Genomic DNA, 109,927 nt, shown 5'->3' with positions numbered 1-109,927 from the left:
AGAGGGATAAATGAGAAATAAGGTAATAAGGGCATACGGTGGATGCCTTGGTACCAACAGCCGAAGAAGGACGTGGCAAGCTGCGAGAAGCTGCGGCGAGGCGCAAGCGGCCTTTGACCCGCAGATGTCCGAATGGGGCAACCCACCTGGAGTAGTCCAGGTATCCCGTAAGGGAAGGAACCCGGAGAAGTGAAACATCTCAGTATCCGGAGGAAGAGAAATCGAAGAGATTCCCTAAGTAGTGGTGAGCGAACGGGGAAGAGCCTAAACCATATACATGTAAGGCTGCGGTCGTTGTGTATGTGGTGTAGAGGGGCTTTTCATGCTTAGTCCGCAGGCTAGGCGCGGAGTTATCAAGATACTTTTTAGCAGAACTGTGTTGGGAAAGCAGGCCATAGACGGTGAGAGCCCGGTATGCGACAGAGAGTATCCTCCGAGAAGAGATCCCGAGTAGGCCGGAGCACGTGGAATTCCGGTTGAATCAGGGTGGACCATCATCCAAGGCTAAATACTGTTGGTGACCGATAGTGGATGAGTACCGAGAGGGAAGGGTGAAAAGCACCCCTGGCGGGGAGTGAAATAGACCTGAACCCGTATGCCTACAAGCAATCGGAGCAAGAGATGCCGCGAGGCATTGAATGTGACGGTGTGCCTTTTGTAAAATGAGCCGGCGAGTTATTAGACGTAGCGAGGTTAAGGTGCGTATGTGCACTGGAGCCGTAGGGAAACCGAGTCTGAATAGGGCGCAAGTTTCGTTTAATAGACCCGAAGCCGCACGATCTATCCATGGCCAGGTTGAAGTCCGGGTGAAGCCGGATGGAGGACCGAACCAGTTTCTGTTGAAAAAGATTTGGATGAGCTGTGGATCGGAGTGAAAAGCTAATCGAGTGCGGTGATAGCTGGTTCTCCCCGATATGCATTGAGGTGCAGCCTTACGGAATTGAGATATGGGGGTAGAGCACTGGATGGACGCGGGGGACTGGGGTCCTACCAAATTCAACCAAACTTCGAATACCATATTTTGTACCGTAGGAGTGAGACTACGGGTGAGAAGGTCCGTGGTCGTGAGGGAAACAGCCCAGACCGTCAGCTAAGGTCCCAAAGCGTATGCTAAGTGTGGCAAGGATGTGAGAGTGCCTGGACAGCCAGGAGGTTGGCTTAGAAGCAGCCACCCTTTAAAGAGTGCGTAACAGCTCACTGGTCGAGGACTTTTGCGCCGAGAATGTAGGGGGCTAAGCATACTGCCGAAGCTGCGGGATATGTGCAAGAGTGTATATATCGGTAGGGGAGCGTTCCATACGGGGTGAAGCAGAGCCGTGAGGTCATGTGGACTGTATGGAAGTGAGAATGCTGGCATGAGTAACGCGAAGTGCGTGAGAAACGTACTCACCGGAAGCCCAAGGGTTCCTGGGGAAGGTTCATCCGCCCAGGGTTAGGCGGGACCTAAGGCGAGGCCGAGAGGCGTAGTCGATGGATAGCAGGTAGATATTCCTGTCCCAGCCAATGAGCGTTAATACCGAAGGGGTGACACAGAAAGCTAGGTGATCCGGGTGATGGAAGTCCCGGTCCAAGGGTGTAGGGAGTTTCCGCAGGCAAATCCGCGGGAATAATTCTGAGACCTGATGGGGAGGCCCTACGGGGTCGAAGTCATTGAAGCTCGGCTGTCGAGAAAAGCCTCTAGGGAGTTTGTTGGTTGCTCGTACCCGAAACCGACACAGGTGGGCTAGCTGAGGAAGCTAAGGTGAGCGGGAAAACCCTCGTTAAGGAACTCTGCAAGTTGACCCCGTAACTTCGGGAGAAGGGGTGCCACTCTGGTGAAATATAATCATATGGAGCTAAGGGTGGTCGCAGAAACCAGGCTCAGGCGACTGTTTACTAAAAACACAGGTCTCTGCATAAGGCGTAAGCCGAAGTATAGGGACTGACACCTGCCCGGTGCTGGAAGGTTAAATGGAGAGGTTAGCGTAAGCGAAGCCTTGATATGAAGCCCCAGTAAACGGCGGCCGTAACTATAACGGTCCTAAGGTAGCGAAATTCCTTGTCGGGTAAGTTCCGACCTGCACGAATGGTGTAACGATCTGAGCACTGTCTCAACGAGGGACCCGGTGAAATTGTGGTACTGGTAAAGACGCCAGTTACCTGTGGTGGGACGGGAAGACCCCGTGGAGCTTTACTGTAGCCTGATATTGGATTTTGGTCTGTCATGTACAGGATAGGTGGGAGGCGTAGAATGGAGGGCGTCAGCCTTTCAGGAGCCGTTGTTGGGATACCACCCTTGACATACCGAAGTTCTAACTGTTGAGTCTGAATCGGCTGGCAGGACATTGTCAGGTGGGCAGTTTGACTGGGGCGGTCGCCTCCTAAAGAGTAACGGAGGCGCGCAAAGGTCACCTCAGGGCGTATGGAAACCGCCCATAGAGAGCGCAAAGGTATAAGGTGGCTTGACTGTGAGAGAGACATCTCGAGCAGGAACGAAAGTTGGTCTTAGTGATCCGGCGGTACCGAGTGGAAGGGCCGTCGCTCAACGGATAAAAGCTACCCCGGGGATAACAGGCTGATCTTGCCCGAGAGTTCCTATCGACGGCAAGGTTTGGCACCTCGATGTCGGCTCGTCGCATCCTGGGGCTGAAGCAGGTCCCAAGGGTTGGTCTGTTCGCCCATTAAAGCGGTACGTGAGCTGGGTTTAGAACGTCGTGAGACAGTTCGGTCCCTATCCACCATAGGCGTAGGGTATTTGAGGAGATCTGCTTCTAGTACGAGAGGACCGAAGTGGACGAACCTCTGGTGTACCGGTTGTAGCGCCAGCTGCATAAGCCGGGTAGCTATGTTCGGGTCGGATAACCGCTGAAGGCATCTAAGCGGGAAGCCGCCTCCAAGATGAGATACCCCATTCCGAGAGGAAGTAAGGTGTCCTGAAGATGACAGGATAGATAGGCCGGGAGTGTACGAGCTGTGAGGCTTTGAGCTGACCGGTACTAATACGCCGAGGCCTTATTCTCATTTATCCATTGGTTTCCCTTTTATTTTCATGTTGAAGAGCAGGGAGCATATAGATTTTGGATCTCTGGTGGTCAGAGCGGAGGTGTTACACCCGGTTCCATGCCGAACCCGGAAGTTAAGCCCTCCAGCGCCCATGGTACTGCAGAGGCTATCTGTGGGAGAGTAGGTCGCCGCCAGAGATCTTTTTTTATGCCTGCATCACGCCTTCACGTTCTGGCATTTCATACACCACACCGGCAAAAACATAAATCTCATCCAGAGTGTAACAATGTAACGCCTCTCCCTAATACTCTTCCTTGACCTGCGATACAAGAGAGCTTTCGAGTGAAGACAGAATGTCGGTGTATTCTACCTTTTCGTTGCCACTTACGAACACGCTTCCAATGCGCAGTTTCGCTTTGCAACATTGAGGCAAAGGCGTTCCCTCTGCCTGACATCTGACTTACCTTCTGGAATGGTAGAGAACTGACAAAAAGCGTGTAAAGAAACGAAAAGAACAAAAAAAGTATTCCCCTTCACTGAAACGATCATTATATAAGTACTACTTCCCTTAAGTCCTCCTATCCCATGTTTTCTATAAAGAAAATAATCTCTTAATATGTTATTCTTTATTATATTATTTATAGCTTTTCTATATCTTTCTTTACATGTGGTGATATTGTGTTTTTAGATGGGAGAACATGGAAAAACTTTTCTGCTTTTCTTTTGAAAGACGAAGTGATAGGACCTCTTATTAAGAATAATTATGAAAAATATCGTCGTACATCCTTTTCTATTGCCGAGTTTTTACATCTTTCGCCAGGGTTAGAAGATCGCCTTCTTGCTCTCATGCGAATGTTTACGCAGCTTCCTATTGTTTTTTTGCCTCTTTCCCCTCCTAATAAAGAGGCGTTGGCTTTTTTTACTATGGAACAGATAGAACGGTTAGACATTCTTCCTCTCTCATGTATTCCTGAAAAAAATGAACTTCAAATAGCTCTTTTTGACCCTTTTAACTCAGATAAACTCCGTTATATACATAAAGCGACCCATATGAACCTTAAACTTTTTTTAGCTCCTCTCTCCCAGATCCGCAAAATCGTTTATGGCCTCCAAGGTAATAAAGAAGGGGAAGTAAGCTTATCATCTCCTAACTCAGTTGTATGTTTTGTAGATTCTATTATCGAAAAAGCTTTAACAAGTAGAGCCTCTGATATACATGTAGAACCTTTCGCAGATTTTAGCCGCATCCGTTATAGAGTTGATGGATGTTGCTACCCCATGTATGTCTTTTCTCCTGATTTTCACCCATCTGTGATTTCTCGAATAAAGTTGCTTGCATCTATGGATATAGCAGAAAAGAGACTTCCTCAAGATGGCCGTTTTTGTCTCCATCCATCTCTGTCCATGCCTATAGATGTCAGAGTTTCCTCTTTACCGACGCTCTACGGAGAAAAATTAGTTCTTCGTCTCCTGGACCCATCGGTATCTCCTGAGAATATTGAAAAATTAGGACTTGGCAGTAGTGAACTCGATCAACTAAGAAATATTCTCAATAAAGGAGAAGGAATGTTTCTTGTTACAGGACCTACTGGGAGTGGGAAATCAACAACTTTGCACGCTTTAATTGACGAAATGAATGCCGATGTTCTGAATATAACAACTGTGGAAGATCCTGTAGAACGTACACATGAAGGTGTAACACAAGTACAGGTAGACGAAAAAACAGGTCGTTCTTTTCATTCTATTTTGCGCTCGATTCTGCGACAAGATCCTGACGTTATTATGGTCGGTGAGATTCGGGATCCTGAAACAGCGCAGCTTGCCATGAGAGCAGCACTTACGGGGCATTTCGTTTTATCTTCTCTTCACACGGAGGATGCAGCAAGTGCTCCTTTGCGCCTGATGGAAATGGGAGTTCCTCCATTTCTAGTTGTATCGGCTCTAAAAGCAGTTCTTTCTCAGCGACTGATACGTCTTCTTTGCCCTTATTGCAAAGAAGTTCTTTCTGATATAGACGCGGGTAAAAAATACACAGCGAGAGGATGTCATTATTGTCAAGGGACTGGATATAAAGGAAGGACTGGAGTTTTTGAACTCATGTTTATAACTCAAAATGTACGTCGTCTTCTTTTGCAAGAAGAGCCGACGCAGTTACTTCATGTTCAGGCTAAGAAAGAAGGAATGAAAACTTTGAGCGAGAATGCAATGGAAAAAGTGTATTTAGGAGAAACGTCCGTGGAAGAAATTTCTCTGCTTTAAAGGGAGGTTAAGAGAAAGGTGATTTTCCGGTATCGTGCTCGTTCGACTTCAAATGGAGAACGAATTTCGAGTGGCTCTATACAAGCTTCATCAAAGAAAGACGCAGCACAAAAACTTCAAGCACAAGGCCTTATGCCTGTCTACTTGAGGCGACATGTATCAGCGGAATTTTTTTCTTTCCCTTCAAGGGGTAGACGCCGTCTTTCTTCTCGTTTCTTAGCAAACTTTTTTTCTCAACTTTCCTCTATCCTGCAAGCAGGGGGGAATATCTCATTAGCTCTTGTTGTAATAGAGCAAGAGTGCTCCAAAGCTTCTTTTATTCCGTTTATTAAAGATTTGAGAGTAAATTTAGAGAAGGGGTTGGCGTTCAGCGATAGCTTATATGAAAGTGCTTTTTTGCCTCCTGGAGTTGTTCCTATTGTAAAGGCCGGAGAAGAAAGTGGAGAACTTCCTAAAATGCTATCGCAATTGTCGCTTTTCTTTGAACAAAAGATTGATTTTCATCGGAAGCTTTTTACAGCATGGCTTTATCCCGCTTTTATAGGAATTTTAGCTTGTTTTGTCTTTGGAATTCTTTTTAATAAGGTCTTACCTGAAATAGAGGATTTTTTAAAAAGACTGAATATCCCTCTTCCTAAAATAACGAGGCTTATTATTTTTTTATCAGAGAGACGGAAATTTATAGGGCTATTAACGTTGATGTTTTTGGTATTTTCTGTGGTTATCTGGCACTATTTCAGAAAAGGGTTTCCCTTTGATCGTTTTCATTATCAGAGATTTTCTATCAGTTTTTTTAGGAAAAAATTTTTATTGGTCCGAAGCCTGTATATATTGGCAGCTCTTTTAGAGGCGGGAATGCCCTTGTTAAAAGCTATTCACTTGACAGGAAATGCTACCGGTCATGAGGGAGTCCAAAGAATCTGGGAGGAAGTGGCTCAGAAACTTGGTCAGGGAGTCCCCCTGGGGAGAGCTCTTCGAGAGCACTCTTTTTTCCCTTCCGCCTTTGCTCCGCTGGTTTCTTTAGGGGAACAGACAGGCACTCTGCAATGGGTGATTCAAAAAGAAGCAGAACAAAATAAGAAGAGCCTCGCTACAGATTTCAAGAGGGTTGAAGTCCTTATGGAGCCTGTCCTTACACTTGTAATCGGCATTTTTGTTCTCATTATGGTTGTAGCTCTGTTTATGCCTCTTATGAGAGCTGTGCATAGTCTTGTGTTGTAACAAATTTATAGGGAAAGGAGCGAATATAGCAAAGTGAAAGGATTTAAAGGAAAAACAGAGGGGTTTTCGTTAATAGAACTGCTTGTGGTTCTCATGATCATGGGGCTCTTATCAGGGGGGGTAATGATTGCAGCTTCTCGGGCTATGGCTTCTGCGGAGGCGATTCGAATTATATCTGATTTAAGATCTATTAAAGTTGCTTATCTTATGTTTTCTATGGAAGAAGATGCAGAAATTAATGATCCATCTACTTTTGATATAACGTGCCTTGAAACGTATCTTGATAGAAAAATGCAGGCCGAATCTTTTTCTTTGTATGGAAATGAGGAAAACCTTTTTATAGGTTGCGGTCCCATAAAAAAGAAAGTTTCTCGGTACATAGAACAACGGGCGGAAGAAAATGGACTATACGGCTCATCCAGCTCTTCGGAAGAGCCCCAAACACCCTATGTAAGTGGTGAAGAACCTTGGGTATGGATAAGGGTTATGTAACTGAAGACGAGAAAAAGTCTGAAGGTTTTATCTTTGTCGAAGCCTTAATAGGTCTTTTAATAGGTTCTCTTCTTTTAACGAGTGTGTTTTATACTCTTGCCAATACTATGGCTTTCATTTCTCGAAACCATAAATCTTTCGTTGGTTGCTGGGCTGCTCATTACGTAGCGGAATATGGCTGAGATGAGGACAACTTTTCCTCTCCAGATTTAGGCTTTTGGATTGAGAAGAAGCTTGTAAATTCTTGCAATATCATAGTTTCAGTTTTTTCTTGCTCATTTGTAGAAGGGGACCTGAAAAATCATGAAAAAATTTATGAACTTTCAATCTGGAGATAGAAGGAAATATTATGGTTTATGTCTTCCGGAAGTTCTTGTGGCCCTCTTCGTAGGAGCGATGGTAAGCACAGCTTTATTATGGGGCTGGCGAGGAATGTCTGATTGTGTGTCTCTTATGGTTTTAGAAAGAAAAACGCAAGTAAAGACGGCTCATGCTATAGCTCTTTTAATGCCTAAAGTTCTTAATGGAGCCTTGGGGATTCCTGGAGCGCCAGAAGAGTACCAAAAGACCTTTAGTGATATACCCGCTCTTGGAGCATGGAGAAAACCAGTAACTATTGTTCCGAACAATAGAGCTCAGAACCTTGGCATTGACTGGGGAGATGAGCTTCGAATAGTTTATGCCGTTCCTACTGCCAATAAAGTACAGTCAGTTTTTCCAGAAAAACAAGAGGTGGTTCTCTCTGTTCCTCCTTCACCTAATAAGCTTAGAGGTACGACAGGAAAAGCAGGAAAAACTTTTAATTGGGTGATTTTCCCAGGAGCTTCCCGCCCTTTGCGATTGAAGGGAATACGGGGAAGAATATTACAATTATCCGAATTGAGTGAAGATGTTGCAAGTATCCCAGTTGGTGCTTCCTTACATTTGCTTAGAGCTGCCAAAATATATGTAAAGATGGGACCAAGTGGAGGTCCAGAGCTATATTGTCACGATGTTACATATCAAAACTCGCAACCAGTGGTAAGCGGCATAGAAAAAGCATCTTTTGCTTATAACGAGGAGAAAGGAGTTCTAGAAGTTTGCTTTTTAGTAAAGCACAAAAAAAAGAGCCAAGAAGTAAACACTGTCTTTCGACTGCGCAATATGCCTCTAAAAGCGGAGGATTTGTAGTAATAGTGATATTAATCTCTTTGACTTATTTTTCCATGTTAATCCCTTGGTTCTATTCTTTCTTGGAAGACAATCTATGGATGACTGATGTTGTGGATATCTGGGTAAAACTTTATCACAGCTCTCTTTTTGGAGTATATCAAGGAATTCACTGGATCAAAACATATTACCAACAAGGGAAAGAATGGATTTTTTATGCTAGGAAAGAAGGGGTACCTCCTTATAATTTGTTACCCCCTGAATATGAAATTTTGCATCTTAATGGAGTAGAGGTACAAGTTGTAGCTTTGGATTGTGGTGTTTATTACGAAGATCGTGAAAAATGGATGCCTCCATATTTCGGATCATCTCAGGATGATCAATATATATGGTTTTGTTCTAAAGGGAGGAAGGGATCAACAGCTATAAAGGTGGAGTGTCTAGTGCATTACCCTACCTGTAGAAGTATCTATTGGTCTTTTGGAAACCTTTAAAGAGAGGTGATTTTTTTGTGGAACTTCCCTTGGGGGAAAAAATGGAAGAAAATTCCCCTAACTGGGGTTTCTATAGAGAAACGGGTGGTTCGATATATTCATCTAGACTGGGAAAAAGGGCAACTGCATGTTAAGCAAGCATTAAAGTTGCCATCCCCAAAGGAAAAGAATATTTTTGATCGGACACAGGATTGGCTCTCTCTTTTCTTGTCCTTGAAAAAGGAATCGTTTCTACCGCTGAATCCGTTAATGAACATAAGTTTTATGCTAAAGGAAACGGCTTTGCATACTTTGTGTTTCCCTTTAATGTCTCATAAAGAATTGCGAGAGGCTTTCAAATGGGAGTTTCAACGAATTTTTGGGATGGGCTTAGATGATACGTGTAGAGACAGTGTTGCTCTAGAGCTGTCCGGTGGGCGGAAGGGACAACATTGTTTTCTTACTGCGGCTATAAAGAAATGTCATGTTTTGAAACTTATGAAAATTTTAAAAAAATCTCGAATAGGTGCAGCTTGCCTTGAACCTCCTCAAATAAGTCTTTTACGAGCCTTTAAAGGAATCGATTCTTTAGAGAGAGAGCCAATGGTGCTTGCTTTTCGAGCTGAAGATGAAGAAAAAATAATGTCTCTTATCATTTCTGAAAATGAAGATATACGAAGTGCTATTCTCCCTTTAAAAGAAACAGTGGAACAGATTCACATGGAAGTAGCTCTGTGCGAAAAAGATATTCAAAATCTTTCGGGACAGTACTGGCTTAGGGGGTGCAAAGACATGGAGAATGAAATTACGCAAATTCTTCCTTCGTTTATACCAGCACTATCTCCATGGAAGAAATGGGAAATAGAAAAAAATGGGTTTGATTTAGATGGTTTTGAAGTCGCAGTGGGTGTAGCGTTGAGGGATTTCTCATGAGTTTATCTATGGATTTGCTTCCATCTTATGTAAAAGTCAGAAAAAGAGACCTCCTTAACAAATGGGGAGAAGGGATTATGTGGGGCGTGGTTGCATTTTTTACTTTTTCCTTGGGATTTGCCTTGCATAACGGAAAGAAATGCGGAATGAAAATGGAGAAAAATATAGGATACATGCAGGATAAAATAGCCCAGATGGCGATTTTGCAAAAAGAGTTAGATCACCAATATACGGTATTATGTTCTGAATGTAAAAACTGGATCTCGTTTTTTCAACAATCAAGATTTTTATACGGGCATTTTTTAGAGACTCTCACAAGCAATCTTCCCGATTCGGTTTTTCTTAAAGAAATTTCTTTTGACCAAAAGTCTGTTCTTTTGGTAGGAGAGGGTAGAGGTGATGAGATATTGTTGTGGAGAGATTCTCTTTCTGAGTTTTTCCCTTCAGAAGAGATATGCTGCCCTCTCCTCTCGTGGGAAGGTGATTTTGCTCTGTTTAAAATGGAAATAGCCCAGAGTAAGAGATGCGAGCGATCTCATTGAAGAGAAGTTCACTGTATCTGCGTTTTTTCAAGGGGACATGGGGGGTATTTATTTTCGTCTGTTTTTTTATTTTATGTTGCATGGTTGTGAGACAAAAAACAGCGAGGACGCGATTGCTACAAGTAAGCCTTCAAAAGCAACGAATAGAGGAAAAGGTTGCGTGTTTAATGCAGCAAGTCTCTCTTTACGAAAAAATCTTAAAGCAAGTTGAAGAAAAGTATAAAAGAGAGACAATTTCTTCCCCGAGCCCGAGAAAGAGACTTTATGATCTGGCAAAAAAATGTGGGTTGACTATTGCAAGGTTTTACGAAGATCAGAAGGAACCGAATCTTGTACGTATGGAATGTAGAGGGCTCTACTCTCAGTGTGTCGATTTTATTAAAGAAAGCGAAAAACTTTATGGCTTAGTACATTTACAGCAAGGGGAGCTATATCCCTGTCGAGAAGAAGTTTTTTTACACATTTCATTTGTTATAAGAAAGATAGGTGAAAAACAAAGTGGCAGTAAAATATAGTCTATGGAAATTTTTATTTCTACTCAGTTTCCTTAGTGGTTCTTTTGTTTTTTTATATTTAGGTTATATCTGGTTCCCTCAAAATATCGCAGTTTATGGTGATGTGATGGAATCAAAAAAGGCTCAGATTCCTCAATGTAACGAAATTTCACATGAAGACGAGCAATATATAAAAACTCTTGCTACTTTTCTTCGTTGTGAAGTAGAAAAAAAAGGGAATAGAGAGCAACTTTTTGCACTCCCACGAAAACTCTCCCCATTTATAAGCTTCCGAAGAGAATCTTTAGAAAAACGAAAGGAAGAGGAAGCTTCTCATCCTCTTATACGCATCTCTGGCGTTCTACTGGGGGAGGGGGGGAATTTATCCCTCGTGGATATGTTGTCTAGCGGAGAAGAGGGTACCATTGTAAGAGAAAAAGAAGTGCTAGGAGACCAAGAGGTAGTGTTCCGTCGCATCTCCATAGATAATGTGGAATTAGAGGTAGGGGGACAGCATTCATTTGTGGCGATAGGGGAAAAATGGGAAGATTCTTCTTTTCAAGGTGTTGAGGGTCATTGATATTATTAAAAAAAGAATATGTTTCTTTCATGAAAAAATCTATCTTTTTTATTTTTGTTTGTATCTGTACAAGTAGTGTGGCTTGGTGTGAAGTTTTCCCTACTATGCTTGGGGTTAAAGTTAAACAGATAGGGGATCAGAAGGTTTGTATGGAAGTATCGGGTATTTCCTTACCATTTCCAGAGATACGTAACAGTGGAGAAGGAGAAAGTCTATTGAAATGGTCAGGAGTCCTTCTCCCTGCAAAAAAGTGGGAGAAAGATTATCCTTTCTCTCTATTGTTTTCAGTTCGGGCCTGGGAGGAGAATGGCCATACTTTTATGAATTTATTACACGAAGATGGCATGCACATTTTCCTCAAGGATGGGGGGAATGGAAAGAAGCATATCTCTCTTGTAAAAATATTACAAAAGGAGAGGGGGCCTCTTATACAGAAAAGAAAAGAAACTACAAATTTTTCTGAGTACTCGAAACCGATCTCACTCTCTTTAAGAGAAGTGAGCCTTACGGATGTTTTCCGTCTTTTTGCGGAGTTTTGGGGTGTGAATTTACTCCTCGATGATTCTGTTCCTCAGAAGAATATAACCCTTACTCTTAAAAATCTTCCTGCCGATGTAGCTTTCGGATATATATTAAAGACTCAAGGTCTTCGCTTTGCTACTCTCGGTGATACAACTCTATGGATTGGGTCATCTGAGGATCTTGGTAAAAAACTGGGGATGGTTAGAACAAAAGCGTATCATTTAGCCTATAGCGATGTAATTCAGGTCAGGAACATAATTATGCGTCTTACAGGTTTACGTAAAGTAGTTGAAGATAAAAGAAGGAACTTTCTTTACATTACGGCGGTAGAAGATGATCTTTTAAAGGTTGAAGAGTTGCTTTCAGTTATTGATCATCCCGGGAAACAAGTCATGATTGAAGCTCGAATAGTAGAGGTGTCTGACCGAGCGGGGGAAGAAGTCGCTTCATGTATCGACTCAATTTATCGTCATTGGCTTTTAGAGTATCAAGGAGGAGGCAGCCCCGGAAAGATAAGGTATCAGTACAGCTCTGGAGAAAAGGATTCTTCTGTAGTAGAACCTTTAACAGGTACTATGAGGAAACTTGATGCCCTTCTATCTATGTTAGAAAAAGAAGAGAAAGGACATGTTCTGGCCGAGCCATCGGTTATTGCTGTAGAGGGAACTAAGGCGAAAATTCGTCTTGTTCAGAAGTATCCCTACGTTTCTGTCCGCGACGAAGCTGGCAATCCTTCTTATGTTTCCGAAGAAGTGGGGCCTCAGTTGGAAATGACTCCTTTCATAGGAAAAGATCAGATAGTTACAATAGATTTAGCTATTCGAACGGGGGAAGTATTGTCATGGCGAGAGGGAGCAAGGGGAGAAACCTATCCAGAGACGAGTACCAGAGAAGTTGAAACTACTGTTAGGATTCGTGACGGAGAGCCTTTCGTCATAGGGGGTCTTTTCAAGGAACAGAAACGGGAAAATCATTATAAAGTTCCAGTTTTGGGAGATGTACCTTTTCTAGGGACAATGTTTGCTTCTCATAACACTGAGAAGGAAAAAAATGAAGTAATTGTGATTGTCATTCCACATATTCTTCATGTTTCTAATTCCGCCCCTTGACTAAACAGGGAGTCCTCCTTATAATGTCTGAGTGCTGGCCGGGCTGGCGGAATAGGTAGACGCACGGGACTTAAAATCCTGGGGACCGAAAAGTCCGTGCGGGTTCGAGTCCCGCGTCCGGCACCATAAAAGAATTCGTCGAGTTTTTGTTTTAGGTAAAACTACATCGCGGGGTGGAGCAGTCAGGAAGCTCGTCGGGCTCATAACCCGAAGGTCGCAGGTTCAAATCCTGCCCCCGCAACCATTTTTTTAGGCGGTGTAGCTCAGATGGCTAGAGCATGCGGTTCATACCCGCAGTGTCACTGGTTCGATTCCAGTCACCGCCACCAATATTTAAAAATAATAGGCGGGAGCCATGTCTCCCGCCGTTTTTGTTTCACCTCGTATTAGTGGAGGTGGAGTGATGAATGGTGTGAAAAGCGTAGACAAAGATCTTCCCTTCGAAATGTCCTTATCATATTTACGTCGCCGCTTTTGGGCTATAGCCCAAAAGCAAGGCTGGGCAGATAAAAAAGGCCCGGCAGTGGTCGCTGTCTCAGGCGGTAGCGACTCCGTGGCCCTCCTGTGGTTTTTTGTTCAATTTTGGCCTTATGAAGTTATCGTAGCCCATTTGGAACATGGAATTCGAGATCAGAGCTCTCTAGATGATGCGGTTTTTGTCCGCCATCTAGGAGAGGGGTGGGGTTGTCGAGTATGTATAGAACATTCTTCTGTGCCAGATCTTCTTCGTAAGGGAGAATCTGTAGAGGAGGGAGCTCGAAGGATCCGCTACGATTTTTTAAGACGTGTGGCTCAAAAACATAATGCCGTAATAATAGCACTAGGCCACACGGCTAATGATGTAGCAGAGACAGTTCTTTTTAATATATGCCGAGGGACAGGCCCGTCTGGACTTGTGGGAATTCCAGAAGTGCGTGGTCTTTTTGTTCGGCCCCTCATAAATTGGTGGCGTGACGAATTAAGAGAGCTTATATCTTCTCGAGGAATTTCCTGGAGAGAAGATATAACGAACGTTGACGTTACTTATACAAGGAATCGAATTCGCCTCGAAATCCTACCTCTTTTGGAACGAACAGTAAATTCAGCTACTCGAAAGCATCTAGTAGCGTTGGCAAAAGATATGCAGGAGTATAGAACGGAAGAGGAGGAAACCGGACAGGCTCTTTTGTTAGAAGGAAGACGGGATTTCCCACTAGCTCAATATGCGGCGGATGTTTCTTTTGCTCGTTCTTTATCGAAACGAGATCTGGCCTGGTTTATCCGTGCAGTAGGTCGAGATCTTCGCCTTAAAGCTCTTCCAAGGCATCGTCTCACAAATCTCATTGATACTATCAAAAAATCTGGACGATGGCTTTTCCAGTGGGAAAAAGAAAGTTTTGTATATTGTGGATCTGATTTTATAGTATGGATAAATCCTAAAGTCCTGTATAATACTCTCGCTGAAGATCAAGAAATTCTCCTAGAAGGAGAGGGTTGTAGTTTCAGATGGGGAAGATGGAGTGTGGAATGGGAGAAGGTTCGCTCTTTACCCCCGATCAAAAAATATCCTCTTTCTTCTAGATGTGTTATATATTCTTTACAAGAGGGCAAAAATTTTCGTATTACTACTGTCTCCGCTATCAGTGCCACTCTCTCTAAAGAAGAACGGAAAGCTATTCCGTGGTGGCTCTTTGATCTCTGGCCTGTTTTAGAAGGTCCTGGCGGATGGCGTTGGATACCACAATGGGGGGCTTCACATAATGTAGTGAAAGAAGAAGGCCCCTGGATCATTTTTAAGCTGACGCTTCTGGCTTCAGCCCTGGAAGGGGAACGGTAGAATGAACTATGTAGTGTCGGAAGTGCTCCTGTCGAAGGATACCATATCGAAAAAGGTACAGGAGCTTGGGGAACAGATCGCTCAAGATTATGCTGGAGAAGATTTGGTAACAGTGGGGATATTGAAAGGAGCCGTTGTTTTCCTTTCTGATCTCGTTCGTCATATTGAAAATAATGTGAATGTTATCATGGATTTTATGGCGGTATCTTCCTACGGGGACTCCACGAAAACCTGTGGTGTTGTTAAAATAAACAAGGATATTGATACGAGTATTAAAGGGAAACATGTTCTTATCGTAGAAGACATTGTAGATACAGGCCTAACTCTTTCTTACCTCATTCGATTGATGAAGGAGCGTCATCCTAAAAGTGTTCGTGTGTGTGTTCTTCTTGATAAGATGGAGCGGCGTAAAGTTCCAGTGTCAGTAGATTATAAGGGATTTGATATTCCAGATGAATTCGTGGTAGGGTATGGGTTAGATTATGCTGGCAAATGGAGAAATCTTCCTTCAATCCACGTTGTGGATGTACAAGAATAGCCCTATAGAGGGCAATTTACTGAGAGGCGGCGATATTTAGTGGGCCGATTGATCAAGAATCTCGGGTTGTATTTGATTCTCGTTGTGCTTGTGGTCAGCTTGGTGAATGTTTTCCTTTCACCAGTTCACAACCCCCAGCAAGCAGAAGCAATTACGTACTCCGAGTTCCTGACCGCTGTGAATACGGGCCAGGTTAAAAGTGTTTCTATTAAAGACAATACTATAAGTGGACGTTTTATAGACGGCAGAAATTTCCAGGCGGAAGTAGTTGGAACTGGTGATCTTGCAAAGGAGATTGCAGCGAAGGGGGTTAATGTAGAAGTTACTCCTCCCCAGAAAACTCCGTGGTGGGCGACAATGATTTCGTCGTTCTTCCCTACCTTGTTACTTATAGGAGTATGGATATTTTTCTTATATAACATGCAGGGTGGCGGAGGTAAGGTCATGAACTTCGCTAAAAGCAAGGCAAAGCTCTTCCTTGATAATCGCCCGAAGGTAACGTTTAAGGATGTGGCGGGATGTGACGAATCGAAAGAGGAGCTCAGTGAGGTCGTTCAGTTCCTCCGTGATCCAGGGAAGTTTAAGGCGTTAGGGGCGAGGGTTCCTAAAGGAGTGTTGCTTCTGGGACCTCCGGGAACAGGGAAAACCCTTCTCGCTCGAGCTGTAGCTGGAGAGGCTGACGTACCCTTCTTTAGTGTCAGTGGCTCCGATTTTGTAGAAATGTTTGTTGGGGTTGGGGCTGCGCGTGTGCGAGATCTTTTTGAGCAAGCAAGAAAGTATCAGCCTTGCATTATATTTATCGATGAGATGGATGCCGTCGGTCGTCAGCGTGGAGCAGGACTTGGTGGCGGCCATGACGAGCGCGAGCAGACCTTGAACCAGTTGTTAGTGGAACTAGATGGTTTTGATGAGTCTACAGGGATTATCCTTATCGCTGCGACCAATAGGCCGGATATTCTTGATCCAGCTCTTCTCCGTCCAGGGCGGTTTGATAGGCATGTAGTTGTAGATCGCCCAGATGTAAAAGGGAGAGAGGAAATTCTAGAGGTCCACGTTCGCAATAAGAAATTAGATAAAGATGTAGACCTTGGTGTCGTAGCTCGCCGAACCCCCGGTTTTGTAGGGGCGGACCTTGCTAATTTAGTGAATGAAGCTGCTCTGCTTGCCGCAAGGGCTGGGAAGAATCTCATAACCATGGCTGAGTTTGAAGAAGGCATTGACCGAGTCATAGCTGGACCGGAACGCAAAAGTCGACTGATTAGCGACAAAGAACGACGTATCATAGCGTATCATGAGACGGGACATGCTTTGGTAGCGAAGTATCTTCCTGATTGTGATCCGGTACATAAGATATCTATTATCCCTAGAGGGCATATGGCTCTTGGATACACTCTTCAGCTTCCTGTGGAAGATCGCTTCCTTATGTCAAAGGTGGAGCTGATAAACCAGATTACAGTGCTTCTTGGCGGACGAATAGCTGAGGAACTCAATTTCGGGGATGTGACGACCGGAGCCGGTAACGATCTGGAACGAGCAACATTCATTGCTCGTAAAATGGTTACTGAATACGGTATGAGCGAGAAATTAGGTCTTGTTAAGCTTGGCCATAAACATCAGGAAGTCTTTTTGGGACGGGATATCACGGAAGATCGAAATTACAGTGATCATGTAGCCTATATGATCGATCAGGAAATAAAATTCCTTATCGATAGTTGCTATCAGAAGGCTAAAAATATATTAAGTGAAAACCAGGATCAAGTGGACCTTGTAGCAGAAGCCCTTCTTGAGAAAGAGGTTATTGAAGGGAAAGAGCTTGACCAGCTTCTTGGCATTTCTGGTGGAGAAAGTGCGGAGAGAGAAGAACCTACCCAAAATGTGGATCTAGAAGAGAAAAGTCAGGTTCGTACAGGGGCAGGAAGGCCTGGGGTTGTCGGGAATCCTGCATAAAAAGTAGAGAAGAAACAAGGGCGTGTCTGCAAAAGCGGGCACGCTCTTTTGTTGTAAAAAAGGGATAAAATAAAAAGATATTAGTAAAGCATGTAAAACTAAAGGAGTTCTAGAGTGATGGCTCATTTATTTAATCTCGAAGCAGACTGGCCTCCATCAGGGGATCAGCCGGAGGCCATCGAAGCTCTTACCCAATCTTTGCGGCAAGGGCATCGTTTCCAAACCCTTTTAGGGGTAACTGGTAGTGGAAAAACCTTTACTGTAGCAAATGTCATAGCTTCTTTTGATAGGCCAGTGTTGGTTTTAGCACATAATAAAACGTTGGCGGCGCAGCTTTATACAGAGTTCAAAGGTTTTTTCCCAGAGAACGAGGTTCATTATTTTGTAAGTTACTATGATTACTACCAGCCGGAGGCTTATATCCCTTCAAGTGATACTTACATAGAAAAAGATGCCTCTGTGAATGACCGGATAGAGAAATTGCGACTTGCTGCGACAAAAGCCCTTATTGAACGCCGCGATGTTATTGTGGTGGCAAGTGTATCGTGTATCTACGGCTTAGGGAAAAAAGAGATGTACGAAAAAGTTATATTTCCTTTTGCTGTGGGAGAAGAGTGGGAGCGCAGGAAGTTCATGGAATGTCTTCTAGATAGTTATTATGAGCGAAACGATATGCTTTTGGAGCCAGGGAAATTCCGTGTTCGAGGCGATATTATTGAAGTTTTTCCCTCATATAGCAACGACACTGCCCTCCGTATAGCTTTTTTTGACGAAGAGATAGAACGTATTGATGAGATAGATCCAGTAAGTGGCCGTTCAGTGAAGCAGCTTGAAAAAGCTTCGATTTTCCCAGCTCAGCACTATATAACCAGTCGCGATGCTATAGATCAAGCTATGGAAGATATTCAAAAGGAACTTGAGGAGCAAGTTTGTCTCCTTAAGGAACGGGGAAAATTGCTGGAGGCCCAAAGGCTTGAAATGCGTACTCGTTACGATATGGAGATGCTTCAAGAAGTAGGATACTGTTCGGGGATAGAAAACTATTCTCGTTATCTGGATGGACGGGAAGCCGGAGAACCTCCAGGTACGCTTCTTGATTTCTTCCCCGATGATTTTATTATGGTAATAGATGAGTCTCATATTACCTTGCCGCAGGTTCGTGGTATGTATAATGGCGACAGAGCTCGTAAATTGACGCTGGTAGAAAATGGTTTTCGTTTACCTTCCTGCTTAGACAATAGACCATTGAATTGGCAAGAGTTTAAAAAACATATGGGACAGGTTATTTTTATCTCGGCTACTCCTGGTGATTGGGAGAGGAAGGTTTCTTCAAGTATAGTAGAACAGATTATACGCCCTACGGGGGTGGTAGATCCGGAAGTTATTGTGAGCCCAGCTACGGGGCAAGTTGATGATCTTGTCGACCGTCTTAGGGATGTTATAGCTCGTAATGAGCGGGCACTTGTAACAACCCTTACTAAAAAATCGGCAGAAGACCTGGCTGAATATCTATCAGAATTACAATTTAAAGTAAAATACATTCATTCCGAGCTTAACGCTTTTGAACGAGCTGAGCTTATTCGTGATCTTCGGAGCGGTGATATTTCAGTTCTCGTAGGAATTAATTTGCTACGAGAGGGAATGGACCTCCCAGAAGTTTCTCTCGTGGCTATTCTTGATGCAGATAGAGAAGGTTTTTTACGATCCCACCGGTCTTTGATTCAGATTATGGGGAGAGCGGCTAGAAATATTCAGGGACAAGTTATTCTCTATGCTGATGAAGAGACAGAAAGTATTCGTACCTCTGTGGAAGAAACGCGTCGTCGCCGGGAAATCCAAATGGATTTCAATGTAGAACATGGCATTACACCTCAATCTGTGTATAAATCTATCCAAAACTTACTCCCCGAAGAACTTGTTTTTGAAGAAAAGCAAGAAATAGGCGGTGGAGAGAAGAGAAGTTTGCCGGTTCAGACGTACTCTCAGCCTGATCTGGAACAGCTTATGTGGGAAGCGGTAGAGCATTTAGATTTTGAAAAAGCGGCACAAATTCGCGATATTTTAACTGCATCGAAAGGGAAGGAGTGGCAACGTGTTGCATCTCATCAGCATAAGAGGAGCAAGAGAACACAATCTCAAAAATATAAGCGTTACTCTTCCAAAAAATAAATTAGTTGTCATTACTGGCCCCTCGGGTTCTGGAAAGTCTTCCTTGGCTTTCGACACCCTCTATGCAGAGGGGCAGAGGCGCTACGTGGAATCTCTTTCTGCATATGCCAGACAATTTCTCGGAATGCAAAAAAAACCTGACGTTGACGATATTTCAGGTTTATCTCCTGCCATTTCGATTGAACAAAAGGGGACATCTCATAATCCCAGATCTACAGTTGGAACTGTAACTGAGGTTTATGATTATCTTCGACTTCTCTTTGGAAGGCTAGGAGTACCGTATTGTCCTTCGTGCGGGAAGCCTGTTATTCGCCATTCTCTAGATGAAATAGTAGATATTATTTATAAGGATTATCCGGAGCAGCGTCTGGAAGTTCTTGCTCCGCAAGTTCGAGCTAAAAAGGGAGAGTTCAAAAACCTCTTTCTTCAAAACAGAGAAAAGGGTTTTATGCGAGTTCGAGTTGATGGAACAGTGTATTGGCTTGAAGAAGAGATTCCTCTCGATAAAAACAAAAGGCACACCGTAGAAGTGGTGATAGATCGACTTAAAGTTTTAGAAGACAGAAAGGCTCGAATTAGTGAGGCAGTAGAGACGGCTCTTTCTTTAAGTAACGGCTATGTTTTGCTTGTCACTGACGGAGGCGTAGAGCGGCTCTTAACAGAAAATTATGCCTGTCCTGATTGTGGAATTGCGCTTCCTGAGATAGAGCCGAGGCTTTTTTCTTTTAACAATCCTTATGGAGCTTGTCCTGATTGTTCAGGTCTCGGGAGTCACGAGCATTTTTCCGAAGAATTGGCAGTGGATCCTAGCCGTATCGTGAGTGATGGAGCCCTTCTACCGTGGAAGAAAAAACACTATATGTTGAGTAAACTTTATACTTTTGTCTCCCGGAAAAACTGGGATTTATCTATCCCTTATAAGAACCTCTCTAAAAAAGTTCAAGACTTTATCCTTTGGGGATCTGATGAGCGACTTCCCATGTTTTTTACAGATAAGGGGCAAAGTCGGCAATATATGGGGCGTTACGAAGGACTTCTTCCATGGTTAGAAAGTCGATGGCGGGATACAGAGTCTGAGAACGTTATGGAAGAGCTTGGCGGATATCGTGTGGAGGATCTCTGTCAGACTTGCCAAGGATTACGGCTCCGTAAGGAAGCCCTTATGGTTCGACTTAAAGGCTACTCTATAGGAAACCTTATGGAAATGCCTATAGATCGGCTTATACCAGTTTTAAAGGCCATGGAGTTTTCGGAAAATGAGCATAAAATTGTAGGACAAGTTATGTTAGAACTTGAAAAGCGTCTCTCTTTCTTAGTGGATGTGGGGGCAGGCTACCTCTCTCTTCTTCGTAGAGCTGATACCCTCAGTGGAGGGGAAAGTCAGCGTATTAGGCTTGCAACCCAGATCGGTTCAAAACTTAGTGGTGTTTTGTACGTACTCGATGAACCTACGATAGGACTTCATCCTAGAGACACAGATCGCCTTCTTCGCACCCTTCAGTCTATCCGGGACTTAGGAAACACTGTTGTAGTTGTAGAGCATGACCGGGAGACCATGCTTGCTGCTGATTCTATTATAGAAATGGGGCCAGGAGCTGGAGAGCGAGGGGGAGAAATTGTTAGTGCCGGTTCGGCGGAAGAGATTCGCAAAACGAAAGGTTTGACAGGTCCTTATTTGCGGGGAGAAGTTTCAGGATGTATACGAAGAGACTTTGTGCGTTCCCCTGTAGGATGGCTCACTCTTAGGAAAGTGGCTCATCACAATTTGAAGGATATTGATGTATCGATTCCCGCAGGTGTTTTTACATGCATCAGTGGTGTTTCTGGCTCTGGTAAAAGTAGTCTCCTGTATGACGTATTATATAAAGGAATGAAAAGACTTTTAGATAGAGATTTTCGGGAGAGAGCTGGGAAACATGATGGCATAGAAGGGATAGAGCTGTTTAAAAATGTGGTAATGGTTGATCAAAGCCCTATTGGGCGAACCCCACGTTCAAACCCCGCTACATATACGGGAGTGTTTACCTTGATCCGAGAGCTTTTTTCTCAGCTGCCGGAGGCTAAATTAAGAGGATATGCTCAGGGCCGTTTTAGTTTCAATGTTAGGGGGGGACGATGTGAGGCTTGTGGTGGGGCTGGATCAGTGAAGGTCTCAATGCTTTTTATGCCTGATGTATACGTTGATTGTGATGTATGCGGCGGTACAAGATATAACAGAGAAACCCTTGAAGTTCGTTATAAAGGGCGTAATATTTCAGATGTTTTGAACATGACAGTAGACGAGGCTTCCGAATTCTTTAAAGATATTCCTCGTATATCCTCAAAACTTGCTTTAATACAAGACGCAGGGTTAGGGTATATACGATTGGGGCAGTCTGCTTTAACCTTGAGTGGCGGAGAAGCTCAAAGAGTTAAATTGGCTAAGGAGCTCAGCAAACGTTTTACAGGTCCCACTCTCTATCTTCTTGACGAACCCACTACAGGACTTTTCTATACGGATGTTAAAAAACTTCTAAGGATCATCCATCGGATAGTCGATCAGGGAAATACTGTGGTGATGATAGAACATAACCTCGATGTATTGCTATCGGCGGATTATATTATCGACCTAGGTCCTGAAGGTGGATTAGAAGGAGGAACAATTGTCACGCAGGGGACTCCTGACGAAGTCATGACTTCGAAACGAGGATATACTGCGGCGTATATGCATGAATATGCTAAGCAACTGGAGAAGGAGGAACGTTATGGCGAAAAAACAGGATCGTGATGCCATTGATCAGGAATTTATATGGGGTCGCCAGCCAGTATTGGATTTACTACGGCATTCCCCGGAAAAATGTTTAAAATTATGGATCTCAGAGAGAGCTCAATCGGCTTTTGTTAACGAATTTGTAACACTTGCTAAGTCAGCAAGTGTTATTTTTCAGAAGGTACCGCCATCGGTTCTTGATGAAATGTGCCCCAAAGAGCTTCATCAAGGTGTCATAGCCCGAATTACGGCAGTGGAACAGATAGACCTTGATATATTTCTTAAGAGTCCTTGTGCTCAAGCTAAACATATATTGATCGTTGTATTAGACCATATCCTTGATCCTCACAATATTGGTGCTATTGTGAGAACAGCAGAGGCGGCAGGGGCTGCGGCAGTTATCTATCCCCGACGGCGCTCTGCACTACCTGGTGGTACAGTAGTAAAGGTGAGTGCAGGAGCTGCTCTGCGCGTTCCTATGATTGCTGTAACAAATATTGCACAGACGTTGTTACGGTTGCAAGAAGAGGGATTTTGGATTGTTGGCCTAGATCACAATGCAGAGCAATCTTTTTGGGAGGCTTCTTACCCGAAACGTACAATTCTCGTGATAGGGGCAGAAGGAGAGGGATTGTCTCGTCTGGTAAAGGAACGCTGTGATCTTCTCTTCCGTATCCCTATGACTGGAGAAACTGGGTCTCTCAATGCTAGTGTTGCTGCGGCTCTTGGCATGTTTGAATGGGCGAGGGCCTGGGGAAAACAAGAACAATAGAAGGGGCTGAATGAAATGACTTTTCGCGTTGCTGTAATTGGAGCAGGCATGTTAGGCGGATCTGTTGCGAAAGGATTAGCGCAAAAGGGTTGCCATGTGGTGGCTGCGGATAAAAATCTAGAGAAGGCTAAACATTTAGAAGAGGCGGGAATAGTTCTTCTTCATGACAATGTAGAAGCAATTCGTCAAGCAGATGTGGTTTTTTTTGCATTGAAACCCCATATCCAGTTGCCGGTAATCTCCTTGCTCGTTGAAGAATTAAAAGGAAAACTATGTTTCTCCATGGCGGCAGGTGTGCAGATAGGACAGCTTTTTTCTGTGGCGCCTGAAGTTCATTGGGTTCGTGGAATGACAAATATATGTGCATCTGTAAATGCAGCCTTTACAGCTTTTACTCTGTCTCAAGATACGACGGATCAGGATCGGGATACAGCTATAAAACTCTTTTCTCTTTTGGGAGAGGTAGAGGAGACTGAAGAGACCTACCTTGACGCTATAACAGCCATATCTGGCTCTGGTCCAGCATATATCTTTACAGTTTTGGAGGCTCTTACCTATGGGGGCCTTCGAGTTGGCATTCCTAAAGATTTAGCCCTAAAAGCTTCTGCTGCTACAATGATTGGGGCAGCTCGACTTGTACTGGAAACAGGGAAGCATCCGGCAGAGTTAAAAGATGGGGTTGTAACTCCTGGTGGGACCACAATAGAAGGCCTTTATGAACTAGAAGAAGGCGATGTTCGAAGTGCTTTCATCCGAGCCATTACTTCTGCTACGCAGAGAGGGAAGGAACTGGCTAAGGAAAGTAAAAACAGTTAAAAAAAGTCTCATCTCTCCTAGGCGTTGACAATTCAGGTACAGACCTGTAGAATACCAAGTCGTTGGGTGGTTAGTTCAGGGGGAGAACGCTTCCTTGACGCGGAAGAGGTCAGAGGTTCGAATCCTCTACCACCCACCATATGATGATTAAAGGCTTTCAGGGTTTCCCCCTGAAAGCCTTTTTGTTATGAGGAAGGAGTCATAAAAGGCTCTTTTTTAAATTAGCTTTAGCTGACGTTTACCATTTTTAAGAAATCAAGCCGTCTTCGTCAGAGGGAGGCTTTTTTGTTGCCTGAATAATTTTTATTATAGTTTGAAATGCGATATTCGGCTTAGCTTGTTGATTTGTTGTTCCTGTAATGTATAGTTTTTCATTTTCTCTAATTCTGAAAGTCGTTCTTTAGGGAAAAAATACCCGTTAAAGAATGCTTTTAAAAATGTCATTTGATCCCGTGCTGTGGAAATAATATCATTTTGCGTAGAGTTGAGAAACATAGGTATGTGCATTATTTTAGTTTTATATCGAATGGGAACGAATTTTTCACTTTTGCTTTCTTCATATACGTACGTCTGAGAGAGCCCCAATTCTTGAAACAAATTGCTTAAAACGACATGTATAGGTTCTCCTTATAATGAGCCCCAAAATTTGGTGGTTTGTATCTGTATATTTTGCGCACCCTCTTTGTCCAGGCGAAAAGTGTGTTTTCATTTCTCTTACCCTTTGTATGACTTTATCAACAGGCCAAGGTTGGTCAATACTTGCTTCAAGTTCTTTCATCACTTTCCCCCCGTTATTTTGTTTGTCTGTTAAATAACAGGGGAGCCCTGATGTCTGAGAAATAAGGTGGAGAATGGAAAGGTCATAAGAATATCCTTTCCCTTTGTAAATATGTAAACCTCGGAGAATTTCGTCAGAAAGATATTTAGAAATTTTATCGTATAAATCTAAAATTTTTGTTGCAGAGAGCCTTAGAATAATGGAGGATACAAATAGCTTATTGATGCTAGCGATGAAATAGTGGCTGTTGCGAAACGCGGCGAATCAGAACCACCTGCGCGGAGGCTTAGAGCAATCAGCGCGCGACTGTAGAGCCACCCGCCGCGGATAGCGAGAGCCATTCTCACTATACTTCTGTAGAATTGAATTACTGCCGTCAGGTAGAATTCATCTCAGGAGGAAAGAGAATGACCGACTATGTAACAATCATCAGGGCTGTGTACAGTGGACTCAGCCAGCGACAAGTGGCAGCGACCCATAAGGTATCAAGAAATACCGTAGCGCTTCTTGTCCGACAAGCAAAAGCCAGTGGATGGCTGACCCTGGACGACCTGGAATCTGTGGATAATGCCGCCATATCAGAAAAGCTGAATAAAACAGCGAGTTCGACGCGTGATGTGACATTCACAATGCCGGATTATGAGTACGTGCATCAGGAACTGGCCAAACCCCATGTCACGCTGAAACTGCTCTGGGAGGAATATGTCGAAGCCTGCCAGCAAAACGGCGAACGGTTTTACATGGAGACACAGTTCCGACAGTACTATCACAAATTCGCCCGAGTCCACAAAGCCACTATCCGACTGGAACATAAACCTGCGCTGTCGATGGAGGTCGACTGGGCCGGCACGAAGCTTGGATTTTTTGACACTGAAATGGGAAAACTGGCAGAAGCCTCGTTGTTTGTTGCCGTTTTGCCCTGCAGTCAGCTCATCTACGCTCAGCCGTTTCGGGATGAAAAGATGCCGTCATGGATCGCCGGCCATGTTCATGCTTTTCATTATTTCGCCGGTGTTCCCAAAACACTGGTCCCAGATAACTTGAAGACCGGAGTCAGGCAATCCGGATTTTACGAACCGGAACTCAATCACACCTATCAGGAAATGGCCGCTCACTACGGAACCGTGATTTTACCGGCACGGGTAAGAAAACCAAAGGATAAGGCCTCGGTTGAAAACAGTGTCCTGATTGCGTCCCGAAAAATCATGGCCAAGCTGCGCAATGTGCAAATCCTGTCGTTTCAGGATCTGCAGCAACGTGTCCAGATCGCCTTGAATCAGGTTAATGAAGCACCCCTGACAGGGAAAAACGAGAGCCGATGGTCATCCTATCTTGCCGAAGAAAAGGACTATATGCTCCCGCTTCCCGCGTCCCCCTATGAACTGGCTCAATGGAGTAAAGCCAAGGTGCAGCCGAATTGCCATATTGCTTATCAGCGTAAATACTATTCTGTCCCATTTGAGTATCTGGGCGAAGAAATCGATGTCCGGGCAACTCAGCAGACGATAGAAATATTCTATCACCATCAGCGGATCGCGTCACATCGAAGGCTGTGGGGTCAGTCCGATTATGCAACGATTGTCGAGCACATGCCGCCGGATAAGCTCTTCTTCGCAGACTGGAACCGGGACCGGTTTCTTGCTTGGGCTGACACAATCGGACCAGCGACAAAAAAAGTTATTGCCGCGATCCTTGACCGTGCGGTTATTGAACAACAGGCCTACCGATCGTGCTTCGGTGTTCTGAATCTGCATGACACATACAGCGCGAATCGACTGGAGAAAGCCAGTCAGGTCATTCTCTCGCATACGTCCGCTCCGACCTATCGTCAGCTCAAGAGCATCCTTGATAAAAATATGGATGTTCCCAAACCACAAAAAGAGACAAAAGCATCTGAAAAACCTGCCAGACGTGGATTCCAGCGTGGTGCAGACTATTTTGGAGGTGCCAGCCATGTTGAATCATGAAACCGTCAACAAACTTAAACAGATGAAATTGAACGGTATGGTCGATGCATTGCAGCAGCAGGAAGATGAATCTGTTTTTCAGGAGCTGGGCTTTAGCGAACGGCTGGGTCTTCTGGTCGACCGGGAATTCAGCCGGCGTCAGCATAATCGTCTGCAACGGCTTATTCATGCGGCCAAATTCCAGAACTCGTCAGCCTGTGTTGAAGATATCAACTATCTGCAGGACCGGCATCTGGATCGCAACCTCATTCTTGAGCTGGCATCCTGCAACTATATTCCGCATGCTGAAAATGTCATCATTGTCGGTCCGACCGGAGCTGGAAAATCGTATCTGGCCCAGGCTTTCGGACAGGCTGCCTGCCGGCGCTTGCTTTCCACACGGTATATTCATTTGTCCGATTTATTTGACGAACTCAGTCTGGCCAGATCAAAAGGGCCTGAAGCGTTGCTGCGGCTGCGCAAACAGTTCATCAAGTATGACCTTCTCATTATCGACGAGTGGCTTTTGTTTCCGATCAGCGAAGCCGATACGGAGCAGTTGCTCTGGATTATTGACCGGAGACATAATCACAAGGCCACGATTATTGCGTCTCAGTATGAACCGGCTGAGTGGCTCGACCAGATCCCCATTCCGGTTGCCGCCGAAGCCGTGACCGATCGTTTAGCATCCAAGGCCTACAAAATCATCATCAAAGGGAAGGATTCCATGCGTAAACTGATCTAGATAACCGATTGTCAGGCGGAGTCATTTCTCACTAGAGAGAGGTGGCTCCCGACCTGCGCGCCGATGGCTCTAAATGCCCCGCGCAGGTTGCACTCATTACTGCGCGCTCGTGGCTCTCCGGGAACGCGTTATGCAGCTGTCTTCCTGCATATCCCCGGAAGCACTAATTGCATCAATCCTTTTATCATCAGACGATATATAAAAAACAGCCCCATAAATATATCTTTTGGTAGCGGCACTATATACTAACTGATCTAAGATTGATTGATTACATGCCTTTGTCATCGCTCATTTCCTCCCAACTGGTTATTATTCACGTTTGTCCCCCCTTTTCCTTTATCAACTTTAACTCTTGCGTTTTTCTTTTAACCAACCCTGTGTCGTCATATATTTGATAGGGCCGTTATATCGTCCTTTATGCGTTGCTTATATTTGTGGGATTAATGTAGAGGATTTTATAAGGTTGTTTTTGAGCGATTTCATAAAATGCATGGTATAAAATAAACATAGTGAAAAAGTGTAAAAGTGTAAAAGTGTAAAGATCTAAAAGGGGGATTTATATCGATGATTCAAGGCATAGGGGTTGATTTATGCTGTATCTCCAGAATAGGGGAACTTGTTAAGAATCGCCGTTTTCTTCAAAGGGTTTTTCATGAAGAAGAGCAGGATTATGCCTTTAAGAAACCCGTTCCTGCAAGACATCTTGCTGCTTCTTTTGCAGCACGCGAGGCGTTTGTCAAGGCTTCTGGTCTTGATTTTTTTCAGATTGTTTTTCGAGGAGTATGGATTCGGCGATTTTCGACGGGTCCTTCAATTGTTTTTTCTCCACAAATAGAACAGTGGATGAATAAACACTGTTTGTTAGCCCATCTGAGCCTTTCTCATGATGGAGATTTTGCCCTCGCTTTTGTTCTGCTTGAGAAGAGGTGACTGAAATTGAAATTTTACGATGTTTCAAGTGTACGGCAAGCCGATGAAAATGCCATAAAGAAACTGGGCATACCTGGTGTTGTTCTTATGGAAAATGCAGGGAGAGAAGCGTCGCGTATCGTTGTTGAAAAATATCCTTACGCTCAAAAGATTTGTATTGTCGCTGGTTCGGGAAATAAAGGTGGGGATGGCTATGTTATGGCGAGGCATTTTAAAGAACGAGGTCTCGATCCTCTGATAGTTTTGACCTCTCCTAAAGAGAAAATTCATGGAGATGCTCGTATAAATTTAGACATTGCAGAAAGACTTTGTATTCCTATCTATTTTTCTTCAGAGTGTTCAGATGAAGATCTGAGAATACTTTTCCGATCAAACGATATTGTAGTAGATTGTCTTTTAGGTACTGGAAGCATAGGGGCTCCGCGAGGCGAAGTAGAGAGGGCTATTCGTTTACTCCAGGGAAGGCGTGGCATTGTCTCTATTGATATTCCTAGTGGAGTTAACGGCGTTACGGGAGAAATTTACGAGCCATGTATAGATGCGGAAATAACTATTACAATGCTTGCTCCTAAGACAGGTCTTGTAGTTATGCCTGGATCTGAAAAAGTGGGAGAGCTTTATGTAGCTCATCTTGGTGTCTCTCCAGAAGCTATTCTTGATGACAAACCAAGAGCTTTTTTGTGGGATGAGAAAAATACAGCTGCTTACTTGTCTCCTCGCCCCCTGGGTTTGCATAAAGGAGGGAGAGGTACTCTTCTCATTGTTGGGGGGAGCTATTTGTATCGAGGAGCCCCCTTGCTTTCCGCTTTGGGTGCATTAAGGAGCGGTTGTGGAGTAGTAATAGTGGCAGCTCCAACGGAAGTTTGTGAATCCGGATCTTCTTTTTTGCCGGAAGCAGTTTTTCATCCTCTTGATAATCCAGAGGAGGTAGAATCGCTGCTTTCATGGGAGAATCGTGCTACCATGACTGTTGTGGGACCAGGTTTGGGACGAGGGGAGAGAGGACGTTGCCTCATGGATTTTTTATGGAACCAGTGGGCTCATCCTTTGCTAATTGATGGAGATGGGTTATATTGGCTTTCCGAAATGAAAGGGTGTCTGAGAAAGCGTCGTGATGTTATTCTTACTCCTCATGAAGGTGAAGCTGCTACATTGCTTGGAACCTCCGCTCAAACGATAGCTAGTTCTAGGCTTGCAGCGGCTCGGGACATAGCTCTGGAATGGGGCACTGTCGTTTTGAAGGGGTATAGATCTATTATTGATAACGGAGCAGAAACTGCAATTATAAGCAGAGGTGGTCCTGAATTATCTATCCCTGGATCTGGAGATGTCCTTACAGGAATTATAGGATGTCTTGTTGCTGGGAATCACTTTTCGTTGTTAGAAGGAGCCGCATCAGGGGCATGGATTCACGGACAAGCAGGTTCTTGCCTCTCATGTCAGCGGGGTGTAGATGGCCTTCTAGCGCGAGATGTGGCAAATTATATCCCTACAGTTCTCGCAGAGCTGAGAGGTAATCATGAGAAGGCGAAAAGTTAATTGGGACGAAGAGATCAAGAAGTCGGAAGAGATTCGAAGAAAGGGTTTACGACTCACCCTTGTAACCTTTCTAATGGCATTGTTTTGGCTGTTTGGAATGGGACATATGCATAAAGAGTGGCCTTGGGGCTCTGCGTTGTGGGTCATTCTCTTCTTAATGGGGGGAGCTCTTCTCATTTTTTGTGTTACGGGTAAACGGAAATAAAAGGGAAAAGAGGTTGCCTTATGAAATTCATATCCTCATCTCCAGAAGAAACAGTTCTCTTGGGGCAAATTATGTCACATCATGTTTATCCTGGTCTTGTCATTTTACTTTACGGAGATCTAGGGGCTGGAAAAACGGAACTTGTCAGAGGTCTTGGTGATGGCCTGGGTATTCGTGGGGTTCGAAGTCCTTCTTTTACTCTTATTAATGAGTATAAAGGGCAATTATTACTCGCTCATGTTGATCTTTATCGGTTACATAAAGGGGCGGAAGATGAATTAGGCCTTTTTGAATATATTGACGAGGGATTTGTAGTAGTTATAGAGTGGCCTAATCGACTCGCTACTGTGCCTGATACAGATGTTTGGCTGTTTTCCTTTGAAATAAAAAATCAAAACACTCGAGAAATAACTTTATCTGCGAGAGGTCCAAAAGCTGAAAAAGCTCTTTACGCTCTTTTGTCAGATGTCAAGGAGGGGCTGGAATGAATCAAAATATTATTTTAGGTTTAGATTGTGCGACCCGATGGACTAATCTCGGAGTGTCGGTAGATGGAACTATCATAGGAGAAATAAATGTGAACATAGGGAGAGAACAGGCCTCTAAACTCCCGGAGTTAGTGAATAAACTTCTTGATTTAACAGATATTGCACTGAATCAACTCTCTGCTGTAGCGTTAACTGTTGGGCCAGGATATTTTACAGGAGTGAGGGTAGGGCTTGCTTACGGATGCGCTCTTGCAAAAGGATTAGGTATTTCTGTAATTCCTCTCACCACTCTAGAGGTCATGGCATTCCCTGTAGTACGCATGGGAGTTGTTGCTATTCCCATTATCTGGGCAGGACGGGGGGGAGTGTACTGTGCCGTTTATGATAATAAGGATGGTGAGATGAATGTTCTTTGTCCGCCTCTTTTTTGTTGCGCGACTGATCTTCACGAAATGGCGACTCGAATACCTTCTGATGTCCCTTCCCAATGGCTTTGTGATGATAAAAGCAGAATAATGACTCTATTGTCTGAAGAAAAAGTTTCAAATTGTATCCATTTAATCCCTTCTGGTGGCAATATCGCTCAATTGGGGCATATAAGAAGAAATATGAATACGCCTGCTGATAGAGTTCAAGCTTATTATTTAAGAGAGCCAGATTTCGGGAAAAATTAAATTAAAACTATTAGATATTCTCCAGACGAGGTTTGTACTTTATTTTTATCTTTTTTATCACAATAAAAAAACAAAAATAAAAAGAAAAAAACAAAAATCACCTTGAATAAAAAAACAGAAACCTATATTCTTTGGAAGAGTTATTTTTTTGCTAACCTTAATAAAATTATTTAAATGTCCCTTTTATTGGGAGGTGGCAATGTTGCCAAAAAAATTTGATGTAAGTATTAATCGGACATGGTGTAAAGGATGTGGCTTGTGTATTAATGTATGCCCCAAAAAGGTTCTTAGTTTCAATGAACAAAGAAAGGCTCAGCCCGAAAAACCAGAAGATTGTATAGGTTGTAGACAGTGTGAAAATATTTGCCCAGATTTTGCTGTAACTGTAAAGGAGGAAAAAGAGGATGCCTGAGGTCCGGTTTTGGCAAGGAAACGAGGCATTGGCTCACGGGGCTTTGGCTGCAGGATGTAGATTCTTTGCAGGGTACCCCATCACTCCGTCTTCAGAAATAGCTGAAATTATGGCTCTTGAGCTCCCTCGTTTGAATGGGCGGTTTCTCCAGATGGAGGATGAAATTGCCGGTATTGCTGCTATTATTGGTGCTTCTATTGCGGGAATGAAATCTTTAACAGCTACTTCGGGACCTGGCTTTTCCTTAAAGCAGGAGAATCTCGGACTCGCATATATGGCTGAGATTCCTATTGTTGTAGTAGATGTTATGCGTGGGGGGCCTTCTACAGGGCTTCCTACGAAAGTGAGTCAGCAAGATGTGATGCAGGCGCGGTGGGGAACGCATGGAGATCATGCGACTATTTGTTACTCTCCATCTTCAGTTCAAGAATGTTTTGATATAGCTATCAGAGCGTTTAATATGGCTGAGCGTTTTAGACAGCCAGTGCTTATCTTGAGCGATGAAGTGTTGGGACACATGAGAGAAAAAATAGTTCTTCCTGAAGCAGGGTCTTATCCAATAATGAATCGTAAGCGGCCTGTTGATGTTCCGGAAAAATTTGTCCCATATCGTCCAGATCCTCAGGATGATTTGCCGTGCATGGCTTCTTTTGGAGACGGTTATACGTGGCATGTTACGGGATTGACTCATAACGATTGGGGATTTCCTACCAACAACCCGGAAGAAATCGAAAAGAAGATGCTTCGGCTGGTCCGTAAAGTAAGTCGTTTCCGAGATGATGTGGTGGAGTATGCAGTGGAAGACGTAGAAGATGCTGATGTTATTGTCGTTTCTTATGGCAGTGTTGCTCGCTCTAGTTTGAGAGCTGTAAGAGAGGCAAGAAGCAGAGGGCTCAAAGTTGGATATTTCAGACCGATTACTTTGTGGCCTTTCCCTGATAAAGAGATCGAAAGATTGGCACGGAAAGCAAAAGCCATTCTTGTTCCAGAGTTGAATTGCGGACAAATGGTTCTCGAGGTGGAGCGAGCTGTCCATGGTAAAGCTAAGGTTATTCCTCAAAACTTGGTAAATGGAGAGCTTTTCCAACCTGATGATATCCTTTCTGCAATAGAGGAGGTGGCATAATGCCTACTCAGGAAGTTATGAGCTGGCTTAGGACGCGCTTTTTCCCTCATATCTGGTGTCCAGGATGTGGTCATGGGATTATTATGCACGCCTTACTTAGAGCACTTGTGAGTCTAGATAAGAAGAAGAGCCAAACCGTCATTGCATCTGGAATTGGATGCTCTAGCCGTATGCCCGGTTATATAGACGCTTGCACAGTACATACTACGCATGGTCGCTCTTTAGGTTTCGCCACAGGCATAAAATTGGCTAATCCTTCTCTGACTGTAGTGGATGTTATGGGAGATGGAGATTGTTCTGCTATTGGAGGGAACCATTTCATTCATGCATGCCGTAGAAATATTGATATTACGGCCATAGTGATGAACAATAATATTTATGGGATGACTGGAGGCCAAGCTTCTCCTACGACACCTCAGGGTGCTTTAGCCACTACCACTCCCTACGGAGCCATTGATCCTCCTTTCGATATTTGTCGCCTTGCTGAAGGGGCGGGCGCTTCTTATGTTGCCCGTGCTACTATAGCGAATCCTAAAATGGCAGAGCAATATATTATGAACGGTATAAATAAGAAAGGTTTTGCTGTTGTAGAGATAGTGAGTAGCTGCCATACGCAGTTTGGACGCCGCAACAAGAGAAGATCTCCTATGGATAATATTAATTTCTTCCGAGAAAACTCTGTCTCTATAGCGAAAGCGAAAGACATGTCTCCAGAGGAATTACAAGGCAAGATAGTTGTTGGTGAATTTGTCAATAGAGATGTTCCTGAATATACAGAGCAGTATCTCTCTCTCATTGAAATGGTAAGGGGGAAGGATCATGAGTAGATATGAAATTCGCTTTGCTGGGTCTGGCGGTCAGGGCATTATCTTGGCTGCAGTTATTGCGGGTGAAGCGGCTGCTCTTTTCGAAGAAGAGCTGTACGTTGTTCAGACTCAATCTTATGGTCCTGAAGCTCGAGGTGGAAAATCCAAAGCTGAAGTAGTCATTTCTACAGAACCTATAGATTACCCGAAAGTTACTCGCCCTAACCTGCAGGTTATCTTAACGCAGCAGGCTTGCGAGGAATTTTCTGGAGATACATTGCCAGGTGGACGAATCATATTGGATGACACTTTTGTAACAGATTTTCCACAGGTAGATGCCTACATTTACCATTTACCTATTTCTCGTACTGCTAGGGAAAAAATAGGGAAAGAGCTTGTTACCAATATGGTAGCCTTGGGTGCTGTCGCTCGTGTTCTTGAATTGGAGCATGTGGCAAACCCTGAATCTGTTAAGAGAGCTATCCTTGAAAAAGTTCCAGCTGGCACTAAAGAACTTAATGCACAAGCTTTTGAGGAAGGTTACCAGTTGTTTAAAGGAAGCGTTCATTTGTAAGAAACACACCCCTCTATAGAAGTAAAACTGTTTGGGTCGTATTACCCACAGTAATGAAGGGTCGGTCTGCTAACATTGGCCGACCCTTCCTTGTTTTTTGTTATATTATGGAGGGAATAAAACAATAAAGGAGTGTGTATGATGCAGTTGCTAGTTGTTGTTACTAACAGGATAGAAAAAGTAGAGACTCTCTTTAAAGAACTTCTCGATATTGGAATACGAGGAGCAACGGTCATAGATACGCAGGGAATGGCCCGAGTTTTGCACGATGATCTCGATAAAATCCCCCTTTTTGGTTCTCTTAAAATGCTTATTAATGATCAATATCCTTTCAACAAAACAATTTTTGTGGTCCTAGAAGATAGTCAGGTTCAACCTGCAATAAGAGCTGTGAAAAAGGTTTTAGAAGATTTATCTAAGCCTAATGCAGGGATTCTTTTTACAGTGCCGGTTAATTATGTTGAGGGGCTCTTTCTTCGTTCTCCAGATGTTGATTCAAAATCTAAAACATTTTAATTTAAAGGGGTAGATAAACGGTGCACTCTTTGTATTATCTCGCCATAGTCCTCTTTGCCGGGCTCTTTATGGCGAAAATTGTAAGGAAATTTAAATTACCTAATGTAACAGGTTATATTTTAGCGGGAGTCTTTATTGGCCCCTCTTTTTTAGGCTTTATCCCTCGCGAAGCTGTCTCTTCTTTCAATATTCTTTCAGAGGCTGCTTTAGGGTTTATTGCTTATAGCATCGGTAGTGAATTTAATCTTAAGCATTTACAGAAATTAGGCCCGTCTATTCTCTGGATTACAATTGCGGAATCTTTAGGGGCGATGCTCGCTGTTACGAGTGCTATGGTCTTGATTTTCAAGCAACCGATAGCTTTTAGTCTTATTCTGGGATCCATTGCAGCGGCTACTGCCCCTGCTGCGACAATTATGGTGATTAGACAATATAATGCGAGAGGGGTTGTTGTCGATACCCTCCTTCCTGTTGTGGCCATGGATGATGCTGTAGCCATTATGGCCTTTGGAATAGCCATTGGAATTGCCCAGTCATTGTCATCGGTAGGTGGAGGAAATGTTTCTCTACTCAAAATAACGGTAGAGCTTTTGTTAGAGATCTTTATCGCTATTGGCTTAGGGGGATGTATTGGTCTTTTCCTTTCCATTATTTCCGGACGACTAAAGGGGCAAGAGACTCTCCTTTCTTTTACTATAGCTTGTATTTTTTTAGCGGTGGGGATTGCTTCTGAATTAAAAGTATCATCTCTTCTCGCATCTATGACGGTTGGAGCTACTGTATCAAATTTAGTGTATCACCGAGATCGAGTTTTATCTGTAGTGGATCGTTTAACACCGCCGATTTTTGTCAGTTTTTTTACGATATCAGGGGCGGATTTGAAACTTTCAGTTCTTCGTCAAGTGGGTTTGCTTGGAGTGGGGTATGTGATTTTTAGGATAGTAGGGAAAATTATAGGGTCTTATATAGGGGCAAAATGGACTAAGGCACCGGCTACTGTGCAAAAGTATTTGGGGTTAACTCTTGTTCCTCAGGCTGGTGTGGCTATAGGCCTTTCTCTTTTGGCAGAAAAATCGCTTCCCGGGATGGGAGTTGCATTGAGAAATATTATTCTTGGATCTACAGTTATATATGAACTAATCGGACCTGTTATAGCAAAACAAGCTCTCTTAATGGCAGGGGAAATTTCTTCAGATAATTCTTAGTTTAAGCGTAAAAATAAGTATACGTTATAAACGTCTATAAACCTTAGAATGGTGAGCTAGTTATAAATAATAAAAAAACGTGGAAGGATGATCTTTTTTTGGGAACGCCTATTCTTCATAAAGAAAATCAACATATAGAGTTAGAGATAGATGCATTAAGTAATGACGGTAATGGCATAGCTCGAGAGAAAAATGGCAGCTATGTCTACTTTGTTCCTGGTGCATTACCTGGTGAGAGGGTAAGAGTTACGGTTTTACAAAAAAAGAAAACCTATGGTATTGCAGATGTAGAGGAAATCCTTTCCCCACATCCACAGCGAGTAGAACCGAAGTGTCGCTGGTATTCTCTTTGCGGCGGATGCCAGTTGCAGCATTTTTCTTATAATGCTCAACTTGAGGCAAAAAAAGATTTCGTTCGGGATGCCTTCCGTCGTATTGCTCATATGAATATAGAAGATATCCTGTCTCCTTGTGTGCCCAGTCCGCGCCAATGGGGATACAGAAACAAGGCTTCCTTCCCTGTGCAAGGAGCAAAAGATGGCATAGAAACTGGCTTCTATCGCCGCCGAAGCCACGACTTAGTCCCAATCGATTTTTGTCCTCTTCTGGAGCCCGCTTTAAACGAGATGTATGTTTATATGAGAGAGGCTTTACCTGCCTTAGGGATTCTTCCTTATAATGAAAAAAATCATTCCGGAATGTTACGTCATCTGGTTTTTAGATATGGCAGCTTTTCTAAAGAAGCAGCAATTTGTTTTGTATGTAGAAGAAGATTGTCGAAAAAAGATAACAAAAATATCCGAGAGCTTTGGGAAAAGTTTCAAGGGGAAAATATAAATGTGGCAGGTGTACTTGTTAATCATAATCCTCATCGTGGGAATGCTATATTAGGTCGTCATTCGACTATCCTTTCAGGACGTTCATGGCTTCGAGAATATCTTGACTCCCTGGAAATTCGTTATGAAGCGACAGCTTTCCTACAGGTGAACAGTTATCAAGCCAAGCAATTATATCAACATGGGGTCCATTCCCTTCGCTCTTCTTCTGCGGATCATTTACTCGAACTTTATGCGGGAGTTGGATCTATGACCCTCTTTTTTGCTCCTGCCGCTGCACAAATTACTGCGGTGGAGGAGTGGCCAAGCGCTGTAGAAGCAATGAAAGAAAATGCGAAAATTAATAGATTTTCTAATATAAAAGTTTGTGGAGGAAGGGCGGAAGAAATAATATCAAGCCTCAAGGGGCCTTTTGAGGCCGTTATCCTTGATCCACCTCGAAGCGGATGTGCTCCAGAAGTAATAAGTAAAATATTGGAATTGAATCCGGCTAAAATTTTATATGTAGCATGTAATCCGGCAACTTTAGCGAGGGATATATCTCGACTTTGTGGGGAAGGTCGCTATACGTTAAAATCTTTACAGCCATTTGATATGTTTCCACAAACTGCCCATGTTGAGTGCGTCGCGTTAATAGAGAGAGAAAAGGCTTGATTCCAAAGAAATCGCGGGTTTTAGGGTAATTAAAGAAGTGTGTTTTATGTTTGCCTAGACTTATGTTTAGGCGATTTTTCGTTAAGGGGACGTATGGTTGGTTACACGGGAATCTACAAATACGCGTAATGTGGTAAGATTTTATGTAAGAGTATGGAAGATATATGCAAAGTGACTACTTCTTCGGAGTGCCAGAGGGAAGTATAGTTTTTCTCAATTCTGGGGATTCCTACGTTGCGGAAGTGGAGAATTTTGCTTCGCAACTTTACCCCATTATATTTTGCAATAAACACCTCTAACTTTAAACTATAATACAATGAAATTGTACAATATATAATAAAGTATTTTTATAATGCACAAGCGAATTAGGGGGTGAAAATAAAAACTGGCGTATTATTGTTGATCGGAGTTTTTATTATCAACTTCTTAATAATTATACTAATGGGATAACAATATTTTTATTGTTCCCCAAATAGAAAGAACAGCAAGTGAGAGTTAAAAATTATTTAAAGAGCTTAAAACATGAGGGAGGTACAGAGGTACATATGGAAAATCAAAAGAAATATAATTACAATCAACAAATGAATATTAAATTTAATTATCTGGAAAAAATTACTATTAAAGATATTATTAGTAATAATACGGACAGATGGTTTAATCAATCATTATGTGAAGTAAACTCATCTGTTTTAAGACTTGGAATATTTGAAGGCGAGTACCACATGCACAAGCATGAGAATGACGATGAAGTTTTTTTTGTATTAGAGGGTGCTATGATATTGGAAACAGAAAAAGGTAATTTTAATCTGGAACAATACGAAGGAACTTGTGTGCCAAAAGGCACAATGCATAGACCAGTGGTACCAGAAGGCAAGGCTGTAGTTTTAATGATTGAAAATAAAGGGATTGACCCTATTGGTACGGTGTGATACTTCCCAAGGTCAAATCATAAATGCTTGAAAAAACGATCCACAACATGTCAATGACGGTCCGGCTTTCTTTGCCGATATTGCTGCCATGACTTGACCGGGTTGACTCAATCGTGATTTTTTGCATGAAGAAACGTATAGCTGAACTTGAGTTGGAGAACGAGATATTGAGAAAGCTACCGCTGTATATAAAAAGGCGCTTTACTGTAAATTTCGGTAAAGCGCCTTTTTCATTATCTCTTTCACTGTACCTAAGTAAAAGGAACGAAACTCTGCCCCATCTACATAGAAAAGCTAAAGTATATATTGACAAAAGTTGATATGAAGCATATATATTACATATCAAATAAATTCGATATGAGGTGATGAATTGGATACAACATATGAGGATTACGCAAAAGTGTTTAAGGCATTTTGCGATGAAAAACGTCTGCGGATACTTGAACTGTTACGCAGTGGAGAAAAGTGTGCCTGCAAGTTATTAGAAGATATGGACATAGGTCAATCATCGCTATCTTATCATATGAAAATTCTGGTTGAATCGGGTGTTGTAGAGAGTCGACAGGATGGCAAATGGACACACTATACAATCAGCGAGAAAGGTAGCGACTATGCGGCCGAGCTACTTAAAGAATTGACAAAACTAGATACAGCGAATACAAACGGTATTTATTGTAGGGCTTAAAAACACATTTTAAGAGTATTTTTTGAATATTAAATAGGAGTATTTGGTTTGGTTGCTCCGAGTTAGAAAGCGAGGTTTTTGTAGTATGCAAATATTAAAAGCGACCTGGGATTTCTTCCAGAATCAAATACTGGCGATGAAATGGCTAAACGAATTAATCGGCAGTGAATTTAATGCATTAGGTCTTGACACAACTAATCGTTGGATGGGAAGTATTCAATTTTTTGCTTATGATGTTATTAAAATTACCCTACTTTTGTGTTTCCTGATTTTTATAATTAGCTATATTCAAAGCTATTTCCCGCCGGAGCGGAGTAAAAAAATCTTGGGACGCTTCCATGGAATTGGCGCGAATACTGTTGCTGCTTTACTTGGTACGGTAACGCCTTTTTGCTCGTGTTCGTCCATTCCACTATTTATCGGCTTTACCAGGGCAGGACTATCGCTGGGAGTGTCGTTTTCGTTTCTTATATCCTCTCCTATGGTTGATTTGGGTTCTCTTGTTCTTTTAATGAGCATTTTCGGAGCGAAGATAGCTGTTCTTTATGTTGTTCTCGGCTTAATTATCGCCATTATTGGCGGTACCATAATTAAAAGACTGGATATGGGGGAATACGTAGAGAGCTTTATTACCACAGGTGGTAGTGTAGACATCGAATCTCCTGACCTTACAAGGCATGACCGTTTGGTTTTTGCCAAAGAACAGGTAATCGACACATTCAAAAAAGTTTTTCCATATATATTGATAGGAGTTGGAATAGGCGCAGGTATTCACAATTGGATTCCACAATCTTGGGTTGAAAATATTTTAGGTAGTGGTAATTCCTTTGCTGTTATCCTTGCCACTCTTATGGGAGTTCCGATGTATGCTGATATTTTTGGGACTATCCCGGTTGCAGAAGCTTTATTAAGTAAAGGAGCACAACTTGGTGCTATTCTGTCCTTCATGATGGGGGTTACTACGTTATCTTTACCATCTATGATTATGCTTCGTAAAGTAATTAAGCCCAAGCTTCTGGCGCTTTTCATTGCAATCTGTACAATCGGAATCATAATTGTCGGTTATTTATTCAACGTTTTTCAGGCGTTGATAATTTAGGAGGAAATAAAGTATGGCAAAGAAATGGCATCCTTTTATTAATCATCTCACATGTGTTGAGTGTGGTAGTTGCATCGCAAAGGGTTATATACGAGACAGAAAAGGCACCTTCGCCTGTTGTGAAAAATGGGATCCTGCATTGTCCATTGCCACGGCTGCTGCAACTATTGCCCCGTTGGCGCAACTACTTATGTAGGTGATGACATGAGTTTGATGCCGCCGAACGGAAAGCAAACATCGGAAGAATCCCGTTGCTCTTCCGGATGTGGAACGGCTTCCGAAAAGAAGATCGTTGTTGAGTATCTCTATCTAGATCTTGAAAGTTGTGACCGTTGCGTTGGGACGGACAATGTACTTGACGAGGTTATGATGACACTTACCCCCACGCTGAGCCTTGCGGGCTTTGAGATAGAATATAACAAAATTGAGATGAAGACAGCGAAAATTGCAAAACAATACAGGTTTATTTCTTCGCCTACGATCCGCGTGAACGGCCAGGATATCTGCCAACCGGTTGTAGAGAATAGCTGCGGTTGCTGTAGTGAAATAAGCGGAACCGATGTGAACTGTCGGGTGTTTGAATATAACGGGAGACCCTATGAGGTGCCTCCAAAAGAAATGCTTGCTGAAGCTATTCTAAATATAGTATTTGGGCAAGTTGAAACTGGCTGTTCCTGCGTAGAGTATGAATTACCTGAAAATCTAAAAGAATTTTTTGAAGGAAAGAAAAACAAAACTGGCGGCTCCTGAGGAGGTAGTTGCTTCTGATGGATAAGAAAAAACTGTTAAAGATCATAATTCCCATTAGTTTGGTTCTCATTGTTGCAGGAATATGGATATTCAAGAATGTGGGTAAGGGGTCAGTTTCCATTGTGTCTCTTTCCGAGGATAAAGGTTTAGAAAATTTTGTAAAATCTAATAATAATGAAGAAGATTTTGTGCTTGAAGCAACATCAATTGATTTAGATGTGCTGAAGGGATACAACTTGCCTATCATCATTGATTTCGGAGCGAATTCATGTATTCCATGCAAAAAAATGGCTCCTGTACTAAAAACATTAAACGCGGAAATGCGAGGCAAAGCCATAATCAAGTTTATTGACGTATGGAAAAATGGAGCTGTTGCAAATGATTTTCCTATCCAGGTTATTCCCTCTCAGGTTTTTATCAACGCTGACGGTACACCTTATGTGCCAAGCGATGATATGCAAATTAAGTTTGACATGTATAGCCACAAGGATACCTATGAACATGCTTTCACTGTGCATCAGGGCGGGCTGACCGAAGATCAGATACGGGCTATCCTTGTCGACATGGGGGTAGATGAATGACACAAATCCTTGAAGGTTTATCTGAAATAATTTCTGAGAGCGGTTGGCTCGCGCCAATTCTTGCGCTTTTTGCTGGAGTGCTTACTTCTTTTACGCCATGTTCTTTGTCCAGTATTCCTCTTGTCATAGGTTATGTGGGTGGTACTGGTCAGAGGAGTACGAAAAAAGCGTTCTGGCTTTCTGTCACTTTCATGTTGGGAGTTGCTGTCTCATTTACAACGCTAGGGGCGAGTGCTTCTATTGCTGGTCGTTTAATTGGGATTTCCACATCATGGTGGTACATCATTCTTGGAATTTTAATGTTGTTAATGGCTTTGCAGACGTGGGGTATATATGAAATTATTCCTTCAAGTTATCTTCTTTCTAAGAATACTAGAAGAGGCTACTTAGGTGCTTTCATTGCTGGAGTTCTTGGAGGAGTGTTTGCCTCACCCTGCTCTACGCCTGTACTTATCGCTCTCCTTGCTATTGTAGCTGGGAAAGGAAGTGTTGTATGGGGAGTACTACTATTGCTAATGTATTCAATCGGTCATGGCATTCTTGTTGTTGTAGCTGGAACGTCTATGGGCTTTGTGCAAAAGCTTTCTTCAAGCGAAAAGTACGGGAAAACAAGCACTATACTGAAAATAGTGACGGGTGTTCTGATATTGCTCATTGGGTTTTATATGTTTTATCTTGGGTTCTAAAATAATATAAAAAAGGTGAGGTTTGTTATGGCATTGTTTGGTAAGAAAAATAAGAAAGAGAGAACTACATCTTGTTGCTGCAGCGGAAATTGTGATGCGGAAGGCATGGCAAAAGCAGAAAACGCTAAATCTAGAGGTGCTGGAGTAAAGGTATTGGGAAGTGGATGTGCCAAGTGTGATCAACTTGAAACGGTAACAAAAGCAGCCTTGGAACAACTTGGAATGGATACCACTATTGATCATGTAACTGATTTTTTGCAGATTGCAGCTTATGGAGTGATGACTACCCCTGCTCTTGTGGTTGATGGGAAGGTGGTTTCTTACGGGAAGGTTCTTAAAGTTGATGAGGTAGTAAAAATACTTCAAAAAGTTAGGGGGTAGTTATAATTGGAAAAAAGAAGTCATCTGGTATCAGTTTCTTTGAGAAATATCTTAGTGTTTGGGTTTTTATTTGTATGGCGGTAGGTGTTTTAATAGGTATTTATTTACCGCGAGTTCACAAACTCCTTAGTAAATTTGAGTATGCAAGAGTGTCTATCCCTATTGCAATACTTATATGGCTTATGATTTATTCCACGATGTTAAAGGTTGACTTTAATAGTATAAAACAGGTGGGGCAGAATCCAAAAGGATTGATTGTAACCGGGGTTACAAATTGGCTGATCAAACCATTTACAATGTATAGAATTGCAGCCACTTGTGGCTGAATGGATTTTTAGAGTAATAATAACAAAGAACTGAAGCCGAGGTTATTTTGAGGATATATTCATACCCAATTTTAATGGTATAACAATTGTTGGGCTTTTATTAGCACTAATAATTATTTTCTTTTTCCAAGGGCAAATAATAATTGATAATCTAATAAACATTGTTTTAATAGCTATACCTTTGATCATTTAGACTTTCCTTATTTCCTTTAGGGCTTATATATAGTCAAAACTATGGAAACTTCCTCATGATATAGCCGAGCCTGTTGGAATGATTGGTGCATCAAACTTCTTTGAACTTGCAGTTGCTATTTCGTTATTCGGCTTGCAATCAGGAGCTACGGTAGTTACTTTTGTTGGTGTGCTTGTAGAAGTACCGGTTAGAAGAGGGGAAATAAGACTAGGAGATGTCCGATGAGCAAAAGTAAATTAAAAGTAGCTCTTATCTGTGTTCATAATTTATGCAGAAGTCAAATTGCAGAAGCGCTTGGTAAGCATTTAGCCGCAGATGTTTTTGAAAGCTATTTCGCCGGCACGGAAATAAAGCCACAAATCAACCAGGATGCTGTTCGAATCATGAAGGAGCTATATGGAATTGATATGAAAAAGGCTCAGTATTCGCAGCTGTTAGATGAGATCCCACCAGTTGATATTGTAGTAAAGATGGGATGTGCCCGTATCTTCCGGCTGAATACGTTGTAGATTGGGGACTTGACGCAGAATGTTGATGTAAAAAACATAACAGTAAAGCATGTGGTACTTGACGAGCTGTGCTGGCTTATCGAAAAGCGGAAGTTTGTGAGATGAAGGTGTTGATCTGGCAGGAACGAGAAGACGATTATGACAAGGTATATGAATTAGTGCGGGCGGCCTTTGTCAGTGCGGAACATACGAATCACGACGAGCAGAATCTTGTGGTGCGATTGCGAAACAGTTCCGTCTTCTTCCCGGAGTTGTCCTTGAGGGCAGAGGTAGCAGGGGAGATCGTTGGGTAGATCTTGTGTACTCGGGCGGTAATTTGACAAGGAGCAGGAGCACGAGAGCATGAAGCTCTTGTCCGGGCTTCTGTGGCTGTGGCGTCAGATTATCAGAGAAAAGGTATTGGCGGACGGCTCATTGAAGTCGGCCATCAGGTAGCTCAAAATTTGGGTTTTAAGTCGGCGCTTTTGGTGAGGCATCCGACTTATTGTCCGTGTTTTGACTACCCGACCGGCAGAGACGTTTGGAATTGTGACAGACTTGGAACTGCCAGCAAATGTGTTCATGGCATGTGAACTAGTGGAAGGCGGAGTGGATGGGGTGTGGGACCGACTGGAGTTTGCGCCGGAGTTTAACTTGTAACGGGCTCTGTTAGTTTGTTAGATGAGTTAATTACTCAGGAGAAAGGGTACGAACCTTTACATGGAATTTTAAGTTCGTGGCAATAGAGTCATCTAATTTGGAGACTAACCTTAAATATATAAGATAAAAATTGCAACTTTGAACAGACAGGTACTATTAAAAAAACAACAATAACCTTGTGACTTTTTGAAATGTGGTAGATCTTGTTGCAAAAAGAAGGTTCCACGTTTATAATGTCCTATCGGTGGCGCGGACATAGCTCAGCTGGTAGAGCATTAGCTTCCCAAGCTAAGGGTCGCGGGTTCGAATCCCGTTGTCCGCTCCATTTTTTTATTTCAAACAACTTCCCTCAAATAATAATCCAGAAAAACCTTAGTTTATTAACTTTAGTTACTTTAATTCGACACTATTTACAAACTTGGTTAACTTGTTAAGTTTGACACAAATTTTTATGGGTATTACAATAACTCCAGTTTTGCGCTTTGAACGGCCTGCTGTAATAGATATGTAGTTTTGTTGTCGGAGGGGGGTGGATGGCATGGTGACAAACCTAGCCGAAGAAATCAAACAGGCAGAGGCTGCAGCAAGGCAACGGGTTAAGGATGCAAAAAATGAAGCTGCTCGGCTCGTCAGTAAGGCTAAGAATGAGGCTGATCAACGAATCAAAGAGACAAAACAACAAGCTTTTCGTAAGTATCGTGACAATATTGTTCAAGTAGAAAGCGAGGCCGAGACAAATGCGGCGAAAATAGTTGAAGCAGGAAGGGAAAGCGCGCGCGCTTTTACTGATAGCCATCAGGGGCGAGTAAAAGAAACAGCCACCTGGATAGCGGAAGAGGTGATGGCTAGATATGGCCGTGGCTAGTATTAAAAAAGTTGAGTTTTACGTTCACAACTCTGTCGTGGAAGATGTTTTATCGATTTTGCAGAAAACAGGGACATGCGAAATAGTTTCCCGACAGGATGTAGATGAGGTTGATAGTCATTCAACTGCTCGTCTACAGCGTATCGATAGTTTGCTCAGCGAAACACGGTTCCTTCTCCGTTTTTTTGAACCTTTCTATGAAGATAGCGTTCCTCCTATGGCCAGAGCCCTTGGCGAAAGGCCAGACTTTTCAGTAGAGGAGCTTGCATCTCTTGCTGAAAAAACGGATTTGCTTCAATTAGCTGAGCACATACGGACCTTGGAGCGGCGGCTCATAGAAATACGCTCAGAAATTACCCAGATCGATAGTACAAAAGCTATTTTATCTCATATAACAGAACTTCCATACTCACTGGAGCTTGTTTCTCGTGGGACTCGTTTCGTGGGAGGGTTTGTTGGTATGTTGCCCGTGGAACAAATAGCAGGTTGGAAACAGGCTATCGAGAAAAATTTAGGTGATGCTGGCGAATTTTTTATCGCTTCCTATGAAGAAAAAGAGAAGGAAGCATGGGTAGCCCTTTTCTGTCGCAGAGATAAGGAACAGGAGGCATTAGATCTCTGTAGCAAATATGGATTTTCTCGTATAGAAATCCCCGATACTTTAACTGAAAGCGTTGGGGAAGAGTTGCTAAGACTCGAGACGCGACGAGAAAGCCTCCTAAAAGAAGAGGAAAAAATAGAAACGCAAGCTTCTTCTGAGGCAACAAAATGGATGCCTACCACTCGTGCGCTGAGCGATTATTGGAATATCCTCAAGTCTAAATACGAAGTTCTCTCCAATAGTGAATTCACAGATAAGACCGTTATCATCAAATCTTGGATCCCCGAAGTTGCTGTTCCTAAAGTAGAGGAGCAATTAAAACAATATCGTGCAGTTATGGAGATAGCAGTGTCGGATCCCTCTCCAGAGGATGAGCCTCCCACTCTTCTTGTCAATAAAGGATGGGTATTGCCTTTCGAAACTCTTACGAAGCTCTATGGTTTGCCGAAATATGGAGAACTAGATCCTTCACCCCTTCTTGCTCCTTTCTTTTTTGTGTTCTTCGGTATGTGTCTGGGAGATGGCGGTTATGGTTTAATCATGCTTGGTTTTTTCCTTTTCTTCATGAAAAAATTCAAGCGTATGCCTGAAGGAGTTAAAAATTTCATTACATTGTTTATCCTTTCAGGAATTTCTACAATATTTGTTGGGGCTTTTACTGGAAGCTGGTTTGGCGATCTAATCGATGTTTTTGGGGTGTTTAAGTTTATTCGCCCGATTAAGAATATCCCGGTTGTTCTGGATCCTATGAATGATCCCATGACAGTTCTTTTTATCTCTTTGGGCTTAGGAACGATCCAGATTTTCTTTGGCTTGTTCGTTGCATTTTACGACAGCCTTCGGAAAAAAGACTATATGGGGGCTTTTGCAGATCAGGGCGGATGGATTCTATTCTTGTTAGGATTGCTTCTCATAGGGGGGACTGTGAGTGGAAAATTGCCAGCCAGTTTAAGCATGCCTTCAAAAGCTACAGCTGCTGCAGGAGCTCTTGTCTTGGTTTTGACTCAAGGTAGGGCTAAAAGCGGAGTTGTACAGAAAGCCATTTCTGGTGTAATGAGCCTTTACAACGTAACGTCTTATTTAGGGGACGTGTTGAGTTATAGCCGATTGCTAGCCCTTGGTTTGGCTTCAGCCGCAATAGGTTCCATTATCAATATGCTAGCAAGTCTTGCAATGGGGATTCCCTTTATAGGTTGGGTACTTGCGTTAATCCTTATATTCGGCGGACATTTGTTTAGCGTTGCCGTAAACGTACTCGGAGCTTTTGTGCATTCGTTACGGCTCCAGTACGTAGAGTTTTTTAGTAAGTTTTACTCCGGTGGGGGCAAAAGTTTTGCTCCTTTAACGTATAACACTAGTTTCGTTACCATATCTGAAACTAAAGAAGCTTAATTGATGGATTAAGTTCTCAGAACGAGGGGAGTGTTTTAAAGTATGGATCTTCTTGGAATGATGTTAGCGATTTTAGGAGCGGCTATAGCTGCGGGTTTTGCCGGCTCGGGGTCTTCTATAGGTGTAGGCATTGCTGGAGAAGCTGGGGCTGGTGTTATGACTGAGGATCCGGGTAAATTTGGCCTTGTACTGTTGCTTCAGGCTTTGCCGGGAACTCAGGGTATTTATGGTCTTTTAATTGCTTTCTTTGCCATTTTGAAAGTAGGGTTGCTTGGTGGAGGAGCAGCGGTAGCTGTAAACGTATGGCAAGGGCTTGGAATATTTTTTGCATGCCTTCCCGTGGGCATTGCCGGTTATTTTTCTGCTATAGCCCAAGGCAAAACATGTGCTGCTTGTATTCAAATGATTGCTAAAAGGCCTGAAGAGACTGGTAAAGCTGTTATTCTACCAGCTATGGTTGAAACTTACGCGGTTCTTGGTCTCCTTACAAGCATTATTTTGCTTAATGGCATCCAGATATAGCCATTCGCGATTTGAGGTGAATGGTTATGTCTTTGGCAGATATAAAAGTTAAAATTGAAGCTGATGCGCAAAAAGAGGCAGAGAAAATTCTGGAAGATGCGAGATTGAAAGTAAAAGAGATAGAAACTGTTACTGAAGGCGAAGCAAGTAAAATAGAGTCGTTTTATGCGAATCGCTTTAGTACAGAAAAACCAGAAGTTTTCAATAGGCGTGAAATTGTTGCAAACTTAGATGTAAAGAAAATTTTGCTTGGAGCTAAACAAGATCTTATTACAGAAGCTTTTGGCGAGTCGTTGAAAATTTTAGCGTCTCTTCCAGAAGAGAAATATCTTGCTTTTTGTGAAAAGCTCTTAGAACGGGCTTCGGAGTCAGGAGATGAAAAAGTATTAGTCTCTCCAAAGGAGAAATATCTCAATGGGGAATGGCTAAAAAAATATAATGAGAAACATAAAACATCTCTCACCCTTGAAGCCGTTCAAATTCCTATGAGCGGAGGGTTTATCCTTCGGAAGGGCGATATTGATACCAACTGCTCTTGGGATATGCTGATTATGTGGATTAGAGAAGAAATCGAGGCAGACGTTGCGAAACGGCTGTTCTCGGAGTAGACGGGAGGTGGGGCAGCATGGCTACAGCTGAGCGGTATTGTTATGCGGTTGCTCGCCTGCGAGCTATGGAAAGCCGCCTTCTCGATGATAGCGTGCTGCAGAGACTGATCGATTGTGAAGATCTGGACAGCGCCATGAAGATTTTGGGGGAGACAGTATATTCCTCATGGTTAGTGGAGCTGAAATCCAATACAGAATTCGATAAGGCCATAGAGTCGGAACTTCTTTATATTTATAATGAGGTAAAAAAATTTGTTCCAGACTCTGGTTTGGTAGAGATATGTCGGTTGCCTTACGATTTTCATAATGTAAAGGTTCTTCTCAAAGGCCAGATTCTTCAGCGCGAGGGAGGAGAGCGTCATTTCGAGCTATTAACGGCGCTAGCCAATATCCCGACAGATGATCTTATTATGGCAGTAGAAACGGAAGATTACAGGTTGTTGCCTTATGATCTTCACTCGGTTTTACCAAAGTCTTTTGCCTTATGGGATCAAACCCGAGATATTCTTGAGGTGGAGCGCCTCCTTGACAACGTACTTTTCCGCGAAATGTTTAAGATAGCCCGTAGTTTGGAGTATGAAGCTCCTCTACGTTGGGTTCGTGGAAAAGTTGACGCTGAAAATGTACGAAATATGTTCCGCCTTAAAAGAATGGATAAAGATGCGGCCAGTGTTCAGTCCTATCTCCATGATGGAGGTTTCGTGTCAGTAGAGCAGCTGCTTTCTATGTTGTCGGAACCTATAGAAAGTTGGGTTCGGGTTCTTTCTTATGCAGATATAGGGAGAGTTCTTTATCACGTACAAGATGGGGCAGATATGAATGCACTCCTCGTGGAAATGGAAAAGATTTTAGATGATTACGTAACAAGTATTCTTCAGACAGCAAAATATAGTGCTTTTGCTCCGGAAAATGTTCTTAATTATTTGTGGCATAAAGAAATGGAAGCGAAAAATGTACGAGTTGCGTTGGTTTCTGTTGCTAATGCCATGGACAAAGATCTGGCGAGGAGGTTGATGCGTCGTGGCTAAAGAAGTGAATCAGCCTATGGCTGCTATCGGCGAATATGAAACAGTACTTCCTTTCCAGGCGGTAGGGGTGAAGCCTTATGTTATGTCTGAAGAAGAGAGTGGGCATTTTGAATCTCTTCTTTTGCAGCTAGCTCGAGAAAAGTACGCGGTTATTTTTGTTCAAGAGCATCTTTTCGAAAAATTTATGTCCACAGTGGAGACTGTGAACGAGGAATATGCTGTAAGCGTTTTACCGATCCCTGGACTCAAAGGAAGTTCTGGGACAGGACTAAAATCCATTCGTAACAGTGTAGAACGAGCTGTCGGCATGGATATCTTTGCTGTGAAATAGAATTTGATGCTGGAGGCGATACATTGTGGCCACGGAAAAGGTCATAAAAGGGACCATTGAAAAAATCTCCGGACCGCTCGTTGTCGCGAAGGGCATGTATGGTGCTAGTATGTACGACGTGGTACGAGTAGGGAATATAGGTCTTGTAGGTGAAATTATTGAGTTGAAAGGCGATACAGCTTCAATTCAGGCCTACGAAGAAACTTCTGGCCTTATGCCTGGTGAACCTGTCGTAAGTACCGGCGAACCCCTGAGCGTAGAGTTAGGTCCAGGAATCATAGAGCAGTTTTACGATGGGGTACAGCGTCCTTTGAACCTAATAGAGGACGCTGCCAAGAGCCACTTTATTTCTCGTGGAATTGAAGTTCCTTCCATAGACAGAGAGAAAAAATGGGAGTTTATACCACGAGTTAAAGTTGGGGATGCTGTTCAGCCCGGCGATGTCCTGGGTATAGTTCAAGAAACAGTTTTAGTGGAACATCGGATAATGGTTCCTTATGGAGTACGAGGAACTGTTTCTGAGATAAAACAGGGTCAGTTTACAGTAGAAGAAACAGTGGCTGTTGTAAAAGCGAAAACAGGAGACGAAGTGAATGTTTCTATGTTCCAACGTTGGCCTGTGCGTAAGCCTAGACCAGTAGCTCGGCGTTTGCCCCCTATTATTCCGTTAACTACAGGACAGCGAGTTGTCGATGCTTTCTTCCCTATAGCAAAAGGGGGAACGGCATGTGTCCCAGGACCTTTTGGTTCAGGGAAAACAGTTATTCAGCACCAGCTCGCAAAGTGGGCAGAAGCCGATATCGTAGTGTACGTAGGTTGCGGCGAGCGAGGCAACGAAATGACAGACGTTCTATTGGAGTTCCCTGAGCTAGAAGACCCACGCTCGGGGGAACCTTTGATGAAACGTACGGTTCTTATAGCTAACACGTCTAATATGCCTGTCGCTGCGCGAGAAGCGAGTATCTACACCGCCATTGCAATTGCAGAGTACTACCGAGACATGGGATACTCTGTGGCTCTTATGGCAGATTCTACAAGTCGTTGGGCTGAGGCTCTCCGAGAAATGTCAGGACGACTTGAAGAAATGCCAGGGGAAGAAGGATACCCTGCATACCTAGGAACGCGGTTAGCCAGTTTCTATGAAAGAGCGGGACGGGCTATTTGCCTGGGTTCTGATGGCAGAGAAGGATCTGTAACAGCTATAGGAGCAGTTTCACCTCCTGGTGGAGACCTTTCTGAACCAGTAAGCCAAAACACTCTCCGTGTGACTAAAGTATTTTGGGGACTTGATGCTAGCTTGGCCTATCAGCGTCATTTCCCGGCGATCAACTGGTTGTTGAGCTACTCCCTATACACCGATACTATGGACAAATACTGGGATTCTCAGTTTGACGATGAATGGAGTTCTCTTCGCGTAGAGGGGATGTCTCTTCTTGAAGAAGAGGATCAACTAAGAGAGATCGTTCGTCTCGTGGGAATAGACGCTCTTTCCAAAGAGGAACGAATGGTTTTGGAAACTGCTAAATCACTTCGAGAAGATTTCTTGCACCAAAATGCTTTCCATGAGATTGACACATATGCCTCTATGAGAAAACAATTTAAAATGTTAAAGAATATTTTAATGTTCCATCATCTCTCTATGGATGGGCTGAAACGTGGCGCAGATATGAATAAGGTATTCAATCTTCCTGTACGAGAGCAAATCGCTAGAATGCGTTATGTAGATGAAAAAGAGATTGAACAGCTTGATACGCTAGAAGACCAAATGAAGAAAGAGATAAATGCATTAATACCAGTGGGGGGCGATAGTGATGCTGCCTAAAGAGTATAGTACCATCACCGAGTTATCTGGCCCACTTCTGGTTGTGGAGAAAACCAAGGATGTCCGTTATGACGAACTGGTGGAGATTGAGCTTGCCAGTGGAGAATTGCGGCGAGGACGTGTTCTTGAGATAACATCAGATAGGGCCCTTGTCCAGGTCTTTGAGGGAACCGATGGAATCGACATACAGAATACAAAACTCCGCTTCCTTGGGAAGGTTTTGATGCTTCCAGTTAGCCGGGATTTGTTAGGGCGTATCTTTAACGGACGGGGAGAACCTATTGATGGAGGAGCTCCTATCCTTCCTGACAAAAAGCTGGATATCAATGGAATGCCGATGAATCCTTATTCTCGAGACTATCCTTCTGAGTTTATCCAGACCGGTATTTCTACTATTGATGGCATGAACCCAATGGTTCGTGGACAGAAGTTGCCTATATTCTCTGGAAGTGGTCTGCCTCACAACAGAATGGCTGCCCAAATAGCTCGTCAGGCCACCGTTATTAGCGGGCATGAGGATTTTGCAGTTGTTTTTGCTGCCATGGGTATCACTTTTGAAGAAGCTTCGTTCTTTATGGAAGACTTCAGAAGAACTGGCGCTATACAGAGGACTGTAATGTTCGTTAACTTAGCGGATGACCCAGCTATTGAACGGATTACTACACCTCGGCTTGCATTGACAGCTGCGGAGTACCTAGCATTTGAACAGGATATGCATGTAGTGGTTATTTTGACAGACTTAACCAACTACTGCGAAGCACTGCGAGAGATTTCTGCTGCCCGTAAGGAAGTTCCGGGACGGCGAGGTTATCCTGGTTATCTCTATACAGACCTTGCCACCATGTATGAAAGAGCTGGTCGTCTGAAGGGGAAAAAGGGATCCATTACTCAGATTCCTATTCTGACTATGCCAGAAGACGATAAGACTCACCCTATTCCTGACTTGACAGGATATATTACAGAAGGACAGATTATCTTGAGTCGAGGTCTTCATCGTAAGGGCATCTATCCGCCTGTAGACGTTATGCCTTCTTTGTCTCGTCTTAAGGATAAAGGTATCGGTAAGGGAAAAACCAGAGAAGATCATGCAGACCTTATGAACCAGCTTTTTGCTGCTTATGCTCGCGGCAAAGAAGCTAAGGAGCTTGCGGTTATTCTTGGAGAAGGTGCCCTTACTGAAGAAGATAAGGCCTTTGCCTGTTTTGCAGATGAGTTTGAAGACAAATATGTCCGTCAAGGCGAATATGAGAACCGCAAAGTTGATGAAACACTCGAATTAGGTTGGAATCTTTTGACGATGATTCCAGTGAAAGAGCTCAAACGTGTTCGTGATGCATATATAGAGAAATATCTCAAACCGAGGCTGCAAGAAGAGGGGAAAAACGAAGAAGCAGTTCCCGTTGTAAAGTAGGGGGTGACGAAGTATGCCACGGTTGAACGTCAACCCCAACCGGATGGAGCTTTCTCGTCTAAAAAAACGACTCGTTGTAGCTAAACGTGGACATAAGCTTCTTAAAGATAAGCAAGATGCCTTAATTAAAGCCTTTCTTGAACGTGCTCGCGAAGGGAAGGCATTGCGAGAGGAGCTTGAGGTAGAATTGGGAGATTGTTACCATAGTTTCCTTCTTGCTCGGGCTCAGACTTTACCTGCAATGCTGGAGCAGGCTCTTATGATTTCAGGGACACGATGTAATTTGAAAGTACAAGAACGCAATGTCATGAGCGTTGTTGTACCTGAATATACGGTAGAGCAGCAGGGAGAGGCTTTAAGCTATGGGCTTGCAACGTCTCAAGGGAGTTTGGACGTCGCTTTAGAGCGATTCTCCAAGTTAATTCCTAAGCTCATTGCTTTGGCAGCAAAAGAAAAGGCTATTCGGCTTATGGCTTCTGAAATTGAAAAAACGAGACGTCGAGTCAATGCTTTGGAACACGTAATGATACCTAACTTTAACGAAACTATTCGGTATATTACGATGAAGCTAGATGAGCAGGAGCGGTCAACTCTCAGCCGGTTGATGAAAATTAAAGATATAGTGCGTTCACATTAAAACAATAAGGCCGGGGAAATTTAATTTCCCCGGCCTTACTGTTTTGTGAAAAATCAGAGAATTATAGAGGTCATGTTTTTACACTGCTTCGGGCATTTCCCACTAGAGCATAGGGGTTTTCTATAGAGAGAAGATATCAAGGAAGAGATTTTTTATACAGGAATGGCCCGGCAGATTCAAAACCTAGCGCCTTATGTTCAAAAATTTGTTCGGTAGATCCCACAAGAAGAAAACCTCCAGGACGGAGGGCTTTGTAAAATTTTAAATAAAGATTTTTCTTGGTCTCTGCCGAAAAATAGATAACAACATTTCGACAGAGGATGAGGTCAAAATCTTGTCCAAATGGGTCGTCTATTAAGTTGAGTCGTTCAAAGCTGACGCGTTTCTTGACTCCTTCCCGTATGGAGAAGCTTTCCTCATTTATCTTTGAAAAGTATTTATCAACATACTCTTGAGAAAGGTTGGCTAGCTGCCGTATGTGATATTCTCCTTTCTGTGCAATTTTAATTGCTCCTTCATCTATATCGCTGGCGAGTACATAAGGAGGGCAATGAAGTTTTGTTTCCATAGACAACATTGCAAGAGAATAGGGTTCTTCTCCTGTAGCGCTGCCAGCACTCCACAATTTTAGTCTTTTGGATCCCCGAGTTTTAATTAATTCAGGTAGGACCTTGTTTTGAAGATCATCCCATCGAGGGGGGTTCCTAAAGAATTCCGATACATTAATCGTAAGATAATCGAGAAATTCTCGAAGCTTTTTTTCTTCTTTTTTTACTAAATCAAAATATGCATCATAATCGGTTATATTCCATCTTTGCATTAACATGTGCACGCGACGGTGGATTTGATTTTTATAAGAATTTAGATCAAGCCCAGTCAAATTTCGTATCTTCTTCTTAAAGTTGTTGTATGCAGGAGAATCATACTTTTTTTCTATCTCGTCCATTTCCTCACCTCAATTAAGTTCTAATCCGATTATTACCCATAGTTTATGAACCATATATACCATATTTATAGGATTTTGCTCTTTCTCAAAGAATAAAAAATGTTAGAATAATATATAAGGAGTATTTTAGATGGCCGCTGCACCTTTGGGTGTAGAGGAAAGTCCGGGCTCCATAGGGCAGAGTGCTGGATAACGTCCAGTTGGTGCGAACCAAAGGAAAGTGCCACAGAAAGAAACCGCTTTCTCGCAGTAGAAAGTAAGGGTGAAAAGGTGGGGTAAGAGCCCACCGGGTGTCGGGTAACCGATATGCCAGGCAAACCCCGCTCGGAGCAAGGCCGAATAGAGGGGAAAGAGGCGGCCCGCTGACCCCTGGGTACGGTCGCTTGAGAAGTACCGTAAGGTATTTCCCAGATAAATGGTCATCTCTCACACAGAACCCGGCTTATAAAATGCTCCTTTATTATAGTTTGATGAAAAATAAGCCTGGAGGACTATTGTTTTATTTATTTTTTAGTCCTCCAGGCTTATTTGTTTTTATGTGTAGGTGCTAGTGTGGGAGAAAGTGGTAGAAAATGTCATAAAGTGGGAGGTTTCCCCATGTTAGTGGGAACTTACGAACACCGAGTCGATGCTAAAGGAAGAACGGTTATTCCTGCCAAGTTCAGGCAGGAGCTCGGGGAGTGTGTTGTTGCCACTATAGGTATAGATCGATGTGTTTCTCTCTATCCCATGGAGGAATGGCAAAAGGTTTTGGAAAAACTGCAAAGTTTGCCTTTTTCAAAGAGCAAAACCAGAGGGCTTATGCGAATTATGCTTGCTAGTGCTCATGAATTGGCTATTGATAGTGCCGGACGTATCCTTATCCCCCAGATTTTAAGGGATCATGCGGAGCTTCTGACTGATGCCTTTTTTGTGGGGATAAGCGATCATATAGAGCTTTGGGATAAAGGTATTTGGGAACAGTATAGCAAAACTGTTCTTGATGAGCTGCCAGAGATAGCAGAAGGGATAGATGGATTCTAATGGTAGAGCATATTCCAGTTATGATTAATGAGGTAGTAGAGCATCTCAAGCAGATACCGGTCCCGCGTGTGATAGTCGACGCAACATTGGGGTTGGGAGGATATGCAGAAAGTATCCTTACACAATTTCCCGATGTTTTACTTATTGGCGTGGATAGAGATGAGCAAGCTCTTTCTATGGCTCGTGACCGTTTAGCTGCGTTTGGAGACAGAGTTCACTATTATCTTGTTCCCTTCAGTAGACTTGTTTCTGTGTTAGAGAAAGAAAAAGTAACTCCTGATGGAGTTGTTTTTGATTTAGGAGTTTCTAATCTGCAATTAAGCCTTCCGGAACGAGGCTTTTCTTTCCAACAAGATGGCCCTTTAGATATGCGCATGGAAAGTTCTAAAGAAGTTGAGGGGCTCCGTGCTTCTGACGTAGTAAATACTTTTTCAGAAAAAGATTTGGCAGATATTTTTTGGAAATATGGAGAGGAGCGATATTCGAGACGGATAGCATCTGGTATTGTCAGATATAGAAAAGAAAACGGTCAAATCTCAACTACCGCGCAACTTGTAGAGGCCATTAGAGCTTCTCTCCCGGCACCTGTTCAAAGGAAAATGGGGGGACATCCAGCACGGAAAGTATTTCAGGCCCTTCGTATTTTTGTAAATAATGAACTTGTTGAATTGGAAGAAGGGTTGCAGGCTGCTATCGAAAAAGTAGCAGATAAAGGAGTCATTATTGTTGTTAGTTACCATTCTTTAGAAGACCGCATTGTTAAGTACGCCATGAGAGACTGGAAAAACGAAGGTAAAGGCATTATTTTAACCCGCCATCCTCTCATTCCTACAGAAAAGGAAATAGAAGAAAATTATAAGGCTAGAAGCGCTAAGTTTCGGGCATTTATGAGAGAAGTAGATATGGAAGAGGATTCTTAAGGGAGGTGTGCACACCGTGTATGATTCCCAAACATGTGAGTATCCCTGTGGATCGGCACGAAAAGTCAGCCCGTATTTTATCTTTTTCATTTTAGCTATGGTTGTGTCTTTTATTGGTTTGGGCATATTAAGGTTGTACTCTAACCGACTTGAGGCTCGTCTTCATGCTATTAATTTGCAAATAGAAAGTTATGAGATGCAGGAAACGGAGATGCATCGTGTGCTTTCTTCTTTAACTTCTCCAGAAGCTATTTACGGCTACTCCCAAAAGAAACTAGGCATGGTTGCTAATGTAAAGACCGGAGTAGTTCATGTAGCGAGAATACCCGCTTTAAAGGAAGAAATGGAGGTTGCTTCTATAGCTTCGAGTCATGGATGGAACTTATTGTTTTCACTCTTCTCTTCTCCAGCCACAGCAAAAGATTAGGATAAATTGACTTTATACTTCGGAGCAGATTGAAACTAAAATGAAGCGAAATTTCTGGTTAGGGCCTTGGCCGTGGGTATTTATCTCTTTTATTGTAGTTTTAAGCAGGTTGTTTTTTGTGCATTGTATGCCGGATGATCGTGTTATTCGGCAATCTCAACGGCAATATTGGAGTGAGGTCCCTGTTAGCACCACTCGTGGATCTATTGTCGATGTTCATGAAAATCCTTTAGCTATGTCTGTGCCAGCATATAGTTTTTTTGTCGATCCAGCTTTTTGGAACCCTTCTAATGGTAAATCATTGTCAGGATTACTTCCTTCTGAGGTTGTAGATAAAATATCAAAGCCACTTGCTGGCCGTTTTCATTGGATTGCTCGAAAAATAAGTAAAGAAAAAGCTGACGCCATCATGGCACTAAATTTACCCGGACTCTATCGGCTACAAGAAAAAAAACGTCTTTATCCACAAAACTCTCTTTTAGCACATGCTATTGGATATTGTGATATTGATGATCGCGGACTTGCAGGAATAGAGCTAGTTTGGGATCAGATATTGTATTCTCCACCAGGCATCCGTTTTTTTATAAAAGAAGCTACAGGACGTGCGATAGATGTATCTACAACGTTATCTGACCTTGAAAAAATAGAACATAAAGGCAGAATCCGCTTAACAGTGGATATGCGTATCCAATATATTTTGGAACAGCGTCTCCAAGAGGCAATAGATAAAAATCAAGCTCGATGGGGAGCTGCTATCTGCATGAATCCTTCTACAGGGGAACTATTGGGATTAGCTAGTGCCCCTTCTTTTGACCCTAATAATAGAATGGACTTGCTCAATAAAAATAAAGTTTTTAATAATGCTGTAAGCAGAGTATACGAACCAGGCTCTACCTTTAAGCCAGTAGTAGTGTCCATAGCATTGGAACGGAAAGTAACGTATGCTTCGGAAGTCCTCTCTACACCTCACAGAATTAAAGTTGCAGATGGATCTATTTCGGAGTCAGGTAATAGTAATTGGGGGTCCTTATCTTTAGGGGATATCGTGGTAAAATCTTCAAATGTTGGGATGGCACAAATAGGACTTCGGATCCGCCCCTTTGATATGTATAACAGCTTAAAAGATTGGGGGTTGGGGGTAGCGCCTGGGATAGAACTCAACGGGGTGGAGGCAGGGTTATTGCCATCACCAGACCAGTGGAGGGGCGTTGTCCCAGCTAATATAGCCATAGGGCAAGGTATTGGAGTTTCTCCTCTTCAGCTTTTAACCGCTATGAATGCCATAATCAATGGTGGAGAATTATTACGTCCCTATATAGTGGCAGATGTTATAGATAGCCACGGGAAAAAAGTTTACGAAGGGAAAAAGGAAGTTATACGTACAGTTGTCACCCCTTCCATTGCGACATGGCTGCGAAAAGTTATGAGGGATGTAGTAGTGCGCGGAACAGGCAGGTTAGCGGATACGCCGGTAACTGCTATAGCAGGTAAAACTGGAACTGCTCAAGTTGCAGAAAAAGGTGTTTACGCTAAAAAAAGATGGGTGGCATCTTTTATAGGTTTTTGGCCTTATGAATCCCCTAAGTACGCTATGCTTATAGTTGTAGGCGAACCCTCTAAAGGGCAGTATTATGGTGGTAGTGTAGCCGGGCCAGTTTTTAGATCTGTCGTAGAAGATATGGCGCAATTAAACATTTTTTAAATTGGCAAGAGAGAGGCAGTGAGAGGAATGTCTGACCTGCAGAATATTATAAAGATATTAGAGGGGAACGGAGAAATAGAACAAGTTGTTTTCCCCTCAAAGGAGAGCTTGCCTATCACGAGTATTTTTAGCAATAGCAGAGAATGTAATCCAGGCTCCCTTTTTTGTTGTATACAAGGAGAAAAACATGATGGCCATGTTTTTGCTGCAGACGCAGTCCAGCGAGGTGCCATTGCGTTGCTATGCAAGCGTCCTTTAGAAATAAATGTCCCTCAAATTATTGTAAAAGATGTTCGATGGGTCATGGGGTATGCGGCAGCTATTGTATATGATTGTCCGTCTGAGCATTTAGCCATGTACGGTGTAACTGGAACAAATGGGAAAAGTACTTCTTCTTATATGATGCGAAGTGTTTTACAAGCTTCAGGTGAGAAAAGCGGCCTTATGGGTACTATTGTTTATTCTGATGGAGATGTGGAGGAAGAAGCGAGCCGTACAACTCCGGAAAGTTGTGATGTTCAACGATATCTTGCCCGTATGGTAAGGAATGAGTGTAAAAGTGCCACAATGGAAGTATCTTCTCATGGAGCAGTCCAAGGGCGGCTTAATGGTTGTTTTTTTAGTGGCATGATTTTTACGAATTTAACTCCAGAGCATCTAGATTATCATGGAGATATGGAACATTACTTCATGGCTAAAAAAAGCATTTTTGAAAAATATGTCAGTCATGATTGGTGCGGAGCCATTAATGGTGATGATGAGTATGGGAAAAGGCTTTTATATGAATATAAGGATCATTGCTTGTCTTACGGATTATGTTCTTGTGCTGGTCATGATGTCTATCCTACGTGGCTGGAAATGGGACTTTCTGGTCTTCAGATGGATGTCCGCTTGCCGACGGGGAAATCCTTAGAATTAAATCTTCCTGTTACAGGACGTTTTAATGTCTATAATGCTCTCGGTGTTATTGCTCTTGCTTATGGGGTAGGAATAAATATGCCCACAATAAAAAGAGGCTTGGAAACTATGCCCCAGGTCCCTGGCAGAGTCGAAAAATATTTTTTTGAAAATGGTGTTTGTGCTGTAGTAGATTACGCACATACTCCAGATGCTCTTCAGAACGTTTTGTCAGCGATGAGGGAAATCTGTAAAGGTCGACTTATCTCTGTTTTTGGTCATGGGGGAGAGCGCTATCATGGGAATCGTCCTCTTTTGGGACAAGTGGCATCTGAAAATGCAGATGTAGTAGTAGTAACTATGGATAACCCACGTAGCGAAGACCCTGCTCAGATAGCAGAAGAAATAGAAAAAGGTTTTACGTCGTCATTGTTGGAGCACTATCGTATTTTGAATCGCCAAGAAGCTGTCGGAACAGCGCTCTCTATGGCTCGTCCCGGAGATATGGTGGTGATAAGCGGGAAAGGGCCGGAACATTATATTTTACTTCAGGATAAACGAATTCCATATAATGATTCAGAAACCATTAAAGAATGGGGCATGAAGCAGGGATTGAGGTGGCAATAAAATGAAATGGCAACTATGGAAGATATCAGATTTAGCTGGTTCTATAGGTGCTACTTGGTCAGGTAGTGATATAGTAATTCCTGACTTTTTTTGTGTTGATAGCCGAGAGGTTTATCCTGGTTCAGCCTTTGTCGCTGTACGAGGAGCTAACCAAGATGGGCATGACTATATAATTGATGCCTTACATCGTGGGGCGACCCTTATTATCGCTGAAAAGGGGCGTGTGCCGAAAGGGATATCTTTTGATGGTAGGGCCTATATAGAAGTAAATGATTCTGTGACCGATATGGCTCGTATGGCTTCTGCCTATCTCAAGGCAGTTGCTCCGCAAGAAGTTGTTGCTATTACAGGGAGTGTCGGGAAAACAACGACGAGGGAAATTATTAAAAAATGTTTGGAGAGGTTCCCTTTTGCGTATGGAGCAGAACGGAGTTTTAATACGCTCATAGGATGCTCTCTCACTATTTTAGGAATGCCGCCAGGAACTGATGTCTTAATTTTGGAGATGGGAACCAATAAACCTGGAGAGATTGCAGAGATGGTTCAGTACTTTCCCCCCACAAGAGCTATCATAACGGAGGTAAGCTCTGCTCACCTCGAAGGGTTGAAATCTTTGGAGGGAGTTATAGCTGCCAAGCTTGAAATCCTCCAATCGTCAGATATAAAGACTATTTTCTTTAACGAAGATAACAGGTTGTTAACTCAAGAGATTCTTCAATATTCTGGAGAGTATAAAAAAGTTGGGGTGGGATATATCCACGGTCTCTATAGGATAAAAGAAGCCGATTTTCATATAATAGATGGCTTGCCTCGTCTGAAAACTGTTCTTTTAACTCCAGATGGAGGGGCTCACGAGATTTACACGGGGTTATGGGGTACACATGCTTCGTTATCTATTGCTTTTGCTCTGGCCTTATGTTCAGAGTTGCAGTTCTCTCTAGGAGAGGCTATTCATGGTTTAGAGACTATGAGTGCTCTGCCTGGCCGGGGTGTCATTATGGTATTGAAAAACGAAGCTATACTTATTGACGACTCATACAATGCTAATCCTTCCTCTATGGATGCTTCCCTTACTACTCTTTTAGATCTTCCTGCGACAGGGCGAAAAATAGCTGTTCTAGGGAGTATGAAGGAATTAGGAGAGGATGACACGCGGCTGCATGAGGAGGTTCTCAAGAAAGCTCTTGCTTTAGATGCGTTATTCCTCATAGGAGAGGAATGGAAAGACCCGTATCTGAAACTGTCTGACGAAGAACGGAAAAAAGCCGCATGTATTGCTGACTTGAAAGCCTTAGAAGCAGGACTTTTATCGAGACTTCATAAAGGTGATCTTCTCCTCGTGAAGGGATCTCATATCCATCGTTTGGATCTTATGGTCTCGTCTTTAGTGGGAGGGAACAAGAATGAATAGACTCTTCCTCTTCTTTTTTGTATTTTTTCTCTCTTTATTAATAGAGAAGTTATGGATTCGTAAATCATGCGAAATGGATATGTCTCAGGTGCAAAAAGATTATGGGCCTCAAAGCCATATTTTAACGAAGAGCAAAACTCCTTCTATGGGAGGTCTCATGTTTTTAGCGGTATCTTTTTTGTGCTTATTTCTTTTCCCATTATCCAATGCAGGGACATGGCATGAGTCTTTTGTTTTCTGGATATTCCCTTGGGGAGCCGCTCTTATCGGTTTTATCGATGATTGGATTAAATACAAAAAACACTCAAGCGAAGGTCTCCCCAGCCTAGGCAAACTCGTAGCCCAGATACTCCTTGCCTTGCCGTGGGCCTTTTGGGTCGGATGGTATAAAGGGATTTATTTATGGCCTAATATGGAATTATCTCTATGGCTTGGAGTTCCCCTTCTTGCCTTCATAGCTATCGGGATGTTGAATGCCGTTAATGTGACCGATGGGCTTGATGGTTTAGCTGCGGGATCGGTTATTCTCTCTCTTGTGGCATTCCTTGTCTGGCTTCCTGCTGCTACGTATGTACGGAGCGGGGGAATCGTTACCCTTGCAATGTGTCTGGCTTTTCTTTGGTATAATTCTCATCCTGCAGCTGTATTTATGGGGGATGTCGGTTCTCATTTTTTGGCAGGGGTTCTTATCTCTCTCTGTGCATTAAGTGGCTTCTTAATGGCAGTGATTCCTCTCGGCTTTATTTTTGGTGTTGAGATCTTGACTGTTTCTATACAATTGATAGCTATTCATAAATTCAAGAGAAAAGTTTTTAAAATGAGCCCTCTTCATCATCATTTTGAACTTACAGGGTGGAGTGAAGATCAGATTGTAACCAGGTTTTTAATTCTTCATGGTTTAGGGGCAATTGTCTGTATCTTCTTTTTGATGTCTTGGTGGGCATAAACTATTTCATGATAGTGAGAAAGAAGGCACACACTATGGGTACGATCCAATCATACGAAGGAGAAAAAGTAACGATTCTTGGGGCCGGAACAAGTGGGCAAGGTCTAGCTTTCCTAGCCCGTCGTCTCGGTGCGCAAGTTTTTGTGACGGAACATAAAGAATCACTCCCTGACCATGTTGAAAAGGCCTTCCATGAAAATGGGATAGATTGTGAAACAGGAGGGCATAGCGAAAGAGCACTTGACACGAATGTATTAGTTGTAAGCTCAGGAATATCTCCATCTGTTCCTATTATTCAGAAGGCTTTAGGTGCCGGCGTTCCTGTTATGGGGGAACTAGATTTTGTAGTGCCGCATCTTCAAGGGAAAATTATTGGGGTCACAGGGAGTAATGGAAAGAGTACTACAACTGCTTTGACAGGATTCGTATTGGAGAAGTGCGGGTACAAGGCAGTAGCAGCTGGAAACATAGGCAAAGCACTTTCGTGTTGTGCTGAGGAAAATTGGGATTATATTGTTATTGAACTGAGTAGTTTTCAGCTTGCTTGGGCTCATAATTTACATAGCCATATAGCTATTGTTACAAACCTGGCTCCTGACCATATCGATTGGCATGGTTCCTACGAAAAATATATAGAAGCAAAAGCCCGTCTTATTCATTTGCAGGAACCTGGTCAGTGGGCGATAGTACAAAATCGCGATGTTAGGGCTCTTGAAGCTCATAAAAGATCCCATGTAGCTTCTCTTTTTTGGGAAGGGCAACAAGAGAAGTTACAAAAAACGCATGCCTTTATTCGAATGGGAGATAAAAAAGCTTTTCTTTGTACAGATGGGGTAGATGAGTTGCTTTTCCGTTATGAAGACACATCCCTCATTGGTCGCCATAATTTGGAAAATGTGGCAATGACAATGGCTGCTCTTACTTTAAGTGGAATGAAATGCTCTGATGCGTCTCGCTTTGTAGCGGATTTCAAACCTCTTTCCCATCGCTGTACTTTTGTAGCTGATATAGATGGGGTTCGTTATATTGATGATTCTAAAGGGACCAATGTAGCTGCTAGTTCCACAGCCCTTTCTTCTATAGAGGGGGAAAAGGTGGTCATTCTTGGAGGCAAGGGGAAGGGCGAGGATTACGGTCCTTTGGCTGAAGTCGTAAAAAAAGAAGCGAGAGTAGCCATTATTCTGGGTGAAGAGAAGGCGAAGATTCTCCAGGCCCTTGAAAATATTGGCTTCTCAAATTGCATTGAAGTTGCTGATATGGAAGAGGCTGTTCGCATGGCTATGAAAGCAGCTTTGCCAGGAGAGACAGTACTTCTTTCTCCAGCTTGTACCAGTTGGGACATGTATTCGAGTTATGAGAAAAGGGGTGAACATTTCCAGCACCTCGTAAAACAATATGGAGGTAAGCGGTGAGCGAAGTCTCAATGGATCAGACTAGAGGCCTGAATGGCACTTATGAAAAAATTCAACGGGTAGATCCCTTCCTCTGGATTATCCCGCTAGTCCTTAATTGCTTTGGTCTTGTTATGATTGTTTCTTTAACTTCGCCCCACTCCATGGAGGTATGGGGTTCTCCTTTTGTAGTGGGTTTTCGCCAGGTGCAGTGGAGCTTTTTGGGACTTACCGCTATGTTTCTGATATATTTATTCCCTATTGCCTTTTGGGAGCGTTTAAGTGCCTACCTTTGGATGGTTGCTTTTTTGCTTTCTTTCTGTACGCTAATCCCTGGCATAGGCATTGAAGCTGGTGGAGCGCGGCGGTGGATAGACATTGGCTCTCTTCAATTTCAACCTATAGAACTTCTTATTTTTGCAGTTGTAATTCATCTTTCTAAATGTCTGTCGAGATCTAAAGAGGCACCTTTGAAGATGTTTTTGGGCATCACCTTAGCGGTAATATTTATTTCCATCATCCCTCTTTTGCTTCAACCGGACATAGGCGGAATGCTTCTGCTTTCGATTATCTGCATGGGGATTCATGTAGAAAACCGCGGATGGGGCTATCCTCTTGTAATAGGTTCTGCAGGACTAGCCTTGTTATTCCCATTTATTATCAGAGAAAGTTACCGTTTAAGGAGATATGTTGCTTTTTTAGATCCTTGGAAAGAGCCATTGGATAGCGGTTTCCAGGTTATACAGGGGCTTGTAGCTTTTGCTAATGGGGGCCTTTTAGGGGTAGGAATAGGGAAGGGGCTCCAGAAAATGAACTATCTTCCAGCAGCCCACACAGATTATATTTTTGCGGCTATAGGGGAAGAATTTGGTTTTATTGGCACCGGTCTTGTCGTTATTCTTTTTACTATGTGGGCATGGCGCTGTTTTAAAGTATACAAGCAAGCCCCCTCTCCTTTTCTGAGGACTCTGCTCTGGGGACTTGTTATTTCTGTTCTATTGCCTTTTTTTATCAATGTAGGAGGAGTTACTAAATTGCTTCCTCTAACAGGAATGCCTTTGCCTTTTATGAGTTATGGGGGAAGTTCACTCCTTATGATGTGGATACGCGTTGGTCTTATTGTAAGAATTACTAAAGAAATTGTGGGTACGCCATCATGAAAAAAGTACTTTTAGTGGCAGGAGGAACTGGTGGACATATTTTCCCTGCGTTAGCATTAGGGCAATGGCTTCAAAGGGAAAAAGCGGAAGATATACACGTTATGTATGCATGTGGTTCAAGACCTCTTGAATTAGAGATGTATAGACAATCCGGGGTAGAACCAATAGTTCTTCCGATAGAAGGATCTCCTTTTGGTATAAAGAAAATAAAAACGATATCCCGTCGCTCCTTGGGGATATGTAAGGCGATAGGGAAGTCTATGGCTTTAATGAAAAAAATGCGACCGGATTTTTGCCTCCTTTTCGGGGGATATGTCTCCTTTGCACCATTGATAGCAGCTCTTCTTTGCCGAGTTCCAGTGGCGGTTCATGAACAAAATACTATTGCTGGAAAGGTTACTCGAATTGCCCATAAACTTCATCTTCCTATTTTTTCTGGCTGGCAGGAATGCGAACCTTTTCAAGCGGATAGTTTTTATTATACAGGTATTCCAATTAGAAACTTTCAGAAGGTTGACCGTAGAGAAGCTTGGAGTAAACTAGATGTGGGGATCGATATCCCCGAAGGCCCTATCGTTGGGGTTCTTAGCGGTTCGCTCACGAGTTCGCCTCTTTTTCAAGTTATATGTGAATTGAGCGTAGAATCAGAGTTTCGTCACGTATCTTTTCTTATTGTGGGAGGCAAAGGGATTTGTCCCAATTCAAATAACATGATAGCCGTTGAAAGACAGTGGGATATGTCTATAATCTATTCGGTTGTTGATATAGTTATCGCGAGAGCAGGGGCATCTACCCTAGCGGAATTATTAGCTTGTGCAATCCCTTCTCTTATTGTTCCTTGGAGAGGAGCTGCTGATGGGCACCAGTTATCTAATGCGCGGCTCTTCAAGAAGCTAACAGGAAACTATGTATGGGATGAGTCTTCTCCTGCGCAGGTTTTGAAACAGAATCTTGTCCAATGTTTATCACAAGAAAGAGACGAGAGCGCAAAAGGGGGGGCCCTGGTTCCATGGCAGAACCAGAGTTGCGAATTGATCTGGAAAACCTTGATCTCGTTGGTGCGAAGGGAGAGTCTGTAATTGGACTTGAAAATAAGAAATCTTGACGGTGTTGAGAGAATACATTTAATGGGGATAGGCGGAGCTGGTATGAGTGGACTCGCTCTATTGCTGAAAGACCTTGGTTATGATGTGAGTGGGTGCGATGTTAACTGGACCTCCTATGTGGATAAAATAGTACGAGATGATATCAGTTTCATGCTCCAACATGGGAAAGAGCATCTTGATGAGCTGAAACCGGATTTGTTGATCTATAGTAGTGCTATCCCTGACGATAATGAAGAGCTTTGTGAGGCTCGGCGCCGAGGGATTCGAATAGCAAAAAGGGGAGAAGTTCTCAGCTGGATATTTGATGCTCGTTTTGGTATTGGCATAGCTGGAACTCATGGTAAAACTACTACCTCGTCTATGATAGCTTTAATTCTGGAGCAATCTGGATTGAGCCCTACATTGGCTATTGGTGGAGAGCTTTGTGATATAGGTGTCAATGCAAAGTTGGGAAACGGGCCGTATATGGTAGCTGAGCTTGATGAGAGCGACGGTTCTTTTGAGGGGTTTCATCCTAATATAGCTGTGCTTACCAATGCGGACTGGGATCATGTTAATCATTATCCGACGTTCGATAGTGTTATAGATGCTTTTAATCGTTTTCTTGTTAATCCCAAAGAAAATGGAGTTGTAGTTCTTTGTGCTGAAGATGTGGGCTTAATGAAAGTTATGGAACGGAATCAGGGAAAGAACGACCAAAACGACAAAAACGATATTATAACTTATGGTTGGGGTAATGCCTGGGACTGGGGTGCCTATGATGTGGAGCATGTGCCCGGGGGGGGAGTATCTTTCTCCATTTCTAAAAAAGGGGAATACGTGGATCAGATAGAACTTTCTGTTTCAGGAGATCATAATGTTATGAATGCTCTCGCTGCTTGTGTTGTAGCAGATCGTCTTGAAGTGCCATTCACTATTATTAAAAAAACTTTAAGATCTTTCCGCGGAGCTAAACGTCGTATGCAATATATAGGAGCTATTAATGGCGTGGATATATATGACGATTATGGACATCATCCTCGAGAGGTTGCTGCTACGCTGAATACGTTGGGGCAAATGTTCCCTGGTAGAAGGTTGAACATTATTTTCCAACCTCATCGTTACACTCGTACTGCGGCTATGTATCGAGATTTTGCTGAAGTGCTTTCTTCAGCCGGGCGCTTATTTCTTTTGCCAGTATATCCAGCTGATGAGGAACCCATAGAGGGAGTTAATTCTGCTTTGATTTGTACAGAGCTTGATCGTCGAGGGTTCAAAAATTACCGGCTTTGTTCCGATATGTTCGATGCGGTGTCTCTCCTTAAGGACACGTCTTTGCCAGGAGATGTGATTGTGACTGTTGGTGCGGGAGATGTTCCCGCTGTAGGGGAGATGCTTCTGGAAGAAATTGAGAAGAAGCAAGTGGTGTAATGGATGGAGAGTCGCTATCTCAGTACCATTTTGGAAAAACATTTTATTGGTCCTATTAAATTAGATATTTCTCTTGGCCCTTTGACAACTTTGGGAGTTGGTGGAAAGGCTGATGTTTGTTTGTGGCCGGCTACGGCTGAGGATTTAGCTTATCTGTACCGTATAAAGGCCCAAGAGGCTTTCCCCCTTTATATATTAGGAGGAGGAAGCAATGTTATTATCTCCGATAAAACGTTGCATGGAGTAGTGCTTTGCACTCGATATATGTCTTCTTTTTCAGTAGAACGTCAAAGTGATAAGGCTTATATAGAAGTAGGGGCAGGTCTTCCTCTTTCACATCTTGTAGCTTGGAGTCATCGTTACGGTTTTAGTGGGTTGGAATTTGCCATAGGTATTCCTGGGACAGTAGGAGGCGCTGTAGTAGGAAATGCAGGAGTAAAGGGAGAGGCTGTTTCTCAGGCTATTTTATGGGTTGAGACTGTTGACGGGGAAGGGCATGTTTGTCGATGGAAGAAAGAAGATTTGGAATGGGGATACCGAACTTCAGAGCTTAGAGATAAAGACGTGTTCGTTTCATCTTGTGGAATAGAACTACGGGCGGAGAGTATTGAGTTAGTGGAAGCTAAAATGAATGAACATTGGATAAAACGCTCTTCGCAACCGTACCATTATAAAAGTGCCGGGTGCATTTTCAAGAACCCGGAAGGCGAGAGTGCAGGCCGATTACTCGATATTTCAGGGTGCAAAGGGCTTAGAGTAGGGGATGCTATAGTCTCAGAGGCCCATGCCAACTTCATACTAAATGCGGGGCAGGCCACGGCAGCAGATATATTGGCCCTAATAGAAAAGTGCCGTAAAATAGTGATGGAGCGGACGGGATATATGTTGGAACTCGAAGTGAGGATATTTGAGTTGGGGTAACGCATAGAGGTAGTTGAGATTGAAACGATGGCTGCTGTTCTTTTCATGTATATGCGGGATACTGTATAGCATAGAATCTATCTTCTTTCTCCTCTCGCCTCAAAGCATAGAGGTCCATATGCCTGATCTATATTCTGAAAAAATATTTTGGTCTCACCTGAACTCTTCTAGCCTAAGATATTGGCCAGTAGCATTGAAGCAGAAAGATACATTAACGGAAGAAATAGAATCTGAAATACCAGTAACTTTTTCTATGGCAGTTTGTCCCTTTGAAAGTATTAAAGTGCAGGCAGAACCACTCCATGTTTGGCTGGTTCTGGTGTGGGGGAACATTACGTGGTATGTAGCTCCAGATGGTAGAATTTGGGATGGGCAAAGCCCTGTCAGTAAGTTTGTATGCGGAGAGCAGAAACCAGACGTTCCTGTTTGGTATTTGAAAGAAACGTTCCCTACTCCAGCAGAGGGATTTGGAGAAACCAATAAAGTTGTCTATCGAAGTGTCCTCCCTCTAGATTCTTTGAGAAAATGGGTTCAAGAAATCGAAAAAATTAATTGGGGAGGTACCGTTTCTAAGGTTGTTCTAGGAAGAAGGGCAGGTAGTTATAGTTTTACAATTCAAGTAAAATGGAAAGAGAAATATTTTACCGTACTCTTAGACGAGAGAGTTGAACGTTGGTTTAGCATAGCTCAAGCGTTGCCTCAAATATTGAAGGATTCTCCAGCAGAATATAATCACATAGAAATAGATGCGACCTATGAAGAGAAAATCGTTGTAAAAGCAGCAATATGAAGTAGATAGTACGAAGGGAGCGGGAATGAAGTGTACAGAGAGCCAGAAATAATAGTGGGGCTGGATCTAGGTACGAGTAAAATAGCAGTTGTCGTAGCGGAAAGGGATTCCCGTTTCCAGGATGCCCAAATTATCGGCATAGGCCTAGCACCCTCTCAGGGAATTCGCAAAGGACTGATTGTCAATCTGGAGCAGGCTATTCAATCTGTACGAATGGCAGTTCAAGACGCCGAGAAAATGGTAGGATTTGAAATAGGAGAAGCGACAGTTGCTTTCAGCGGTATTGATGCAGCTAGCGTAACATCTCGGGGTATGGTTTCCCTTGGGCGTGTTCCTCGACAAGTAGGCATCCAGGATATAGAACGGGTTATAGAAGCCGCTCAAAGTGAGCTGGCTGTCCCTTCGAATCGAGTTACTCTCCATACAATTCCTGTAAAGTACTCTCTTGACGGCAACAGTGGTATCGATGATCCTTTAGGCATGACGGGCATACGTCTTGAGATTGAATTACAGTCTGTGATTGCTCCTACATCAGTTATACAAAACATTATTAACTGTGTAGAAAGCGCCGGTATTACTGTCAATGGCCTTGTCATTAAATCTCTTGCCAGTGCTCTTGGATCTTTAACTGACGAAGAGATGAGGACAGGGGCGGTTTCCATATGTATAGGTGGAGGAACAACAGGAGTTGCGATGTTTGCTGATGGTCGTCCTGTTCGTTTATCTGTAATCCCTATTGGTGGAGACCATATTACCAATGATCTTGCTTATGTGCTGAAGATTCCTATTAGCAAAGCAGAAGAGATTAAACAACAAGTTTCTCTTTTCCCAGAGGAAAATAAAGAGGCTTTGGAAGTTGAAGCGCGAGGCCGAACGAAAACTTTAAATGCAGAAGATGTGGTGGATGTGATTTCCTGCCGTCTAGAAGAGTTACTTGTCGATTACGTGGGCAAAAGCATTGCTGACATGAATATTCATATGTTCCCAGCGGGTATAGTCCTTTCTGGCGGGGTAGCGAGATCAGAAGGTGTTGAGCCTTTTATTTCAGAAACTTTAAATTTACCAGTGCGTGTTGGGAAACCTCTTGATAGTTTCCAAATGCCTCCTGGGCGTAATGATTGTGAGTATACTACGGCTTCTGGAATTATTAGATATATTATGAATAAAGAACGTAACCCCTATCGGTATATCGAAGCACCAATCGAGGTTCTTCGATCAGGAGGTGTACCCGCTTTTATAGCGGCAAAAAGAGGAGGACATCATAAGAATCCGAAAAGCGTGAACGGAGAAGGCTTTCGCCATTTCCTCGAGATGGTGAAGAAATCGATGAAAGAACTTTTCTGATGTATTGTGGGGTGGAAGAGGTATGGAGCATGTTTTTCAGATAGACGATGCGACGAGGCCTCATCGGGAAAACATTAAAGTCATAGGTGTTGGCGGTGGTGGCGGGAATGCTTTAAACCATATCATACGAAGTGGCATAAATGGAGTGGAATTTATTGCTGCTAATACTGATATGGCTTCTTTAGGGCTTTCTGAAACAAAAGCACGGATTATTTTAGGAAAAGAGCTGACTCGCGGCTTAGGTGCGGGGGCAGATCCTGAAGTAGGGGCGAACTCTGCCAAGGAGTCTATCGAGGAAATTCGGCAGCTTGTTACTGGGGCCGATATGGTTTTTCTCACTGCCGGAATGGGCGGGGGGACAGGGACAGGAGCAACCCCTGTTATAGCAGAGGTTGCGAAGGAATCCGGCGCTCTCGTAGTTGCTGTGGTTACAAATCCTTTTTCCTTTGAAGGGAAACGAAGGAAAAATCAGGCGGCTCAAGGGATTGTAACCTTGAAGGAAAAGGTCGATGCGCTTCTTGTGGTGGAAAATGACCGTTTGTTGGAAATTGCCGATAAAAAAACAGGTTTAACAGAGGCTTTTCAGCTTGCAGATGAAGTTTTGCGTCAAGCGGTACAGGGGGTTACAGATCTTATCCTTCGCCCGAGTCTTATTAACGTTGATTTCGCTGATGTGAGGACTGTTATGAAAAATGCAGGTTCAGCGATTATGGGTATAGGAGAAGGGCATGGGGATAGTCGGGCAGAGATGGCGGCAAAAGCTGCTATTAATAGCCCTCTAATGGCAACTCCTATGGATGGAGCTAAAGGTATTCTTTTCAACATTACTGGTGGCAGTGATATTGGCATTCACGAAATTCAACAGGCAGCAGAAGTTATTAAGGGCAAAGCTGATGAGGATGCCACAGTAATTTGGGGACATACTATCGATGATTCTATGGAAGACAAGATGAGAATTACCGTTATAGCTACTGGTTTCTCTGAGGAAAAAGAGCGAAAAGGAGCACCTTCTAAAAGTGTGAGAATGAGCAACCGTTCAGCCAATGTTGTTTTGGAAGAAGCTGAGGTGGTTTCTGCACCAGAAGAAGATCTTTTTACCATGAGTGGTGTCCCTAAAACTCCTTATGATATTCCGTCGATTGTTCGGAGGTCCCAACGTTCATCAAAATAATTATAAAAGATATTCGAATGTCTAGAGAGCATGTTTTGGGTTGAAACGTAACGGGCGGGGATCCCTTATGATTGATTCCTGCCCTTTTTAACTTCATGAAAAAGCTAGGATAGGAGGTCTTTCTATGTCAGCTCGTGAGAATCGAAGACAAAGAGATAAGAAACCGATGTTACCTTTTGGCGATTTGATGCTGCCTATTATCGGTCTCATAGCTGTTGGTCTTTTAATTGTAGGAATTAAGTTCTTTTTTCTCTCTGGCCCTGTCAGAGAGGCACATAAACCGGTAATAGCTCAGGAGACCACGAACACTACTACGCCTACGTCTTCTACTCCTTCCCCAGTGGCTGAACCTTCAAATACAGCTATTTCCGCCCAGCCATCGCCAGAACCTTCTCAGCAAGGGAGCAGCGGTAAAATGACTACGGCGGGCCCCGTCGTTTCGCAGGAGGCCCCAACTCAAATAGCTCCTTCTACAGAGGCAGCAGCTCCTGTTTCCGGGTCTTCTCAGTCTATTGCTGTTCCCAGCACAAAAGATATTAAGCCAGCTTCAGCTCAAGAGGGCCAATGGGGTGTCCAGATTGGTTCTTTTAAAAATGCAGAGGCAGCGGAAGGGGTAAAACAAAAAGTTACGAAGCAGGGGTATACGGCTTTTGTATCGAAAGCTGTGGTAAAAAATGCCATATATTATCGTGTGACGGTTACTGGTAATAATAATAGAGATGAAGCGGAAACCCAGGCTTCTCGTCTAAAACAAGCGGGCTATCCGGTTCTCATCGTTCGTCTTCGTTAGTTGGCAACGCTATGTCGGGATTTGTAACGGATCTTACAGATCGTCATAGCGGAATATCTATAGCTTCAGAAGCGCTGCATTTCCCCTGGGAAGTTCCTTCTGAAATGCGCCCTTTGGAGCAGGCGCGCCTTTGTATTTTAGGAGAGGGGATAGAGGCACCTATGCCCTATCCCCCTTATACGAGAAGCTTAAGAGACGGCTATGCTCTCCGAAGTGCCGATGTAACAGGAGCTTCTCCTACGTCTCCTGTATATTTAAGCTTTAGAGGGGAGATCCCTATGGGGACTTTCCCAGAAAAGCCCCTCCTTGATGGAGAGGCAATAGCAATTCATACAGGGGGGATTTTACCCCGCGGTTCCGATGGAGTGATAATGCTTGAAGATACCATGGAGAGTGGCCCCTGGATAGAAGTTCGAAAAGCTGTTCAAAAGGGAGAGAATGTTATCTTTCAAGGAGAGGAAGTAAAGGAAAAGGAAAAGATACTCCCTCTTGGTAGCCAGATCTCTTGTAGAACTATCGGTATTTTGGCTACTATGGGAATTACAACTGTTCCTTGCGCCGTACTGAAAATAGGCATTATTAGCACAGGCGACGAAATCGTAGATAGCGCTATTGATCCATTGCCTCTTGGTTGTATACGTGATGTTAATAGCTGGGCTTTAGAGACGCTCCTTTTATCAAAGGGATATATGGCGCAACGGCTAGGGATAGTTTCGGATCAAAAAGATTCACTGCGCTCAGCCCTTTACGAAGCCTTTGAGGACTTTGATGTGGTTCTTGTTAGTGGCGGCTCATCAGTAAGTGTGCGAGATTACTGCTCAGAGCTTTTTCAAACACTCCCTCAACCAGGACTTATTGTCCGAGGATTGAGAATGTCACCCGGGAAACCTGTTCTTATCGCGGGAATATCAGATCGTAAAAAACTCGTTTTAGGCCTCCCGGGACATCCGTTAGCTTGTATGGTCGCAGCTAGAATGGTACTTTTGCCTTTGTTGAGAAGACTTTTAGGGTATACATCAACAAACTCTCAGAGTTTCTTCCCCGTAGCAGTACACACGGATCTAGTAGGTAGAACAGGGATAGAGGAATTTTACCCGGCAAAAATCTATAAAGGGGGAGTACTTCCTTTGCCTGCAAAGTCAGGTTATATAGGAATTCTCAAAGAGGCTGACGGCCTCATAAGACTTGACGAAAATACCGAAACAGTTCGACAAGGCGAAAGGGTGGATTTCATGCCATGGTGAAGAACTGGAAAGAACATGTTTCTTTAGAAGAGGCGTGGCACGTATTAAGAGCTACGTGTGGTTCTCTAAAAGAAACGTCTTTGTTGCCGATAGAAGAGGCTGTTGGTTATCTTTTGGCACAAGATGTCTATTCCAATCGTAATGTTCCTCACTTTAGTGCTTCTGCAGTCGACGGATTTGCGCTCTCCTCTCAAAGAACTTCAGGAGCTTCTTTAGCCACGCCTGTTTATCTTGATGTAAAAGAGTATCAATGGGTAAATACAGGCATGCCTGTTTCGTTTCTATACGACGCTGTCCTTATGGTAGAGGACTCCTCTAAACTTGAAAACGGGAAGCTTGCTGTTTATCGAGTGTTATCTGCCGGAGATAACATTCGCCCTGTAGGAGAGGATGTAACAAAGGGGCAAATAGTGGCTAGGGATGGAGATGTCATATCGCCAGCTGGGACAGCTCTTTTTCTGGCTGCAGGGCATGCGAAAGTTTGCGTGAAAAGACGCCCTAAAACGCTATTTATACCTACTGGAGATGAAATTATAAGTGCTAAGACTTGGTTTAATGAAGGTCCTTCCCCTGGCCGTGTAGTGGAAAGTAATTCCACGTTGCTTCGAGGGTATTTTTCGCAATGGGGATTCCCATTAGACGTGTTGCCTCCACTTCCCGATGACGAAAAAGTGATACGCGACAGTCTCCTTCGAGGAGTGAAAGAGTATGATCTTGTACTTATTGGCGCTGGATCAGCAAAGGGAGAAAAAGATCATACAGTCCATATTTTGTCTGAAGAGGGGAAAATCCTTTTCCATTGGCTTCTCATGAAACCGGGACGTCCTGCTTCAGCAGCTTTAGTTCATGATATTCCTGTTGTTAATCTACCTGGGTTCCCCATGTCTGCAGCTGTGACTTTGTGGTCCTTGGTTTATCCGCTCCTTTCCCTTCTTGAAACAGGAGATTTTGATGAGTCTCAGGTATTAAAAAAAGCTCTATGTGCATTGAAAGAGGAACGTATGGAGCTTCTTCTCCCAGTTTCGTCCACTCCGGGGCGAAATGAGTGGCTTCGATTGAAAGCTATAGAGCTTAAAGGGAAGAAAAAAGTTTTCCCTCTTTCTTCTGGATCCAGTACGATGTGGGCCATGTCTGAAGCGGATGGTTTTGCTTTATTATCTCGTTCTGCTGCCGAATGTCCCGTAGGCAGTGAAATAACAGTTTGGCTTACTCGAGAAGTGAAATGGGGAAAGCGTCTTTTGTTTCAGGGATCTAACGACCCTGCTTTTGAACGGATAGGATCTTATGTACGGCAAAGAGGAGGAGAACTTGTTTTTCGTTTTGTAGGAAGCCTTGGGGGGCTAGCAGCTCTTGCAAGAGAAGAATGTCATTTAGCAGCCTGCCATCTTCTCGATCCCGAAACAGGGCAGTATAACGATAGCTATATTGAACGTCTTTCTCAAGGGAAAAAGTGGGTGCGACAACTTCTTTTTTATCGAGAGCAAGGGATTCTTATAGCTAAAGGCAATCCGCTTGATATTTACTCTATAGAGGATTTAGCGATAAAGAAAGTTCGTTTTGTAAATCGCCAGCCAGGGGCGGGCACGAGAGTCCTTCTAGATGTTCTGTTGAAACAGAAAAAAATTTTTCCTCAAGACATTAATGGCTACTCTATACAGTCTATTACTCACTTTGATGCGGCAAATCGTATAGCTGCCGGAGTTGCAGATGCTGCTCTTGGCATAAAGGCTGCTGCAGATGCGTTGGATTTGGACTTCATTCCACTGGCAGAAGAGCCGTATGAGCTTGTTTACCCTGAAGAATATGAGGCTCATCCATGCTTCAAAGCCCTTCAAGAAGCGATACATACTCCAGACTGGAGATCTCAAGTGGGTCAGCTGGGAGGATATAGATGGAAAGAATTCTGAGGGACCCTATGGGGCGGATATTAAACTATATTCGCATATCTATAACAGACAGGTGTAATTTCCGGTGTCGTTACTGTATGCCTGAAAAAGGGGTTCCCTGGATTGAACATGATCTTATTCTTAGCTACGAAGATATTCTCTTTTTATGTTATGTGCTAGAAAAAATGGGAGCAAAAAAACTACGCTTTACAGGGGGCGAACCTTTAGTACGGAGGGGGTTTCTGCCTTTCCTTGCTCAAGTGAGGCATCAATTCTCGTCTATGGAACTTTCTCTAACAACAAATGGATCACTGCTTACCTCCGCCGCCCCTCAAATTTTGCCATTAAAGCTAAAAAGTATTAATGTAAGCCTTGATACTCTGAGCCCTGAGAAGTTCCGATATATAACAAGTACGGGTAATCTTGAAGATGTTTTAGCGGGGATACATTCTGTAAAGGGACAAACAGAGACAGAGATAAAGATTAATACGGTTCTTATAAAAGGGTTTAATGATGAAGAAATACCTTCGTTGTTAACTTTTGCGCGGAACGAAGGAGTATTATTACGTCTTATTGAATTTATGCCTCTGGATAGTGGGGTGTGGAGTAAAGATTGTTTTATATCGGCTGACCATATTATGGCATCTTTGCCAGATGCAGCGTTTTGGGAAAAAGAAAAAGGTGTCGTTTCGCCTTGCTCAGGGCCAGCCGTATATTTTACCCACAAAGGGACAGGCCAACGACTTGGTATTATCGCCGCTGTTTCTCATCATTTTTGTGCTACGTGTAACAGACTGCGTGTTACAGCTGTGGGGAAAATCCTTTCGTGCCTTTTCTGTCAAGATGGCATAGATATACGTCAAGCTTTGCGTTTGAGAGATGAAAAGATGGTGGTAGAAAGCTTTATGCTGGCAGTGTCAAAAAAGCCCAAACAATGGTTAGATGTGCAATCAGGGCATGAACACATGTCACAAATAGGGGGGTAAGGGCGCTAATGGATTACTTTTCTCACCTTGATAAAAAGGGCCGGCCACGAATGGTAGACGTAAGCCATAAAGAAGCTACTTCTCGCGAGGCAATTGCTGAAGGCCGTGTTCTGTTGCCTGATACAATCAGAGATGTTTTGGCAGGAGGAGGGACGGGCAAGGGGGATGTATTTAAAGTTGCGGAAGTAGCTGGAATTATGGCAGTAAAAAAAACGTCTGAACTCGTTCCTCTATGTCATAATATTCGTATTGAAAGTGTTAACGTTTCTTGCGAATTATTATATAAAGAAAGTGCAGTCGCGATAAACTGCAAAGTCTCAACACGAGAAGTTACAGGCGTAGAAATGGAAGCCTTGACAGGAGTAATGATAGCGGCCTTAACTGTTTATGATATGTGTAAAGGTATTGACAAAGGGATGGTTATTCAAAATGTTAGGCTTCTTCACAAAGTTGGTGGAAAAAGTGGGGAGTATCGAGTTTCAGAGGGGGAAGTTTTATGAGACTCATTGGAATTTACAATACAGAAGATAGTCGAGAATATGCAATTTGCTATATAAGTATTCGAGCTGATGGTGCTTCTTCAGTGAATGGAAGTGAATCAGACCTTTTTCTTGCAGAACCAGGAGTAGCTGTACAAGGGGTAACAGAACGGGCTTTTGTACTGCGAACGACAGGATTTCAGGAACTTTCTCCAGGAGTTTTTCTAGCCTTTTCGGAAAGCGAAATCTTATTGAGAGTAGAGGATATGTATTCTGAGGGAATATGGCAATTATCGGTGCAACGAGGAGGATTCGTATCCGTATCTCAATCTATGGAGACATGGAATCCCATCCGCGTTGGCGTGTTAACCGTAAGTGATAAAGCTAGTTCAGGACTTAGAGAAGATATGACAGGCCCAACTTTAGCCGAATCGGTAAAATCTATAGGAGCTATAGTGGAAGAAAAGGTGATTTTGCCAGATGACAGGGAAAAGATAGAGCAACAACTCCTTGATTGGGTAGATATAAAAGACATCCATCTTATTTTGGTTACGGGAGGTACAGGTATCTCTGAAAGGGATGTGACTCCTGAGGCCTTGATGGGGATAGCTCATAAAATGGTGCCTGGAATAGGGGAATTTATGCGAAGTAGGACTGTTTATTACACCCAACGCTCCATTCTATCCCGAGGCTTGGCTGTAACACGAAATCGCAGTCTTATTATTGCTGTACCTGGAAGCCCAAGAGGGGCAGAGCAATGTCTCGAAGCTGTTGCAACTGTTCTCCGACATGGTGTCGAGATCCTTCGCGGTTGGGAAAAGGAATGTGGACATTCTAACTAGGAGGGGATGACGATCGCTGCTAATGTTACCGGTGTTCATAGATGTCTTATTATTACTGGAATGTCGGGGGCGGGTAAATCTACAGCCTTAAATATTTTGGAAGATCAGGGGCTATTTGCTGTAGACAATATTCCTCCAGCTCTTTTGCCTCAACTGCTGGGGCTTCTCGTAAATCATAGAGCAGCTGTACAGGAAGGACTTGCTACAGTAGTGGATATTCGAGGGGAACGGCTTTTGAATGATCTTTTCTCCGTAGTGGATATGTTAAAAGAGTCTCATTACCAGGTGCAAGTTCTCTTTCTTGATGCGTCAGATGAAAGCCTTATCCGACGTTTTGAGACAACGAGACGGAGACATCCCTTAGGGGATCATATCCCAGTATTGGAAGGTATACAGCGCGAAAGAGAGCTCCTTTCCCCTGTACGAGCTTACGCTGATGTAGTAATTGACACATCTAACATGACTCTTAAAGAGTTAAAAGAGCGACTTACAACAGAATTTATTCGTACAATAGCCGCTTTTTCCGTAGTGCTGTCATCTTTTGGTTTTAAGTATGGAATTCCTCAGGATAGCGACTTTTTGTTAGATGTTCGGTTCCTTCCTAACCCGCATTATGTTCCACATCTTCGCCAACTTACTGGACGAAATGAGGAAGTTCAACAGTATATCGCGTCTTTTGATGATACGAAAAAGTTTCTCGAACATTGTTATTCTTTCTTTGATTTCCTTATACCGGTTTATTTAACTTCAGGGAAATCACCATTCCACATAGCTGTTGGTTGTACGGGAGGACAACATCGTTCTGTCGCTGTCGTAGAGTGGCTTTCTGCTCACTTTAAGGAGAGAAACGTGTCTTGTACTATTAGGCACAGAGATATTGAACGAGATCAGGTGTTACTGTAATGGATTGGCGTGTAGCGTACGTACTAGGATTGGCGACAGCCTTTTTGACGATAATGGCTATTTCCTTTAAAAGTCGACGTTGGCCTTTTCTGCGCTTTCTTTTCAAGGAAGATCGCGATGTTATGGCTAAGGCTGTTGAATATCGTCTCTCTATGGGACCTCATATAGTAGCTGTTGGCGGAGGAACAGGACTTTCTACTCTTCTAAAGGGATTGAAGTCCTTTACTAGAAACATTACAGCCGTCGTAACTGTAACAGACGAAGGAGGAAGCTCTGGCCGTTTGCGCCAAGAATGGGGAGTGCTCCCTCCTGGTGATGTTCGAAATTGTATCGTTGCTCTTGCAGAGAACGATAACGCTCTCCGAAATATTCTAGACTTCCGATTCGATCGTGGAGATTTATCAGGGCATAGTTTGGGCAATCTTATATTGCTTGCGGTTACAGAATTAAGCGGTGATTTCCGTTTGGCAGTGGAGGAGATCAATCATCTCCTTGCTATTCGGGGAAAAGTCTTGCCTGTTACTACAGAAGCAGTGGCCCTTATGGCAGAGACAGATTCTGGCGAAGTTCTTAAAGGAGAACTTGAAATCACGACTGCTGCCCAGCAGATGAGTCGTATTTGGTTAGAGCCATCCGATGCAAAACCCTTACCTGAGGTTATTTGTGCTATAGAGGAAGGAGACCTTATTGTGCTTGGTCCGGGGAGCCTTTTTACCAGCGTATTGCCCAACTTACTTCTTCCCAAAGTTGCTGAAAAAATAAGATATTCTCAAGGGCCTCGCGTATACGTAGCTAATCTTATGACTCAACCTGGTGAAACTGATGGAATGGACATTCTTCAGCATGTGGAGTGGATAGAGCGAGTGGCAGGTGTTGCCCCTGATTTTGTTATTGTCAATGAGGAGGATATACCACTAGCGTGCCTGGAAGCTTACAGAAATCAAGGGGCTTTGCCTTTATATTTAGATACGGAGCAAGAGAGAAAGCTTTTAACAAAGGGATGTCAAATTATACGAGGTAATTATGTGAAAGTTTATGAGAAGTCTGTGATTCGCCATAATGGACAGGCTCTTTCTGAAACCTTAATGAGAATATGCAGGGATTTGAAAGAAGTGTAAATGACGATGAAGACTGTAAGCGAGCTTATGTGGGATGAATGGGTTTTTTCTCCATTATCAACTCGCAGCGATGCGGATTCTGAGATTGCTGGGATTCTGTGGGGGCTTATGTCCTCGTTTCCTGAGTTACCTTCACATAAATATGGCAAATTATCAGGAAGACGGCTCTGGGTTTTCCGACGTTTGCATCGTCTTTGGAAGGATTCTCGTTGGGGAGAGACGTTAGAGCTTCCTATTATGCTCAATGTCCCTGCGAATTTTAGAGGAAATGTGACATTGCAAATGCCAGGAAACATTCTTCGAGAAGTGTTAGTTTGGGGGGAAGAATCGAAAAAAAAAGGAGACTGGGCTTGGCTAAGAGGCGTATGGGGGAACTGCGGTTCTTTATATCTACCTAAAAGCGGGTATTATCTCGCTTTTCGTTTCAAATTTTATAAATTAACAGAAATGGTTTTGACGATGTTTCGAAGCGGCCACTTTCAAGTAGGTAAACGTATTGTAGATGGTCGATATGAAATACTCCTTCGTGATCAGCAAAAGATTGTAACTTTGTTAACGTATTTTAAGCTTTTTGATACAGCGTTGAAACTTGAAGAGAAGGCTATTGTTCGTTCTATGCGAGATCGAGCTAATCGCCTAGTCAACTGTGACGCGTCTAATATTCGCAAGACTTTGGAAGCTGCAGAATGGCAACTGGAAATTGCTAAGGTTTTTCAGAACGAAAAAGGATTACATGCTCTTCCGGAATCTTTGCAGGAACTCATAGAGGTTCGCATGAGGTATCCGAGTGCCACATTAACGGAGCTGGGGCAGATGCTATCGAAACCAGTGAGCAAAAGTACTGTAAAATATCGATGGCAAAAGTTACGAGAAATGGCTGAACAGCTTCAGTGAATCTTTGAAAGTTAACGGTATATAATAGTTGTAGAGATTAGAGTTCCAAACAAAGTATGACATAGAAAGGGTGCAGGATTATGGGGAAAATTAGAGTTGCAATTAACGGATTTGGACGAATTGGGCGACTTGCTCTCCGAGCCATGTATCAATATGACAAAGAAGGGCTTTTTGAAATAGTAGCTACTAACAGTCGTACAACTCCTGAGCAGCGCGCATATATGTTTAAATATGATTCCATTCATAGAAGATTTCCTGGGGATGTATCTGTGGATGGCGACAATCTTGTAGTCAACGGTCAAAAAATAAAAGTTCTTGCCATTAAAAACCCTGAGGATTTTAACTGGAAAGATCTGGGAGTTGATATCGTTATAGAATCTTCTGGCGTGTACAAAACACTGGAAGACGCACAGAGCCATTTGAAGGCTGGAGCTAAGAAAGTGGTTATTACAGCTCCAGGAAGCGGCGGCGGAATCCCTACTTTTGTTATGGGTGTAAATGAAGATCTCTATAATCCATCTGCTGACCATGTTATTTCCAACGCATCTTGCACTACGAACTGTTTGGCTCCAATAGTGAGAATTATCAACGAAGCCTTTGGCATTGAACGTGGACTAATGACGACAACCCATTCCTACACAAACGACCAGAAACTCATGGATTCTTCTCATAAAAAACTTCATCGAGGGCGTGCCGCAGCTCTTTCTATGGTTCCCACATCCACAGGAGCTGCTAAAGCTATTGGCCTTGTTATCCCAGAACTGAAAGGGAAAATGAATGGTATTGCTTTACGTGTTCCAACGCCAGATGTTTCAGTGGTGGATTTAGTGGCAGAGCTAAGAAAAGAAGTTACAGCAGAGGAACTTAACGAGGCAGTGAGAAAACGAGCACAAAGCGACATGAAACATTACGTCGTATATGAAGAGGAAGATCTTGTCTCCTCAGATTTTATAGGTGACGAGCATTCTTCTATCTTTGCTGCTCTTCACACGATGGCCATAGGGAACATGGTAAAGATTTTGGCATGGTACGATAACGAGTGGGGTTATACCTGCCGTTGCATAGATCTAGTGAACTATATTATTAAGAAAGGTCTATAAAAATGAAGTTACGAGAATTCTCCAGAAAGGCGGTGGAAAATCGCCGAGTATTGGTTCGCGTAGACTTCAATGTTCCTTTAAAGGATGGAGTCATTACAGATCAGACGCGTATTCAAGCTCATGTAGAGACTATCAATTTGTTACGAAAGTGGGGAGCGCAGGTCTCTCTTATCTCCCATTTAGGGCGTCCGAAAGGGAAAATAGTCGATTCTCTTTCTTTGCGGCATATAGTCCCAGAAGTGGAAAAAGCATTAGGGTGCCCAGTGCTCTTTGTAGAAGACTCGGTAGGACCGAAAGTAGAGGAAGCTTTGCAAAAAGCCCCAAAAGAAGCAGTATTGTTGCTCGAAAATGTTCGTTTTTATCCTCAAGAGGAAGAAAACGAACAGGAGTTTTCTGAAAGAATGGCAAAGCCTTTTCAGGTCTTTGTGATGGATGCTTTCAGTGCAGCTCACAGAGCTCATAGCTCTACACGGGGAGTCATGGAGTTCCTGCCTTCTTTTTCCGGAAAGTTATTGACGAAGGAAATAGAGATGTTAAGTGCCGTCAATGAGAGTCCAGAATCTCCTTTTGTCTTGGTTCTTGGAGGAGCTAAAGTTTCAGACAAAATAGGAGTTATCGATCATCTTCTTGAGAAGACGTCAACTATTCTTATTGGCGGCGGCATGGCTTTCACATTTTTAAGCGTGAAGGGGAATGCTATAGGCAACTCTCTTTACGAAGAAGAAAAAGCAGATTTTGCTTGCCAGATGCTTGATAAGGCTCAAAAGCTTGGGGTAGAAATCCTTTTGCCTATTGACGTAGCTGTGGCAACTTCTCTAGAAAGTTCCGAACCTAGACGTGAAGTTTCTGCTGATGCTATTCCTAATGGTACGATGGGCTTGGATATTGGGGCTAAGACAGCAGATATTTTTGCAGACGTTATTAGAGGGGCCAAAACGATACTTTGGAATGGCCCTATGGGTGTCTTTGAAAATCCTATTTTTGCAGAAGGAACCCGTAAAGTAGCTCAGGCAGTGGAGGAGTGCACCAAAAAAGGAGGTCTTACGGTCGTAGGAGGAGGAGATACGGCTTCTGCGGTAAAGAAACTTGGTTTTGGTGATAAAGTTTCTCATGTTTCTACTGGAGGAGGAGCAAGCCTAGAATTTTGTGAAGGGAAAATTCTTCCTGGTATTGAACCCTTACTTAAAAAATAGATTAGGAAAATTTTTTATTGCTATAGAAACACAGGAGACGGGAAGCGACTGCTCCCCGTCTCTTTTTGAGAGGAGGGGCCTTCTGTGAAAAAAATATTTCTTTATGGAAACTGGAAGATGCATAATGGCATTAAAGAAACCGAGACCTTCTTTAAAGACCTGTGTGAACATGTTTGTGAAGATGTAGTAATTTGTGATTTTTTAAGTCGTAATTTCTTGGAAATTTGTATCTTCCCACCCTTTACATCTCTTTTTATGGGTGCCCGTATTTTAGGGTATATGGGAAAAACAGGATTGTTTATCGGAGCTCAGAATGGGCATTATGAGGAAAAAGGAGCCTTTACAGGAGAAATTTCTTTCCCTATGGTTCAAGAACTTGGCTGTACGCGGGTTCTTTTAGGGCATAGCGAACGTCGTCATATTTTTAATGAATCCAACGAATTAATTAATAAAAAACTTAAAGCCTCTTTACAGAGGAGACTTCGGCCAGTCCTTTGTATTGGGGAGACTTTTTCAGAGCGAGAGTCAGACTTAACTTTTCAGGTCCTTGAAAATCAAATTAATGCGGCAATAAAAGGATTGGATAAGGAGAATATACGAAATATCATATGGGCTTATGAACCAGTATGGGCTATAGGGACAGGCCGTACAGCAAGTCCCGAAAATGCTCAAGAAGCATGTTGTTTTGCCCGGAGTGTTATCTCTAAAGTGGTTCGAGATGAGGGTAAAGATAAAACGTGGAATTCTATACCGATTCTTTATGGGGGAAGCGTAAAGGCTTCGAATGTCGCAGGTCTACTTGAGCAGCCAGATATAGATGGAGCTCTTATTGGTGGAGCCTCCCTTTCTGTAGAATCTATGCTTGAAATAGTTCATGCAGCTTTACATAGGGGTTAGAACCAAGTAACCTTATATTTTGCAAATGTTGATGCAATTAAAAGCCATGGCGAATTATTGCCACGGCTTTTTTTACGCCCCTCCTTTAGTTTGACACATCAAACATTCAGTCGTATAATCTTCTTGTTTGATAAATAAAACTTTCAAGAAGGATTGGTGTCATGATTACGCTTGATGCAATAAAGCCGGGAGAGAAGTGCGTCATTAAAAAAAACAGGGCTCGAGGTGTTGTTGGGCAGCGGCTCATGGATCTAGGATTTTTCCCTGGAGTTGAAGTTCACGTGATTCGCAATGCTCCCTTTGTGGACCCAGTGGATGTTCAGTTAGAAAGGCATCATGTGAGCATTCGCCATGAAGAAGCTAGTTTTGTAGAGGTTGAGAAGCTATGAGATCGGAAATCCATCGTATAGCTTTAACAGGCCAGCCTAATTGTGGAAAGTCAACTATTTTTAATATGCTTACGGGTGGCCGCCAGTTTGTGGCTAATTATCCTGGAGCAACAGTTTCAATTAAAACAAGTACCTTTATGTGGAAAGATGAAAAAATAACTCTTACAGACTTGCCTGGAACGTACAGCCTTTCATCATATTCAGAGGAAGAAAGGATCGCAAGAGACTTTATTTTAGAACAAAATCCGTCTCTTGTGGTAGATGTGGTGGATGCATCAAACTTGAAACGTCATCTTTATTTGACGTTCCAGTTATTGGAAATAGGGGCTCCTCTTTTTATAGTCCTCAATATGCTAGATGTAGCAGACAAGAGAGGACTACGCATAGATGCTAAGGCTCTGTCTCATGCTCTCGGGCTTCCAGTTGTTTCTACAGTAGGTAATAAAGGAAAGGGAAAGAACGATTTAAAGAATGGACTTGTCGAGAGCTTACATAACAGCGATAGGAAGAAAGAACTCTTTAAGGTAGATTATGGGGTTCTTGAACCCTATATTTCTAATGTTTCCTTAATGATAGAGAAGTCTATGGTAGGAAAGGAACTTCCTTCCCGTTGGGTAGCGATCAAGCTTTTTGAAGAAGATGAAATAGCTAATCGTATCGTAACAAAAGAATGTTCTGGTGCAAAAGAGATACTTTCTTTTGTTAAAAATGCTGCTATTGAATTCGAAAAAGACCACAATGATTCGCCTCGCGGCTTTATTGCCTTTAGGCGTCACATAGAAGCGGAGAAAATAGAGAAAAGCTGCGTTGTAAAGGTAAAAGAGGTCTCTGTAACTTTAACAGATAAAATCGATGCCCTTGTTTGTCATAGGATCTGGGGGCCTCTTATTCTTGCAGGTGTTATTTATTTCTTATACGAGCTATCTATAGTAAGAGGATACGAACTTACTAACTACATGGTCCCTCTTCTTGAAAAATTCAGAAATACGGTGGAATCATATTTACCTATAGGTAGCTTTATTCATGAACCATTGTTGCGTTCTCTTGTTTTAAGTGTTGTTACAAGCATTAATTCAGTTCTTATTTATATCCCTATATTTTTAATTCTTTTTGCTTTAATCGCAGTTCTTGAAGATGTAGGGTATATGCCAAGAATGGCTTTTATTTTAGACAAGCTTTTTAGGCGTTTTGGGCTTCATGGCCAATCTACGCTACCTCTCATTCTGGGTGGAGTTTTTGTTGGTGGATGTGCTGTGCCGGGTGTAATGGCAACTCGTGTTATCGCAGATGAGAAAGCAAGATTAGCCACAATCCTTATAGTGCCCCTTATGAACTGTTTGGCAAAAGTTCCTCTTTATACGTTACTCATAAGTATTTATTTTGCAAAAGAAAAAGCTACGGCCATGTTCTTTATCTCGACCATTACGATTATCATAGCTCTTTCTGTGGCAAAAATTTTAACTCTAACGTTACTTAAAAATAGGCCAAGTTCTCCATTTGTCTTGGAGATGCCACCATACCATATTCCCACCATTCGGGGGGTTGTGGTGAGATCTGTAGAAAGGACATGGCTCTTTGTAAAGAAAGTTCTCACTATTATAATGCTTGTTGCTATTGCAGTCTATTTTCTTACGAATTACCCCTCTATTAGCGCAACGAGGATGGATGACTATACGAGGAGATCAGAAGATATAAAGAACACTTTTTTAAATGGAATCCAGAGGACATCTTTCTATGAGCAACTTAGCTCTGACACCGCTTTAGCGCATTATCTTTCTATAGAAGAGCGCTATAAGAATGAAAAGAGAGCGTTAGTCAGTTCCTCTGATGAGAGAAGAGACAGGTTTGAGAAACGTTTTTCAGAGCGGTATCCCACTATTTATCCCTTTTTAAATGCCAAGGGCAAGGATGGGCGAACGTTAAGTAAGGCTTTTAAACAGATGAAGAGAGACAGGGCCATGCTTTTTATGGAAATGAGAGACGAACAACTTCATGGGAGCTTTTTGGGAATGGCAGGGAAAGCTTTAGAGCCTATAACCTGTTTTGCAGGTTTTAATTGGAAGGTTAACGTGGCTCTTTTGAGCTCCCTAGCTGCCAAAGAGAGTAGTGTGGCGACCCTTGGAGTGTTGTATCAACCTCGGGAAGAGGGGCAGACCTTAGAGCAGAGAATGAAAGAACAGGAGCAGGGTTTTTCCCCTCTTCACGCCTTGGCATTGATGGTTTTTATGGCAATGTATCCTCCATGTATTGCAGCCCTTCTTATGGTCAAAATGGAAGCTGGTGGTTGGCGTTGGGTTTTTATAGCCTTGGGATATCCCATAGCTCTGGGTATTGTTTTGGCAACTATTATCTATACTGGCGGCTCTTTGTTAGGAATGTCGGGAAAACAGGCCATGGGTGCTTTTTATGGGATTGCTTTACTAGTAGCTTTTCTCTTAGGAAAAGTAAAAGGGCCTGTTTTTCATGAAGAGGAAGATTTTTTTGAAGGGGACTCTTTTGATGGGAAGGAGGTGAATCACATATGAGGCGGAATATATTTGCTGGTTTGTTTGCAGTTTTGTTCTCTTGTGTAATTGTCAGCGCAGCTTTTGCTCATACTCCTATGTGTTATTGCTACCTGAACGACGATGGAACCGTTACCTGCGAAGGTGGCTTTTCTGATGGATCCTCTGCTTCGGGTGTGTCTATGACAGTAAAAGATGAAGGTGGCAACGTACTTGTAAAAGGGAAAATGGACGAACTAAGTGAGTTTAATTTCGAAAAACCTGATGTTCCTTTTATAGTGGTATTCGATGCAGGTCCAGGACATGTAGTTCAAATAAAAGGCGAAGATATAAAAGATTAATGACAATTTCGAGGAAAGGGGAGGGGCCCCCTTCCCTCATAGAAAGCAAAGAAGCCTTCAAAATGTCATAAGTAACATTTTAACGTAAATAATTTAAAAATGTCGAGCGTCGAGCATAGATGATAATAAATATTATTAAGGAGAGAATAGGAATTATGATAAAAAAAACAACGAAAGCTATTTTAACAGGGCTCATGGTTTGTCTTTTTGCCTTTCCCGCTTCTGCCCATTTCCAAATGTTCTATACACCAGAAAGTGCCCTTGAAAAAGGGGAAATCATAGATATGAAACTTGTTTTTACCCACCCTTTTGAAGCTGGACATACTATGGATATGGGGCAACCAGAATCGCTATATGTAGTCCATAAAGGCCAAAAAATAGATCTTTTAAAGAATATTAAACCCATTGTGTGGACGAGTCTTACTAATAGTGGAAAAGCCTACGAGCTTCAATACAAGCTTAAAGGGATGGGGGATTATGCTTTTTGCCTTATTCCTGCTCCTTACTATGAAGCCCAAGAGGAACTTTACATTCAGCAAATGACGAAAGTTTTTGTTAATGTAGCGGGTATCCCTACAGATTGGGATGGAGATATGGGGCTTCCTGCTGAAATAGTCCCTCTTGATAAACCTTACGCCCTTTGGACAGGAAATGTATTCAGAGGAATTGTGAAGCGAGAAGGGAAAACAGTTCCTTTTGCTGAAATAGAAGTGGAATATCTAAACCATGATCCTATTATAAATAAGAACAGTTTTGCTAAAAAAGCTCATGTAGAAGCACCGCAAGACGCTTTTGTCACAATGGCTATAAAGGCAGATATGAACGGCTGTTTTACCTTTGGCATCCCAAAAGCTGGTTGGTGGGGATTTGCTGCTCTTGGGGCAGGTCCGAGAAACACACATGATGGCAAAGAATTGAGCCAAGATGCTGTAATTTGGATTCAAGCCCGAGATATGAAATAAATTATTAGCCCACAATATAAGATAAGACAAATCCATATTCCAAAGAGTATCTCCTCTTGTAAAGGGCTCAAATGTGTTCCCCCGCCTTTGAGCCCTAATAAATCGCCGAAAATCCAATGAAATAACGACGTAAATCAGAGAAATTAGGAGATAATATAAAAAGCATAAAATAGCAATTTAAAGGGGGTTTTCTCCTCTTGAATGTAACATAAGATACATTATAGGACACCTTGGAAAACGACTCCCCTTTCAAAAGATCCCCGTATATTTAGGCTAAAATTATGTTTTGCAACCAATAAATAAAAGGCCTATCACTAATAACGATAAGCCTTTTATTTATTCTACGTATGTATCTTATAAAGTATCTAATATTTTTGAGGTATATTTAGTCGAGATATTCGTAGGAATATGAAGGACAATCTCCCCAAACTTTCTCAAGATTATAAAAATCTCTCCCTTTATGGCTAAAGACATGAACTATAAGGTTTCCCGCATCTATAAGACACCACTGGGTGCTGCTTCGACCTTCTACTGCTGTTGGGAGTCCTTTCCTATTAAGGGCTTCTTCCGTCACATCTCTCAAGGTCCCCATATGTATGTCCGAATTAGCTGTAACGAGAATAAAGGTATCAGCAATAGAAGATTTCCCAGCAACATCTAAGAGGACGATGTCTAATCCCCTTTTATCAGCCAGCGCATCCAGTACAAATCGATATTTTTGAGTCAATTCGGTAGTTTCTATCATACGAGTTTAAATCCCTCCTTTTTATGCTGTTTATATTGTTTTTTCATTGTAATCTCATTATAAGAAGTTGTCACTATTTATGAGGTAATGCCCCTAATTTATTTAATATTGTATTTTTATCATGTCCTAAAACGAGGGTTACATAAACAGCTGAGTCATCTTGCTTTAGAAGATTATTGCTAATGCCACACATTTCTTGCAGAGCAAGGGCATTTTGTTTCATTTCTGCCGAATTTTTGTTCATTGGATATACAATACTAGAGTAATGATAATCGTAATGTTTTGCATTACCAGTATAAGCTACGTCTATTCCGATTTTTTGAAGTAACGAAGCTGCTTTTTTGCTGAGTCCGGCTTCTCCATCTCCATTTAATATAGCTATTGGAAGGGTCATTTTTTTGACTTGGTCCATAAGATTCTGTTCCGAAGCTGTTTCTAGAGATGGCGCAACGGTATCTCCGTCTAGTGACGGTTGACCAGGAATATCTCCTTCTTGAACTATAGGGCCGCTAAGAAGCGTAGATGCTACACTTAGATCTCCTAGCCAGTAGCTTACATTAGAAATATAGGCGGCTCTTCCTGGGAGAGTAAAGAATGCCATATTTTCAGGCCTTAGGTCTCGCAAGTACGATGTTAACTGTACTGCCTGTGTCATTGTTAAGTTTGTATTTACAAGATCTAAGATTTGTTTGGCAAAATCAGGCAATCGAGGCAGCATTTCTGGTGTCTGTACCTTTTTCATTATTGCTTTGATAAATTGCTGCTGACGCTGTACTCGTCCTATATCACCGAGAGCATCATGTCTAAATCGCACATATTCAAGTGCTGTTTTCCCATTCATATTCTGAAGGCCTTTAGGTATATTGATGTGGAGATTGCCAGCTCTGTCATTGTAATAAAGCTTTTTTTCCACGTTTATTTCCACTCCGCCAATCATATCAACAATTTGAGGAAAGCTTTCATAATTGACAAGAACGTAGTAGTTAACAGGCATTCCCAAATAATTAACGACAGTTTGTTGTAGGAGCTCTACCCCTCCATAGGCGTAGGCATGATTAAGCTTCTGCCAACTATGGCCAGGAATCTGTACTCGAGTATCTCGGGGGAGAGACATGTAACGAACCGTTTTATCATCAATATCTATAACAGCCAATCCGACAGTATCGGAACGTTGGCTGCCTTCTACGTCGTCCACTCCTATTACAAGAATATTAATATTGCCTGTTTCCTGATCATAAGAGATGCTTTCTTTTATATTCTCTGGCTGAGGGGCTACTATGTCATGAAGGCGGAAGAAAATCCCCGCAGCAGCAGAGAGAATAGCTAAAGTAGAAATAAGTATAATTTTGGTGATTTTCATATACGTCACCGCCCAATCCTTTTATATAACCCTTTTTTGTAAATATATCGTTCTACTAGCTCAGGCATTAAATAACGAACATTTTTACCACTTTCTATTCGTCTTCGTATTTCAGTACTGGAAATAGAAAGCAAGGGAATCTCGAGAGGCACAATATTTCCTTTAAAAATCTCAGGTAATTGTTCTAACTTCCCTACCTGATAGCCAGGTCTATTCACTGCTACTATTTTACAGAGGCTAGGCAGCGCAGTATATTCCTTCCACGTGGTTATGTCCAAAACGGCATCTAATCCTGTAATGAAGAAAAACTGAATACTGTCTGGAGCATACCAATGCCTCATTTCTCTCAAAGTGTCTACTGTATGACTTGACTCGTTTCTATCTATTTCAATTCGAGAAACTTTGAAGTGTGGATTATCGAGGGTGGCAAGAAGAGTCATTGTATATCGGTCTTCCGTTGAAGAAACACGTCTCGTCTTTTTATGAGGAGGTTTGCCTGTTGGGACAAAAATAACCTCATCAAGATCTAAAGCAAAAAAAGACTCCTCAGCTGCTAACAAATGCCCATAATGGATGGGATCGAAGGTCCCACCCATTATGCCTATTTTTCGCGTTCGAATGACGTGGCCACCAAAGCTCACTCCCACAGTCCTCCGTTTTTACTTTTACTCCATAACTTTATCAGGCTGATATTCAAATTCTACGTCTCCGATGAAAACAGTATCCCCTTCTTGTGCCCCTTCTTGTGCTAGAAGTTCTTCCACGTGATATTTTTTTAGGAGGCGCGCAAAACGATAAAGGGCATCTTCTTGCTCAAAATCATATTTTTTAAGAGCTCTCTCAAGACCAGCATGAACAACGCGGAAACCAGAATCATCCGGCAGCCTAATTATCGTAACTTGCTCCTCCACCCCTTTTCTACCCCTCTGAAGAGGCTTTTCTTCTCGAGGAGTTACTGTTTCGAAAAGCCGAGTTTCACTATGAGGTCTTACATGTTTACGGCAAAGCGTAGCAATAGCATCAATAAACGTTGGAATCCCTTCTCCTGACAAGGCGCTTGTGACAAAGTAAAGGACCCCTTGCTTTTTCATAAAGGCCTCTACGTCATGAGAGTTTTTTTGCGCCTGTTCCAAATCTATTTTATTTCCCACAACAATATAAGGCCTTTCCAGAAGACTCGAATTGTAGGCTTCGAACTCATTACAAATAGTTTTCCATTGAGAAATGACCTCTTCTGATGTTCCTGTACTTAAATCAAGAACATGGACGAGAACGCGAGTGCGTTCAACATGGCGTAAAAAATAAATGCCTAATCCCTTATTTTCATGAGCTCCTTCAATCAATCCTGGAACATCAGCTACCACTATTCTCTCGTCGTCTACGGCTAAAACACCTAAATTAGGAGAAAGCGTAGTAAAGGGATAATCAGCTATTTTAGGACGAGCATTTGAAATAGCCGCAAGCAAACTTGATTTCCCTGCATTGGGAAAGCCTACTAGCCCCACATCTGCAATAAGTTTGAGCTCTAGTCGGAGGTTCCTTTCTTCTCCTAGTTCCCCTTTTTCTGCGAATCGAGGAGCTTTTCGCACAGAAGTGGTGAAATGTATGTTTCCTCTTCCTCCTCTTCCTCCTCGAGCAACGACAACCTCGTTTCCGGCCTCTACAAGATCAGCAAGAGGTTCCATAGTATCATCATCGTATATTATAGTACCACAGGGCACAGGAATAATAAGGTCTTTCCCAGATGCCCCAACTTTTTTTTGACCCTGCCCAGGCTGTCCATGCTCTGCTGTAAACTTTTTCTCGAACTCAAAATCAGCAAGGGTGTGAATTCCATCTACGGCTTTTAAAATAACGCTTCCCCCATTCCCTCCATTGGCTCCGTCAGGTCCACCTTTGGGAATAAATTTTTCTCTTCGGAAGCTCAGACACCCGTTTCCGCCTCGTCCGGCTTTTACTTTTATACGAACTAAATCTACAAATTTCATAAGACATCACCATCCGTCATGTGAATGAAAAAACAAGGGCCTTGCTATAACCGGGCCCTTGTCTTGAGACGGTATAAAAATCATCACTATACAACGCCGTAGACGTTGTAAAAATCTATAGTGTTTCTACAGATACGTATTTTCTGTCACCTTTCGTCTGATACTTTACAACACCAGCTGCTAACGCAAAAAGGGTATCATCTTTCCCTTTCCCTACGTTAAGTCCAGGGTGTACTTTTGTCCCTCGCTGGCGAACAAGGATATTTCCTCCTTTGACGACCTCACCTGCATATTTTTTAATGCCCAGTCGTTTACTTTCGCTATCTCGTCCGTTTGTTGAACTACCCTGTCCTTTTTTATGAGCAAAGAATTGCAGATCAAAAAAATTGATACGCATTATTTTCGCACCTCCACAATTTTTACATAACCTTTGTAGCTTTTTGATATATTTTCAAGGGACCTGACTACTGTCTCTGCGAGAAGAAGAATTTCTCTCTTATCTGAACGTGGCCAAGATACTTTTATTCGAGTTCGTTGTGTATCTATTTCTATCTTGGTTGATTCCACTTTCGCTATATCGCTCATCCCTAGAGCTAAAGCTTGAATCAGAGCTGAAACTCCAGCACAAACAACATCTTCTCCCGCAGGAGCATATCCAGAGTGCCCCACTCCTTCTACCGAGGTGATCACCCCATTATCTTTCTCTATGGTTACAATAATCATATCTCTTGGGATGATCGCTTACCAACGCTCTTTGCCCTAGGCGTTGATGGAATCTATTTTAATCTCGGTAAAATTCTGACGATGGCCGCGCATACGTCTGTAGTTTTTCTTGCTCTTGAACTTATAAACAAGAATCTTGGGTGCTCGGCCATGATCTACAACCGTAGCGTTGACACTGGCACCTTCAAGATACGGGGTTCCTACGCGGACGTCCTGATCATCAGAAACCATAAGAACCTTATCTAAAACGAGAGAGGTTCCGACTTCTGCGTGGATACTTTCCACTTTAAGAGTGTCTCCTGCTGCTACTCTGTACTGTTTTCCACCTGTTTCTACAATGGCGTACATAATATAAAACATCCTCCTCCCGCTAGGCTTTAATAATAGGGTAGCTTTCGCTTTATAAACCCTGCCCAAGCGTTATTTATACATAAGCTTATGCATTTTACGGTTCTTCGAGCTAGAAGTCAACTCTTCGGAAAGGAGTTTGCGAGCATGCTCTTGTGCTTCAGGAAGAGTTGCGTTCCCAGAGAGCATTCGAGCTATTTCTGCAACCCTTTCTTCTCCATCTATTTCCTTGATAGAGCTTTCATTTCCGTTCCGTGTTACGACGAAATGTTGATCTGCCAGTGCAGCTATAGTCGCTTCGTGAGTAATAAGAATGACTCTACATTTCTCTGATAGTTCCCGTAATTTATACCCGGCAAGCACTGCAGCTTTTCCCCCAAGCCCTGCTTCAACTTCATCAAAAACGAGAGTCTCAGGAATTTGTTCTTGAGGGAGGGAGAGTTGCAACGCCAAGAGAAGCCTGCTTAACTCTCCTCCGGATGCGATTTTCATTACAGGACCTGGCGGCATGTCTCCACTTGCCAAGAGGAAAGAAACCTCATCAGCACCTGTACTTCGTATTTTTCCTAGGTCGGAAATTTCTATGGAAAACGTAATATCCTCCATAGCCATAGAAGCTAGAGATGTGTTCATAGCTTTTCCCAGGGAAAGAGCAGCTTCTTCCCTGGCTTTTCGAAGTTCCGCCGCCAGGCGGCTTGCTTCTTTGCGTAATTCTCGAGCGCGGTTTGATACCTTTTCTACCCTTTCGTAGCTTTGAGCTAACCAGGACAAGTTGTCATCTGCCTCTTGGCAATAGGCGATCAGATTCTCTATAGAATCAACCTGTGCGAGACGTTTCAGCTTTCGCAACAGCCCTAATTTATTTTCTGTTTTTTCTCGATCTTCTATAAGATCGGGAAGAGGCTGGCTGTCAAGAAAGCCCTGTATTTTTTGCGCCATTTTTTGCAGATGGACAAGGGCTTCGTTCCCCTCGGATTGCCACTCTTGTCCAGCTTCTTTATAACTTGCTGGAAGTTGACCTATGTCTAGACATATATTCTCAAGAGTATCTGCGATTCCTTCTCCCGTCTTTCCACCAGTTATCTGGGCTAATATTTGTTCTAAACGGCCATGAGAGTTAATGAGAAATGTCAGGCTTTCTATCCCCTCTTCCCATGTTTGTTCACTATCAGCGTCTGGAGAGAGCGTTCGAAAACTTTGTAATATTTTTTCTGCGTGTTGATAACGAGCGATAATCTCTTTTTGTCGACTTTCCATATCTCGAAGCTCTCGCTCTTTAGAAAGAGCTTCGGTAAATATTACTCTGAGATTATTTTGTATCTGAGCTATATCTTTCCCTCCATAGCTATCAAGAATATGCCGTTGTCGGTCTGAGTCTAGAAGTTCGAGTTGAGCAAACTGACTCTGGATTCGAAGTAAAGCCCCCACGCTTTCTGAAAATGTTGAAAGAGGGACAAGTTTACCTTGGAGAAAGGTTTTTCCTCTCCCGTTACGAGAAAATATCCTTTTTACAAAAAGGTTCCCTTCCTCGGGACAGATATCTTCAGGAAGTTTTAAAGAAGCAGGGCAATAGAAAAGAGCTTGTACTTCGGCCTCATTTTCCCCAGCCTTAATAAGTTCCGATTGGGCTCGTTTCCCTCCTATAAATTCTAACCCTCGCACAATACTGCTTTTACCAGCGCCACTTTCTCCTGTAATAGCGATGAAACGTCCTGAGAGCTGTATAGAGGCTAAATCTAGCCCACCGATGTTTTTTAACGAGAGCTCTTCGAGCACAGGTCTCACTCCTTATCTTCGTAGCGAACAATACCTTGTCCCCATTTGAGTTTTTCATGGAGGAGATCGAAGTACGTTCGTTGTGGAAGAACGATAACTTTCACTACTTTGGTATGGGAGAGGGAGAGCTCTATACGATCTCCTGGTAGAATTTCATAGCCTAGCTGACCATCTTGTGTCAGCATGAGATCGCGATGACTCCCTCGCGGAATGAGATTGATAATGTCGCGCTCCCCTACTATCACAGGCCTTGCGTAAAGAGTATGAGCACATATGGGAGCTAGAACCATACATGGTACATGTGGAGGTACGATGGGACCGCCAGCAGAGAGAGCGTAAGCTGTTGAACCAGTAGGTGTCGATACTATAACTCCATCTGCTGGAAGGGTATTAAAGTAACGATTGCCAATCCTGATTTCTATGGTAATAACGCGAGCAAAGGCTCCCTTCGTAAGCACAAGATCATTAAGAGCATAAAGAGTGTGCTTGCGCCGTTCCTCTCGCCATATAACTCCTTCAAGAATTCTATGTTCCTGAAGAGCGTAGTCACCTCGTAATATCTGTTCTAGATCGGATTCAGCCTCTTCTGGCTTCCCTGAAGCAAGAAAACCCAAGTGGCCCAGATTAATGCCGTAAAGCGGAATAGAATGATTCAAAACATATCGGCTTGCTCTTAAAAAAGTCCCATCCCCACCTATAACAACTGTGAAATTCACCATTGTTTTCCATATATCATCGGTTGTTGCTGGAACCCCAAGAATAGACGCTTCATGAGGTGGCAATAGGATAGGTATCTCCTTCTTTTTGCCCCACTGTATAAGTCGACAGGCCATGTCGAGAGCTCCTTTTTTCTGTGTGTTGACAAGCATGCCGATATGTCTATCCATCCAGCTTCCCTCCGCATCTCTCTTATGACAATGGTTTATTTCTCATCTAATGCTTTGTGACTTTCCGCTACAATTTGAGTGAAATCTGTATGTAATGACTCGTCTTTTTTCCCTTTTTGAAGGAAGAAAAGAAATTCTATATTCCCCTTGGGTCCTTTCAGAGGAGACCATGTAGCCCCTTGTAGCGAAAGGAGCGTTTGCTTTTCTATAAAAGATGATAATTCCTGCAATATAGTTTGGTGCAAAAGAGGGTCTTTCACAACACCATTTTTGCCCAGACGTTCTTTTCCAGCCTCAAATTGAGGTTTCACTAAACATATTATACAGCCATCTTCTTTTAGGAGGTTCTCCATAACAGGCAGAAGAAGAGTTAAAGAAATAAAAGAAGCATCAATAGTAATAAGATCCATCCCTTCTTCAAACTGACCTGGCTCTAAATATCTGGCGTTCGTACGTTCCATGACCACTACGCGAGGATCTGTGCGTAATTTCCATGCGAATTGACCGTAACCCACATCTACAGAGTAGACTTTTAAAGCACCTCTTGAAAGCATCACGTGAGTAAAACCGCCAGTTGAGGCTCCTATGTCCATACAAATTTTTCCTGTAGGGTTGGTATGAAAGATATCAAGAGCTTTTAAAAGTTTATGAGCTCCCCGGCTAACCCATTCTTCACGAGATGCATCGCTACGTTCTTTAACTTCTAGAGAAGCATCTTTAGGAAGCATGGTTCCCACCTTAACAATCTGTTTATGGTTGGAAAAAACGCGCCCTTCCAGAATGAGAGCACATGCCTTCGCTCGTGATGGGGCTAGATTTCTTGCCACGAGGAGCTTATCGATTCGTTCCTTTTGTATTTTTCCTATAGCTATTCACCACTCTTTGAGGCGTTAATCCACAAAATTCTCTTTGTTTTTCAGGAGTTCCGTGAGGGACAAAGAGGTCAGGAATTCCTATAGGAATAACCTGTACTGGCCATGCTTTTTCTGATGCTCGGGCTGCTATGGTCTCCCCTATGCCGCCGTTGCGATATCCCTCTTCCAGAACAATTACTATCCGATTAGATTGAAGCCTTTGATCGATGGTTTCCCAATCTAGAGGCTTGATCCATCGAAGATCAAGAATTGTAGGGGCTGGCTCTCCTTGGGCAACGGCTAAATGAGAGCTCTCGAAAGCGAGCTGAAGAGTAGCTCCTATCCCCATAATACTCCATTCATTTCCGTCCCCTTGCTGAATAACCTCTGCTCGATAAGGCGGCAGTGGGTTGGGGTTGTTCCTAGAAATTTCTTCAGGAGCTATTCCCCGAGGGTATCGAATGAGTACAGGGGTTGAACGGCTCAGACAATGGTCGAGCATCGCTCTAAGATCAACGATGTCACGAGGTGCTAGTATCTCTAAATGAGGGATAGATCTCCCCCATGCCATATCTAAAAGCCCATGGTGAGTCTCTCCATCCTCTCCAACGAGTCCCCCTCGATCTATGGCTAAAACAACAGGAAGGTTCTGAAGTGCAATATCGTGAACAAGCTGATCCATGGCTCTTTGCAAAAAAGTCGAATAGATGCAAACTACAGGACGAAGCCCACCAGCAGCCATCCCCGCAGACATTGTGAGCATATGTTCCTCAGCTATCCCTACATCGTAAAAACGGTCTGGGAAATGTTGCGCAAAGAGGTCAAGGCGAGTTCCGTCTTTCATAGCAGCTGTAAGGCATACAATTTTGGGGTTTTTCCTTGCCAATCGACATAGTTCTTCTGTTGCTGCTGCACCCCAACTTATCCCACTTGATGTGGATTTTGAGGGCCTCTTGGCAGAAATGCCATGATAGATACTCGGGTGCTTTTCAGCGCATTCCAGCCCTTTCCCCTTTGTGGTCACTATATGAAGCAAAACAGGTTTATAATACTTTTTTGCCATTTGGAAGACAGTTTCCATTTCCGAAATATTATGTCCGTCAAAAGGGCCCCAATAATTAATATCGAGCTCATCAAAGATGTTGCCAGGCTTAACCAAGAATTTTATCTGATCTCTGAATTTAGATAAAACATTTTCGATGGATTGTCCCTGGGGAAGAGACGCACACGATTCTTTTATATATGTTTTTAAAGCGTTGTAGGCAGAGCTTGAACTTAATTTGGCCAGATATGATGCGAACCCTCCTACACGGTGACTGATAGACATCTTATTATCGTTGAGAATAAAAATAACCTTTGTTTTTGCATCCTTCGTGTAATTAAGAGCTTCAAAAGAGAGCCCGTTAAGGAGAGCGCCATCTCCAATAACTGCTACCACATGATGATCTTCTTTTAAAAGATCTCTAGCCTTGGCATACCCGAGAGCTGCCGATAAAGAAGTGCTACTATGCCCTACATCAAAATGATCGCAGGGACTCTCGTCTCTTTTAGGGAATCCGCTCACACCTCCCCATTGACGGAGTGTTGAAAACTGTTCTTTTCTTCCTGTCAGTATTTTATAGGCATAAGCTTGATGTCCCACGTCAAATATAATTTTGTCTTGAAGCGGATCAAATTGTCGCAGCAATGCAACAATCAGCTCTACAGCTCCTAAAGAAGAAGCAAGATGTCCTCCATTTTGCATTACTACGTCTATAATTTCTTTTCTCAAGTCTTCACAGAGCAAAGAAAGAGCGCCTATAGACATGTCTTTAAGATCTCGATAGTCGTTAACGCGATTGAGAATTTGCATAATTTCTTAAGTGGTTCCTCCTTCTTTCTTGTAGCTTCCTTTTAACAACTTCTTTCAGAAAGGAAGATGGCGAGGTCTTGGAAAAAAGAGGTAGGCATATCTATAAGGTTAAGAGCATCTCTTGCCCTTTCACTCTCTTCCAATGCCCTTCTACGCGCTTCTGCTATGCCCCAAACAGTTACGAACGTGTTCTTTTCTTGTTGGGCATCTTTTCCAGGTGTTTTGCCTAAAACTTTTGCAGTAGCGGTAACGTCAAGTATATCGTCAACAATCTGAAAGGCCAGTCCTAAGTGCTCTCCATACTTTTCAAAAGCATCTACAACTAAAGCAGGAGCACCGGCAAGGATAGCTCCTACAGTAACAGAAGATTGTATCAATATGGCTGTTTTTTGTCGCGCTATACGGAGAACGAAATCGGCATTATCTTGATAGCTCTGGAGATCGGTGTCCAGGACTTGTCCTCCACAGATACCAGAAGGCCCTATAGCTTGGGAGAATATGGAAAAAGCCTTTATAATTCGCTCTGCAGGGATGTTTTCTCTGTTAAGGTGGAAAAGTGGATATTCAAATCCCCAGGCAAGCAATGCATCACCTGCCAATATGGCCAGAGTTTCTCCAAAGATAATGTGGTTTGTGGGTTTACCACGGCGCAAAGAATCATTATCCATAGCAGGTAAGTCATCATGGATAAGGGAAGCCGTATGAATCATCTCGAAAGCCAACGCCATGGGGAGTATTTCCTTCCGATCTGCTCCCATGGTTTCTGCGGTTTTAATGCAAAGAATTGGACGGAGTCGTTTCCCTCCAGCCATGAGAGAATATACCATGGATTCCCAAAGACGCGATGGAATATTTTTGGGTTTTTGAGAGCACACGAGGGAAAGTTGCGTATCGATCCATTTCCTTTCCTTCTCAAGTTCTTCTCTGATGAAATTAGACATGGTTATTTTCCCCCGATGATATCTCTCCAGTTGGAATTTCTTCTCCAGAATTTGTCAGAAGGGTTATTTTCTGTTCTGCCTGGGTCAAATAAGCTTGACACTCTTTTACGAGGGACACGCCTCGCTCGAAAAGTTCCAAAGCTTCCTCTAAGGGGAGTTCCTCTTTTTCTAGTTTATGAATAATATCCTGCAGTGCTTCAAGTTTCTCGCTAAAGTTCAAAATAATCCCTCCTTATGGGACGAGTTTTATGAGAAAGAATTGCCCAGAACACCTAACCTGTGATAAAATCCACCTGTTCGATCATTATTTCCTTCGGAGGAGGCGTAGAACTATGGCTAGAGTTTGTGATTGCTGCGGCCGTGGCCCTGTTACCGGGAATGCTGTCAGCCACTCGAATCGTCATACACGGAGACGTTGGCTCATTAATTTACAGAATGTCAAGGTGGATCTAGGTGCTGGTGAGACTCGACGCATGAAGATTTGCACTAGATGTCTAAAATCCGGCAAAGTCAAGCGGGCTGTATAATTCAGCCCGCTTTTTTTATTCTGCCCAGTAAAGATACACTGCAAGTCTTCCCTTGTCTACTTCGACTTCAATACTTTTACCCCCATCGTTTGCAAGGCGGTTGCTTATAGAGTATGGGCGGAATAAGTGAAGAGTCGTTTTTTCAAGTTCCCAACGTGTCCCATGAATACTCACATTTTCGCACGTTTCTTCGAGGGCCAAAAGAGACACTGTTTGAGGTAATGGTGTATGAAAATTAATTTGTATCTGTTCTGGCCCGTCTAGAATAAAAAGGGCCTCTTTATCATCGCAGAGACATACAACTCGAAGCCCCCATTCCTTTTCTGCCCAAATAGCTGAAAAAATATTGCTCCATGTATGATCTACCCGGCCTCCCCAACACCCCGTAAGCAGAACTTCAGCGTGAGGAAAAGCCTCTCCAATGTGTTTTAATGCTAGTTGGAGGTCAGTATAATCCTTATCTACTGGGTATTTTTTTATCTGCACTTTTTTCTGTAGAGCCCATTTTAAACTCTCTGAGGAACTACTGTCTTCATCTCCAACAATGTATTCTGGGATGATGTCTGATTGTCTGCACACTTCTAAACCAGAATCAGCACACCATATGTGCCGAAAAGATCGAGCTATAGCAGAAAACCAAGATGAGGCAGGAGCTCTTCCACCTGCTACAAGTAAAACCGACGTATCTCGTATTGATCTACTCGATATAAACTCCCATGATCCAATGGAGAGAGTTTTATTCCACGTGTTCATCCATAATCTCCTGCGCTCGAGTTTCATCGACAAGTATTTCTCGTGGTTTTGATCCGTCAGGAGGACCTACAATGCCAAGTTGCTCCATTGTATCTATAAGACGAGCAGCACGAGTAAAACCGATGCGTAGCTGACGTTGCAAGCGACTTGCAGATGCTATACCTGTATCAAGGACAATCTGCATGGCTTCTTCTAAGAGGGGGTCATCTGTAAAAGCAGCATCTACTCCATTCCCGCGACTCTCTCCCTGTTCCTCTATATCAATATATTCAGGTTCACCAAAAAGATTCTTCATGTAGGTTACAATTTCCATGGACTTACCGTCCTCTATAAATGGAGACTGAAGTCGCACAGGCCTGGGATATCGAGGACTTACAAAAAGCATGTCTCCCTTCCCAAGCAGCTTTTCTGCTCCTGACACATCGATGATAGTTCTAGAATCTGCTTGAGAAGGAAGTGTGAAGGCTACGCGAGCCGGTATATTAGCTTTAATCAGACCTGTTACTACATTGACTGACGGGCGCTGTGTAGCCAACATTAAGTGTATTCCCGTCGCCCGCGCCATTTGTGCCAAACGACAAATGTAGTCTTCCACTTCTTTTTGAGCCGTAAACATAAGATCTGCCAACTCATCAACTACTATGACGATGTGAGGTAATTTATCTTTGGGCAGCACCTTCTCGTTGTAGCCAGCCAAATTACGAACTCTTGCGCGAGCAAAAATATCGTAACGATGTTCCATTTCCCGAACAGCCCACGCCAAAGCCTGAATTGCTTTTTTAGGAGAGACTACTGGCTTGGCTAATATATGAGGCAAGTGCTCATATATACTAAGCTCTACTCGCTTAGGGTCTATCATGAGAAAGCGAAGCTCTTCGGGACGTCGACAGTAACAAAGTCCGGCTATGCAACTATTGACGAAAACACTCTTCCCTGATCCAGTAGTTCCAGCCACTAGAAGATGAGGCAAATCTTCTAACCCTATAATAAGAGGGCGGGAGTCCACTCGAACTCCCATGGGGAGAGGAAGGGCATAATCGGCTTGCTCAAAGGCCTGAGAATCAAGTACCTTCCGAAGAGAAACCCCTCGTCTTTTGGGGTTGGGTATCTCTATCCCAACATAGGGTTTCCCTGGAATTGGTGCTTCTACACGTAGAGCAGGAACAGCTAAAGCTACAGCTAAATCATTGGCCAAACCTGCTATTTTGCTTACTTTTATACCAGGTGCAAGTTGTATTTGGAATTGTATAACAGTAGGGCCTATGACTATTTCTGCTAATTCAGCTTGTACGTCAAAATCGGCTAGGGTGGAGATAATCGCTTCACTTTGTTCTTTTGCTTTTTCTTCTCCCCTGTCTTGAAATGCCGGTTCAGGGGTTCCAAAAAGATCAAGTGGCGGCGGGAAAACTCCCTCGACGATACTCTCTTCCTCTCCTTTTTCTGGTGTAGGAAGATTTATTTCTGGCATAGTTTCTCCTTCAGCACCTGTGGAATCTGTTTCGTCCATAATAATACGAGCTGGCGCTTCTTCGGCCCGACTTTCCTGAAAAACAGATTTAAGAGAAGGTTCTTCTCCCTCTTCTTCCCCTTCCTGCTTTTCCACGATTTCCCTTTCTTGTATTATTTGGTGCTTCACCTCTGACTTGGAATTTTCTTCAGATGTTTCTAATATTTCATCCGCGGATATTGTTTTAGGATTTGTTTGTTGGTCACACATGTTTTCAGTCTTTTCTGCTGCTAATGTTGCTCTGGAAATGGAAGTGTCTTCTTTAGATTCCAATAGTTTCTTACGATGAAATCCCTTGATTTTTAAAGACATAGCCTCCCAAGCGGTTAAAATATTTTGAGTACTGATAATGCCATATAAAACCAGGGACGTTAAGATGCTCGCTATACAAAACAGCGTCGTGCCAAAGAATCCCACATTTACCATAAAAAACTGAGCTAGATTTTGTCCAAAGAACCCTGGCTTGAGTAGTGTCCAATGGGGCTGGAGTACAAATCGGGAAAAAAGGCCTAGAACGAGAGCTGCGCTCGTAAATAGAAACAAGGTAGCTAGCGTTTGTGCTAGAATTCGATATATTCTCCGTCGGAGAAGAATCGAAAAACATATATATCCCATGAAGAGAAGTACAATAAGCACTGCTCCCCCTGCTCTAGTTGTTAAAGATGTTTGAATTTCCACCCCTACTCGACCTGTCCAAAAAGAGAAAAGGGATGCAATGGCATAAACAATAGCTAAAAACAAGAAGAAGAAAAACAAACGAACCCACGTAAAAAGGCGACGGATTCTTCCTTCTCTGATTTCTTTGAGTTCTTTGAGTTCTTCTTCCGTGCGTCGTGGTTTGGAAAAAAGAATACCTTTATTCTGTTTAGGGCGTCCACGTTTCTTTTTACGTTTAAAGAGACTCATGGTCTGTCACGTTGCCTCCAACTATGAGTTTTTTTATAAGCAAAGCTGGTTGTCCATCAGTGACGGGAACTGATTGACCTGCTTTCCCGCACATTCCAGGTAAATAGAGGAGATTATCCCCAACAGCACTAATATCCATTAGTGCTTGAGGCCCGTTCCCTGTGAGCAAAGCACCCTTTACTGGGTGAGCGATAGAGCCGTTTCGGATGAAATATCCCTCGGTGACATAGAAGACAAAATCCCCGGAAGTTGGGTTTACTTCTCCACCACCCATTTTTTTTACATAAAGGCCGTAATCAACACTTTGTATCATCGCCTCTTCATTGCTATCTCCTGGCAATATAAAGGTATTGCTCATCCGCGGAATAGGAGGATTCCTATACGAGTCCCTCCTTCCGTTGCCAGAGAGGGGCAATCCTTCCTTTGCAGCTGAAATTTTATCAGTTAAAAAGCCTTTTAGAACCCCCTCTTCAATAAGGACAGTTCTCTGTGCTGGAACCCCTTCATCATCTATTGTATAGCTGCCGAAAAGACCTGGGAGGGTCCCATCATCTATCATGGTTACCAAAGGACTTGCGACTTTATGCCCTATTTTATTACGGTAAACAGAAAAGTCTTTCTGTATAATATCTGCTTCAAGTCCATGTCCACATGCTTCATGTACGAGAGTTCCTCCTGCTTCTCCAGAAAGTATAACTGGCATAGTTCCGGCTGGACAATCTGGCGCGTCAAGCATGAGAAGAGCTTGTTTTAGAGCCTGATTGGCCAGGATCCACGGAGTATATTTTCCCCAGAAAATATTGGGTACCTCTAGTCGGGCTGCATTTTCATACCCCGTTTGAATTTGTCCATTTTTTTCCACGGTAACCTCTACGCTGAAGCTTGTGTACGGACGATTTTCTCGAAATAAGTTTTCCTCTTGATTGATAATGATGATGTTTTTTAAGGAAAGAGAGTAATTAATAGAAACTTGCGATACATAGGGGCTAGCCTCTCGTATTTTTCTATCTATATCTCGAAGAAATTGTGTCTCTGGAGGAGCCACGAAGGCTGTTTGCTTTATAATTCGGCGCTGAAAGTCTCCTTCATTTTCCCAAGATAAGGGGATTCCTATATTACGGGCACTTTCTCGAAGAGCAGAGAGGCCGTTTGTTACAGCAACACCTGGAGTGTGTGAATAAGACGTGACGTCCTCCCTTACCACCCGAGCGCCTACTCCTTCTCGAAGGGAAGAACTTATTTCTTCTAAAGCCCCATCTTCAAAAGAAATGCTGTGAGCAGCAGATGATTCAAAGTAAAGGTCCGCAAAATCTATTTTGTAACGACGAAGCGAATCGAACGCTCGCTTAAAAATGGCTAAATCCATATTCCTCTGTCCCTTCTTGCTTTTTATGTCTTTCTACACGCTCTATCTTAACAGGAAATCCTTCCTCTCTCAGTTTTTCTATGAGAAGTTCCCCCTCTTCTGATTGACTGGGAGGACAGAAAAAAGAAAGTTCTCCTTTGCGAGGATCATCTGTTCGAATATATCCTAATCCATTATATTCGGAGACAATCCAACTAATAAGCACAATATAAGAAGGACAGACCGAAAGTACTAATCTGTCCATATCATGAACAGAAAGTGGTTCTTCTATATTATTCAATGTTGGGCACCTCTAATTTTTCGAATGTTCAGCAAATGTCCTTGATACGTAGTGGCAAAAAAATGTTGACCATCTTTCCCTGCTACATAATACAGATACTCTGTTTGAGCTGGTTTTAAGGCGGCCTCCCATGATGCAATGGAGGGGATGCAGATAGCTGTAGGCGGTAGCCCCAGCTTTTTGTATGTATTGTAGGGAGAATCTACTTCTAGATGTTTGAAAAGAACCCTCGAAAGGTTTTCTCCCTCCCTTTTCCATGCGTAAACTATTGTTGCATCTACTTGGAGAGGCATATTTTGGGCTACTCTATTCTTTATAATTCCTGCGATAAGGGGACGTTCCTCGTCTATTTTAGCCTCTCTTTCTACGAGAGAGGCTAGAATAGCTGTCTCCAATAATTCATGAGGCGAAAGGTTTTGTATTTTTGTATCAAAGTGTTTCCACCAGAGTGTGAATCCTGCTTTTAAAACATATTCCAGTTTCTTTTCAGGTACGTAATATGTATCTGGAAGCAAAAATGCTACGCGTGTTTCTGGAGCAAGAGGCAAGAGAGGCTGAAGATCGAGAGGGAATATAGCCGTATTCTGAAGGAGAGTAGATACCTCGTCTTCAGTCATGTCGGGAAAAGCATTTTTTATAGAGAAAAGATCAGAACCTGGAACTATTGTCACTTTTTCTTGAGAAGGAACGGCTTCTTTCAGTTGTTGCGCTACCTCCCAAGAAGTCCCCTTTTTAATCATGTACATGCCAGTCTTAAGGGTTCTGTCAATACCTAAACGTGCCATCCATCCACGTAACTCTAAGGGGTTTGTAACAATGCCTGCCTTATAAAAGGCATCAGCAATCTCTTTTGCATTTTGTCCAGGCAAAACAAGGGCTGGTAGAGGCTCTCCTACTCCAAAAGGAAATTGAGAATTCCACCATGACGTGGGGATCATGCAAAGCAAAAGAAAGTAACCTAGGGAACAGATAAGAAGAAGAATATCTATAAATTTTTTCACTTTTAATCCTCATTTCCAGTAAGAGTAACTATGGGGAAGCCGCATTTAGCACAACGACCTTCTCTATCCATAGCTTGAATATATGTATTGTATCCTCGACGCTCCAATATTGTTGCTTTACATGAAGGACAGAGAGTAAAAACTGTTTCTGTTACATTTCCTAAATAAACGAAATGCAAATGCTTTTCTGCCCGACTCTTGGCCTCTCTCAGCATAGTGATGGGAGTGGGCTTTTCATTCCATTTATAGCATGGAAAATATCGAGATATATGAAGAACCATGGAAGGGGAAAGAGACGCTGCCCACTTCGCCAATGATTCAATCCAAAGGGTATCTTTATGAATTCCCGTAACAATAAGGCTTGTTAATTCTACATGTATTCCTGCTGTAATCATTGTCTCTACTGTTTGTTTAACAGTGTTAAGATTTCCTCCCATAAATCGATATGTTTCCTCGTCAAAGGCCTTCACATCAATGTTGGCAGCATCTACATACGGCAAAAGATCTTTTAATGGCGCCTCGTTTATCATACCATTAGAGACCAAGACTACAGGAATCCCTTCTTTTTTCAGTATTTGGGCTGTATCCATCACATATTCATACCAAATGAGAGGCTCATTATATGTAAATGCCACAGAACGAACCTGCTCTTTACGAACAAGACGAAGAAGGTCAGACGAAGGAATGTAGGTTAAGGGGACCGTTGAAGAACATGTAGATATCTCCCAATTTTGACAGAAAGGGCAATGCATATTGCAACCAATACTCCCTATAGAAAAAATTTCGGTTCCTGGATTCCAATGATAAAGAGGTTTTTTTTCTACTGGGTCAAGAGCCATGGAAGAAACAAGACCATAATTTAAGCTAAAAAGTCCAGCCTCTCCTCGATGGATGCGTACGCCGCATAATCCTTTTTGTCCTTTTTTTAAAGAGCACCTGTGAGGGCAGAGATCACAAATAATTCTCTCCCCTTCTTTGTGCCACCATAAAGCTTGATACGTCATGGAGTATCTTCCCTTTCCGGATATCGATGGACGGTAAATCGGGAGATAGAGATGCCATCAAGGGTAGTAATGCCGGCCTTTTGAGCTGCAATTTGTATTTGCTGGCTGGCTAGGGTAATTCCCTCGAGATCAGGAAGCAATACTCCTCGCCGGTTTCCTTTGGAGACAATGACTCCATATTGTTTGGGATCAAGTTCTTCTACGTTGCGGATTACTTCGGGTTCACTCAATATGTCTATGGAGACAGTAAGATTAGGTAATTCCTCAGGGCGGACTGGTAAAAAGCGTGGATCTTCAGTAGCAGCTGCTATAGCGTTCTCTACTACTTCCCAAGCCAGGGAAGATCGAACCGGGGCGATGGTTCCAATGCACCCCCGAAGTTCCCCTTTTAATGTTTTAAGAGAAACAAAACAAGCTTTTTTACTTTGTAGACTTTCTTGTGGCGCGAGTTTTTCCACGTCCTGAAGTGAAAGTCTTTCCCCCTCTCTCACGTATGTTTCTATAGCGTGTCGGGCTAAAGAGGGGTATGTTTTCCAAGGGAACACAGCTATAGCTGTGGCATATCCAACCCCAAAAGGTGCTTCATAAGAAAGTAATTTGGGTTTAGCTTTTTCCCCTGAGAGCGCAAGAAATACGAGCGCTGATCTGAGCCCACATTCCCCTGCCTCATAAATAGTGCGGGAAGGGAGATCAAGTAGAATTTCAGGATCTGACATCTTTATGGCATGAACTACTTGTTCATCAAAAAAAGAGCCTAAAGGGGAATATCCAGCTGGCGCATCGCGAGTGACTCGATGCGATAAATCACCGCTGGCTATAAGCCCCCAACTTTCTCCAGGTCTTTTAAACTTTTGTAGGATCTCTCCAGTTTTAAGAGCCTCCTTCAGAGAAAGACCCATGGGGTTTGCTACGATGAGTGTGGGAAAAACGCCCCACGCTTTATGGAAAAAATAAAGGGGTACTAACGAGGCATGATCGAGAAATACTTTCTCTTTCTGTACATGACTTATCGGTACTTCTCCTTGTAAAAAGCTATAGAGCGCTTTGCATTTCTCTCCATCGCTTTTTATTTCCACAGACACTTGAGGAGCTCCAAACATTGAAAGATCTCCAGCATAACAAGATGTTTCGAGAAAAAAAAGGCCAGAGCCTTGAGGAGCATGAGGGGAAAGAAGAAATAAGATATCAGGTTTCTGGTTTTTTAGATGATAGGTTAATTCCTTCATTCCATTAAGAGTTTGATGTGCCTCTTTTTCTCTTCCATGGCCTACTTCCGGAACGATGATAGGAGGATGAGGAACGAGACATGCCCATTTCCACATATGAAAAGCCTCCTTTCTTATTTACATCAACAAATAAACATGGCATCGCCAAAAGAAAAAAATCGATACTCTTTCTCTACTGCAGTTTTATAGGCATTCATAATATTATCGTATCCAGCTAAAGCTGCAACAAGCATTAAGAGAGTGCTACGAGGCAGATGGAAGTTTGTTATAAGTCCATCAACTATTTTAAAATTATAGCCAGGATAAATAAAAAGAGAGGTGTTTTTGCAGCCTTGTTGTATCACCTCTTCATTATCAACAGACATGCTTTCCAGCGTTCTTGCCACAGTTGTTCCAGAGGCAATGACACGTCGCTTCTCTGCTTTTGCCTTGCGTATGAGCGATGCCGTAGATTCAGGAACCTCACAATACTCTTTATGTATATTGTGTTGCCGGATATCTGATACCTGCACTGGTCGAAATGTTCCAAGCCCTACATGCAAAGTAACCCACGCCAAGGTAATCCCGTGTTCCTCTACTAAATGTTGTAGCTGTGCCTGGGTAAAATGTAAACTAGCCGTAGGTGCAGCAGAAGAACCATTCCTTTTCGCAAAAACTGTTTGGTAGTCAGATGAAGATGCAGACGTATGTTTTATATAAGGAGGGAATGGAATTTCTCCTATTTCCTCAAGAAGAGAGAGTACATTACTCTCTTCCGGGAACCTCACAACTCGGACTCCTTCTGAAAGAGCATTTTCTATACTAACTAAAACGCCATTTTTAAGGCGTACAGCGCTACCTTTTTTCAGGCGACGCCCTGGCCGAACCAAGGCTTCCCAGCATGTCCACGTAGCATCTAATGGTTTGAGTAACAAAATCTCTACGTGGGCTGTTCCCTTTTCTTTTACACCATAGAGACGGGCTGGGATAACTCGAGTATCGTTAAGGACGAGCACATCTCCTTCTTTGAGAAAGTGCTCAAGTTCGTAAAAATATGTGTGAGTCATAGTGCCCGTATGCCGATCTAATACAAGAAGTCTCGAATGGTTACGGGGTGAAACTGGGTTCTGTGCAATCAACTTCTCTGGAAGTTCATATGCATATGATTCAATGTCAAAAAGATCTATTTGAGCCATAAAAAGTCTTCGCCTTCTATCGTCTTGAAAGTTTTGTCCCAGGGTAATAGTGTTGCAATATTTGAGAGTATTTCCAACCGTTTTCTGCTAGGCTTTTTGCCCCCCACTGGGAGAGACCTACCCCATGCCCCCACCCTCTGCCCTTGAACACAAAACCTCCAGAAGACGGTCGAATCTGTCCTGCCCCAGATTTTGTATTTGTAATGACAGAATTGCTTTGTTTTTTTGGTTCCCCTTGTTTAAGAGCTTTTAAAAGGTACAATTTTTTCTTTTCAGGGTTCATGAGCATGTCGATCATTTCGTGGCTGGAAAAAGCTCCTTGTTTTGTGAGATCGATCATAGTCTGTTCTTCTTCAAAGGTTAACGGGCCATCACTGTTCGTAATACCGACATTATTGCGTTGTTCGGGTGCAGAGGGGGGGACAGGTGAATTAGGCACCGATTGGGCTTTCAAAGAAAGATGTTGACCATTAACGGCGGAGAAGAAAGTGCTCCTTAACACAGTAGGCCCTATAGCCATTCTGAATTGGTTGGATTTTATCTGGGTTGCCCCCTGGCTTCCCCTCAGCACAAGAGAAACTGTTCTTCCAAAAGAATCTTGCTGCCCGATTTCAATGCTCTGTATCTGTCCTACCTGAACTCCGATTTTACTAAGAGCCGACTGAATTTGTTGCGGGGAGAGAGAAACTTCCCACGTAGAATAAGGAGATGAATACGAAATGGCTTCCTGTACCCCTTTTAAGTATGGGATAGAACTGTTCCATACCTCTGCTACATTAGCTGTGGCTCCTCCACTATCAGAGTGAAAAGGAGTCAGGGCCAAGTCTGAGCCATATGTTACTACGATTCCCACAGTCTCTTTCACCGCTCTATCTGTTTGTGGTGTTTCGGCATTGATGCCTCGATATACTTGACAATCGGGGGTGGCCGTGAGATCAAACCCCTTGCTTCCATATTTCCCTATATTTTTAAGAGCATATGTTCTAGATATAATAG

General features: G+C 42.9%; 107 protein-coding genes, 5 tRNA genes, 2 rRNA genes, 1 other RNA gene and 1 pseudogene (1 of these 116 running past the window's edge). 92 read left to right on the top strand and 24 right to left on the bottom strand.

The window, feature by feature from the left end:
- Window positions 1-15: 15 nt before the first annotated feature.
- The 23 genes from K360_RS0106805 (at window position 16) to K360_RS0106685 (ending at window position 23,702) form a co-directional block, all read left to right on the top strand.
- Window positions 16-2,999, top strand: a 23S ribosomal RNA gene (locus K360_RS0106805).
- Between the two features lie 64 nt (window positions 3,000-3,063).
- A 5S ribosomal RNA gene (rrf, locus tag K360_RS0106800) occupies window positions 3,064-3,179 on the top strand.
- A 481-nt stretch (window positions 3,180-3,660) separates the two neighbouring features.
- Window positions 3,661-5,241 carry a GspE/PulE family protein gene (locus K360_RS0106790; RefSeq protein ID WP_024822415.1) on the top strand — a complete coding sequence of 527 codons (1,581 nt, stop codon included), beginning with the start codon at window positions 3,661-3,663 and terminating at the stop codon, window positions 5,239-5,241.
- 18 nt (window positions 5,242-5,259) lie between these two features.
- On the top strand, window positions 5,260-6,462 hold the full coding sequence (locus tag K360_RS0106785; protein ID WP_024822414.1) for a type II secretion system F family protein: 1,203 nt from the start codon (window positions 5,260-5,262) through the stop codon (window positions 6,460-6,462).
- A gap of 33 nt (window positions 6,463-6,495) precedes the next feature.
- On the top strand, window positions 6,496-6,954 hold the full coding sequence (locus K360_RS0106780) for a type II secretion system protein (RefSeq protein ID WP_024822413.1): 459 nt from the start codon (window positions 6,496-6,498) through the stop codon (window positions 6,952-6,954).
- Window positions 6,936-7,136, top strand: coding sequence for a hypothetical protein (locus K360_RS0106775; protein WP_024822412.1), 201 nt, complete (start codon window positions 6,936-6,938; stop codon window positions 7,134-7,136). The genes K360_RS0106780 and K360_RS0106775 overlap by 19 nt, the downstream gene beginning before the upstream one ends.
- A gap of 121 nt (window positions 7,137-7,257) precedes the next feature.
- The gene (locus tag K360_RS0106770) at window positions 7,258-8,124 is read left to right on the top strand and encodes a hypothetical protein (protein ID WP_024822411.1); all 867 of its coding nucleotides are present in this window, start codon (window positions 7,258-7,260) and stop codon (window positions 8,122-8,124) included.
- A gap of 5 nt (window positions 8,125-8,129) precedes the next feature.
- Window positions 8,130-8,597 (top strand): hypothetical protein, encoded by a 468-nt coding sequence (locus K360_RS0106765; RefSeq protein ID WP_024822410.1) that lies wholly within the window; start codon window positions 8,130-8,132, stop codon window positions 8,595-8,597.
- A 15-nt stretch (window positions 8,598-8,612) separates the two neighbouring features.
- Window positions 8,613-9,509, top strand: a complete 897-nt coding sequence (locus tag K360_RS0106760) for a hypothetical protein (protein WP_024822409.1) — start codon at window positions 8,613-8,615, stop codon at window positions 9,507-9,509.
- Window positions 9,506-10,051, top strand: a complete 546-nt coding sequence (locus K360_RS0106755) for a hypothetical protein (RefSeq protein WP_024822408.1) — start codon at window positions 9,506-9,508, stop codon at window positions 10,049-10,051. The genes K360_RS0106760 and K360_RS0106755 overlap by 4 nt, the downstream gene beginning before the upstream one ends.
- 498 nt (window positions 10,052-10,549) lie before the next feature.
- On the top strand, window positions 10,550-11,125 hold the full coding sequence (locus K360_RS0106745; RefSeq protein ID WP_024822406.1) for a hypothetical protein: 576 nt from the start codon (window positions 10,550-10,552) through the stop codon (window positions 11,123-11,125).
- A 29-nt stretch (window positions 11,126-11,154) separates the two neighbouring features.
- Complete coding sequence (locus K360_RS10665) at window positions 11,155-12,756, top strand: type IV pilus secretin PilQ (protein ID WP_169728665.1); 1,602 nt, start codon at window positions 11,155-11,157, stop codon at window positions 12,754-12,756.
- Between the two features lie 37 nt (window positions 12,757-12,793).
- A tRNA-Leu gene (locus tag K360_RS0106735) sits at window positions 12,794-12,882 on the top strand.
- A gap of 41 nt (window positions 12,883-12,923) precedes the next feature.
- Window positions 12,924-13,000 (top strand) — tRNA-Met (locus K360_RS0106730).
- An 8-nt stretch (window positions 13,001-13,008) separates the two neighbouring features.
- Window positions 13,009-13,085: transfer RNA gene (locus K360_RS0106725), tRNA-Met, on the top strand.
- Window positions 13,086-13,159: 74 nt separating this feature from the next.
- Window positions 13,160-14,572 carry a tRNA lysidine(34) synthetase TilS gene (tilS, locus tag K360_RS11030; protein WP_024822404.1) on the top strand — a complete coding sequence of 471 codons (1,413 nt, stop codon included), beginning with the start codon at window positions 13,160-13,162 and terminating at the stop codon, window positions 14,570-14,572.
- Window position 14,573: 1 nt separating this feature from the next.
- Window positions 14,574-15,110, top strand: coding sequence for a hypoxanthine phosphoribosyltransferase (gene hpt, locus K360_RS0106715; protein WP_024822403.1), 537 nt, complete (start codon window positions 14,574-14,576; stop codon window positions 15,108-15,110).
- A gap of 39 nt (window positions 15,111-15,149) precedes the next feature.
- Window positions 15,150-17,057: an ATP-dependent zinc metalloprotease FtsH gene (gene ftsH / locus K360_RS0106710; RefSeq protein ID WP_024822402.1), complete on the top strand. Its 1,908-nt coding sequence runs from the start codon at window positions 15,150-15,152 to the stop codon at window positions 17,055-17,057.
- 117 nt (window positions 17,058-17,174) lie between these two features.
- A complete protein-coding gene (uvrB, locus tag K360_RS0106705) occupies window positions 17,175-19,226 on the top strand; it encodes an excinuclease ABC subunit UvrB (RefSeq protein ID WP_024822401.1) in 2,052 nt (683 codons plus the stop codon).
- On the top strand, window positions 19,150-21,993 hold the full coding sequence (gene uvrA / locus K360_RS0106700) for an excinuclease ABC subunit UvrA (protein WP_024822400.1): 2,844 nt from the start codon (window positions 19,150-19,152) through the stop codon (window positions 21,991-21,993). Before uvrB ends, uvrA begins: the two co-directional genes overlap by 77 nt.
- Window positions 21,971-22,747 (top strand): 23S rRNA (guanosine(2251)-2'-O)-methyltransferase RlmB, encoded by a 777-nt coding sequence (rlmB, locus tag K360_RS0106695; RefSeq protein WP_024822399.1) that lies wholly within the window; start codon window positions 21,971-21,973, stop codon window positions 22,745-22,747. Before uvrA ends, rlmB begins: the two co-directional genes overlap by 23 nt.
- A gap of 15 nt (window positions 22,748-22,762) precedes the next feature.
- Window positions 22,763-23,563 carry a pyrroline-5-carboxylate reductase gene (gene proC, locus K360_RS0106690; RefSeq protein WP_024822398.1) on the top strand — a complete coding sequence of 267 codons (801 nt, stop codon included), beginning with the start codon at window positions 22,763-22,765 and terminating at the stop codon, window positions 23,561-23,563.
- Window positions 23,564-23,627: 64 nt separating this feature from the next.
- A tRNA-Val gene (locus tag K360_RS0106685) sits at window positions 23,628-23,702 on the top strand.
- A 417-nt stretch (window positions 23,703-24,119) separates the two neighbouring features.
- On the opposite strand, the pseudogene K360_RS11540 reads toward K360_RS0106685, so the two are convergent.
- Window positions 24,120-24,578 (bottom strand): annotated as a pseudogene (locus tag K360_RS11540) (serine hydrolase); the annotation flags it as partial.
- 170 nt (window positions 24,579-24,748) lie between these two features.
- On the opposite strand from K360_RS11540, the gene istA reads away from it, so the two are divergent.
- The 36 genes from istA to K360_RS0106510 all read left to right on the top strand — a co-directional run bounded on the left by istA (window position 24,749) and on the right by K360_RS0106510 (window position 52,992).
- Window positions 24,749-26,308 carry an IS21 family transposase gene (gene istA, locus K360_RS0106675; protein WP_024822396.1) on the top strand — a complete coding sequence of 520 codons (1,560 nt, stop codon included), beginning with the start codon at window positions 24,749-24,751 and terminating at the stop codon, window positions 26,306-26,308.
- Window positions 26,295-27,032 (top strand): ATP-binding protein, encoded by a 738-nt coding sequence (locus K360_RS0106670; protein WP_024822395.1) that lies wholly within the window; start codon window positions 26,295-26,297, stop codon window positions 27,030-27,032. The genes istA and K360_RS0106670 overlap by 14 nt, the downstream gene beginning before the upstream one ends.
- A gap of 564 nt (window positions 27,033-27,596) precedes the next feature.
- Window positions 27,597-27,962, top strand: coding sequence for a holo-ACP synthase (locus tag K360_RS0106660; protein ID WP_024822393.1), 366 nt, complete (start codon window positions 27,597-27,599; stop codon window positions 27,960-27,962).
- 6 nt (window positions 27,963-27,968) lie between these two features.
- Window positions 27,969-29,501: a bifunctional ADP-dependent NAD(P)H-hydrate dehydratase/NAD(P)H-hydrate epimerase gene (locus K360_RS0106655; protein WP_024822392.1), complete on the top strand. Its 1,533-nt coding sequence runs from the start codon at window positions 27,969-27,971 to the stop codon at window positions 29,499-29,501.
- Window positions 29,482-29,706: a hypothetical protein gene (locus K360_RS0106650; RefSeq protein ID WP_024822391.1), complete on the top strand. Its 225-nt coding sequence runs from the start codon at window positions 29,482-29,484 to the stop codon at window positions 29,704-29,706. The genes K360_RS0106655 and K360_RS0106650 overlap by 20 nt, the downstream gene beginning before the upstream one ends.
- A 20-nt stretch (window positions 29,707-29,726) precedes the next feature.
- On the top strand, window positions 29,727-30,194 hold the full coding sequence (gene tsaE, locus K360_RS0106645) for a tRNA (adenosine(37)-N6)-threonylcarbamoyltransferase complex ATPase subunit type 1 TsaE (protein ID WP_024822390.1): 468 nt from the start codon (window positions 29,727-29,729) through the stop codon (window positions 30,192-30,194).
- Window positions 30,191-30,868 (top strand): tRNA (adenosine(37)-N6)-threonylcarbamoyltransferase complex dimerization subunit type 1 TsaB, encoded by a 678-nt coding sequence (gene tsaB / locus K360_RS0106640; protein ID WP_024822389.1) that lies wholly within the window; start codon window positions 30,191-30,193, stop codon window positions 30,866-30,868. The genes tsaE and tsaB overlap by 4 nt, the downstream gene beginning before the upstream one ends.
- A 202-nt stretch (window positions 30,869-31,070) precedes the next feature.
- A complete protein-coding gene (locus tag K360_RS0106635; protein WP_024822388.1) occupies window positions 31,071-31,280 on the top strand; it encodes a 4Fe-4S dicluster domain-containing protein in 210 nt (69 codons plus the stop codon).
- Window positions 31,273-32,406 carry a 2-oxoacid:acceptor oxidoreductase subunit alpha gene (locus K360_RS0106630; RefSeq protein ID WP_024822387.1) on the top strand — a complete coding sequence of 378 codons (1,134 nt, stop codon included), beginning with the start codon at window positions 31,273-31,275 and terminating at the stop codon, window positions 32,404-32,406. Before K360_RS0106635 ends, K360_RS0106630 begins: the two co-directional genes overlap by 8 nt.
- Window positions 32,406-33,233, top strand: a complete 828-nt coding sequence (locus tag K360_RS0106625) for a 2-oxoacid:ferredoxin oxidoreductase subunit beta (RefSeq protein ID WP_024822386.1) — start codon at window positions 32,406-32,408, stop codon at window positions 33,231-33,233. Before K360_RS0106630 ends, K360_RS0106625 begins: the two co-directional genes overlap by 1 nt.
- On the top strand, window positions 33,226-33,786 hold the full coding sequence (locus K360_RS0106620; protein ID WP_024822385.1) for a 2-oxoacid:acceptor oxidoreductase family protein: 561 nt from the start codon (window positions 33,226-33,228) through the stop codon (window positions 33,784-33,786). The genes K360_RS0106625 and K360_RS0106620 overlap by 8 nt, the downstream gene beginning before the upstream one ends.
- Before the next feature lie 138 nt (window positions 33,787-33,924).
- Window positions 33,925-34,302: a P-II family nitrogen regulator gene (locus K360_RS0106615; RefSeq protein WP_156923358.1), complete on the top strand. Its 378-nt coding sequence runs from the start codon at window positions 33,925-33,927 to the stop codon at window positions 34,300-34,302.
- A gap of 20 nt (window positions 34,303-34,322) precedes the next feature.
- A complete protein-coding gene (locus K360_RS0106610; RefSeq protein WP_024822383.1) occupies window positions 34,323-35,507 on the top strand; it encodes a cation:proton antiporter in 1,185 nt (394 codons plus the stop codon).
- A 98-nt stretch (window positions 35,508-35,605) separates the two neighbouring features.
- On the top strand, window positions 35,606-36,997 hold the full coding sequence (gene rlmD / locus K360_RS0106605; RefSeq protein WP_024822382.1) for a 23S rRNA (uracil(1939)-C(5))-methyltransferase RlmD: 1,392 nt from the start codon (window positions 35,606-35,608) through the stop codon (window positions 36,995-36,997).
- Window positions 36,998-37,542: 545 nt separating this feature from the next.
- Entirely contained in the window at window positions 37,543-37,926 is a 384-nt protein-coding gene (locus K360_RS0106600; RefSeq protein ID WP_024822381.1) for a cupin domain-containing protein, read from the top strand.
- Window positions 37,927-38,296: 370 nt separating this feature from the next.
- Window positions 38,297-38,611: an ArsR/SmtB family transcription factor gene (locus tag K360_RS0106595; protein WP_024822380.1), complete on the top strand. Its 315-nt coding sequence runs from the start codon at window positions 38,297-38,299 to the stop codon at window positions 38,609-38,611.
- Between the two features lie 85 nt (window positions 38,612-38,696).
- A complete protein-coding gene (locus K360_RS0106590; RefSeq protein ID WP_024822379.1) occupies window positions 38,697-39,710 on the top strand; it encodes a permease in 1,014 nt (337 codons plus the stop codon).
- A 13-nt stretch (window positions 39,711-39,723) separates the two neighbouring features.
- Window positions 39,724-39,906, top strand: coding sequence for a hypothetical protein (locus K360_RS11425; RefSeq protein ID WP_211235523.1), 183 nt, complete (start codon window positions 39,724-39,726; stop codon window positions 39,904-39,906).
- A 17-nt stretch (window positions 39,907-39,923) separates the two neighbouring features.
- Window positions 39,924-40,460, top strand: a complete 537-nt coding sequence (locus tag K360_RS10655; RefSeq protein ID WP_245587097.1) for a DUF2703 domain-containing protein — start codon at window positions 39,924-39,926, stop codon at window positions 40,458-40,460.
- A gap of 17 nt (window positions 40,461-40,477) precedes the next feature.
- Complete coding sequence (locus tag K360_RS0106580; protein ID WP_024822378.1) at window positions 40,478-41,041, top strand: thioredoxin family protein; 564 nt, start codon at window positions 40,478-40,480, stop codon at window positions 41,039-41,041.
- Window positions 41,038-41,727, top strand: a complete 690-nt coding sequence (locus K360_RS0106575) for a cytochrome c biogenesis protein CcdA (protein ID WP_024822377.1) — start codon at window positions 41,038-41,040, stop codon at window positions 41,725-41,727. Before K360_RS0106580 ends, K360_RS0106575 begins: the two co-directional genes overlap by 4 nt.
- 27 nt (window positions 41,728-41,754) lie before the next feature.
- Window positions 41,755-42,108 carry a thioredoxin family protein gene (locus tag K360_RS0106570; RefSeq protein ID WP_024822376.1) on the top strand — a complete coding sequence of 118 codons (354 nt, stop codon included), beginning with the start codon at window positions 41,755-41,757 and terminating at the stop codon, window positions 42,106-42,108.
- Window positions 42,109-42,182: 74 nt separating this feature from the next.
- Window positions 42,183-42,434, top strand: a complete 252-nt coding sequence (locus K360_RS11560; protein ID WP_434088339.1) for an arsenic resistance protein — start codon at window positions 42,183-42,185, stop codon at window positions 42,432-42,434.
- A gap of 414 nt (window positions 42,435-42,848) precedes the next feature.
- Complete coding sequence (locus tag K360_RS10650; RefSeq protein WP_211235521.1) at window positions 42,849-43,136, top strand: arsenate reductase/protein-tyrosine-phosphatase family protein; 288 nt, start codon at window positions 42,849-42,851, stop codon at window positions 43,134-43,136.
- A gap of 101 nt (window positions 43,137-43,237) precedes the next feature.
- The gene (locus K360_RS11025) at window positions 43,238-43,429 is read left to right on the top strand and encodes a hypothetical protein (RefSeq protein ID WP_051461114.1); all 192 of its coding nucleotides are present in this window, start codon (window positions 43,238-43,240) and stop codon (window positions 43,427-43,429) included.
- A gap of 72 nt (window positions 43,430-43,501) precedes the next feature.
- Window positions 43,502-43,708, top strand: coding sequence for a hypothetical protein (locus K360_RS11530; RefSeq protein WP_420804783.1), 207 nt, complete (start codon window positions 43,502-43,504; stop codon window positions 43,706-43,708).
- Window positions 43,709-44,024: 316 nt separating this feature from the next.
- Window positions 44,025-44,100: transfer RNA gene (locus K360_RS0106555), tRNA-Gly, on the top strand.
- A 213-nt stretch (window positions 44,101-44,313) separates the two neighbouring features.
- Window positions 44,314-44,640: a cell envelope integrity/translocation protein TolA gene (locus K360_RS0106550; RefSeq protein ID WP_024822375.1), complete on the top strand. Its 327-nt coding sequence runs from the start codon at window positions 44,314-44,316 to the stop codon at window positions 44,638-44,640.
- A complete protein-coding gene (locus K360_RS0106545) occupies window positions 44,627-46,633 on the top strand; it encodes a V-type ATP synthase subunit I (protein WP_024822374.1) in 2,007 nt (668 codons plus the stop codon). Before K360_RS0106550 ends, K360_RS0106545 begins: the two co-directional genes overlap by 14 nt.
- 42 nt (window positions 46,634-46,675) lie before the next feature.
- On the top strand, window positions 46,676-47,155 hold the full coding sequence (locus K360_RS0106540) for a V-type ATP synthase subunit K (RefSeq protein ID WP_024822373.1): 480 nt from the start codon (window positions 46,676-46,678) through the stop codon (window positions 47,153-47,155).
- Between the two features lie 26 nt (window positions 47,156-47,181).
- The gene (locus K360_RS0106535; protein ID WP_024822372.1) at window positions 47,182-47,763 is read left to right on the top strand and encodes a V-type ATP synthase subunit E; all 582 of its coding nucleotides are present in this window, start codon (window positions 47,182-47,184) and stop codon (window positions 47,761-47,763) included.
- 17 nt (window positions 47,764-47,780) lie between these two features.
- Complete coding sequence (locus K360_RS0106530; RefSeq protein WP_024822371.1) at window positions 47,781-48,791, top strand: V-type ATPase subunit; 1,011 nt, start codon at window positions 47,781-47,783, stop codon at window positions 48,789-48,791.
- The gene (locus K360_RS0106525) at window positions 48,784-49,122 is read left to right on the top strand and encodes a V-type ATP synthase subunit F (RefSeq protein WP_024822370.1); all 339 of its coding nucleotides are present in this window, start codon (window positions 48,784-48,786) and stop codon (window positions 49,120-49,122) included. The genes K360_RS0106530 and K360_RS0106525 overlap by 8 nt, the downstream gene beginning before the upstream one ends.
- 25 nt (window positions 49,123-49,147) lie before the next feature.
- Window positions 49,148-50,944 carry a V-type ATP synthase subunit A gene (locus K360_RS0106520; RefSeq protein ID WP_024822369.1) on the top strand — a complete coding sequence of 599 codons (1,797 nt, stop codon included), beginning with the start codon at window positions 49,148-49,150 and terminating at the stop codon, window positions 50,942-50,944.
- A complete protein-coding gene (locus K360_RS0106515) occupies window positions 50,934-52,355 on the top strand; it encodes a V-type ATP synthase subunit B (RefSeq protein WP_024822368.1) in 1,422 nt (473 codons plus the stop codon). Before K360_RS0106520 ends, K360_RS0106515 begins: the two co-directional genes overlap by 11 nt.
- 13 nt (window positions 52,356-52,368) lie before the next feature.
- Window positions 52,369-52,992 carry a V-type ATP synthase subunit D gene (locus K360_RS0106510; RefSeq protein ID WP_024822367.1) on the top strand — a complete coding sequence of 208 codons (624 nt, stop codon included), beginning with the start codon at window positions 52,369-52,371 and terminating at the stop codon, window positions 52,990-52,992.
- A gap of 136 nt (window positions 52,993-53,128) precedes the next feature.
- Here K360_RS0106510 and K360_RS0106505 read toward each other — a convergent pair whose 3' ends face one another.
- A complete protein-coding gene (locus K360_RS0106505) occupies window positions 53,129-53,938 on the bottom strand; it encodes a CheR family methyltransferase (protein WP_024822366.1) in 810 nt (269 codons plus the stop codon).
- Window positions 53,939-54,056: 118 nt separating this feature from the next.
- Between K360_RS0106505 and rnpB the strand changes: the two genes are divergently transcribed.
- The 32 genes from rnpB (at window position 54,057) to K360_RS0106350 (ending at window position 87,712) form a co-directional block, all read left to right on the top strand.
- Window positions 54,057-54,398: RNase P RNA component class A (gene rnpB, locus K360_RS11035), an RNA gene on the top strand.
- Window positions 54,399-54,535: 137 nt separating this feature from the next.
- Window positions 54,536-54,961 carry a division/cell wall cluster transcriptional repressor MraZ gene (gene mraZ / locus K360_RS0106500; protein WP_024822365.1) on the top strand — a complete coding sequence of 142 codons (426 nt, stop codon included), beginning with the start codon at window positions 54,536-54,538 and terminating at the stop codon, window positions 54,959-54,961.
- Window positions 54,961-55,881, top strand: a complete 921-nt coding sequence (gene rsmH / locus K360_RS0106495; protein WP_024822364.1) for a 16S rRNA (cytosine(1402)-N(4))-methyltransferase RsmH — start codon at window positions 54,961-54,963, stop codon at window positions 55,879-55,881. The genes mraZ and rsmH overlap by 1 nt, the downstream gene beginning before the upstream one ends.
- A gap of 16 nt (window positions 55,882-55,897) precedes the next feature.
- On the top strand, window positions 55,898-56,308 hold the full coding sequence (locus K360_RS0106490) for a hypothetical protein (protein ID WP_024822363.1): 411 nt from the start codon (window positions 55,898-55,900) through the stop codon (window positions 56,306-56,308).
- A 40-nt stretch (window positions 56,309-56,348) separates the two neighbouring features.
- Window positions 56,349-58,010, top strand: a complete 1,662-nt coding sequence (locus tag K360_RS0106485; protein ID WP_024822362.1) for a peptidoglycan D,D-transpeptidase FtsI family protein — start codon at window positions 56,349-56,351, stop codon at window positions 58,008-58,010.
- 27 nt (window positions 58,011-58,037) lie between these two features.
- A complete protein-coding gene (locus K360_RS0106480) occupies window positions 58,038-59,534 on the top strand; it encodes a UDP-N-acetylmuramoyl-L-alanyl-D-glutamate--2,6-diaminopimelate ligase (RefSeq protein WP_024822361.1) in 1,497 nt (498 codons plus the stop codon).
- Between the two features lies 1 nt (window position 59,535).
- Complete coding sequence (locus tag K360_RS0106475) at window positions 59,536-60,945, top strand: UDP-N-acetylmuramoyl-tripeptide--D-alanyl-D-alanine ligase (protein ID WP_024822360.1); 1,410 nt, start codon at window positions 59,536-59,538, stop codon at window positions 60,943-60,945.
- The gene (gene mraY, locus K360_RS0106470) at window positions 60,938-61,891 is read left to right on the top strand and encodes a phospho-N-acetylmuramoyl-pentapeptide-transferase (RefSeq protein ID WP_024822359.1); all 954 of its coding nucleotides are present in this window, start codon (window positions 60,938-60,940) and stop codon (window positions 61,889-61,891) included. The genes K360_RS0106475 and mraY overlap by 8 nt, the downstream gene beginning before the upstream one ends.
- A 35-nt stretch (window positions 61,892-61,926) precedes the next feature.
- Window positions 61,927-63,303 carry a UDP-N-acetylmuramoyl-L-alanine--D-glutamate ligase gene (gene murD, locus K360_RS0106465; protein WP_024822358.1) on the top strand — a complete coding sequence of 459 codons (1,377 nt, stop codon included), beginning with the start codon at window positions 61,927-61,929 and terminating at the stop codon, window positions 63,301-63,303.
- Window positions 63,300-64,442: an FtsW/RodA/SpoVE family cell cycle protein gene (locus K360_RS0106460; RefSeq protein ID WP_024822357.1), complete on the top strand. Its 1,143-nt coding sequence runs from the start codon at window positions 63,300-63,302 to the stop codon at window positions 64,440-64,442. Before murD ends, K360_RS0106460 begins: the two co-directional genes overlap by 4 nt.
- Window positions 64,439-65,521: a UDP-N-acetylglucosamine--N-acetylmuramyl-(pentapeptide) pyrophosphoryl-undecaprenol N-acetylglucosamine transferase gene (locus K360_RS0106455; RefSeq protein ID WP_024822356.1), complete on the top strand. Its 1,083-nt coding sequence runs from the start codon at window positions 64,439-64,441 to the stop codon at window positions 65,519-65,521. Before K360_RS0106460 ends, K360_RS0106455 begins: the two co-directional genes overlap by 4 nt.
- Window positions 65,522-66,958, top strand: coding sequence for a UDP-N-acetylmuramate--L-alanine ligase (murC, locus tag K360_RS0106450; RefSeq protein WP_024822355.1), 1,437 nt, complete (start codon window positions 65,522-65,524; stop codon window positions 66,956-66,958). It abuts the gene before it with no gap.
- A 3-nt stretch (window positions 66,959-66,961) separates the two neighbouring features.
- Complete coding sequence (gene murB / locus K360_RS0106445; RefSeq protein ID WP_024822354.1) at window positions 66,962-67,879, top strand: UDP-N-acetylmuramate dehydrogenase; 918 nt, start codon at window positions 66,962-66,964, stop codon at window positions 67,877-67,879.
- Window positions 67,880-67,997: 118 nt separating this feature from the next.
- On the top strand, window positions 67,998-68,669 hold the full coding sequence (locus tag K360_RS0106440) for a hypothetical protein (protein WP_156923357.1): 672 nt from the start codon (window positions 67,998-68,000) through the stop codon (window positions 68,667-68,669).
- A 30-nt stretch (window positions 68,670-68,699) separates the two neighbouring features.
- Window positions 68,700-70,013: a cell division protein FtsA gene (gene ftsA, locus K360_RS0106435; protein ID WP_024822352.1), complete on the top strand. Its 1,314-nt coding sequence runs from the start codon at window positions 68,700-68,702 to the stop codon at window positions 70,011-70,013.
- Window positions 70,014-70,035: 22 nt separating this feature from the next.
- A complete protein-coding gene (gene ftsZ, locus K360_RS0106430; RefSeq protein ID WP_024822351.1) occupies window positions 70,036-71,184 on the top strand; it encodes a cell division protein FtsZ in 1,149 nt (382 codons plus the stop codon).
- A 124-nt stretch (window positions 71,185-71,308) separates the two neighbouring features.
- Window positions 71,309-71,974 carry an SPOR domain-containing protein gene (locus K360_RS0106425; RefSeq protein ID WP_024822350.1) on the top strand — a complete coding sequence of 222 codons (666 nt, stop codon included), beginning with the start codon at window positions 71,309-71,311 and terminating at the stop codon, window positions 71,972-71,974.
- An 11-nt stretch (window positions 71,975-71,985) separates the two neighbouring features.
- A complete protein-coding gene (locus tag K360_RS0106420; protein WP_024822349.1) occupies window positions 71,986-73,218 on the top strand; it encodes a molybdopterin molybdotransferase MoeA in 1,233 nt (410 codons plus the stop codon).
- Complete coding sequence (locus tag K360_RS0106415) at window positions 73,212-75,125, top strand: substrate-binding domain-containing protein (RefSeq protein ID WP_024822348.1); 1,914 nt, start codon at window positions 73,212-73,214, stop codon at window positions 75,123-75,125. Before K360_RS0106420 ends, K360_RS0106415 begins: the two co-directional genes overlap by 7 nt.
- On the top strand, window positions 75,110-76,090 hold the full coding sequence (gene moaA, locus K360_RS0106410) for a GTP 3',8-cyclase MoaA (protein ID WP_024822347.1): 981 nt from the start codon (window positions 75,110-75,112) through the stop codon (window positions 76,088-76,090). The genes K360_RS0106415 and moaA overlap by 16 nt, the downstream gene beginning before the upstream one ends.
- A gap of 8 nt (window positions 76,091-76,098) precedes the next feature.
- Complete coding sequence (gene moaC / locus K360_RS0106405) at window positions 76,099-76,590, top strand: cyclic pyranopterin monophosphate synthase MoaC (RefSeq protein WP_024822346.1); 492 nt, start codon at window positions 76,099-76,101, stop codon at window positions 76,588-76,590.
- Entirely contained in the window at window positions 76,587-77,411 is an 825-nt protein-coding gene (locus K360_RS11420; RefSeq protein WP_211235520.1) for a MogA/MoaB family molybdenum cofactor biosynthesis protein, read from the top strand. Before moaC ends, K360_RS11420 begins: the two co-directional genes overlap by 4 nt.
- Window positions 77,412-77,417: 6 nt before the next feature.
- The gene (rapZ, locus tag K360_RS0106395) at window positions 77,418-78,314 is read left to right on the top strand and encodes an RNase adapter RapZ (RefSeq protein WP_024822344.1); all 897 of its coding nucleotides are present in this window, start codon (window positions 77,418-77,420) and stop codon (window positions 78,312-78,314) included.
- The gene (locus tag K360_RS0106390; protein WP_024822343.1) at window positions 78,314-79,432 is read left to right on the top strand and encodes a gluconeogenesis factor YvcK family protein; all 1,119 of its coding nucleotides are present in this window, start codon (window positions 78,314-78,316) and stop codon (window positions 79,430-79,432) included. Before rapZ ends, K360_RS0106390 begins: the two co-directional genes overlap by 1 nt.
- 6 nt (window positions 79,433-79,438) lie before the next feature.
- Window positions 79,439-80,326, top strand: coding sequence for a DNA-binding protein WhiA (gene whiA / locus K360_RS0106385; protein ID WP_024822342.1), 888 nt, complete (start codon window positions 79,439-79,441; stop codon window positions 80,324-80,326).
- A gap of 80 nt (window positions 80,327-80,406) precedes the next feature.
- The gene (gene gap / locus K360_RS0106380) at window positions 80,407-81,426 is read left to right on the top strand and encodes a type I glyceraldehyde-3-phosphate dehydrogenase (protein ID WP_024822341.1); all 1,020 of its coding nucleotides are present in this window, start codon (window positions 80,407-80,409) and stop codon (window positions 81,424-81,426) included.
- 2 nt (window positions 81,427-81,428) lie between these two features.
- Entirely contained in the window at window positions 81,429-82,619 is a 1,191-nt protein-coding gene (locus K360_RS11470) for a phosphoglycerate kinase (RefSeq protein WP_024822340.1), read from the top strand.
- Between the two features lie 84 nt (window positions 82,620-82,703).
- Window positions 82,704-83,516: a triose-phosphate isomerase gene (gene tpiA, locus K360_RS11465; protein WP_024822339.1), complete on the top strand. Its 813-nt coding sequence runs from the start codon at window positions 82,704-82,706 to the stop codon at window positions 83,514-83,516.
- Window positions 83,517-83,677: 161 nt separating this feature from the next.
- Window positions 83,678-83,905 (top strand): FeoA family protein, encoded by a 228-nt coding sequence (locus K360_RS0106365; protein WP_245587086.1) that lies wholly within the window; start codon window positions 83,678-83,680, stop codon window positions 83,903-83,905.
- Window positions 83,902-86,430 (top strand): ferrous iron transport protein B, encoded by a 2,529-nt coding sequence (feoB, locus tag K360_RS0106360; RefSeq protein ID WP_024822337.1) that lies wholly within the window; start codon window positions 83,902-83,904, stop codon window positions 86,428-86,430. Before K360_RS0106365 ends, feoB begins: the two co-directional genes overlap by 4 nt.
- Window positions 86,427-86,750, top strand: a complete 324-nt coding sequence (locus K360_RS0106355; protein WP_024822336.1) for a hypothetical protein — start codon at window positions 86,427-86,429, stop codon at window positions 86,748-86,750. Before feoB ends, K360_RS0106355 begins: the two co-directional genes overlap by 4 nt.
- A 155-nt stretch (window positions 86,751-86,905) precedes the next feature.
- On the top strand, window positions 86,906-87,712 hold the full coding sequence (locus K360_RS0106350) for a DUF4198 domain-containing protein (protein WP_034326311.1): 807 nt from the start codon (window positions 86,906-86,908) through the stop codon (window positions 87,710-87,712).
- A 385-nt stretch (window positions 87,713-88,097) separates the two neighbouring features.
- Here the strand turns inward: K360_RS0106350 and rsfS are convergent, their stop codons facing one another.
- The 13 genes from rsfS to K360_RS0106285 all read right to left on the bottom strand — a co-directional run bounded on the left by rsfS (window position 88,098) and on the right by K360_RS0106285 (window position 99,406).
- The gene (gene rsfS, locus K360_RS0106345; RefSeq protein ID WP_024822334.1) at window positions 88,098-88,457 is read right to left on the bottom strand and encodes a ribosome silencing factor; all 360 of its coding nucleotides are present in this window, start codon (window positions 88,455-88,457) and stop codon (window positions 88,098-88,100) included.
- A 73-nt stretch (window positions 88,458-88,530) separates the two neighbouring features.
- Entirely contained in the window at window positions 88,531-89,817 is a 1,287-nt protein-coding gene (locus K360_RS0106340) for an LCP family protein (protein WP_024822333.1), read from the bottom strand.
- Window positions 89,818-89,822: 5 nt separating this feature from the next.
- Window positions 89,823-90,458: a nicotinate-nucleotide adenylyltransferase gene (gene nadD, locus K360_RS0106335; RefSeq protein WP_024822332.1), complete on the bottom strand. Its 636-nt coding sequence runs from the start codon at window positions 90,456-90,458 to the stop codon at window positions 89,823-89,825.
- Window positions 90,459-90,482: 24 nt separating this feature from the next.
- On the bottom strand, window positions 90,483-91,805 hold the full coding sequence (obgE, locus tag K360_RS0106330; protein WP_024822331.1) for a GTPase ObgE: 1,323 nt from the start codon (window positions 91,803-91,805) through the stop codon (window positions 90,483-90,485).
- Window positions 91,806-91,920: 115 nt separating this feature from the next.
- A complete protein-coding gene (rpmA, locus tag K360_RS0106325) occupies window positions 91,921-92,202 on the bottom strand; it encodes a 50S ribosomal protein L27 (protein ID WP_024822330.1) in 282 nt (93 codons plus the stop codon).
- Window positions 92,202-92,528, bottom strand: a complete 327-nt coding sequence (locus K360_RS0106320) for a ribosomal-processing cysteine protease Prp (RefSeq protein ID WP_024822329.1) — start codon at window positions 92,526-92,528, stop codon at window positions 92,202-92,204. Before K360_RS0106320 ends, rpmA begins: the two co-directional genes overlap by 1 nt.
- 36 nt (window positions 92,529-92,564) lie before the next feature.
- Window positions 92,565-92,876, bottom strand: coding sequence for a 50S ribosomal protein L21 (gene rplU / locus K360_RS0106315; RefSeq protein ID WP_024822328.1), 312 nt, complete (start codon window positions 92,874-92,876; stop codon window positions 92,565-92,567).
- Between the two features lie 72 nt (window positions 92,877-92,948).
- Window positions 92,949-94,652, bottom strand: a complete 1,704-nt coding sequence (locus K360_RS0106310; RefSeq protein WP_024822327.1) for an AAA family ATPase — start codon at window positions 94,650-94,652, stop codon at window positions 92,949-92,951.
- A gap of 5 nt (window positions 94,653-94,657) precedes the next feature.
- Entirely contained in the window at window positions 94,658-95,539 is an 882-nt protein-coding gene (locus tag K360_RS0106305; protein WP_024822326.1) for an NAD(+)/NADH kinase, read from the bottom strand.
- Between the two features lie 35 nt (window positions 95,540-95,574).
- Window positions 95,575-96,366, bottom strand: coding sequence for a TlyA family RNA methyltransferase (locus tag K360_RS0106300; protein ID WP_245587085.1), 792 nt, complete (start codon window positions 96,364-96,366; stop codon window positions 95,575-95,577).
- Between the two features lie 7 nt (window positions 96,367-96,373).
- Window positions 96,374-98,245 (bottom strand): 1-deoxy-D-xylulose-5-phosphate synthase, encoded by a 1,872-nt coding sequence (gene dxs / locus K360_RS0106295; protein WP_024822324.1) that lies wholly within the window; start codon window positions 98,243-98,245, stop codon window positions 96,374-96,376.
- A 41-nt stretch (window positions 98,246-98,286) separates the two neighbouring features.
- A complete protein-coding gene (locus K360_RS0106290; protein ID WP_024822323.1) occupies window positions 98,287-99,186 on the bottom strand; it encodes a polyprenyl synthetase family protein in 900 nt (299 codons plus the stop codon).
- Window positions 99,179-99,406 (bottom strand): exodeoxyribonuclease VII small subunit, encoded by a 228-nt coding sequence (locus tag K360_RS0106285; RefSeq protein ID WP_024822322.1) that lies wholly within the window; start codon window positions 99,404-99,406, stop codon window positions 99,179-99,181. Before K360_RS0106285 ends, K360_RS0106290 begins: the two co-directional genes overlap by 8 nt.
- A gap of 112 nt (window positions 99,407-99,518) precedes the next feature.
- Here K360_RS0106285 and rpmB point away from each other — a divergent pair, with 112 nt between their 5' ends.
- Window positions 99,519-99,713 (top strand): 50S ribosomal protein L28, encoded by a 195-nt coding sequence (rpmB, locus tag K360_RS11220; protein WP_084043892.1) that lies wholly within the window; start codon window positions 99,519-99,521, stop codon window positions 99,711-99,713.
- Window positions 99,714-99,728: 15 nt separating this feature from the next.
- Here rpmB and K360_RS0106280 read toward each other — a convergent pair whose 3' ends face one another.
- The 9 genes in view from K360_RS0106280 to K360_RS0106240 are tightly spaced (at most 26 nt apart) and all read right to left on the bottom strand, a layout consistent with a single transcriptional unit that may run on beyond the window.
- The gene (locus K360_RS0106280) at window positions 99,729-100,466 is read right to left on the bottom strand and encodes a thiamine diphosphokinase (RefSeq protein ID WP_024822321.1); all 738 of its coding nucleotides are present in this window, start codon (window positions 100,464-100,466) and stop codon (window positions 99,729-99,731) included.
- Entirely contained in the window at window positions 100,450-102,879 is a 2,430-nt protein-coding gene (locus tag K360_RS0106275) for an FtsK/SpoIIIE family DNA translocase (protein ID WP_024822320.1), read from the bottom strand. Before K360_RS0106275 ends, K360_RS0106280 begins: the two co-directional genes overlap by 17 nt.
- A complete protein-coding gene (locus K360_RS0106270) occupies window positions 102,866-104,245 on the bottom strand; it encodes a TldD/PmbA family protein (protein ID WP_024822319.1) in 1,380 nt (459 codons plus the stop codon). Before K360_RS0106270 ends, K360_RS0106275 begins: the two co-directional genes overlap by 14 nt.
- Window positions 104,226-104,525 (bottom strand): hypothetical protein, encoded by a 300-nt coding sequence (locus tag K360_RS0106265; RefSeq protein WP_024822318.1) that lies wholly within the window; start codon window positions 104,523-104,525, stop codon window positions 104,226-104,228. Before K360_RS0106265 ends, K360_RS0106270 begins: the two co-directional genes overlap by 20 nt.
- Complete coding sequence (mltG, locus tag K360_RS0106260) at window positions 104,522-105,526, bottom strand: endolytic transglycosylase MltG (RefSeq protein WP_024822317.1); 1,005 nt, start codon at window positions 105,524-105,526, stop codon at window positions 104,522-104,524. The genes K360_RS0106265 and mltG overlap by 4 nt, the downstream gene beginning before the upstream one ends.
- A 2-nt stretch (window positions 105,527-105,528) precedes the next feature.
- The gene (amrS, locus tag K360_RS0106255) at window positions 105,529-106,530 is read right to left on the bottom strand and encodes an AmmeMemoRadiSam system radical SAM enzyme (RefSeq protein ID WP_024822316.1); all 1,002 of its coding nucleotides are present in this window, start codon (window positions 106,528-106,530) and stop codon (window positions 105,529-105,531) included.
- Complete coding sequence (gene amrA, locus K360_RS0106250; protein WP_024822315.1) at window positions 106,527-107,852, bottom strand: AmmeMemoRadiSam system protein A; 1,326 nt, start codon at window positions 107,850-107,852, stop codon at window positions 106,527-106,529. The genes amrS and amrA overlap by 4 nt, the downstream gene beginning before the upstream one ends.
- Before the next feature lie 26 nt (window positions 107,853-107,878).
- Window positions 107,879-108,931, bottom strand: a complete 1,053-nt coding sequence (queA, locus tag K360_RS0106245) for a tRNA preQ1(34) S-adenosylmethionine ribosyltransferase-isomerase QueA (protein ID WP_024822314.1) — start codon at window positions 108,929-108,931, stop codon at window positions 107,879-107,881.
- Between the two features lie 16 nt (window positions 108,932-108,947).
- Window positions 108,948-109,927 carry the 3' portion of a SpoIID/LytB domain-containing protein gene (locus tag K360_RS0106240; protein WP_024822313.1) on the bottom strand. 463 nt of this gene lie beyond the right edge of the window, so only the last 980 of its 1,443 coding nucleotides appear in the window; its start codon lies beyond the right edge, outside the window — the gene reads right to left on this strand; the stop codon is at window positions 108,948-108,950.

This window comes from Aminobacterium mobile DSM 12262, assembly GCF_000526395.1.
GTDB lineage: Bacteria > Synergistota > Synergistia > Synergistales > Aminobacteriaceae > Aminobacterium > Aminobacterium mobile.
This window is presented reverse-complemented; position numbering and strand designations above follow the sequence as displayed.

What these genes read in the sequence shown, in the direction of transcription:
- K360_RS0106390 (WP_024822343.1), top strand. Translation starts at nt 78,314, where the DNA reads ATGGATTGGCGTGTAGCGTACGTACTAGGATTGGCGACAGCCTTTTTG.
- obgE (WP_024822331.1), bottom strand. Translation starts at nt 91,805, where the DNA reads ATGAAATTTGTAGATTTAGTTCGTATAAAAGTAAAAGCCGGACGAGGC.
- K360_RS0106270 (WP_024822319.1), bottom strand. Translation starts at nt 104,245, where the DNA reads ATGGATTTAGCCATTTTTAAGCGAGCGTTCGATTCGCTTCGTCGTTAC.
- K360_RS0106305 (WP_024822326.1), bottom strand. Translation starts at nt 95,539, where the DNA reads ATGGATAGACATATCGGCATGCTTGTCAACACACAGAAAAAAGGAGCT.
- K360_RS0106475 (WP_024822360.1), top strand. Translation starts at nt 59,536, where the DNA reads ATGAAATGGCAACTATGGAAGATATCAGATTTAGCTGGTTCTATAGGT.
- K360_RS0106755 (WP_024822408.1), top strand. Translation starts at nt 9,506, where the DNA reads ATGAGTTTATCTATGGATTTGCTTCCATCTTATGTAAAAGTCAGAAAA.
- K360_RS0106650 (WP_024822391.1), top strand. Translation starts at nt 29,482, where the DNA reads ATGAGAAGGCGAAAAGTTAATTGGGACGAAGAGATCAAGAAGTCGGAA.
- murD (WP_024822358.1), top strand. Translation starts at nt 61,927, where the DNA reads ATGGGTACGATCCAATCATACGAAGGAGAAAAAGTAACGATTCTTGGG.
- rplU (WP_024822328.1), bottom strand. Translation starts at nt 92,876, where the DNA reads ATGTACGCCATTGTAGAAACAGGTGGAAAACAGTACAGAGTAGCAGCA.
- K360_RS0106670 (WP_024822395.1), top strand. Translation starts at nt 26,295, where the DNA reads ATGTTGAATCATGAAACCGTCAACAAACTTAAACAGATGAAATTGAAC.
- rpmB (WP_084043892.1), top strand. Translation starts at nt 99,519, where the DNA reads ATGGCTAGAGTTTGTGATTGCTGCGGCCGTGGCCCTGTTACCGGGAAT.
- K360_RS11025 (WP_051461114.1), top strand. Translation starts at nt 43,238, where the DNA reads ATGAAGGTGTTGATCTGGCAGGAACGAGAAGACGATTATGACAAGGTA.
- mraY (WP_024822359.1), top strand. Translation starts at nt 60,938, where the DNA reads ATGAATAGACTCTTCCTCTTCTTTTTTGTATTTTTTCTCTCTTTATTA.
- moaA (WP_024822347.1), top strand. Translation starts at nt 75,110, where the DNA reads ATGGAAAGAATTCTGAGGGACCCTATGGGGCGGATATTAAACTATATT.
- ftsZ (WP_024822351.1), top strand. Translation starts at nt 70,036, where the DNA reads ATGGAGCATGTTTTTCAGATAGACGATGCGACGAGGCCTCATCGGGAA.
- K360_RS0106615 (WP_156923358.1), top strand. Translation starts at nt 33,925, where the DNA reads ATGATGCAGTTGCTAGTTGTTGTTACTAACAGGATAGAAAAAGTAGAG.
- K360_RS0106570 (WP_024822376.1), top strand. Translation starts at nt 41,755, where the DNA reads ATGGCATTGTTTGGTAAGAAAAATAAGAAAGAGAGAACTACATCTTGT.
- K360_RS0106485 (WP_024822362.1), top strand. Translation starts at nt 56,349, where the DNA reads ATGAAGCGAAATTTCTGGTTAGGGCCTTGGCCGTGGGTATTTATCTCT.
- K360_RS0106600 (WP_024822381.1), top strand. Translation starts at nt 37,543, where the DNA reads ATGGAAAATCAAAAGAAATATAATTACAATCAACAAATGAATATTAAA.
- whiA (WP_024822342.1), top strand. Translation starts at nt 79,439, where the DNA reads ATGAAGACTGTAAGCGAGCTTATGTGGGATGAATGGGTTTTTTCTCCA.
- K360_RS0106425 (WP_024822350.1), top strand. Translation starts at nt 71,309, where the DNA reads ATGTCAGCTCGTGAGAATCGAAGACAAAGAGATAAGAAACCGATGTTA.
- tsaE (WP_024822390.1), top strand. Translation starts at nt 29,727, where the DNA reads ATGAAATTCATATCCTCATCTCCAGAAGAAACAGTTCTCTTGGGGCAA.
- K360_RS0106775 (WP_024822412.1), top strand. Translation starts at nt 6,936, where the DNA reads ATGGATAAGGGTTATGTAACTGAAGACGAGAAAAAGTCTGAAGGTTTT.
- queA (WP_024822314.1), bottom strand. Translation starts at nt 108,931, where the DNA reads ATGGCTCAAATAGATCTTTTTGACATTGAATCATATGCATATGAACTT.
- K360_RS0106530 (WP_024822371.1), top strand. Translation starts at nt 47,781, where the DNA reads ATGGCTACAGCTGAGCGGTATTGTTATGCGGTTGCTCGCCTGCGAGCT.
- uvrB (WP_024822401.1), top strand. Translation starts at nt 17,175, where the DNA reads ATGGCTCATTTATTTAATCTCGAAGCAGACTGGCCTCCATCAGGGGAT.
- rlmB (WP_024822399.1), top strand. Translation starts at nt 21,971, where the DNA reads ATGGCGAAAAAACAGGATCGTGATGCCATTGATCAGGAATTTATATGG.
- K360_RS0106350 (WP_034326311.1), top strand. Translation starts at nt 86,906, where the DNA reads ATGATAAAAAAAACAACGAAAGCTATTTTAACAGGGCTCATGGTTTGT.
- K360_RS0106580 (WP_024822378.1), top strand. Translation starts at nt 40,478, where the DNA reads ATGGATAAGAAAAAACTGTTAAAGATCATAATTCCCATTAGTTTGGTT.
- amrS (WP_024822316.1), bottom strand. Translation starts at nt 106,530, where the DNA reads ATGACGTATCAAGCTTTATGGTGGCACAAAGAAGGGGAGAGAATTATT.
- gap (WP_024822341.1), top strand. Translation starts at nt 80,407, where the DNA reads ATGGGGAAAATTAGAGTTGCAATTAACGGATTTGGACGAATTGGGCGA.
- tilS (WP_024822404.1), top strand. Translation starts at nt 13,160, where the DNA reads ATGAATGGTGTGAAAAGCGTAGACAAAGATCTTCCCTTCGAAATGTCC.
- K360_RS0106625 (WP_024822386.1), top strand. Translation starts at nt 32,406, where the DNA reads ATGCCTACTCAGGAAGTTATGAGCTGGCTTAGGACGCGCTTTTTCCCT.
- K360_RS0106415 (WP_024822348.1), top strand. Translation starts at nt 73,212, where the DNA reads ATGGTGAAGAACTGGAAAGAACATGTTTCTTTAGAAGAGGCGTGGCAC.
- K360_RS0106515 (WP_024822368.1), top strand. Translation starts at nt 50,934, where the DNA reads ATGCTGCCTAAAGAGTATAGTACCATCACCGAGTTATCTGGCCCACTT.
- K360_RS11470 (WP_024822340.1), top strand. Translation starts at nt 81,429, where the DNA reads ATGAAGTTACGAGAATTCTCCAGAAAGGCGGTGGAAAATCGCCGAGTA.
- dxs (WP_024822324.1), bottom strand. Translation starts at nt 98,245, where the DNA reads ATGCAAATTCTCAATCGCGTTAACGACTATCGAGATCTTAAAGACATG.
- istA (WP_024822396.1), top strand. Translation starts at nt 24,749, where the DNA reads ATGACCGACTATGTAACAATCATCAGGGCTGTGTACAGTGGACTCAGC.
- K360_RS0106590 (WP_024822379.1), top strand. Translation starts at nt 38,697, where the DNA reads ATGCAAATATTAAAAGCGACCTGGGATTTCTTCCAGAATCAAATACTG.
- K360_RS0106420 (WP_024822349.1), top strand. Translation starts at nt 71,986, where the DNA reads ATGTCGGGATTTGTAACGGATCTTACAGATCGTCATAGCGGAATATCT.
- K360_RS0106290 (WP_024822323.1), bottom strand. Translation starts at nt 99,186, where the DNA reads ATGTCTAATTTCATCAGAGAAGAACTTGAGAAGGAAAGGAAATGGATC.
- murB (WP_024822354.1), top strand. Translation starts at nt 66,962, where the DNA reads ATGGAGAGTCGCTATCTCAGTACCATTTTGGAAAAACATTTTATTGGT.
- K360_RS0106340 (WP_024822333.1), bottom strand. Translation starts at nt 89,817, where the DNA reads ATGAAAATCACCAAAATTATACTTATTTCTACTTTAGCTATTCTCTCT.
- proC (WP_024822398.1), top strand. Translation starts at nt 22,763, where the DNA reads ATGACTTTTCGCGTTGCTGTAATTGGAGCAGGCATGTTAGGCGGATCT.
- amrA (WP_024822315.1), bottom strand. Translation starts at nt 107,852, where the DNA reads ATGTGGAAATGGGCATGTCTCGTTCCTCATCCTCCTATCATCGTTCCG.
- K360_RS11425 (WP_211235523.1), top strand. Translation starts at nt 39,724, where the DNA reads ATGGCAAAGAAATGGCATCCTTTTATTAATCATCTCACATGTGTTGAG.
- K360_RS0106550 (WP_024822375.1), top strand. Translation starts at nt 44,314, where the DNA reads ATGGTGACAAACCTAGCCGAAGAAATCAAACAGGCAGAGGCTGCAGCA.
- K360_RS10655 (WP_245587097.1), top strand. Translation starts at nt 39,924, where the DNA reads ATGCCGCCGAACGGAAAGCAAACATCGGAAGAATCCCGTTGCTCTTCC.
- rsmH (WP_024822364.1), top strand. Translation starts at nt 54,961, where the DNA reads ATGGTAGAGCATATTCCAGTTATGATTAATGAGGTAGTAGAGCATCTC.
- K360_RS0106620 (WP_024822385.1), top strand. Translation starts at nt 33,226, where the DNA reads ATGAGTAGATATGAAATTCGCTTTGCTGGGTCTGGCGGTCAGGGCATT.
- K360_RS0106320 (WP_024822329.1), bottom strand. Translation starts at nt 92,528, where the DNA reads ATGATTATTGTAACCATAGAGAAAGATAATGGGGTGATCACCTCGGTA.
- K360_RS0106535 (WP_024822372.1), top strand. Translation starts at nt 47,182, where the DNA reads ATGTCTTTGGCAGATATAAAAGTTAAAATTGAAGCTGATGCGCAAAAA.
- K360_RS0106575 (WP_024822377.1), top strand. Translation starts at nt 41,038, where the DNA reads ATGACACAAATCCTTGAAGGTTTATCTGAAATAATTTCTGAGAGCGGT.
- rapZ (WP_024822344.1), top strand. Translation starts at nt 77,418, where the DNA reads ATGACGATCGCTGCTAATGTTACCGGTGTTCATAGATGTCTTATTATT.
- feoB (WP_024822337.1), top strand. Translation starts at nt 83,902, where the DNA reads ATGAGATCGGAAATCCATCGTATAGCTTTAACAGGCCAGCCTAATTGT.
- hpt (WP_024822403.1), top strand. Translation starts at nt 14,574, where the DNA reads ATGAACTATGTAGTGTCGGAAGTGCTCCTGTCGAAGGATACCATATCG.
- rsfS (WP_024822334.1), bottom strand. Translation starts at nt 88,457, where the DNA reads ATGATAGAAACTACCGAATTGACTCAAAAATATCGATTTGTACTGGAT.
- K360_RS11560 (WP_434088339.1), top strand. Translation starts at nt 42,183, where the DNA reads ATGGCGGTAGGTGTTTTAATAGGTATTTATTTACCGCGAGTTCACAAA.
- K360_RS0106280 (WP_024822321.1), bottom strand. Translation starts at nt 100,466, where the DNA reads ATGAACACGTGGAATAAAACTCTCTCCATTGGATCATGGGAGTTTATA.
- K360_RS10650 (WP_211235521.1), top strand. Translation starts at nt 42,849, where the DNA reads ATGAGCAAAAGTAAATTAAAAGTAGCTCTTATCTGTGTTCATAATTTA.
- K360_RS0106510 (WP_024822367.1), top strand. Translation starts at nt 52,369, where the DNA reads ATGCCACGGTTGAACGTCAACCCCAACCGGATGGAGCTTTCTCGTCTA.
- rpmA (WP_024822330.1), bottom strand. Translation starts at nt 92,202, where the DNA reads ATGCGTATCAATTTTTTTGATCTGCAATTCTTTGCTCATAAAAAAGGA.
- K360_RS0106545 (WP_024822374.1), top strand. Translation starts at nt 44,627, where the DNA reads ATGGCCGTGGCTAGTATTAAAAAAGTTGAGTTTTACGTTCACAACTCT.
- K360_RS0106505 (WP_024822366.1), bottom strand. Translation starts at nt 53,938, where the DNA reads ATGGACGAGATAGAAAAAAAGTATGATTCTCCTGCATACAACAACTTT.
- K360_RS0106540 (WP_024822373.1), top strand. Translation starts at nt 46,676, where the DNA reads ATGGATCTTCTTGGAATGATGTTAGCGATTTTAGGAGCGGCTATAGCT.
- K360_RS0106275 (WP_024822320.1), bottom strand. Translation starts at nt 102,879, where the DNA reads ATGAGTCTCTTTAAACGTAAAAAGAAACGTGGACGCCCTAAACAGAAT.
- moaC (WP_024822346.1), top strand. Translation starts at nt 76,099, where the DNA reads ATGGATTACTTTTCTCACCTTGATAAAAAGGGCCGGCCACGAATGGTA.
- K360_RS0106365 (WP_245587086.1), top strand. Translation starts at nt 83,678, where the DNA reads ATGATTACGCTTGATGCAATAAAGCCGGGAGAGAAGTGCGTCATTAAA.
- K360_RS11420 (WP_211235520.1), top strand. Translation starts at nt 76,587, where the DNA reads ATGAGACTCATTGGAATTTACAATACAGAAGATAGTCGAGAATATGCA.
- tsaB (WP_024822389.1), top strand. Translation starts at nt 30,191, where the DNA reads ATGAATCAAAATATTATTTTAGGTTTAGATTGTGCGACCCGATGGACT.
- K360_RS0106355 (WP_024822336.1), top strand. Translation starts at nt 86,427, where the DNA reads ATGAGGCGGAATATATTTGCTGGTTTGTTTGCAGTTTTGTTCTCTTGT.
- K360_RS0106630 (WP_024822387.1), top strand. Translation starts at nt 31,273, where the DNA reads ATGCCTGAGGTCCGGTTTTGGCAAGGAAACGAGGCATTGGCTCACGGG.
- K360_RS0106440 (WP_156923357.1), top strand. Translation starts at nt 67,998, where the DNA reads ATGCCTGATCTATATTCTGAAAAAATATTTTGGTCTCACCTGAACTCT.
- K360_RS0106455 (WP_024822356.1), top strand. Translation starts at nt 64,439, where the DNA reads ATGAAAAAAGTACTTTTAGTGGCAGGAGGAACTGGTGGACATATTTTC.
- mraZ (WP_024822365.1), top strand. Translation starts at nt 54,536, where the DNA reads ATGTTAGTGGGAACTTACGAACACCGAGTCGATGCTAAAGGAAGAACG.
- K360_RS10665 (WP_169728665.1), top strand. Translation starts at nt 11,155, where the DNA reads ATGAAAAAATCTATCTTTTTTATTTTTGTTTGTATCTGTACAAGTAGT.
- K360_RS0106480 (WP_024822361.1), top strand. Translation starts at nt 58,038, where the DNA reads ATGTCTGACCTGCAGAATATTATAAAGATATTAGAGGGGAACGGAGAA.
- K360_RS0106660 (WP_024822393.1), top strand. Translation starts at nt 27,597, where the DNA reads ATGATTCAAGGCATAGGGGTTGATTTATGCTGTATCTCCAGAATAGGG.
- K360_RS0106770 (WP_024822411.1), top strand. Translation starts at nt 7,258, where the DNA reads ATGAAAAAATTTATGAACTTTCAATCTGGAGATAGAAGGAAATATTAT.